Source organism: Clostridium sp. TW13 (genome assembly GCF_024345225.1).
In the GTDB taxonomy this organism is placed as follows: domain Bacteria; phylum Bacillota; class Clostridia; order Clostridiales; family Clostridiaceae; genus Inconstantimicrobium; species Inconstantimicrobium mannanitabidum.
Genome location: NZ_BROD01000001.1, coordinates 2306857 through 2422199, shown reverse-complemented (window position 1 = coordinate 2422199; position 115343 = coordinate 2306857). Strand labels below are relative to the sequence as shown.

At 30.3% G+C, this 115343-nt stretch carries 98 protein-coding genes, 1 pseudogene, 2 riboswitches and 2 other annotated features (2 of these 103 only partly in view); of the genes and pseudogenes, 73 read left to right on the top strand and 26 right to left on the bottom strand.

Features of this window, described 5'->3' with window-relative positions; all coding sequences use genetic code 11:
* Positions 1-1382, bottom strand: the 5' portion of a protein-coding gene (gene cdr / locus OCU47_RS11780) for a CoA-disulfide reductase (RefSeq protein WP_261828793.1). Its footprint begins 1105 nt before the window's first position; 1382 of the gene's 2487 nt are visible here — the first part of the coding sequence; its start codon is at positions 1380-1382; the stop codon falls past the left edge of the window.
* A gap of 418 nt (positions 1383-1800) precedes the next feature.
* On the opposite strand from cdr, the gene OCU47_RS11775 reads away from it, so the two are divergent.
* The 6 genes from OCU47_RS11775 (at position 1801) to OCU47_RS11750 (ending at position 11766) form a co-directional block, all read left to right on the top strand.
* On the top strand, positions 1801-4872 hold the full coding sequence (locus OCU47_RS11775) for a starch-binding protein (RefSeq protein ID WP_261828792.1): 3072 nt from the start codon (positions 1801-1803) through the stop codon (positions 4870-4872).
* A 277-nt stretch (positions 4873-5149) separates the two neighbouring features.
* Positions 5150-5857 carry a response regulator transcription factor gene (locus OCU47_RS11770; protein WP_261828791.1) on the top strand — a complete coding sequence of 236 codons (708 nt, stop codon included), beginning with the start codon at positions 5150-5152 and terminating at the stop codon, positions 5855-5857.
* Position 5858: 1 nt separating this feature from the next.
* On the top strand, positions 5859-6908 hold the full coding sequence (locus tag OCU47_RS11765) for a sensor histidine kinase (RefSeq protein ID WP_261830626.1): 1050 nt from the start codon (positions 5859-5861) through the stop codon (positions 6906-6908).
* 129 nt (positions 6909-7037) lie between these two features.
* Positions 7038-7811: an ABC transporter ATP-binding protein gene (locus tag OCU47_RS11760; RefSeq protein WP_261828790.1), complete on the top strand. Its 774-nt coding sequence runs from the start codon at positions 7038-7040 to the stop codon at positions 7809-7811.
* Between the two features lie 15 nt (positions 7812-7826).
* A complete protein-coding gene (locus OCU47_RS11755) occupies positions 7827-9794 on the top strand; it encodes an FtsX-like permease family protein (RefSeq protein WP_261828789.1) in 1968 nt (655 codons plus the stop codon).
* A 226-nt stretch (positions 9795-10020) separates the two neighbouring features.
* Positions 10021-11766, top strand: a complete 1746-nt coding sequence (locus OCU47_RS11750; protein WP_261828788.1) for a sensor histidine kinase — start codon at positions 10021-10023, stop codon at positions 11764-11766.
* Between the two features lie 148 nt (positions 11767-11914).
* On the opposite strand, the gene OCU47_RS11745 is transcribed toward OCU47_RS11750, so the two are convergent.
* From OCU47_RS11745 to OCU47_RS11730, 4 genes are all read right to left on the bottom strand, one after another.
* The gene (locus OCU47_RS11745; protein WP_261828787.1) at positions 11915-13909 is read right to left on the bottom strand and encodes a methyl-accepting chemotaxis protein; all 1995 of its coding nucleotides are present in this window, start codon (positions 13907-13909) and stop codon (positions 11915-11917) included.
* Positions 13910-13933: 24 nt separating this feature from the next.
* On the bottom strand, positions 13934-14395 hold the full coding sequence (locus OCU47_RS11740; protein WP_261828786.1) for a MarR family winged helix-turn-helix transcriptional regulator: 462 nt from the start codon (positions 14393-14395) through the stop codon (positions 13934-13936).
* 164 nt (positions 14396-14559) lie between these two features.
* Complete coding sequence (gene cax / locus OCU47_RS11735) at positions 14560-15609, bottom strand: calcium/proton exchanger (RefSeq protein WP_261828785.1); 1050 nt, start codon at positions 15607-15609, stop codon at positions 14560-14562.
* A 119-nt stretch (positions 15610-15728) separates the two neighbouring features.
* Complete coding sequence (locus OCU47_RS11730; RefSeq protein WP_261828784.1) at positions 15729-16571, bottom strand: MerR family transcriptional regulator; 843 nt, start codon at positions 16569-16571, stop codon at positions 15729-15731.
* Between the two features lie 145 nt (positions 16572-16716).
* Here OCU47_RS11730 and OCU47_RS11725 point away from each other — a divergent pair, with 145 nt between their 5' ends.
* Both OCU47_RS11725 and OCU47_RS11720 read left to right on the top strand, forming a co-directional pair.
* Complete coding sequence (locus tag OCU47_RS11725; protein WP_261828783.1) at positions 16717-18444, top strand: ABC transporter ATP-binding protein; 1728 nt, start codon at positions 16717-16719, stop codon at positions 18442-18444.
* A complete protein-coding gene (locus OCU47_RS11720) occupies positions 18444-20225 on the top strand; it encodes an ABC transporter ATP-binding protein (RefSeq protein ID WP_261828782.1) in 1782 nt (593 codons plus the stop codon). The genes OCU47_RS11725 and OCU47_RS11720 overlap by 1 nt, the downstream gene beginning before the upstream one ends.
* 121 nt (positions 20226-20346) lie before the next feature.
* On the opposite strand, the gene OCU47_RS11715 is transcribed toward OCU47_RS11720, so the two are convergent.
* The 9 genes from OCU47_RS11715 to OCU47_RS11675 form a co-directional block, all read right to left on the bottom strand.
* Positions 20347-21582 carry a VanW family protein gene (locus OCU47_RS11715; protein WP_261828781.1) on the bottom strand — a complete coding sequence of 412 codons (1236 nt, stop codon included), beginning with the start codon at positions 21580-21582 and terminating at the stop codon, positions 20347-20349.
* A gap of 79 nt (positions 21583-21661) precedes the next feature.
* Entirely contained in the window at positions 21662-22282 is a 621-nt protein-coding gene (locus OCU47_RS11710) for a hypothetical protein (protein WP_261828780.1), read from the bottom strand.
* 168 nt (positions 22283-22450) lie between these two features.
* On the bottom strand, positions 22451-23374 hold the full coding sequence (gene argF, locus OCU47_RS11705; RefSeq protein ID WP_261828779.1) for an ornithine carbamoyltransferase: 924 nt from the start codon (positions 23372-23374) through the stop codon (positions 22451-22453).
* A gap of 12 nt (positions 23375-23386) precedes the next feature.
* Complete coding sequence (locus tag OCU47_RS11700) at positions 23387-24544, bottom strand: aspartate aminotransferase family protein (protein WP_261828778.1); 1158 nt, start codon at positions 24542-24544, stop codon at positions 23387-23389.
* A gap of 28 nt (positions 24545-24572) precedes the next feature.
* Complete coding sequence (gene argB / locus OCU47_RS11695) at positions 24573-25427, bottom strand: acetylglutamate kinase (protein WP_261828777.1); 855 nt, start codon at positions 25425-25427, stop codon at positions 24573-24575.
* Positions 25428-25531: 104 nt separating this feature from the next.
* Positions 25532-26749: a bifunctional glutamate N-acetyltransferase/amino-acid acetyltransferase ArgJ gene (gene argJ, locus OCU47_RS11690; protein WP_261828776.1), complete on the bottom strand. Its 1218-nt coding sequence runs from the start codon at positions 26747-26749 to the stop codon at positions 25532-25534.
* A 17-nt stretch (positions 26750-26766) separates the two neighbouring features.
* On the bottom strand, positions 26767-27801 hold the full coding sequence (gene argC / locus OCU47_RS11685; RefSeq protein WP_261828775.1) for an N-acetyl-gamma-glutamyl-phosphate reductase: 1035 nt from the start codon (positions 27799-27801) through the stop codon (positions 26767-26769).
* A 50-nt stretch (positions 27802-27851) separates the two neighbouring features.
* Positions 27852-28856: a lyase family protein gene (locus OCU47_RS11680; protein WP_261828774.1), complete on the bottom strand. Its 1005-nt coding sequence runs from the start codon at positions 28854-28856 to the stop codon at positions 27852-27854.
* A 1-nt stretch (position 28857) separates the two neighbouring features.
* A complete protein-coding gene (locus OCU47_RS11675) occupies positions 28858-30081 on the bottom strand; it encodes an argininosuccinate synthase (protein WP_261828773.1) in 1224 nt (407 codons plus the stop codon).
* 165 nt (positions 30082-30246) lie between these two features.
* On the opposite strand from OCU47_RS11675, the gene ytaF reads away from it, so the two are divergent.
* From ytaF to OCU47_RS11660, 3 genes are all read left to right on the top strand, one after another.
* A complete protein-coding gene (ytaF, locus tag OCU47_RS11670; RefSeq protein ID WP_261828772.1) occupies positions 30247-30855 on the top strand; it encodes a sporulation membrane protein YtaF in 609 nt (202 codons plus the stop codon).
* A 387-nt stretch (positions 30856-31242) separates the two neighbouring features.
* On the top strand, positions 31243-32937 hold the full coding sequence (locus OCU47_RS11665) for a molecular chaperone HscC (RefSeq protein WP_261828771.1): 1695 nt from the start codon (positions 31243-31245) through the stop codon (positions 32935-32937).
* A 14-nt stretch (positions 32938-32951) separates the two neighbouring features.
* Positions 32952-36140, top strand: a complete 3189-nt coding sequence (locus OCU47_RS11660; RefSeq protein WP_261828770.1) for a tetratricopeptide repeat protein — start codon at positions 32952-32954, stop codon at positions 36138-36140.
* A 43-nt stretch (positions 36141-36183) separates the two neighbouring features.
* Here OCU47_RS11660 and OCU47_RS11655 read toward each other — a convergent pair whose 3' ends face one another.
* The 3 genes from OCU47_RS11655 to OCU47_RS11645 are packed head-to-tail and all read right to left on the bottom strand — an operon-like array spanning position 36184 to position 38481.
* Positions 36184-37053 (bottom strand): ABC transporter ATP-binding protein, encoded by an 870-nt coding sequence (locus tag OCU47_RS11655; protein ID WP_261828769.1) that lies wholly within the window; start codon positions 37051-37053, stop codon positions 36184-36186.
* Positions 37047-38081, bottom strand: coding sequence for a hypothetical protein (locus OCU47_RS11650; protein ID WP_261828768.1), 1035 nt, complete (start codon positions 38079-38081; stop codon positions 37047-37049). Before OCU47_RS11650 ends, OCU47_RS11655 begins: the two co-directional genes overlap by 7 nt.
* On the bottom strand, positions 38074-38481 hold the full coding sequence (locus tag OCU47_RS11645; RefSeq protein ID WP_261830625.1) for a GntR family transcriptional regulator: 408 nt from the start codon (positions 38479-38481) through the stop codon (positions 38074-38076). Before OCU47_RS11645 ends, OCU47_RS11650 begins: the two co-directional genes overlap by 8 nt.
* Positions 38482-38803: 322 nt before the next feature.
* On the opposite strand from OCU47_RS11645, the gene OCU47_RS11640 reads away from it, so the two are divergent.
* The 3 genes from OCU47_RS11640 to OCU47_RS11630 all read left to right on the top strand — a co-directional run bounded on the left by OCU47_RS11640 (position 38804) and on the right by OCU47_RS11630 (position 43828).
* Positions 38804-41215, top strand: coding sequence for a cation-translocating P-type ATPase (locus OCU47_RS11640; RefSeq protein ID WP_261828767.1), 2412 nt, complete (start codon positions 38804-38806; stop codon positions 41213-41215).
* Between the two features lie 202 nt (positions 41216-41417).
* A complete protein-coding gene (locus OCU47_RS11635; protein WP_261828766.1) occupies positions 41418-41828 on the top strand; it encodes a hypothetical protein in 411 nt (136 codons plus the stop codon).
* An 83-nt stretch (positions 41829-41911) separates the two neighbouring features.
* Positions 41912-43828, top strand: a complete 1917-nt coding sequence (locus OCU47_RS11630) for an ABC-F family ATP-binding cassette domain-containing protein (protein WP_261828765.1) — start codon at positions 41912-41914, stop codon at positions 43826-43828.
* Between the two features lie 128 nt (positions 43829-43956).
* Here OCU47_RS11630 and OCU47_RS11625 read toward each other — a convergent pair whose 3' ends face one another.
* Positions 43957-45957: a M4 family metallopeptidase gene (locus OCU47_RS11625; RefSeq protein ID WP_261828764.1), complete on the bottom strand. Its 2001-nt coding sequence runs from the start codon at positions 45955-45957 to the stop codon at positions 43957-43959.
* Between the two features lie 331 nt (positions 45958-46288).
* Between OCU47_RS11625 and OCU47_RS11620 the strand changes: the two genes are divergently transcribed.
* The 28 genes from OCU47_RS11620 to OCU47_RS11485 all read left to right on the top strand — a co-directional run bounded on the left by OCU47_RS11620 (position 46289) and on the right by OCU47_RS11485 (position 76776).
* Complete coding sequence (locus OCU47_RS11620) at positions 46289-47374, top strand: ABC transporter ATP-binding protein (protein ID WP_261828763.1); 1086 nt, start codon at positions 46289-46291, stop codon at positions 47372-47374.
* A gap of 11 nt (positions 47375-47385) precedes the next feature.
* On the top strand, positions 47386-48243 hold the full coding sequence (locus OCU47_RS11615) for an ABC transporter permease (RefSeq protein WP_261828762.1): 858 nt from the start codon (positions 47386-47388) through the stop codon (positions 48241-48243).
* 2 nt (positions 48244-48245) lie between these two features.
* A complete protein-coding gene (locus tag OCU47_RS11610; protein WP_261828761.1) occupies positions 48246-50090 on the top strand; it encodes an extracellular solute-binding protein in 1845 nt (614 codons plus the stop codon).
* Positions 50091-50360: 270 nt separating this feature from the next.
* Positions 50361-51524 (top strand): ABC transporter permease, encoded by a 1164-nt coding sequence (locus OCU47_RS11605; protein ID WP_261828760.1) that lies wholly within the window; start codon positions 50361-50363, stop codon positions 51522-51524.
* Positions 51525-51536: 12 nt separating this feature from the next.
* Positions 51537-52763, top strand: coding sequence for an ABC transporter permease (locus OCU47_RS11600; protein ID WP_261828759.1), 1227 nt, complete (start codon positions 51537-51539; stop codon positions 52761-52763).
* Positions 52764-52794: 31 nt separating this feature from the next.
* Positions 52795-53958 (top strand): ABC transporter permease, encoded by a 1164-nt coding sequence (locus tag OCU47_RS11595; RefSeq protein ID WP_261828758.1) that lies wholly within the window; start codon positions 52795-52797, stop codon positions 53956-53958.
* 12 nt (positions 53959-53970) lie between these two features.
* On the top strand, positions 53971-55179 hold the full coding sequence (locus tag OCU47_RS11590) for an ABC transporter permease (protein ID WP_261828757.1): 1209 nt from the start codon (positions 53971-53973) through the stop codon (positions 55177-55179).
* A 5-nt stretch (positions 55180-55184) separates the two neighbouring features.
* Positions 55185-55895 carry an ABC transporter ATP-binding protein gene (locus tag OCU47_RS11585; RefSeq protein WP_261828756.1) on the top strand — a complete coding sequence of 237 codons (711 nt, stop codon included), beginning with the start codon at positions 55185-55187 and terminating at the stop codon, positions 55893-55895.
* A gap of 205 nt (positions 55896-56100) precedes the next feature.
* Positions 56101-58161, top strand: a complete 2061-nt coding sequence (locus tag OCU47_RS11580; RefSeq protein ID WP_261830624.1) for a beta-galactosidase — start codon at positions 56101-56103, stop codon at positions 58159-58161.
* A gap of 217 nt (positions 58162-58378) precedes the next feature.
* Positions 58379-58582, top strand: coding sequence for a heavy-metal-associated domain-containing protein (locus OCU47_RS11575; RefSeq protein ID WP_261828755.1), 204 nt, complete (start codon positions 58379-58381; stop codon positions 58580-58582).
* 150 nt (positions 58583-58732) lie between these two features.
* Positions 58733-58906: riboswitch (cobalamin riboswitch) on the top strand.
* Positions 58907-59336: 430 nt separating this feature from the next.
* Positions 59337-60224: an energy-coupling factor transporter transmembrane component T gene (locus OCU47_RS11570; RefSeq protein WP_261828754.1), complete on the top strand. Its 888-nt coding sequence runs from the start codon at positions 59337-59339 to the stop codon at positions 60222-60224.
* On the top strand, positions 60202-61854 hold the full coding sequence (locus tag OCU47_RS11565) for an ABC transporter ATP-binding protein (RefSeq protein WP_261828753.1): 1653 nt from the start codon (positions 60202-60204) through the stop codon (positions 61852-61854). The genes OCU47_RS11570 and OCU47_RS11565 overlap by 23 nt, the downstream gene beginning before the upstream one ends.
* Positions 61851-62534: an ECF transporter S component gene (locus OCU47_RS11560; protein WP_261828752.1), complete on the top strand. Its 684-nt coding sequence runs from the start codon at positions 61851-61853 to the stop codon at positions 62532-62534. Before OCU47_RS11565 ends, OCU47_RS11560 begins: the two co-directional genes overlap by 4 nt.
* A 17-nt stretch (positions 62535-62551) precedes the next feature.
* Positions 62552-64354 carry a hypothetical protein gene (locus tag OCU47_RS11555; protein ID WP_261828751.1) on the top strand — a complete coding sequence of 601 codons (1803 nt, stop codon included), beginning with the start codon at positions 62552-62554 and terminating at the stop codon, positions 64352-64354.
* A 3-nt stretch (positions 64355-64357) separates the two neighbouring features.
* A complete protein-coding gene (locus tag OCU47_RS11550; RefSeq protein ID WP_261828750.1) occupies positions 64358-65068 on the top strand; it encodes a DUF4430 domain-containing protein in 711 nt (236 codons plus the stop codon).
* Between the two features lie 267 nt (positions 65069-65335).
* Positions 65336-65608 carry a DUF2087 domain-containing protein gene (locus tag OCU47_RS11545; protein WP_261828749.1) on the top strand — a complete coding sequence of 91 codons (273 nt, stop codon included), beginning with the start codon at positions 65336-65338 and terminating at the stop codon, positions 65606-65608.
* Positions 65601-66386: a DUF2087 domain-containing protein gene (locus OCU47_RS11540; RefSeq protein WP_261828748.1), complete on the top strand. Its 786-nt coding sequence runs from the start codon at positions 65601-65603 to the stop codon at positions 66384-66386. Before OCU47_RS11545 ends, OCU47_RS11540 begins: the two co-directional genes overlap by 8 nt.
* A gap of 122 nt (positions 66387-66508) precedes the next feature.
* Positions 66509-66694, top strand: coding sequence for a hypothetical protein (locus OCU47_RS11535; protein WP_261828747.1), 186 nt, complete (start codon positions 66509-66511; stop codon positions 66692-66694).
* Positions 66695-67053: 359 nt separating this feature from the next.
* Positions 67054-67551 (top strand): GNAT family N-acetyltransferase, encoded by a 498-nt coding sequence (locus OCU47_RS11530; RefSeq protein ID WP_261828746.1) that lies wholly within the window; start codon positions 67054-67056, stop codon positions 67549-67551.
* 112 nt (positions 67552-67663) lie between these two features.
* Positions 67664-68146 carry a Cys-tRNA(Pro) deacylase gene (gene ybaK, locus OCU47_RS11525; protein WP_261828745.1) on the top strand — a complete coding sequence of 161 codons (483 nt, stop codon included), beginning with the start codon at positions 67664-67666 and terminating at the stop codon, positions 68144-68146.
* A gap of 116 nt (positions 68147-68262) precedes the next feature.
* Positions 68263-68317 (top strand) — a sequence feature (sodium ion sensor (DUF1646 type); this cis-regulatory element may regulate processes involved in with the transportation of sodium ions).
* A gap of 179 nt (positions 68318-68496) precedes the next feature.
* Positions 68497-69735: a Na+/H+ antiporter NhaA gene (gene nhaA, locus OCU47_RS11520; RefSeq protein WP_261828744.1), complete on the top strand. Its 1239-nt coding sequence runs from the start codon at positions 68497-68499 to the stop codon at positions 69733-69735.
* 362 nt (positions 69736-70097) lie between these two features.
* Complete coding sequence (locus tag OCU47_RS11515; RefSeq protein ID WP_261828743.1) at positions 70098-70460, top strand: hypothetical protein; 363 nt, start codon at positions 70098-70100, stop codon at positions 70458-70460.
* Between the two features lie 96 nt (positions 70461-70556).
* The gene (locus OCU47_RS11510; RefSeq protein ID WP_261828742.1) at positions 70557-71705 is read left to right on the top strand and encodes an ABC transporter permease; all 1149 of its coding nucleotides are present in this window, start codon (positions 70557-70559) and stop codon (positions 71703-71705) included.
* A 9-nt stretch (positions 71706-71714) separates the two neighbouring features.
* On the top strand, positions 71715-73007 hold the full coding sequence (locus OCU47_RS11505) for an ABC transporter permease (RefSeq protein WP_261828741.1): 1293 nt from the start codon (positions 71715-71717) through the stop codon (positions 73005-73007).
* A 17-nt stretch (positions 73008-73024) separates the two neighbouring features.
* On the top strand, positions 73025-73732 hold the full coding sequence (locus tag OCU47_RS11500) for an ABC transporter ATP-binding protein (RefSeq protein WP_261828740.1): 708 nt from the start codon (positions 73025-73027) through the stop codon (positions 73730-73732).
* 69 nt (positions 73733-73801) lie between these two features.
* Complete coding sequence (locus OCU47_RS11495) at positions 73802-74950, top strand: FtsX-like permease family protein (RefSeq protein WP_261828739.1); 1149 nt, start codon at positions 73802-73804, stop codon at positions 74948-74950.
* A gap of 10 nt (positions 74951-74960) precedes the next feature.
* Positions 74961-76226 carry an ABC transporter permease gene (locus tag OCU47_RS11490; RefSeq protein WP_261828738.1) on the top strand — a complete coding sequence of 422 codons (1266 nt, stop codon included), beginning with the start codon at positions 74961-74963 and terminating at the stop codon, positions 76224-76226.
* A gap of 61 nt (positions 76227-76287) precedes the next feature.
* Positions 76288-76776, top strand: coding sequence for a hypothetical protein (locus tag OCU47_RS11485; protein ID WP_261828737.1), 489 nt, complete (start codon positions 76288-76290; stop codon positions 76774-76776).
* Between the two features lie 377 nt (positions 76777-77153).
* On the opposite strand, the gene OCU47_RS11480 is transcribed toward OCU47_RS11485, so the two are convergent.
* Together OCU47_RS11480 and OCU47_RS11475 are read right to left on the bottom strand one after the other, a co-directional pair.
* Positions 77154-77630, bottom strand: coding sequence for a CBM21 domain-containing protein (locus OCU47_RS11480; RefSeq protein WP_261828736.1), 477 nt, complete (start codon positions 77628-77630; stop codon positions 77154-77156).
* A gap of 388 nt (positions 77631-78018) precedes the next feature.
* The gene (locus OCU47_RS11475) at positions 78019-78495 is read right to left on the bottom strand and encodes a cupin domain-containing protein (protein WP_261828735.1); all 477 of its coding nucleotides are present in this window, start codon (positions 78493-78495) and stop codon (positions 78019-78021) included.
* A gap of 177 nt (positions 78496-78672) precedes the next feature.
* Here OCU47_RS11475 and OCU47_RS11470 point away from each other — a divergent pair, with 177 nt between their 5' ends.
* The 5 genes from OCU47_RS11470 (at position 78673) to OCU47_RS11450 (ending at position 86182) form a co-directional block, all read left to right on the top strand.
* Positions 78673-80478 (top strand): ABC transporter ATP-binding protein, encoded by a 1806-nt coding sequence (locus OCU47_RS11470; protein ID WP_261828734.1) that lies wholly within the window; start codon positions 78673-78675, stop codon positions 80476-80478.
* Positions 80471-82279, top strand: coding sequence for an ABC transporter ATP-binding protein (locus OCU47_RS11465; protein ID WP_261828733.1), 1809 nt, complete (start codon positions 80471-80473; stop codon positions 82277-82279). The genes OCU47_RS11470 and OCU47_RS11465 overlap by 8 nt, the downstream gene beginning before the upstream one ends.
* Positions 82280-82594: 315 nt before the next feature.
* Positions 82595-83209 (top strand): class I SAM-dependent methyltransferase, encoded by a 615-nt coding sequence (locus OCU47_RS11460; RefSeq protein WP_261828732.1) that lies wholly within the window; start codon positions 82595-82597, stop codon positions 83207-83209.
* 15 nt (positions 83210-83224) lie between these two features.
* Positions 83225-83806, top strand: a complete 582-nt coding sequence (locus OCU47_RS11455; RefSeq protein ID WP_261828731.1) for a VanZ family protein — start codon at positions 83225-83227, stop codon at positions 83804-83806.
* A 462-nt stretch (positions 83807-84268) separates the two neighbouring features.
* Positions 84269-86182, top strand: coding sequence for an endonuclease MutS2 (locus tag OCU47_RS11450; protein WP_261828730.1), 1914 nt, complete (start codon positions 84269-84271; stop codon positions 86180-86182).
* A gap of 208 nt (positions 86183-86390) precedes the next feature.
* Here the strand turns inward: OCU47_RS11450 and OCU47_RS11445 are convergent, their stop codons facing one another.
* Positions 86391-88997 (bottom strand): cation-translocating P-type ATPase, encoded by a 2607-nt coding sequence (locus OCU47_RS11445; protein ID WP_261828729.1) that lies wholly within the window; start codon positions 88995-88997, stop codon positions 86391-86393.
* A 328-nt stretch (positions 88998-89325) separates the two neighbouring features.
* On the bottom strand, positions 89326-89874 hold the full coding sequence (locus tag OCU47_RS11440; RefSeq protein ID WP_261828728.1) for a DUF1836 domain-containing protein: 549 nt from the start codon (positions 89872-89874) through the stop codon (positions 89326-89328).
* 230 nt (positions 89875-90104) lie between these two features.
* Between OCU47_RS11440 and trhA the strand changes: the two genes are divergently transcribed.
* The 8 genes from trhA (at position 90105) to OCU47_RS11400 (ending at position 99827) form a co-directional block, all read left to right on the top strand.
* Complete coding sequence (trhA, locus tag OCU47_RS11435) at positions 90105-90746, top strand: PAQR family membrane homeostasis protein TrhA (protein ID WP_261828727.1); 642 nt, start codon at positions 90105-90107, stop codon at positions 90744-90746.
* Positions 90747-90986: 240 nt separating this feature from the next.
* Positions 90987-93047 carry a methyl-accepting chemotaxis protein gene (locus OCU47_RS11430; RefSeq protein WP_261828726.1) on the top strand — a complete coding sequence of 687 codons (2061 nt, stop codon included), beginning with the start codon at positions 90987-90989 and terminating at the stop codon, positions 93045-93047.
* A 101-nt stretch (positions 93048-93148) separates the two neighbouring features.
* Positions 93149-94012, top strand: a complete 864-nt coding sequence (locus OCU47_RS11425) for a tRNA 2-thiocytidine biosynthesis TtcA family protein (protein WP_261828725.1) — start codon at positions 93149-93151, stop codon at positions 94010-94012.
* A 290-nt stretch (positions 94013-94302) separates the two neighbouring features.
* Positions 94303-94404, top strand: a riboswitch (purine riboswitch).
* Positions 94405-94573: 169 nt separating this feature from the next.
* Complete coding sequence (locus tag OCU47_RS11420; protein ID WP_261828724.1) at positions 94574-95146, top strand: xanthine phosphoribosyltransferase; 573 nt, start codon at positions 94574-94576, stop codon at positions 95144-95146.
* A gap of 34 nt (positions 95147-95180) precedes the next feature.
* Entirely contained in the window at positions 95181-96290 is a 1110-nt protein-coding gene (locus tag OCU47_RS11415) for a BMP family ABC transporter substrate-binding protein (protein WP_261828723.1), read from the top strand.
* Between the two features lie 30 nt (positions 96291-96320).
* The gene (locus tag OCU47_RS11410; RefSeq protein ID WP_261828722.1) at positions 96321-97850 is read left to right on the top strand and encodes an ABC transporter ATP-binding protein; all 1530 of its coding nucleotides are present in this window, start codon (positions 96321-96323) and stop codon (positions 97848-97850) included.
* A complete protein-coding gene (locus OCU47_RS11405) occupies positions 97843-98901 on the top strand; it encodes an ABC transporter permease (protein ID WP_261828721.1) in 1059 nt (352 codons plus the stop codon). The genes OCU47_RS11410 and OCU47_RS11405 overlap by 8 nt, the downstream gene beginning before the upstream one ends.
* On the top strand, positions 98901-99827 hold the full coding sequence (locus OCU47_RS11400) for an ABC transporter permease (RefSeq protein ID WP_261828720.1): 927 nt from the start codon (positions 98901-98903) through the stop codon (positions 99825-99827). Before OCU47_RS11405 ends, OCU47_RS11400 begins: the two co-directional genes overlap by 1 nt.
* Positions 99828-100039: 212 nt before the next feature.
* Here the strand turns inward: OCU47_RS11400 and OCU47_RS11395 are convergent, their stop codons facing one another.
* Entirely contained in the window at positions 100040-100750 is a 711-nt protein-coding gene (locus OCU47_RS11395; RefSeq protein WP_261830623.1) for a glycerophosphodiester phosphodiesterase, read from the bottom strand.
* A 436-nt stretch (positions 100751-101186) separates the two neighbouring features.
* Between OCU47_RS11395 and OCU47_RS11390 the strand changes: the two genes are divergently transcribed.
* From OCU47_RS11390 to OCU47_RS11335, 12 genes are all read left to right on the top strand, one after another.
* Complete coding sequence (locus tag OCU47_RS11390; protein ID WP_261828719.1) at positions 101187-101675, top strand: hypothetical protein; 489 nt, start codon at positions 101187-101189, stop codon at positions 101673-101675.
* Between the two features lie 281 nt (positions 101676-101956).
* The gene (locus OCU47_RS11385) at positions 101957-102232 is read left to right on the top strand and encodes a basic helix-loop-helix domain-containing protein (protein ID WP_261828718.1); all 276 of its coding nucleotides are present in this window, start codon (positions 101957-101959) and stop codon (positions 102230-102232) included.
* A gap of 37 nt (positions 102233-102269) precedes the next feature.
* Entirely contained in the window at positions 102270-102713 is a 444-nt protein-coding gene (locus tag OCU47_RS11380; protein ID WP_261828717.1) for a hypothetical protein, read from the top strand.
* 663 nt (positions 102714-103376) lie between these two features.
* Positions 103377-103694, top strand: coding sequence for a hypothetical protein (locus OCU47_RS11375; protein ID WP_261828716.1), 318 nt, complete (start codon positions 103377-103379; stop codon positions 103692-103694).
* Positions 103695-103704: 10 nt separating this feature from the next.
* The gene (locus OCU47_RS11370) at positions 103705-103884 is read left to right on the top strand and encodes a hypothetical protein (protein ID WP_261828715.1); all 180 of its coding nucleotides are present in this window, start codon (positions 103705-103707) and stop codon (positions 103882-103884) included.
* Positions 103885-103914: 30 nt separating this feature from the next.
* The gene (locus tag OCU47_RS11365) at positions 103915-104304 is read left to right on the top strand and encodes a double-CXXCG motif protein (protein ID WP_261828714.1); all 390 of its coding nucleotides are present in this window, start codon (positions 103915-103917) and stop codon (positions 104302-104304) included.
* 192 nt (positions 104305-104496) lie between these two features.
* On the top strand, positions 104497-104682 hold the full coding sequence (locus tag OCU47_RS11360; protein WP_261828713.1) for a hypothetical protein: 186 nt from the start codon (positions 104497-104499) through the stop codon (positions 104680-104682).
* A gap of 77 nt (positions 104683-104759) precedes the next feature.
* On the top strand, positions 104760-105365 hold the full coding sequence (locus tag OCU47_RS11355) for a hypothetical protein (RefSeq protein WP_261828712.1): 606 nt from the start codon (positions 104760-104762) through the stop codon (positions 105363-105365).
* Positions 105366-105402: 37 nt separating this feature from the next.
* Positions 105403-105597 carry a DUF4250 domain-containing protein gene (locus OCU47_RS11350; RefSeq protein ID WP_261828711.1) on the top strand — a complete coding sequence of 65 codons (195 nt, stop codon included), beginning with the start codon at positions 105403-105405 and terminating at the stop codon, positions 105595-105597.
* A 222-nt stretch (positions 105598-105819) separates the two neighbouring features.
* Positions 105820-107688, top strand: a complete 1869-nt coding sequence (locus OCU47_RS11345; protein ID WP_261828710.1) for a putative bifunctional diguanylate cyclase/phosphodiesterase — start codon at positions 105820-105822, stop codon at positions 107686-107688.
* A 502-nt stretch (positions 107689-108190) separates the two neighbouring features.
* Complete coding sequence (locus OCU47_RS11340) at positions 108191-109558, top strand: MATE family efflux transporter (RefSeq protein WP_261828709.1); 1368 nt, start codon at positions 108191-108193, stop codon at positions 109556-109558.
* A gap of 102 nt (positions 109559-109660) precedes the next feature.
* Positions 109661-109892: a binding site (T-box leader), on the top strand.
* Positions 109893-110040: 148 nt separating this feature from the next.
* Entirely contained in the window at positions 110041-110577 is a 537-nt protein-coding gene (locus tag OCU47_RS11335; protein ID WP_261828708.1) for a tryptophan transporter, read from the top strand.
* 59 nt (positions 110578-110636) lie between these two features.
* On the opposite strand, the gene OCU47_RS11330 is transcribed toward OCU47_RS11335, so the two are convergent.
* Positions 110637-110939: a hypothetical protein gene (locus OCU47_RS11330; protein ID WP_261828707.1), complete on the bottom strand. Its 303-nt coding sequence runs from the start codon at positions 110937-110939 to the stop codon at positions 110637-110639.
* A gap of 186 nt (positions 110940-111125) precedes the next feature.
* Between OCU47_RS11330 and OCU47_RS11325 the strand changes: the two genes are divergently transcribed.
* Complete coding sequence (locus OCU47_RS11325) at positions 111126-111704, top strand: N-acetylmuramoyl-L-alanine amidase (protein WP_261828706.1); 579 nt, start codon at positions 111126-111128, stop codon at positions 111702-111704.
* Between the two features lie 120 nt (positions 111705-111824).
* Here OCU47_RS11325 and OCU47_RS11320 read toward each other — a convergent pair whose 3' ends face one another.
* Entirely contained in the window at positions 111825-112562 is a 738-nt protein-coding gene (locus OCU47_RS11320; RefSeq protein WP_261828705.1) for a polysaccharide deacetylase family protein, read from the bottom strand.
* Between the two features lie 182 nt (positions 112563-112744).
* Between OCU47_RS11320 and OCU47_RS11315 the strand changes: the two genes are divergently transcribed.
* The 3 genes from OCU47_RS11315 (at position 112745) to OCU47_RS11305 (ending at position 114538) form a co-directional block, all read left to right on the top strand.
* Positions 112745-113017 (top strand): hypothetical protein, encoded by a 273-nt coding sequence (locus OCU47_RS11315; protein WP_261828704.1) that lies wholly within the window; start codon positions 112745-112747, stop codon positions 113015-113017.
* 91 nt (positions 113018-113108) lie between these two features.
* A complete protein-coding gene (locus OCU47_RS11310) occupies positions 113109-113786 on the top strand; it encodes an MSCRAMM family protein (protein WP_261828703.1) in 678 nt (225 codons plus the stop codon).
* Positions 113787-114052: 266 nt separating this feature from the next.
* Entirely contained in the window at positions 114053-114538 is a 486-nt protein-coding gene (locus OCU47_RS11305) for a dUTP diphosphatase (protein ID WP_261828702.1), read from the top strand.
* A gap of 92 nt (positions 114539-114630) precedes the next feature.
* Here the strand turns inward: OCU47_RS11305 and OCU47_RS11300 are convergent.
* A pseudogene (locus OCU47_RS11300) lies at positions 114631-114861 on the bottom strand (winged helix-turn-helix transcriptional regulator); the annotation flags it as partial.
* On the opposite strand from OCU47_RS11300, the gene OCU47_RS11295 reads away from it, so the two are divergent.
* On the top strand, positions 114818-115303 hold the full coding sequence (locus tag OCU47_RS11295) for a macro domain-containing protein (protein ID WP_376778060.1): 486 nt from the start codon (positions 114818-114820) through the stop codon (positions 115301-115303). The pseudogene OCU47_RS11300 and the gene OCU47_RS11295 sit on opposite strands and share 44 nt — an antisense overlap.
* On the top strand, positions 115254-115343 hold the 5' portion of the coding sequence (locus OCU47_RS11290) for an SIR2 family NAD-dependent protein deacylase (RefSeq protein WP_261828701.1). It continues 822 nt past the right edge of the window; only the first 90 of its 912 coding nucleotides appear in the window; its start codon is at positions 115254-115256; the stop codon falls past the right edge of the window. The genes OCU47_RS11295 and OCU47_RS11290 overlap by 50 nt, the downstream gene beginning before the upstream one ends.

Here is a 115343-nt window from a genome sequence, read left to right as displayed (position 1 = left end):
ACTTCGTCCCATTGAATTGTGGTTTCAATACCTTCAATTATATTGGAAGCATAATATCCAAGCATATTAACAGGATCTTTGGCTGAATTATATGGTGGAGCATAACAGGTTTCTATATCTTGCAAATCAAAAACTGTAAGATTGCCCTTAATTGCTGTTGCAATAACATCTATACGCTTTTCAACTCCATCCATACCAACTGCTTGAGCTCCAAATATTCTTCCTGTGTTAGGATGGAACAACATTTTTATAGCTATTGGAAATGAGCCAGGATAGTATCCAGCATGAGAACCAGGATGGATATGAACAACTTTATAATCTATTGCTAATTTCTTTAATAGTTTTTCATTGCTACCAGTGGTTGCAACAGTATAATCAAATACCTTGGCAACTGATGATCCTAAGGTGCCCTTATATTCTATATTTCTACCGGAGATATTATCTGCAACTATTCTTCCTTGTCTGTTTGCAGGCCAAGCTAGTGGAATCATTGTAGGTTTCTTATTTACGAAATCAAGTATTTCTACAGCATCTCCTAAGGCATATATGTCAGGATCAGAGGTTTTCATATGCTTATCAACTACAATAGCTCCACGCTCGTTTAAGGTTATGCCTGCTTCTTTGGCAATGGTGGTTTCAGGCTTAACACCAATGCTCAATATAATTAAGTCAGTAGCAATCTCTTTTCCACTGTTTAATATAATGGTTTTGCCAGCATTATCAAAGGAATTAACTCCATCATTTAATATAAGCTCTACACCTTTGTCAACTAAGTGTTCATGGATAATGCTTGCCATCTCTATATCAAGAGGAGCCATTACTTGTTTGCTTGCTTCAATTAAGGTAATATTAATTCCTCTTTCATGAAGGTTTTCAGCCATTTCAAGACCTATAAAACCACCACCTATGATTGCAGCTCTTCTAGGTTTCTGAGTATCTACAAAATCTTTGATTTTATCAGTATCAGGTATATTTCTAAGAGTAAATAAGTTGTCACAGAATAAAATACCTGGGATTTGTGGTTCAATTGGAGTAGCACCTGGAGATAAAACCAATACATCATAATTTTCTTTATAAAGCTCTCCAGTTTTATGATTTTTGACTACTACAGTTTTATTTTCTTTATCTATCTTTATTACTTCACTTAAAGTTCTTATATCTAAGTTAAATTTGGCACTCATTTGTTCAACAGTTTGCACTATTAATTTTTCTCTTTCGTTAATAACTTCTCCAATATAATATGGAAGGCCGCAGTTTGCAAAAGATATATATTCACCTTTCTCAAACATAACTATTTCTGCATCTTCATTTAATCTTCTAAGTCTTGCGGCAGTAGAGGCACCACCAGCAACGCCACCAACAATAACAATTTTCTTATTCATAATAACGCTCCTTATTGTATATAATTAAACATATTACTTATTAATAGAATTTGAATAAATATGAAATTTTATTCTATAGCTGCTTATTTTACGTAAAAAAGAAATTATATAGTCATATAAAAAACAATATAATATATTTGGTAAAATTAGTTTATCGTATGCTAATAATATCTTCAGTGACTTTATCACATAAGTTATTATGGGGTTAGGATGTCGAATAAATACTTATGATAATTATTGATAATGTAAATAGGCGAGAGTAATATAAAGGTGATATTAAATATTGAGTTAAGGTGTAGTAAAAAATATTTTGTATCCGTATAAATCTTTTTATAAATATGAGATAGAAGAGGGAGGGATATACTGTTTGTATACGTTTTCGGAAAGGATTTAGATGGAACTAAGTGGGGGGAAAAGTATGAAGTTAAAAAAAGTTCGTAGGCTTGTGGCCTCAGTTGTGGTTTTTACCACATTATTCAGTACCACAATAGCTGAAGCAGCAACTCAAAAGATTACAAAATCACTCAATACTAAAATTACAACTACAGCTACAACTCAAACTCAAAATGTGTTAAAGGTTAAAGTTAATGATAATGGATCAGTAACCTATGCTGAACCAAGTACACAGATGACAAATGAAAAGAAAAAGTTTTCTTGGGATAACGCTACAGTGTATTTTGCGCTTACAGATAGATTCAATAACGGAGATACAAGTAATGACCATTCATATGGCCGTGGATTAGATAAGAATGGAAATGTTCAAGCTGGTTATGCAGGTGGGCCAGGGGCTTTTCAAGGCGGAGATTTAAAAGGTTTAACTGCAAAGCTTAAAGAAGGCTATTTTACTAAGTTAGGTGTTAATGCTATTTGGATTACAGCACCATATGAACAGATTCATGGGTTTACTTCTGGAAACGATTCCGGTGGTCAAGCACAAAGCAATGGTAAGGGTTTTCCTTATTATGGATACCATGGATATTGGGCATTGGATTATAGTAATGTAGATGCTAACATGGGAACAGCACAAGATTTAAAAGAATTTGTTGATACAGCTCATTCACAAGGGGTTCGTGTAGTAATGGACATTGTTTTAAATCATGTAGGCTATGCTACAATGAAAGACGTCAGTGAATATGGCTGTGGAGGTCTAGCTGCAGGTTGGGAAAATTATTATTATGGACCAATAGCAAATCTTGTAGGAGGAGCTGTGGAGGCAACAACATACTATAATACATCAGATCCAAAGTGGGCAACTAAATGGTGGGGACCTGATTTTGTAAGATCTTCCGCAGGATATGCAGGATATCCAAAAGCATCGGAAGGAGCAGGCTGGACAGATTGTCTTGCAGGTTTGCCAGATATTAAAACTGAAAGTACTACGGAAGTTGGATTGCCACCATTATTAGAAACAAAGTGGAAAAGAGAAGGTAGATACGATAAGGAAATGGCAAGTCTAGACGCTTTCTTTAAGAATAGAAACTTAAAAAGGACACCAAGAAATTATGTAATAAAGTGGTTGACAGATTATATTAGAGAGTATGGAATTGATGGATTTAGATGTGATACTGCTAATGAAGTAGACTTTGACTCTTGGGCAGCATTAAATAGAGAAGCAAAGGTAGCTTTTGAAGAATACAAAGCTAAAAATCCAGATAAGGTTCTTGACAAAGATGCTCAATTTTGGACAGTAGGAGAATCTTGGGGACATGGAGTCAATAAGAGTGCCTTCTATACTTCAGGTGGATTTGATGCAATGCTTAACTTTGGTTTTAAAGGTATAAATCTATCTAATATGCAATCTGTATATAGGGATTTAAGTAAAGTAAATAATGATGATAGCTTTAATGTATTAAGCTATATATCTTCACATGATGATGGCTTATACAATAGAGATAACTTAATTAATGGAGGAACAGCCTTATTGCTAGCACCGGGAGCAGTTCAAATATTCTATGGAGATGAAACAGCAAGATCTCTTGGCTGGACAGATAGATTTACAAGTGATTATAAGGATCAAACTTATAGAACATTTATGAATTGGAGTGACCTTAATGATCCAAATAGTAAGGCTTCAGTAACTCTTTCTCATTGGCAAAAGGTTGGACAATTTAGAAACAACCATTTAGCTGTAGGAGCTGGTAAGAATATAGATTTAGCTGCAAGTCCATACACATTTGGAAGAATATATAACAAAAATGGAGTATCAGATAGAGTTGTATGTGCGGTTGGAGCATCAGGAGTTACTGATGTAAATGTATCAGGAGTATTCAACGATGGTGCTAAAGTAAGAGATGCATATACAGGAGCTATGGCTACAGTTACAAATGGAAAAGCAACCTTTACTGCAGACAAAAATGGGGTTATATTAATTGAAAAAGGTGATAATTCACCAGACGTTTCAATTGAACCAAATTCAACTAAATATTATACTGATACATTAAATCTAACTCTTTATGCAAGCAGTGGTGCTACAGGAACTTATAGCATTGATGGTGGTGCAGAAAAGTCATTTGTTAATGGTGATTCAATAACTATAGGACAAAATGTGTCTTATGGAACTGGAACAATTGTTACAATAAAAGCATCCAATTCAGATGGAACAGCAACTCAAACCTGCACTTATACAAAGATGAATCCTAATTTCGTATCTTATGTATATTTCAGAAAACCTCAAAATTATGGTACTCCAAAGGTATATATTTATAATGATGATGGAGGACAAGTTACGGAAGTAGCAAAATGGCCAGGTGTTGAAATGACATTAGCACATGATGATATATATACCTATACTTTACCAAAAGGATTTAGAAATGCTAAGGTTATATTTACTGATGGAAGGACTCAAATGCCAGGACAAGGACAACCAGGATTAAGTTTACCTGATGGTGATACAATGATATATGATAACGGAGTGTGGAAGCCATACGTTGATTTTATTCTTCCACAAGTATCTATTTCACAAGGAAGCTGTACTTTCTATGATTCATTGACATTAAAGTTAGGATGTAAGAATGCAACAACAGCAACTTACTCAATTAACGGAGCAGATCCAGTAGTTTATAGTGATGGAGATCCACTTGTAATAGGAAAGAATATTGCTATAAATGCACAGGTAACTGTTACTTTAAGAGCAAGTGATGGAAGAAATATGGATACAGAAACTTATACCTACACAAAAATTGCTACACCACTTCCAAAGATTTCTAAGGCATATTGCAAGAGACCTCAGGGTTGGGGAACAAATATGCGTGTTTATATTTATAATGATACTGTAAGTCCTATAAAGGAAATATCAAAATGGCCAGGGGTGGCAATGAAGTCAGAAGGAAATGATTTATATAGCTACGAATTGCCAGCTGATTGGGGAGATGCTAAGGTTATATTTACTGATGGCAAGAACCAGACACCAGGAGCAGGTAAGGCAGGATTGTTATTGCCAACTGGTAGTGCTATGATATATGATAATGGTAATTGGCAGCCATATAAATAGCCTTAATTACTAAAATAATATTAACAAATTTAAATAATGAAAACCATGTGGGACAAAACCCACATGGTTTTTACTATTTAAATATAATAGGGTATTATAGTATAATAAATTTACAGTTGTGTAATTTGTGTACTTTTTCAAATTAAAGGATTAGGAGTATTCTAGCATTAGTTTGATTTTTTAAATATAAAAGTTACGTATCTTCTTGCCATAAGAGAAAGAAGATTTTTTATTCTTTAGGAAATTACAATAAAGTAAGAGTAAGGGATGTGGGAATGTGTATAGCGTTATGATTATAGAGGATGATAAAAAAATGTCAGAACTTATGAAAAAACATTTGGAGAAGTATGGATATAATATATTTTTGGTTGAAGATTTTTCAAAAGTAACAGAAGAATTTATAAAATATAATCCAGATCTTGTTTTGATGGATATAAACTTGCCTTTTTTTGATGGGTTTTATTGGTGTAGAGGTATACGAGTTCGTTCCAAGGTACCAATAGTATTTATTTCAGCTAGAGATTCAGATATGGATCAAGTTATGGCCATAGAGAATGGAGCAGATGATTTTATAATAAAACCGTTCTCTTTTGATGTACTTTTGGCTAAGGTTAAAAGTGTTTTTAGAAGAGTGTATGGTAGCTATGCAACAGGTAATTCTAATGTAGTTAAGGTTGGTCAACTAATTCTACATAATGATAAAAATATTTTAGAGTTTAGAGATAAGAGGAGTGAACTTACAAAAAATGAATTTTCACTTATGCTTTATTTAGTGAAGAATATTAATAAAATAGTATCAAGAGATTCATTGCTTGAAATTCTTTGGAATGATATTGATTTTATTGATGATAATACTCTCTCTGTTAATGTTACTAGACTTAGAAAAAAGTTAGAAGAAGTAGGTATTATCAATGCTATAGAAACCAAAAGAGGACAAGGATATGTGTTGGTGAGTAATTGGGAAGAAGGCGGTATAAGTGAATAAAATGAAATTTGAAGATTTTCTAAAGGACAAGATATCTTACGCAATAACATATTTTATAGGGATTTCTTTAGTAATGCTAATAATGGATCTATCTACTTTCATTAAGCTATCTTATTTTTCAATAGAAAATTGTGTCTATGCCTATATTGTTTCAATAGTTATTTTTATTATATTTTTGATATATGAGTATTCTAAAGTGAGAAGTTTTTATAACAGACTTGGAGAAATACTTAATTGTGAAAATATTATAGATGCAATTATAAATGTTGGAGAAGTTAGAACAGCAGAGGAAAATATTTTTAAAAATATATTAACTAGATTACATAAAATTTATGAGAAAGAACTCTATAAATATCAAGATATGCAAAAACAGTATTTAACTTTTATTAATCAATGGGTACATCAAATGAAGACCCCTGTTTCAGTGATTAATTTAATTTTACAGGAAGAAAATTTTGAAGAGGCTAAAGAAAGTTTTGAGAGTATAGGGGAAGAAAATGAAAAGATAACACAAGGTCTTAATATTATGCTTTATAATGCAAGGATAAATGAGTTTAATCATGATTTTAATGTAGAGGATATTGATTTAACTGTTCTTGCAAGAAAAGTAATAAATGATAATAAAAAATCATTTATAAAAAGTAGAATTTTTCCTAAGGTATTAGGGAATGAGACAAAGGTTTATACAGATAAGAAATGGGCGTATTTTGTTATCAATCAAATTATAATTAATGCTATAAAATATACAAATGCAAGTTTTAAGGATGCAAAAAGTATAAATATAAGCATCGAAGATAGAAAAGATAATGTATTATTAAGCATAGAAGATAACGGCATTGGCATACCTAGAGAAGATTTAGGACGTGTATTTGATGCTTTTTTCACAGGGAAAAATGGAAGAAAAACTTCAGAATCAACAGGTATGGGTTTGTATTTATCAAAACGTATCTGTGATGAGCTTGGACACAAATTGCATGTTGAATCAAAAGAAGGAGATGGGACAAACTTTTTCATAGTCTTTAATAAAGAAAAGAACATTTTTAAAATATAATCTTTCAAATTTGTAATGTTTATATTGAAAATGAAAGAGAAATCGATACTAAGATTTCTCTGCTTTTTTTATAATAACTTTAGTGACTTAAGTAAAAGTTAATAAAAAAGCAAACCGGAGGTTTTATATATGTCAGTTTTAAGAGCAGAAAATATAACAAAAATATATGGGGGAAAAAAGGGAGGAATAATGTTTAAGGCCTTAGATAAGTTCACCTTAAAAATAGAGAAAGGTGAATTTGTAGGGGTGATGGGGCCGTCTGGTAGTGGTAAAACCACATTACTTAACATAATGGCAACTATTGATAGTCCTTCATCTGGAGAGTTATTTATAAATGGAACAAATCCTACAAAGTTAAATGAAAAGGATACAGCATTATTTAGGAGAAAGGAGCTTGGTTTTATATTTCAAGATTTTAATCTTTTAGATTCATTATCAGTTAAGGAGAATATAATTTTGCCTCTTGTATTATCTAAACAAAAGGTTAAAGAAATAGAAAGCAGATTAGACGAAATGTCAACTCTTTTAAATATTAAAGATATTTTAAACAAAAAGCCTTATGAAATTTCAGGAGGACAACAACAAAGAGCAGCTTGTGCAAGAGCTTTGATACATAATCCTTCTGTAATTCTTGCAGATGAGCCTACAGGAAATCTTGATTCTAAAGCGTCACAGGATGTTATGGAAACACTTACAAATTTGAACCAGAAAAAGAATGCTACAATAATGATGGTTACTCATGATCCTTTTTCAGCTAGTTTTTGCGACAGGATAGTTATGATAAAGGATGGGAGATATTTTTTAGAGATTGTAAATGGGGGTAATAGACAAGCCTTCTTTAAAGAGATTATGGATGCTCTTTCACTTTTAGGTGGAAGAACAACAAATAATTTTTCATTATAGAAGGAGGTGCTGAAGATGACAATCAGAAATATAGCGATTAAGAACATTAAAGGAAATCTAAATAAATATGTTATGTATTATATAAGCAATGTAATAGTTGTAACCATATTTTTTATATTTGCTAATTTTATTTTCAATCCTCAGATTAGTAAGGTGAATCCAAACACAGGGAGTATGGGGCAAATGGCTTCTGAGATGATGTACTTATGTGAATTTGTTATTGTATTATTTACTTTTATATTTACTAGATACTCTATTTCTAACTTTCTAAAATCAAGAGAAAAAGAGTTTGGACTCTTGGCTATGTTTGGTTTAACAAAAGGTCAAATTAGACGATATGTTATGCTTGAAAATTTAATTATATCTATGGCTTCTATTTTTACTGGTATTGTTTTTGGAATACTGTTTTCAAAGTTATTTTTTTTAGCAGTGGCTGTGATTTTAGATTTAAATTCAGAAATTCCGTTTGGCATATCTATCAAAGCTATAGTTATAACAGTAGTATGCTTTTTTATAGTATTTCAACTAATAAGTTTTATTACAAGCTTTAAGATAAAGAATAATAATATAATAGAGCTGTTAAAGGGTGAAAGGATACCTAAAATTACACCTAAGTTCTCTAGAATAAAGGCAACAATAGGAATATTGTTAATAATTTCAGGTTATGTAGTTGGAATATTTTCAAAGGCACTTATTATTATGACTATGTTTCCAATACTTATAGTTGTTATTATTGGAACTTACCTTTTATTTTCTCAGTTCAGCGTATATTTAACTAGTAGACTTCAAAGGAATAAAAGAGTTTATTATAAAGGAATAAATTTTATAACTTTGTCTCAAATAGTATATAAATTAAAAGATAATTCAAAGATATTATTTATTACATCTATACTTAGCGGCATTACGTTGGCAGCATCAGTTGCAGTGTATTCGGTGGAAAAAATAGCTATGTCAACTTGTGAAGATAATTGCCCTCAAGATATAAGTTTTATAGAACAAGGCGTCAATTCTCATAGGGTTGTAAGCATGAATAAGGTTGAAGATATATTAAAGAAAAGCAATTTTTCAATAAAATTTAAAAACAAAGTAGAACTTTTAAAAGGAAAAAATTCTGACAAATTTAAAAATAAAAAAAATATTTATGGAATAGCGCTGAATTCAACTGACTTTAATATAATGTCTCAAAGTAGTTTTAATGCTTTAGCTAGACAATATAGTCAAAAGACCTTAAAATTAAATAATGATGAAGTAGTTATATATACTTATGATCTAAATAGTAACATTGGTTTTGAGCAACAATCATTACCTTTTGGAAGTAAAAAGGTGGTAAATGTAGAGATAGAAGGAGTAATCAACCATTGGAATTTAAAAGAAAATATTAGAGGTGGAATAATAAATGCTGATAAGAAGAATTCAAATACTTTAGTAATTAATGATAGTACTTTTTATAGCTTGTGGAATAATGCTGCTGATAATGAGAGATATATATTTTATAGTTATAATATACAACATAGTTTTAAGGCTGCAAATGCTGTAGAGCAAATAAACAATCTAGTAGGGAAAGAGCAAAAAGACTTCTATTTTGAAAGAGTAACGAGTATGGCAACATTAATGCAAATGCTATCAGTAATACTATTTATAGGAACTTTTGTTTCTGCAATTTTCTTTATAGCTACAGGTAGTATATTGTACTTTAAAATGTTTAATGAAATCCAAAAAGACAAGCAGGAGTTTATAGGATTGAAAAAGATTGGAGTAACAACAGAAGAAATAAAGAAAATAGTAAGCATTCAGATTTTTATAATGTTCTTTTTACCATTAACAGTAGCTTTATTGCATGCAGTGTTTGCAGTAAAATCATTAGGTATTTTATATGCAAAATATTTCATATTCATTGCTGCAATATATTTGATATTTCAAACAATATATTATGTATTTGCAAAATGGATGTATGTAAGACAAATCAATAGATGGAAAATGTGATTATGGGTTAAAAATAGGAGTTAATCAAAATAAAATTTGGTTAACTCCTATTTTGTTTAATCCTATAAGTGTTTAGTAGTAATATTATAGTTTATAAATTAATATATATAATATTATGCCAAAAAATATAAATTTATGGTATAATATAGTACAATATGTAAAATAGAATTAAAGGTATTAGTTATGGGGGTTGAGAAAATAGTGCAGTGTTATACTTGGAGGATATATGGAAAATAACAGATTTTTAGATTTAATTAACGTTAATTGGCTAAAAAAAATGGGGGAAAGTATATATAATGCAATAGGGATTCCTATTGGGGTTATTGGAGCCAATGGAGATATAATTGTTGAGGCTGGATGGCAGGATATATGTACAAAGTATCATAGAGTAAATCCTATTAGTTGTGAGCGGTGCTATATAAGTGATAAATATATAAGTGAACATCTAAAGCATAAAAAATATGTGGAGTATAAATGCCTAAATAATTTATGGGAGGCAGCTATCCCAATTATTATTGAAAATGAACATATAGCAACAGTATTTTTTGGACAGTTTTTTTATGAGGATGAAAAAGTAGACATAGATGTTTTTCGTAAGCAAGCATTAGAATTTGGAATAAATGAAGAAGAATATTTAGATGCATTGAATAAGGTACCTAGGTTTTCTAAGAAAAAGGTGGAGCATATAATTGAATATTATCAAGTTCTTGTAAGGACTTTAGTTCAAAGTGCACGTAGAGAGCTAGAACAAAAGAAATCTCAAAAAGAAACTGAAGAAAGTAAAATGTATTTAGATACTATCTTTAATTCTGTTAATGATGGAATATTCATTAATGATATATATGGTAATATCATTGATGTAAACGAGACTGCTGCAGCAATGTTTAAATATTCTCGTGCAGAGATGATAGGAAAAAATGCAAATGACATTCTTTCACGCCAATCTCATAATGGTAAATTTGATATAGCTCAATTAATTAATGAAGTGAAAAAAATTAATCCACTAATTGTAGAGTTAGTTGGAAAAAGAAGTGATACTACTGAATTTAATATAGAGCTTAACCTTAGAGTAACAAAGATAGGTGAAGATGAAAGAGCTATTGTGGCTGTACGTAATGTTACTGAAAGAAAGCAACTTGAATTAGCTTTGGAGCATGAAAGACTTGAACTTGAAAAATTAAGAACAGAGTTTTTTGCAAATATTTCTCATGAGTTAAGGACTCCTTTAAATATTATTTTAGGATCAATTCAAATTGGAGAATTAATGCTTGAGGATGAGGAAAGTATAAAGCATAAGGAGAAAGTGGTTAAAAATTTAAATATACAAAAGCAGAATTGTTTTAGATTACTTAGATTAATAAATAATTTGATAGACTCCACTAAATTAGATGCGGGATATCTAGATTTAAATATGGTGAATTGTGACATTATTAATGTGGTTGAAGATATAACTATGTCTGTAGCGGAATATATAAGTAATAATAATATAAAACTAATTTTTGATACAGATATTGAAGAAAAAATAATAGCATGTGATTTAGATAAAATTGAAAGAATACTATTAAATATATTGTCTAATTGTATAAAATTCACACCTGATGGTGGCAGCATATCTGTAAATATGTATGATGGTGAAGAGTATGTAACTATTGTAATTCAAGATACGGGTATTGGAATATCAGATGAGAAGATAGGAATAATATTTGATAGATTCAGGCAAGCAGATAGATCTTTTACAAGAAACCATGAAGGTAGCGGTATTGGATTATCTATTGTGAAATCATTGGTTGAAATGCAAGGTGGCACCATTTCTGCTGAAAGTAAATTGGGATTTGGAACTAAGTTTATCATAAAATTTCCTGTAAGGGTGCTAGATAATCAAGAAAATAAGGAAAATACTGGAATAGTTAAAAATACTATTAATAGTCATGTAGAAAGAATAAAAATTGAGTTCTCAGATATATATAAGTAATCTTTTAGATTTTATTAATCTATAGACTAGCTTATAAATGCTGAAAGTTATAAATATTTATTTAGAACTAATAAAATGAAATTATATAGAAAGAATAAGAAAGCGCTAACGGCTTTCTTATTTTCTTTTATAATGCACAATACTCACGTTAAATTTTAAATTTATTTTGTTGCTCTATCATATTTTGAATTGTATCATCTAGAGTAATAGCTGTGGAAGCTACTTTACCAGATAAATTATTCATCTCATCTGTCGATGCAGTTATTTCTTGGGAGGAGGCTGATATTTCTTCAGCTATGGCAGAAGCGTTTTCAATTTTATTTAATATAATATCTTTCTCCTTTTCAACTTCTACAGCAGATGAATTTATAGATTGCACTTTAGGGAGCATAACTCTAATTGAGTTAAGAATTTTTTCAAAGGAATTTATTGTTTCATCAATAATGTTACCTTGTTCTTCTAGTTCAATTTTCATAGTATTGGTATTTTGGGTAATACTAGAAGTTCCTATTGAGAGATCTGAAATTAATTTGGTAATATGCTGTGATGAAACCTTAGTTTGTTCTGCTAGAGCTCTAACTTCATTTGCAACAACAGCAAAGCCTTTACCAGCTTCACCTGCATTTGCAGCTTCTATTGAAGCATTTAATGCTAATAAATTAGTTTGATCTGCAATTGAATTAATTATTGTAACTATATTATTTACTTCTTTTATATTATTGTTGAAGTCAAGAATCTGACCAGATAAACTCATAAAAGAATTAGTTATTCCATTTACTGCTTCCATCAGCAATTTCATATTAGCATTACTATCATTTGCAAGTCCATTCATAGATAATATGTTTTCGTCTATATCTTTTATATTGTATACTATATTTTCTAATTTATTGCTAAAGTCTGCTAATATTGAGGTGATTTCAATTAGGTCATCAGCTTGAGAGCTTACTCCACTAGCAACTTCCTGGATTGATACAGATACATTATTAGAGGAAGAGGCCATCTGTTGAGAGATATTAGATAAATTATTGGCATCATTTCCTATAACAATTGAACTATTTTTGGATACTTTAAGCATATTCTTAATAGAACTTTGCATTGTACTCATGGAATTAGCCATATCACCAATTTCATCCTTGTAGTTTAATTGTTTTTCACTGATTTCACTTGTAAAATCTCCTGTAGATAATACATTTAATGTTTTTGATGAATATTTAATTCTAGTAGATAATTTATGTGCAATTATATAAATAATTATAATCCCAACAAGCAAGAATGCTAATGATGATATAGTAATAGAAATCTTTAATGAATTAAGCTCTGATAAAAGCTCTGATTTATCTAAAATAACAACTATGGACCATTTTTCATTTTTTACAGGAGCAAAACCACCATAAGCTTCCTTGCCATTGAAAGTATAAGAATTTAAGCCAGTTTCACCTGCTATCATTCTTTTTTGCATATCTGCAATGGCCTTAAGCTTTGGATTTTTTTCTGCTTCTTTTATTGAATTATATCTATTTAGTGGCATACTTGAATCCATATAAGCAATACTGTAACTTTCACTATTAATCATATATGCACTTCCTGTTTTACCAAAGGCTATTTTTTTAATCATATCGCTTAATTCCATACCATCTCTTATAGTAACTAAAACCCCAATTACTGAAGAGCCATTCTTTATAGGAACAGAGTACGCCATGGACATAGCAGTTTTTTGTTCGTTAACTACAGGATCATCTACAAAGTTTTCACCAGAAATAGATTTTTTGAAATAGGTAGTATCTTTTATATTAGCTTGTTGTCCATCGGTATAAGTAATATTACCATTGATATCTGAGTAACCCATTCGTATGCTACCATTTCTTTTAGCTTCACCTTGTAGTAAATTCATGATTTGGGATGGTGTACTTTTTGAATTTGATATGACTTGAGCAATTATTTCCATAGAATTTAAATGTCTATCTAAATTAGATTGCACAGTATTAGATGCTTGAGTAGCTATTTGAGGAAGTGTCTTTTTTATATTAGATACTAAAGCATTAGATGCATTAATATAAGATACAATTCCTAGGCCAGAACTTACAAGCAATAGTAGCATGCTTATTAATACTATTAATTTGGATTTTATAGTTTTTGAGATCATTAAAATCAACTCCATTGTAATTTGTTATTTTTTACTATTTAGTTCACGCATTTTTATAAGTAAATTTTGTATTTTATAGAAGGATTCATACATATCGTGTATTTCATCTGTGGTAAGAACTTTAAATCTCTCTAAGAATATTTTCTCTGATTTGGAGATAACAGTTGCAATTAAATCTAAAGCTTTATTTGATAAAGATAGATAAATAATTCTTCTATCTTTTTTATCTTGAGTTTTAATTATGTAACCAAGAGAGTATAACGTATTTATGCTTCTACTTATATTGGGTACAGAAATATTTAATTTTTTGCTTAAATTTGATGAAGTAGTTGTTCCTTCTAAATGTATATAATTTATTATTTTTGAAAGTAAAGGGCTTATTTCAGAGTTACTAAGGTCAGGTATAAGGTCCATAAATTCAACATTGAAAAGAGTATAAAAGTTAACCATATTTAATATCAATTTTCTAGAATCTTCTTTATTCATAATAAATCTCCTCTGATAATCATTATTGGAATAAAATAATTATAACAAGATAGTTATCAAATGACAACTATCTTTTGATAACTATTTAGGGCGAAATTATAATTATTAATGAAAAAAGACATCTAATCACTAAAATTAGATGTCTTAATAAAATTATGAGTTTTTTATAGTATAAAGAAACAAGCTGCAATTATCGAATATACTGCAAGAAGTTGAACTCCTTCAAGCCAGTTAGATTCTCCATCACTGGATACTCGGTTGACTATTAACACTGCAACTATTAATGCAATTAATTCAAATTGGTTAAATTCAATACTCATAGGAGTAAAGAATAAACTTAAGAATATTAATACAGGAGTTACGAATAAGATGATTTGTAAGCTTGAACCTATTGCTATCTCAATGGCAACATCCATCTTGTTCTTCATAGCCATAACAATTCCTGTACTATGTTCAGCTGCATTTCCTATTATAGGAATTAAAATTATTCCAACAAAGAATTCACTAAGTCCTAAAGTTTTAGTAAGTGGTTCAATACCACTTACCAAGAATTCACTTTCTATTGCTATTAATATTGTAGCAACGACTAAAACTAAGATAGCCTTTTTAAGTGACCATTTAGCAGTAGCTGTGTTTTCTTCTTCAGAAGCAGTAGCATAAATTTCCTTGTGAGTAAAGAAAGAAAATACTAAGCTTAGGATGTATATAGTGATCATAATTATAGCTACAAATATGCTTAACCCTTCATATCTTGTGTTTAAAAGTTTAGGATCAACTGTATGAGTAAACAATGCGGGTATACATAATCCTACAACTGCGAATAATAGCATACTTGAAGATACTTCAACAACTTTTTTATTAAAATACTGAGTCTTATGTTTTAAACCTCCAGCAAGCATGCTTGCACCTAATACTAATAATACATTTCCTATTACTGAACCAGCAACGGATGATTTAACAACCTCGAAAAGTCCTTCTTTAAGAGCAAAAAATGATATTATAAGTTCTGTGGCATTTCCAAATGTTCCATTTAAAAATCCACCTATTTTAGGACCAGAATAAAATGAAATCTCTTCTGTTCCTTCTCCCATAAGACCAGCTAACGGTATTATTGATAATGCTGCTAGCACAAACATTAATGATGGAGAAGCATTCATAAATTTAGCTATTAGGCTTATAGGTATAAATATAAGCATATACTTTAAAAATTTCATGTAAAATATCTACCTCCCATTTTAGTTAAGGCGCCTGAAAATAAATAACAAATACAAATAGATTAGCGTATAAACCTATATACTTCAGATGCCTAAATATAGAAATTATATAATTTAGATTATACAGTAACATGCTCATGAATTTCAACGGAAATCTGAGTTACATAGTTATCATACCCATTCTTAGTTGTCTCATCCAATATACATTCTTCATAGGCAAAGTTGCCCATAGTTAAGCTGGCTTCATCCAAATATTTTAATATTTTTTGATAGGTTGTATCTATAGTAGTATAACTTCCTTTATGGTAAGCAATTGCATAAAGACCTTTAGGCTTAGTATATACAGTTTTACCCTTAATGTTTTTATTAGAGGTTAATTTAGTATATATATGAGAGTAGTTTTCATTCACTCCCTTGAGAATATTTTCTTTGCTTATCATTGCACAGATAGAATGACCAGTATCTAAATGGTGAGTATTGCAGTAGTCCATATGTTCAGCCACAGCTTTTAAATAATCTTTGTAACTTAGATTATTAATAGAACGACTCAACACAAGTTTCTCTTCTTTTAGCAATTCTAAAGTTATTTTATTTAAATCTATTGAACAAGCTTTTTTGGTAATAGCAATTTTTGTTTTCATATATTTTTGTATTGCAGTTAGATGTTCAATTTCTTTACTTACTTCATTTATTTTATGTTCAAATAGATCGATTAATGATTCAGGTGTTCTGTTATCCATATATTCCTTAATTTCTTTTAATGGCATTTTAAGTTCTTTAAGTGCAAGAATAACATTAAATACTTCAAATTGTTGAACTGAATAATATCTGTATCCATTCTCAGTTTTTATTTCCGGTGAAAAAAGTCCAATATCATCATAGTGGAAGAGAGTTTGCTTTTTTATATTACATAACTTAGCAAATTCTCCTGTATTAAAATATTTGTTTATATTTTCACTCATATTAATTTACAACTCCTATTGACTATACGGTTACCGTATACCTTATGCTTATATAATAACAGGAGAAAAGTAAGCTTACAACCTATTTAGAGTCTAGATATATATTAAGTCTAGTGAGAAAAATCACATAAGGAGTTAGAAGAACATGAAATTAATTTTAAAGTATTTGAAGAAATATAAATTGCTTATTGCTTTAGATGTAATATCAGTTTTGGGCTTTGCATTAGTGGAACTTGGAATTCCAACAATAATGGCAAAGGTAATTGATAATGGGATAGTACACAATAATATACCCTATGTAAAGAAAATGGGCATTATAATTGTGATTATATCAATCGTAGGTGTTATGGGAACAATTTTACTTGGATATTGTTCTTCAAAAATATCTACCAGTGTAACTAGAGATATAAGAAATGATATTTTTAGAAAGTCTCAAGAATTTTCTCATAGCGAGTATGATAAGTTTGGAGTATCTTCTATGATAACAAGAACTACTAATGATGCGTTTCAGTTGTTACAGTTTATAAATACCTTGCTTAGAATGGCAGTTATTACGCCAGTTATGTTTATAGTGAGTTTGGTTATGATTATTAGAACAAGCTTGAATTTAACTTTGGTGCTTGCAATAACAATACCTTTCATTATTGTAGGGGTAGTGGTTATTGCTAAGATATCTCATCCTATTTCAGAAACTCAGCAAAAAAGATTAGATAAATTGAACAGAATATCAAGAGAAAATTTAACTGGTATAAGAGTAATAAGAGCTTTTGGAAATGATGAACATGAAAGAATAAGATTTCAAGAAACAAATGAAAAATATGCAACCATATCTAAAAAACTTTATAAACTTATGGCCATATCTCAACCTATGTTTATATTATTATTGAACATATCAATTTTGGCTATATTTTGGATATCAAGCAGCATGATAAATGTAGGAAGTCTTAAAGTTGGACAATTAACTGCTTTTGTTGATTATCTATTCCATGCTATGTTTTCTATTATGTTATTTTCTATGGTTTTTATAATGTATCCAAAGGCAGAAGTATCAGCTAATAGAATTCAAGAAATATTAGATGAAGAACCGTTAATAAAAAATCCTGCTAACGGAGTAAAGGAAACAGAAATTAAAGGAAGTATAGAATTTAAAGATGTTACTTTTACATATCCAGATGGAGAAGAACCAGTAATTAAGAATATTTCATTCAGCGGTAAAAAAGGAGAAACTATAGCCTTTATTGGCAGTACAGGTAGTGGTAAATCAACACTAATTAACTTAATACCAAGATTTTATGATGTTACAGAAGGCAGTATTATAATTGATGGTGTAGATGTAAGAGATTATGATATTAAGTCATTGCGTAAGAAGATAGGATTTATCCCTCAAAAAACATTATTATTTACAGGAAGCATAGGAAGTAACATCAGGTTTGGAAAGAAAAACGCCAGTGATAGAGAAATTGAACATTCAGCAAAAGTTTCTCAAGCATATGATTTTATTTCACGTAAACCGAAGAGATTCAATGAAGTAATAGCTGAAGGTGGTACTAATGTATCTGGTGGGCAAAAGCAGAGATTGTCAATTGCAAGAGCAGTGGTTAGAAAACCTGAAGTTTTCATTTTTGATGATAGTTTTTCTGCTCTAGATTTCAAGACAGATGCACAATTAAGGGCAAAATTGAAAGATGAAACTAAGGAATCAGTGGTGCTAATTGTAGCACAAAGAATAGGATCTATTATGGAAGCTGATAAAATTATTGTTTTAAATGAAGGAGAGGTAGTGGGTATAGGCACTCATAGAGAATTGTTAAAATCTTGTAGTATATACCACGAAATAGCCTTATCACAACTTACAGAGGAGGAATTAGCATAATGAAAAAAATAAGAAAAATTATAAAGCAGATTACTCCCTTTGTAAAGCCTTATAGGGTAGGATTTTTTGGAGCTATTTTACTAATAATAGCAGCAGCAGTATTTAATGCTGTATCTCCTAAAATAGAAGGGTTAATAACCACACAACTTAAAAATGATTCGATTAATATAATAAAAGGAGTGGTAGGAGCTTCTGTTAATTTTAATTACATTATAAGAATTCTTATTATTTTAGCAGTTATCTATTTAATGAGTGCAGGAACGAGTTACTTAGCAAGTTACCTATTGACTAATGCTATTCAAAACTCTATGAGAGATTTGAGGGATGCAGTTCAAAATAAGATTAGAAAATTACCTGTAAATTATTTTGATACAAATAGTTATGGTGATGTATTAAGTAGAATTACTAATGATGTGGACACTATTTCCAATGCATTTCAGCAAAGTTTTAGTCAAGTAATTAACGGAATATTGGTATTGTCCTTAGCCATGACTATGATGTTTACAATTAATGTGAAGATGGCTCTTATTGCTATTTTTATAATTCCATTAACCTATTTAGTATCAAAGTTTATTGTGTCAAAATCACAAAAGCTGTTTTATGGACAGCAGAAAGCTTTAGGACAACTTAATGGTAAAGTTCAAGAAGCTTATACAGGCTTTAATGAGATAAAATTATATGGTAAGCAGCAGGATGCAATAGAGGAGTTCCAAGCTATAAATGCTGAACTTTGTAATACAGGTTTTAAGGCGCAATTTATCTCCAGTATAATGTCACCATTGATATCACTTATAACATACTTAGGAATAGCTATTATAATAATGATTGGTGCAGTTCAAGTTATAGGTGGAATAATTACTGTAGGAAACCTACAGGCATTTATTAGATACATCTGGCAAATAAATCAGCCCCTTTCCCAGGTGACTCAATTATCTTCTTCTATACAGTCAGCGTTTGCAGCAATTGAACGTGTGCTTGAAATTTTAAATGAAGAGGAACAAATTGCAGATAAAAAAGAATCAATAAAATTAGAAAACCCTAAAGGGAATGTGACTTTTCAACATGTTAACTTTGGATATGCTAAAGATAAACCTCTAATCCAAGATTTAAGCGTAGATATTAAAAGTGGTCAAATGGTTGCAATTGTAGGGCCTACTGGCGCAGGAAAAACCACGTTAATAAATCTATTAATGAGGTTTTATGAGATTCAAGGTGGGGTAATAAAAATTGATGGTGTAGACATAAGAGATATGAAGAGAGAAGATTTACGTTCAATTTTTGGTATGGTATTGCAAGATACTTGGCTGTTTAATGGAACAATAAATGATAATATTGAGTATGGAAGATTTGGAGCTTCGAAAGAGGATATTATTCAAGCTGCAAAGATAGCAAATGTACATCATTTCATAAAAACTCTTCCAGATGGATATAATATGTTTCTAAATGAGGAAGCTTCAAATATATCTCAAGGGGAGAAGCAGCTTTTAACTATAGCTAGAGCAATAATAAAAGATCCAGCAATTCTTATATTAGATGAGGCTACAAGTTCAGTTGATACAAGATTAGAACTCATGCTGCAGAATGCTATGAAGAATGTAATGAAGGGAAGAACAAGCTTTGTAATTGCTCATAGACTTTCAACAATTCGTAGTGCGGATTTAATCTTAGTAATAAATGATGGAAATATAATTGAGCAAGGAAATCATGAACAGTTAATGAAACAACAGGGTTTCTATGAGCAACTATATAATAGTCAATTTGCTAATAAGAAAATTATATAGTAATATGTGAAAAATTTAAGAGCAGTTCAGTGAGATATGTTCCTCATAGTAAGCAGTTTTATTCTTTGAATTGCCTACTACAAAGGGAGCATATCACATTGTTTAACTGCTCTTTTTAGCACTATTTATAGGTATCAACAGAAAGAACTTCTGTCTTAGTAACCTTACCACTGATGAGTGTTTTCTTATAGGTTTTTGTTTTGTTAGGACCGAGTTTTTCAACGGATATTTCTATTTTCTTGTTTGGAGTATCATTAACTCCCCAAATATTAGCAACTACTGTAGTGCCTTGATTTACATAACATTGAATAACTACAGGAGTATTTTTATTATTTCTAAACTTAAAATCTATATTGCCACTTGCGATGGTAGCATCTCTTCCTTCTTCAATGTAAGTTACTGCCATGCAATGTGGCGCTCTTTCAACAATTTTTAAGTCTGCATATAATACTGCATTATACAAGGTACTTACTCCTTGACAGATTCCACCAGCCACAGTATCTACAACTTGATTATTTGAAAATCCTGCAGCAGAAGTATAGCCATCAGCTATTTCCCTACTTCCAGCAGTTTTGTCGCAGGAAAAGGTTTCGTTTGGCATTAATACATGTCCACTTAACTTGCTTAAGAACAGACGTATATTATTTGTTCTTCCAGCATCTATATGATTGATAGTTGTAGAATAAGAGCCTATAATGGTCATTTTATTTACTATATCAGGAGATATATTTACAGGCACTTCTTTAGTTGGAATGGTACAAGATAAATTCCCAAGATTATTTTTATCTAAATTTAGTTTGTTTATATTTTCCGTAAAGCCACTTTCGTCTAAAGTTACTCCTGATTTTCCACCAGAAATAGATAATTTATTATTTAAAAAAGTGACATTAGGGTTTGTAATAGGTTTAGATACTTTCTTACTAATAGTAGCTTTAAAAGCATCGAATACATCTTTATCTAAGATAGGTTTTGCTTCTAGTACTTTAGAAGAGAATAATGAGCTTATTTGTTCAATACCATTTGTAAGTATATTACCATCATGTCCAACATTTAAGGCTTTGTCTACTAGTTCATCTACATTGTATTTAAATCCTATTTTATCTAGGGAAAAGTTTTCTTTATAATCACCAACTTCAAATTTAATAGAAGTTTCTTTTAACTTTTTTGAAAAGTAGGTATTTAAGTTATTCTTTAAGTCTTCTTTTGATTGTTTTGAAACATTCAGATCTCCAACATAAACTTTGTTAGAAACGGTAGTAACTTTAGTGCTTTTAAAATTTAAACAAAAGGTTACTGTGAAAACTAAGGTAATTAGTATTACAGTAGAAAGTATGATTACTATTTTTTTCTTTTTCAAATTAATCACCTCCAATACATTATACAATATTTTACAAATAGTAAAAATATGTTAATAATTTATTGGAGGTAGTTACAAATTAATATTGACTTATATCTTCTATGGCATCTTCTATTTCGCCTTTAGACAGACCATTATCTGTCAAGAAATCATCATCTTCATTTAATAGTTGTTTGTATACTTCTAAGATATAATCCTTGTATTCTGTATTTTCATCCAAAATCTCAAAAGCTAGTTCATCAACCATAGTTAAGTTATTATCTTTTCTATATACTTTTAATAAATCTGATTTTAATCTTATATCAACTTCATACTCTGTAAGTATATCGGAAGCCTTTAAAAGAAAATCTGAGTAGTTTTCAATTTTTGTATCTTTATCATCTAAGTAGATTGATTTCAGTAAGGCAAATCCTTTGGTAAGTTTGTGGAAACCTTCGTCACCGTTATTTCCATCTAGCCATTCTTTAATAAACAATATACCCAATATGGATAATCTTGAATAATCCTTGGTAAGAGGTTGAACATATAGAGTTTCTAATTGTTCCATAGGTGATTTTAATAGAAATTGTGAATCAAAGTTTAAATATTCTTTATAAAGTTCTTCAATATTGTTTATGTAATTTTCATCAAAGTGATCTAATTTATCTAAAGAGGTAAAAAATAGATCTGATAACCCATCGTTAAAATCATTTTTAATCATATTATTCTGCCACCCTTTTCTTAATTTAGTTATGTAAATTATATTATTTTTCCAGTGATTTTACAAGGTTAAATAAGTTCAAATAAAAAATCCCAGGCGAATATAATTTCCTAAAGAATAAAAAACTCTCTAATTTAAAATAAACTAGAGAGGGAAGAGGTTCTATACTTAATGCTTAACTAACTTTACCATTACAGCTTTTTGAACATGAAGTCTGTTTTCTGCTTCATCAAAAATTTCATCTGCATGAGCTTCAAAAACTTCAGCAGTTATTTCTTCTTCTCTATGAGCAGGTAAACAGTGAAGAACTATTGCATTTGGCTTAGCATGTTCTAGGAGACTAGTATTTATTTGATAGCCTGTAAAAGCAATTTTTCTTCTTTCAGCCTCATCTTCTTGCCCCATGGATGCCCAAACATCAGTGATGAGAACATCTGCATCTTTTGCTGCTTCAGCAGGTGAGTGAACAAGTGAGAAGGTAACATTATTTTCATCGGCTAATTTATTTGCATATTCTATATATTCAGGTTTTGGAGTATATCCATTAGGGCAAGCCAATGAAAAGTCTATACCTAATTTAGGGCAGGCTATCATAAAGGATTGAGCCATATTATTTCCGTCACCTATAAAAGCAATTTTAAGTCCTTTTAATATCTTTTTGTATTCTCTTATTGTCATTAAGTCAGCTAAGATTTGGCAAGGATGTTCATCATCAGTTAGTCCATTGATTATAGGAATAGAAGAGAACTTAGCAAGTTCATTTACCTTTTCTTGTTCAAAAGTTCGTATCATTATGCAGTCAAGATATCTAGATAAAACCCTAGCTGTATCATTTATAGGTTCCCCACGACCTATTTGTAAGTCACGAGAACTTAAAAATAGAGCGTGACCTCCTAATTGATACATTCCTGTTTCGAAGGATACTCTTGTTCTGGTAGAGGATTTTTCAAATATCATCCCCAAGGTTTTATTTTTCAATAGATTATTGTTGATATTATGCTTTACTTCATACTTAAGTTGGTCAGCCAAGTTAAGTACTTCTATTATTTCTTCACCAGAAAAATCATCCATTTTTAATAAATGTTTAGTCATAATTAGTCCCCCCTATTTAATTTCAAGTAATACTTCTTTTAATATATTTAATCCAGTTGTTAATTCTTCTTCGGTTATTGTAAGTGGTGGCAAAAGTCTTATAACGTTCTTGCCAGCGGTACCTACAAGAAGTCCTTTTTCTAAAGCTAATTTTTGAACTGTGGCAGATAGATTTTTAATTTCTATACCAATCATAAGACCAATGCCTCTTGTTTCAACAATCGAATCTAGTTGAAGATTGCTAAGAGAATCTAAGATAAGCTTTGATTTTTTTGATACAGAGGTTAAAAAGCTATCATTGCAAATTTGATCTAATACTGCTAAAGCTCCTGCACAAACCACTGGGTTTCCTCCAAAAGTTGAACCGTGATCTCCTGGAGCAAGTGTATTTTCAAGTTTTGCATTGCACATAAAAGCACCTATAGGAAGGCCACCACCTAAACCTTTGGCCAAGGTTACTATATCTGCTTTAACATCAAAGTGCTCAAAACCAAAGAATTTTCCTGTTCTTCCAACTCCACATTGAATTTCATCAAAGATAACTACTATATCTTTTTCGTTGCAGATTTTAACTACTTCTTGAACAAAATCCTTTTGAAGAGGGTGAACTCCGCCTTCACCTTGAATTGCTTCCATCATAACAGCACATACAGATGAATCTAAATTTTCTTTGAAGTTATTGATGTTATTAGGTTCACTGTATTTAAAACCTTGAGCAAAAGGGAAGAAATGTTCATGAAAACGATCCTGTCCTGTAGCAGTCAAAGTAGTTATTGTTCTGCCATGAAAGGAACTTTTAAGACTGATAATAGTATTACGATTATCACCATATTTATCATGAGAATACTTTCTGGCAAGCTTTATTGCGCCTTCATTAGCTTCAGCACCAGAATTAGCAAAGAAAACCTTACTCATATTAGAGTAGGTACATAGCTTTTCAGCTAAATCAATACAATTTTTATGGGCAACTATATTTGAACAGTGTGGAAGAGCAGAAATCTGAGCAGTTACGGCTTGCAACCATTTTTCATTTTTATAACCTATACTTGCTACGCCGATACCAGAGAAAAAGTCTATATATTCTTTGTTTTTATCATCATATAGTTTAGCTCCTTTACCTTCTACAAAAGTAACAGGCAAGTAGGAGTAAGTATTCATTAGGTAACTCATTAAAAAAACCTCCAATATAAAAAATATTTTAATAAATCATTGTTCCGATTCCCTCGTCAGATAAAACTTCTAATAGTAAAGAGTTTGGTGTAGTACCGTTAATTATATGAGAAGTCTTTACACCGTTTCTGATGGCTTCAACACAACATTCTATTTTAGGAATCATACCACCTTTAATTATTCCATCTTGCTCATACTTAGGGATTTCATGAAGCTTCAAGGTTGATATAAGAGTGCTTTTATCCTTTGGATCTAGGCATACCCCATCCACATCAGTTAATAAAATTAACTTTTCTGCTTTTAAGGCAGCAGCAATTTTGGCTGCACAGGTATCAGCATTGATGTTATATAAGTTGCCATCATTATCGCCACTGGCTATAGAACCAACTACAGGAATATAACCAAGTTGAAGTATATCTTCTACAAGTTTTACATTGACCTTAGTGATATCACCTACATAACCTAGGTCTACATCGGAGCATATAGGTTTAGCCTTTAGCAGATTGCCATCTATACCAGTAATACCAAGTGCATTTTCTCCATGCTTTTGTAGAAGTGCTACTATTTCCTTGTTAACTTTACCTGCAAGCACCATCTGAACAACTTCTATAGTGTCCTTATCAGTATATCTAAGCCCATTTATAAACTGACTTTGTATATTTAATTTATTTGATAAATCTGTTATAAAAGGACCGCCACCATGTACAATCACAATATTGATTCCAATGCACTTCATTAGAACTAAATCTTTTATAACATTTTCTTTTAGAGCTTCATTTATCATCGCATTGCCACCGTATTTTACTACGATAGTTTTGCCACTAAATTTTTTAATATAAGGCAAGGCTTGAATCAAAACCTGTGCCTTTGTGTAATTTTCCATATAATAAACCCCGCTTTATTTATTGCTTATTGATATTTTTATTTTTAACATTAAGGAGCAGTAAATTAACTTAAACATAAATGAAGATTAGCTAATTTAAGACATTAGCTTCTGTATTCTCCATTAATTTTTACGTATTCATAAGTTAAGTCGCAGCCCCAAGCTTTAGCAGAGTAGACTCCAGATTTAAAATCAACATCCACAGTAACTTCTGGCGAATTTAGAATATCAAAAGCTTTATCTTCATCAAATTTCACATAAGCACTATTTTGACATACTAAAACCGAACCTTTTTCACTTTTAAAGCTTACATCTATCATTGAAACATCTATTGGAAGAGCAGTTTTACCTATAGCACCTAAGATTCTTCCCCAGTTAGCATCATTTCCGAACATAGCTGTTTTTACAAGGTTATCTGCAATTATGGACTTTGAACAAATTTCAGCAGCTTCTTGACTTGAAGCATTGTTTATTATGCATTCTATTAATTTTGTTGCACCTTCACCATCTTTAGCAATTAATTTAGCCAAATAGACATTAAGGTATTGCAAAGCTTCTACGAATTTTGTATAGTTTTCATCTTCTTCTGTAATTATTTTATTTTCTGCTAATCCGTTGGCTAAAATTAGAACCATATCGTTAGTAGAAGTAGAGCCATCTACAGAAATTCTGTTATAACTATTATCAACTGTTTGTTTTAATGCTTTTTTTAATAAATCATGACTTATAGCTAAGTCTGTGGTTATAAATGATAACATGGTTGCCATATTAGGATGAATCATGCCAGAACCTTTTGCCATGGCTCCAATTGTAATTATTTTATTATCAATTTCTATTTTTACTGAAATATTTTTTGATAATATATCAGTAGTTAATATAGCTTCGCAGGCATCTAAAGCATTACCCTTATCTAACAAGTCTACTAGAGCAGGTAATGAATTCTTTATTGGATTTATATCTAGAGGAACTCCTATAACTCCTGTTGAGCCTACTAAAACATCACTTGGAGTTATATCAAGGTTTTCACCTGTATATTTTGCCATTAAATAAGCAGTTTCTTTCCCTTTATCACCAGTACAAGTATTAGCGTTACCACTGTTGACAATTATAGCTTGAGCCTTACCATCTTTGATATTTTCCATAGTTACTAAAAGGGGTTCTCCTTTAACTACACTTTTTGTAAAAACCCCCGCAGCTTCACAAGGAACTTCAGAATAAATTAATGCTAAATCTTTGTTGTGTTTTTTTATTCCGCAGTGAATTCCAGCTGCTTTAAAACCCAATGGTGAATGCACACTTCCATCTTCAATTTTAATATTCATGTTTACCTCCTTAAATTTTAAAATGCTGGCGGAATCAAGTTTAAGCCAGCTGTTTCCTCGAATCCTAGAGCAATATTCATATTTTGAATGGCTTGTCCTGCAGCCCCTTTAATCATGTTGTCTAGACAACTAATAATAATTAGTCTGTCCTTCCTAAAATCTTTATGAATGGATATATGACAGTAATTTGAGTATTTGATGTTTTTTATGTTTGCACTTTCTCCAAGATCTAATACTTTTACGAAAGGGCAATTTTCATAATAAATTTTATATACAGAATGTATTATTTCTAAATCTTCATTATTGTTAAGCTTTGTATAAATAGTTGAAAGAATACCTCTGTTTATAGGTAAAAGATGTGGTGTGAAACATATTTCAACCGTATCTCTTGATTGGGAAGTTAATACTTCTTCAATTTCTCCAATATGTCTATGGCCATCAATTTTATAAGCACTTAAGCTTTCATTACATTCAGTAAAATGAGTACTTAAGGAAAGACCTCTACCTGCTCCAGTAGCACCGGATTTTGAATCACAGATTATATCTTTGGTGGAGATTAAATTACTAGCTACCAAAGGTAATAGCCCCAGTTCAATAGAAGTAGCATAACATCCAGGGTTAGCAATTATTTTGGACGTCTTTATGGTGTCCTTATTTATTTCTGGCAATCCATAGGTAGCAAAATCATGTATATCTGCTACATCAAATTTTTTACCGTACCATTCTTCATAAATATTTTCATCTGTTATTCTAAAATCTGCGCCTAAGTCTATCACCAGCTTATTTTGCTCTAAAGTTTTCAAAGCAATTTTCTCTGAAAGACCATGTGGAAGGGCAGTGAAAATAACATCACTTTTATTAATAACTGAATCTTCATCTTCGCATACAAGTGAAGTTATGCCTTTTAAATTCATATATACAGAATCAATAGATTGATTCTTAAAACTTTGAGAACTTATAGCTTCAAGTTTTACTTCTGGATGATTAAGTAATAATCTTACAAGTTCAACACCAACATAGCCTGTTGAACCAATAATACCAACCTTTTTCAAATGAATCCTCTCCTATATTGCCCAGCAACATATAGGTGGGCAAATTTAATTTAAATTTCAACTTTTACAGTAAGTAAGATTTGCTTTAATATTTCAACACAAGTTAATGAATTATCTATAGTATCGAATATATTTTCCAAGTTTTCTGTTAGATATACCTTTGTATTTAAGTTAGTAGATGAGAAGAGTTTGATAGTATTTCCAGAGATTCTTAAACCTTTTAGGTGCAGAAAATCTCTGATTTTTGTTTTATCATTACAGAAGCAATTAGGAGTGGAAAATTGTATAAATTTATGGTTAGTAGAATTAAATAATAAAAACTCTTCTATAAGTTTATTTACGTGCATTACTATTATTGACATAGCAGAAGATACTTCTAGGATGTAGTCAATATCTAATAAATAGTTTAATTGTTCTAACATACTTGGATTTAAATTAACCTCATCAAAAGCATTTTCTTTGCCATCAATAATATTTGTTTCATTATTATTAATTAAAGAAACTATGTTATTTCTTTTTTTATAATCATTGAGCCTATCAATATCATCAGCAAAAATATTACTATAACCTAATAGGTGATTAAAAAGACTATCATTAAAATGAGGTACAAAGTTTTCTATAAATTCATCCTTAGTTAAATCAGCATTTAAAGACAAAATTTCTTTTACGGAGCATAAGCTACTGATCATATTATTTATCTGTGTATCTATATAAAGTTTAATAGATAAATTCAATTCAGCTTCATAGTTTTTCTCAATGTCTAGGTTTTTACTAATATCATCAATGTAGTAGGCTAATGTATCCTTTATAAAGCATTGAATATTTGTAGAAGAGGGATCAATTTTAATGACCCCGTTTTCTAATCTTTTTAGTATTTCTTTTAAACCTAGATGTATTTGGTTAAAAACATCTAGGTTTAAAATGTTTTTGTTGAGTAGAAACTTTGCATGAAGCATATTTGATATAATTACTTGTTTATATAATTTCTGATCAGTGTTTATAGAACTAACATTATAAAGAAAAACTGATTGCGATGCTTCATTGTTTAAATACATCCTATTTGGCTCCTAAATTAGATTGCTTTTGCATTTTTGCTCTAACTGTTATTGGAAGACCATATAGGTTGATGAATCCTTGTGAATCCATTTGATTGTATACTTCATCCTCGTTGAAAGTTGCAAATTCTTCGCTGTATAAAGAATAAGGTGAAGTTATACCAGCAGTAATTATATTTCCTTTATAAAGTTTAAGTTTTACATCACCAGCTACAGTTTCTTGAGTTTTATCTATAAATGCACATAAAGCTTCACGTAAAGGTGTATACCACTGACCAAAGTAAATTACTTCTCCTAATTTATGGCCTATTAGTTCTTTATAATGAGAGGTTTCTCTATCTAAACAAAGAGATTCTAATTCTTTATGAGCATAGTATAATATTGTTCCACCAGGAGTTTCGTAAACACCTCTTGATTTCATTCCTACTAAACGATTTTCTACCATATCACAAAGACCTATTGCATTCTTTCCACCTATCTCGTTTAACTTTTGAATAAGTGAAACTCCATCAAACTTTTCACCATTTAAAGCAACAGGAATTCCTTTTTCAAAACTTAAAGTAATATAAGTTGGAATGTCAGGTGCTTTTTCATGTGAAACTGACATTTCAAGAATTTCATCATACTTTGGCTCATTTGCTGGATCTTCAAGATCAAGTCCTTCATGACTTAAATGCCATAGATTTTTGTCCTTGCTATAATTTGTTTCACGAGTAATTTTTATAGGAATGTTATGAGCCTCTGCATAATCTATTTCTTCATCTCTGGATTTTATATCCCAAATTCTCCAAGGAGCTATTACTTTCATATCAGGATCAAAAGCTTTAATTGCTAGCTCAAATCTAACTTGATCGTTTCCTTTACCAGTACAACCATGAACAATTGCATCTGCATTTTCTTTATGAGCAATTTCTACTAGTCTTTTGGCTATGATTGGACGTGCAAAAGCTGTTCCAAGTAAATACTTACCTTCATAGACAGCATTACCTTTCAATGCAGGGAAGATAAAATCTTCTACTAATTCTTTTGTTATATCTTCGATGTAAAGCTTAGATGCTCCTGTTTTTAATGCTTTTTCTTCTAAGCCATCTAATTCATCATTTTGACCAACATTACCTGCAACACAAACAACTTCACATCCATAATTCTCTTTTAACCAAGTAATTATAATTGAAGTATCCAATCCTCCAGAGTATGCTAATACGACTTTATTTAATTTATTCATAAAATAACCCCCTTTATGTATGTTTATGCAATAATTATATATATTAATGCATAACTATGCAACATTTTTTTAAAATAAATCTTTGTTTTATATATGAAGTTATAAAAGGAACTCTTTTTAGTTTTATTAATAGCATATATTATCAGAACTAAATAGGAGGGGCGTATGAGTTATCTATACACGTTTTTAATTGCCCTAGTAAATAATCTTGATAATATAGGTGTTAGGATTGCTTACAGCATAAGAGGCATAAGAATCCCTTTTTTAAAGAATTTGTGGATATCTTTCATAACCTTTGTTATTTCTGGAGGTGCAGCTTATTTTGGAGAGTTAACCACTGTATATCTAAATAAAACTGTATCTTCAATAATAAGTATGGTTCTACTATGCTCAATAGGTTTATGGATTATACTAGAACCTTATGTAAAAAAGAAGAAAGATATTAAAAATAATGAACAAGTAGATTTTTCATTAAAAGGCGTGCTTGATAATCCGGAAAATGCGGATAGAGATAAATCTTCTGATATTGATTTGAAAGAAGCAACAGTACTTGGAATAGCGCTTTCTGTTAATAATATTGGTGGTGGTGTGAGTGCAGGAATGATAGGGCTATCCTGGTATTTTGTTGGAATTTTTTCAGCAGTAATTAGTTTTATTGCACTTTGGCTTGGAAATTATCTTACTGTATTTTTGAAGAAATGGGATTTAGATAAGAAAGCTTCATTTGTTGCAGGAGCTGTACTAATTATTTTAGGAATAATTCAAGTAATATAGAAATATCTTAAATCTTAAATATATATTCTATCAATATACATCAATATTAATGCCTATATTATTAAAAGATTGGAAACAACAGAATATATAATTAGTTAAAAAAGCATGAGTACAACAATTACATTTTTACTTATGCTTTTTTATAATAAGTTTTAAAGCAAGAGTATTACATATTTTGAAGAAAGTATGGTACATACAATGCATAAGATATTAATAAATATAATTTTAAAATAAATATGGTATTAAATAACTATAAAGATTATGGTATAATTTTCTTATAGTAAAAAGTATAATTGGATTAAAATATAATCCTAGAATAATGTATTATTTTTATATGTATAAGGTTGCCAAAGAGTGCTTTACATAAATAAAGGAGAGAAAAAGTGTATGATTATTGGAATTGATTTAGGAACAACTAATAGTCTTGTATCTTATTTTACAGAGGATGGAGCAGTTGTAATTCCTAATAGACTAGGAGAGCATTTAACACCATCAGTTGTTAGTGTAGATGAAAACGAACAAATATTTGTAGGAGCAGTTGCTAAGGAGAGACAAATTGCATATCCTAATGAAACTGCATCTGTATTTAAGAGAAGCATGGGAAGTAATAAAGAATTTTCTTTGGGAAAGAAAAAGTTTTTACCAGAAGAGTTATCTTCATTAATTATTAGATCTTTAAAAGAAGATGCAGAAATATTTTTAGGACAAGAAGTGAAGGAAGCAGTTATAAGCGTACCAGCATATTTTAATGATGCTCAGAGGAAAGCTACTCAAAGGGCAGGTCAACTTGCCGGATTAAAGGTAGAAAGACTTATTAATGAGCCTACAGCTGCAGCTATAGCTTATGGACTTCATACAGAAAAGGTTAACACTAAGTTTCTTGTTTTTGATTTAGGTGGAGGAACCTTTGATGTCTCTATATTGGAATTATATAAAAATATTATGGAAGTAAGAGCTGTAGGTGGAGACAACTTTTTAGGAGGAGAAGATTTTACAGAAATTTTATTTAATATGTTTGTAAAAGCCAAGGAGTTAGATTTAGATTCAGTAGATTATAAAACAAAAGCTAATATAAAGAGGCAGGCTGAAATTAGTAAAATAGCTTTTAGTGAAAGTAAAACTGTAGTAATGAAATGTAAGGTTAATGAGGAGATTTTAGAGTATGAAGTTACCTTAGATGAATATGAAAAAGCTTGTGAAATGCTACTTGCTAAACTTAGAAGACCTATAGAAAGAGCTTTAAGAGATGCAGCAATAAAGATTAAGGAGATTGATTCTATTGTACTAGTAGGAGGAGCAACAAAGCTTCCTATTATAAGAAACTTTGTTGGAAAATTATTTGGCAGACTACCAGATACTCATATTAATCCAGATGAAGCTATAGCTATAGGAGCATCAATGCAAGCTGCCATGAAGGCTAGAGATACTGCTATTAAGGAAGTGGTTTTAACTGATGTATGTCCATATACTTTGGGTACAAGCGTATCAGTGCAGAAACCAGGCGGATATTATGAATCAGGACATTTTTATCCTATCATTGAAAGAAATACAGTTATTCCAGTAAGTAAAACAGATAGGTTATATACAGTTAATGAAAATCAAAAGAAGATTACTGTGCAAATTCTGCAAGGTGAAAGCAGATTTTCAAGGGATAATATCTATTTAGGGGAATTGAATGTACCAGTACCTATTTCAGGTGCAGGAGATCAGGCAATAGATGTAACATACACCTATGATATAAATGGAATCCTTGAGGTTGAAGTTACTGTAGTTTCTACTGGACTTAAAAAACGTATTGTAATAGAAAAGAATCCTGGTTATATGAGTGAAGAAGAAATTGAGAATAGATTAAAAGAATTGAGTGAACTTAAAATCCATCCAAGAGATAAAGAAGAAAATAAATTATTGATTTCTAGGGGAGAACGACTATATGAAGAAAGTATAGGGGAAACAAGAAGTCAGGTAGCTAGATATTTAGAATGGTTTGAAGATATACTTGATAAGCAAAATCCTTTAGATATAGAAAAAGCATCTATAGAACTTAAAAAAATATTTGATGAAATAGAAGAAGAGCAGTTATAAAGGGGAATGGGTAAATGGATAATTGGAGTATATTAGGAATAGACCCTACAAAGGATAAAGCACTTATAAAGCAAGCTTACATGGAAAAATTAAGTGTGTTTCATCCAGAAGATGATCCAGAAGGATTTAAAAAATTAAGAGCAGCTTATGAGGCATTAATTAAGAGTGTTGACGAAGAAGAGGAACCTAAAGAAATAGACTTTAGCCCAGAAGGAATATGGATGCATAGGGTTGAAGAGTTGTACAATGATTTTGAGTTGAGGATAGATGAAGAAAACTGGAGACAGCTATTACAGGATCCCGTGTGTTTTCAATTGGATTCTTCTGAAGATATTAGTAACAGATTACTTACTTATTTTATGGATTATTTTTATATACCGCAAAAGGTTTGGATAGTTTTAGATGAACATTTTCATTGGTTAGACAGAGAAGAGGAACTAAAAGAAAATTTTCCGGAAAATTTCATTACCTTTGTTGTGAATAGTATTAAATATAGCGATGATATTAGGTATGATTCGTTTTCTATAGAAGAAGGAAAGGATTATGAAAATTTTATTTCTTTATACTATCAGATGCAGAGAGCATTTAATAACAGGGATGACATGGAAAAAGAAGAATTTGAAAATACAATGAATGACCTTCTAGAACAAATTGAAGCCTTGGGTATTATTCATCCTGATTTTATAATAACAAAAATTAGGTATAATCTTATGACTAATAAAATTGAAGAGGCTAGAGAACTAGGAGAAGATCTAATAGAACAATATCCAGAGGATTATAGAGTATACTTTGCAGTGGCAGAAGTTGAATGGCGTTCAGATAATATTGAGAAAGCTAAGGAATTGTATGAAAAAGTAATAGCTACTGTACCAAATCATATAGGAGCAACGAAAGGTTTAGGAGATTGTTATTCAAAGCTTAAAGATTATGAAAAGGCTAAGGATTATTATATTGAAGTAAGTGAAAGATATCCTTATGATGAGTATATAAGTCAATGTATTTATTCAACAAATTGTGAATTGGTAGAGTATTATAAGGAAAAATTAAAAGAATCTCCAGAAGAAACAGGGATTAAATTTAGCTTAGCTTGGACATTATTTGAAATAAATAAATATGAAGAATGTAAGCAGGTTGGTATAGAGATTTCACCAGGGGAAGATGATAAATATCAGTACTATGATTTAATGGGACGATGTTCTTCTTCATTAAAGCAGTATGAAGAGGCATTAAGTTATTTTGATAAATGGCTTGAAGATGAACCTGAAAATAGTTATGTACTAAATAATAAAGGATATCAGTTACAATGTCTTGGAAGAACAGAGGAAGCTTTAGAATGTTATGAAAAAGGACTTAACACAAATCCTGAAAGTATAAATCTCATAGTGAGAAAGGCATATTTATTAACTGAACTAGAGCGATATGACGAGGCTATTGATCTTTGTGATCGAGGGATAGAAATTGATTCAGGTGTTGCACATTTATATCTGTATAAGGCAAAGGCACTGTACAATACAGGTAGATATAGAGAGGCTATAGATAATTGTGAGTCTGAAATTAGTATATATCCTTATTTTGTAGATACTTACTTAATAGAAATAAAGATCTATTTTGAAGTGGGACAAAATGAAGCCGTGTTAGATATTATAAAAAGAGTAGAAGAACTTCAATTAAATAATGATGAAATATTATTATATAAGATAAGAACCTTGAGAAAAATTGAAAAATATTCAGAAGCAAAAGAATTATGCTTAGATATCCTTAAGGATGATCCTAAGAATGAAGATGTTAATTACGAATTAGCCATAGTATTAGCTTGTGAGGGGAATTTTGAAAAAGCAATAAAGTTTATGAATGCATCAATAGAAGCAAATCCATCAGAGATGTATAAGTATTATTCAAGAGCTATGATGTATGTAGATCTTAATGAGGACTATGAAGCTATAGAAGAGTACGATTATATAATAAGTAAAGTTCCTGACGATGGTGAGGCTTATAGGCGTAAGGCAGATATTTATAGAAGGTTAGGCAAAGAAAAAGAGGCTATTGAGGCGTATAAGAGAACTTTAGAGGTAGATCCTAAAGATGAATATTCTAATAATGAACTAGGAGAAATTTATTCAGATTCCGGTGATTATCAAACAGCAGTACATTATTTTACAAAACAATTAGAAGTGTCAGAATCTGAATATTACTATATAAATAGGGGACTAGCTTATGCATCAATGGATAATATTGATAAGGCAAAAGCTGATTATGAGAAAGCTATAGCAATTTGTCCTGATAGTTATTCAGCTTATAATAATATAGGTTGCATTTATAAAGATAACAAGGAATATAGCAAGGCTATTGAGTATTTTGAAAAATCTGTAGAGATAGAACCTACCTTTGAGAAAGGTTATAAGAATATTGCTAAATGTTATGTGAATATGGATAAGCTTGAAGAGGCTATAAAAGCTTATACAAGAGGAATAGAGGCAGTTCCTAATTCAGAGTCACTATACTATGAAAGAGGCAGGATTTATAAAAAGTTAGAGAAATTTGATAAAACCGTTGAAGATTATAAAAAAGAGTTAGAGATTACTCCTGAGGATGATTATTTATATAATGACTTAGGGGTAGTTTTTGAAGAAGAAATAAAGGACTATGAAAGTGCCTTAAAATGCTACTTAAAAGCTATAGAATTAAATTCAAATAATGAATATGCCTTTAGGAATGTAGGAGATGTTTATTATAAAGGATTAAAGGAATATATAAAGGCTGCAGAATATTACGGAAAACAGATGGAAGTATCCCCTAATAATTTGAACTTATATATTTCTAGGGGAAAATCATATGAAAAAGCAGGAGAAAAAAGAAAGGCAGAAAGTGATTATAAATGTGCTATTAAAAAATATCTAGAAAAAATCAAAGAGAAAGAACAGGATGCATGTACTTATAAATATCTTGGAGAATGTTACAAGAGATTAAAAAAATTCCGTAAGGCAATAAAATACCTTCAAATAGCTATAGAGAAGGCTTCAAACTGTAAGAATTGTGAACTTAAAAATTGCCATGAAGGATATTTCTGCTTAGGAGAGATATATGAAGCAAAGGGGAATTATGGAGAGGCATTGGCTAATTATAAAAAAGCATTAGAAATAAACCCAGATGATGATGATAATGAATATAAAGAAGCAATTGCTAGAGTAGAAGGCAAGAAATAGAAAAAATCCTCTCAATCATTTTAGATTGAGAGGATTTTTTCTATTAATGTTCAATTGTGTAGACTAGCATATCTTCAAGGCTCATATCAAGTTCTTCTATGAATAGAGCACCATTTTCTTTTAGTTTGTTCATTAATTCTTCATTGCAGCAATTGGTAATGGCATTAAAGCTTCTTCCTATCTTATCTACGTGCAAGAACTCTTTCCAATGCTCAAAGTCTTCTGGAGCATTTTCTTTAAATATTATTTGAAGTTTTTTCATATCTGTCTTTAGGGTGTCTAGAGAATTATCTTTTATTATTTCTCCATCATTAATGAAAACAATATGATCGCATATGGATTCCAAATCACTTAAGTTATGTGAAGAAATAATAACTGTGGTTTCTCTTTCAAAAACATCGTCTACTAGTATCTTAAGAAGTTTTCTTTTAACAATAGGGTCAAGGCCAGAAGTAGGCTCATCAAGTATTAATAAGTCTGGATTAGAGCTAAGTGTCAACATAAAAAATAATCTAGAAATATTTCCTTTTGAAAGCTTTGTAACTTTTTTATTTAATGGAATTTGAAAAACTTCATTTATTTTATTGAATTTTTCCTCATCAAAATTAACATAGGCAAATTTATAATGCTTAACTATATGCTTTATTTTCCATTTGTTAAAATAGTCATTTCTATCTCCCATGTAGCCAATTCTTTCTTTAATAGAAGGATTGTCTTCAATATTTTCTCCATCTAATGTAACTGAGCCAGTATCTGGGGTATATATATCAACTATAGTTCTAAGTAAGGTGGATTTACCTGCTCCATTAGGTCCTACAAGACCTAGGATGCTGCCTTTATTTACAGTAAGATTTATATTTTTAATAGCCTCTTTATCTACAAAAGACTTAGATAAGTTGTTTATTTTTAGCATGATAAATCCCTCCTTCTCTGAATTTTATTGAATAATCTATAATACAAAATAGAAATAGCAACTAATATACAATCTACAAATAATAGAATAATATCTTGGTTTATAAAACTAGAAAAATGACCAAGTTCCAGTTTTACAGCTATAAGTGCTGTTATTACTAAAACTAACAATACTGTTATACAAGCAGCTAATATTGCACAAGCTATCTTAAAAATAGTTCTCACACATCCAAACATAAATAAATCTGAAATTGATTCGAATTTAATTCGTCTGTTTAATAGTATTGAAGCTGCTAAGAATGCTAAAGTTAGAAGTAGTATTGTAAATACAATAACCACTTTATTAATCAATAAATCATTAGGATTCATAATGTATACCATAAAAGATTGAAAAGTATTTGGTAAAAAGTTATCAGTTAAATAAATCAAAAAAGTTTTTAAAAAAGGTATTTTTCCACTAGTTAATGGGATAAGTGCTGTAAATATTAATGGGATTGCTACAAAAATCAATAAAAAAGGTAGTAAAAATGCCATGAATGATTTTCCAAATAGTGTTTGTAAGAACTGCACAAAGGCACTTATTAAGGAGCAAATCAATATAAGCAAGAAAAGATTTCGCCATAATGTTCCTAGTGTATATTTTCCTTCAACAGAGAAACTACCATTAAAGAAAAATACAATTATGGAACTAAGAAGACCATAAGCCAATAAAGGCACTGCAATCCCTATAAAATAAGAAACAAACTTTGTTATTATAATTGCATCTCGTTTATAAGGTTGAGTTAGCATTAAACTATACTTATCACTTTTATGACTATAACTTTCCAATAAGCCTATTAATAGAAAGATTATAGGAAAAGCTCCATTAATAGAAAGAATCGTACTGAAAGTATAGTAGCCAGTGTTATAGTAGCTTGCAAAAAAAGCAAAGAAATTAAATAGATAAAAAATTCCACATAATGAAATCATAAAATAAGAGTTATTTCTTTCATCATAAAAAAGTGCTTTTGAAAAATATTTATTATTCATTAATTGATCCTCCTTCATGATCAGTTCCTAAAAGGTTAACATATACTTCTTTGAAAATTAAGTTGATTTGATTTTCATTAAGTCCCATATAGTGTGCATCCATTAAAAGCTTTTTTAAATCTTTTTTGAATTTTAGCATTTTTTCCTCCTCTAATTTAGGTTTATATTCCATTGATACATAAGTACCTTTTCCCCTAAGAGTTTCGATAATATTAAGTCGTTCTAACTCGTTATAAGCTTTACTAACTGTTTGAGGATTTGTAGTTAGCATGTTAGCCATTTCTCTCACTGAAGGAAGTTTGTCTCCTGGTGAGATTATCTCTTTAATTATAAGTTCTTTTATGCCTAAAATAATTTGCTCATAAATAGGAGTACTGCTCCTTGCATCTATATTTATTATGATAAACACCTCCTGTATAATGTGTAACAAGTGTATTGCAACAAATGGTACACTATGGTATAGTTAAAATATAACATTATTCAAAAATATAGTAAAGAGAAAATATTCGACAAAAAGGAATAGTTGTTAAGCGATACAGGAAAGATATGGTAACTGATAGGGGATAATTTATAATTCAATAAAGCTTAAATATCAATTAAGGAAAATTTAAGGAAAACTTTATTTGTTATAATATATAAATCCGATATAATATATCTTAGCAATGATTTTTGTAAATTGGATATAACTATATATAGAAAATAATTTTACTAGGAGAAAAAATATGAGCATGGGAGTACTAAACGGAAATGATTATATTAATTCGTATGAAGGAGAACAACTTGGACTTAGTGAAGAAGAAGTAAAGAAAAGAATCAAAGAAGGGAAAGTTAATCAGATTCCAAAGGTTCCATCAAGGACTATAGGACAAATAATTTGGGCTAATGTATTTACACTATTTAATGGGATAAATGTAGTTTTAGCTTTATTAGTTATTCTTGCAGGATCACCTAAGAATGCAATTTTTGCAGGAGTTATAATCTCTAATGCAATTATAGGAGTTATTCAAGAACTAAGAGCAAAGAAGACCATTGAAAAATTAACGATTTTAGCTAGGTCTAAGGCTACAGTTATTAGAGATGGAGTAGAAAGAGAAATAGATGTAGAAGAAATTGTATTGGATGATTTAATATTTTTGAAATCAGGGTGTCAAATTCCAGTAGATGCAGAAGTCTTACCAGGGAGTAAGATTGAAGTAAATGAAGCATTATTAACAGGAGAATCTGATTATTTAATAAGAAATCCAGGAGAACAATTACTTTCTGGAAGCTTTGTAGGGTCAGGTTCTGGTTATGCTGTGGTTACAGCTGTAGGTGCCAATACTTATTCTTCAAAGTTATCTGAAGAAGCCAAAAGATTTAAGAAGATAAATTCAGAATTGCAAAATTCAATTAATAAAATTTTATCATTTTTAATAAAAATTATTGTTCCTACAGGATTGCTTTTAACATTTACTCAAATGTATTTTATTAATAAACCTTGGCAAGAGGCTGTTATAGGTGTAGTAGCAGGTATAAGTGGAATGATACCAGAAGGGCTTGTACTTCTTACTAGTGTAACCTTTGTAGTCAGTATTGTTAGATTATCAAAGTACAACACTTTAATTCAAGAGTTACCAGCTACAGAGGTATTGGCAAGAGTTGATGTGCTATGTTTAGATAAGACAGGCACAATAACAGAAGGTAAATTAAAGGTTATAGATGTAAAGAATTTTGATATATCAAAAGAAGAGGCAGAAGAAGCACTATCAGCAGTTGTACATTCATTTTCAGTAGTGAATCCAACTCAAGAAGCTATACTAGAAAGATATAATCAAAAAGGTAATTTTGAGGTTACAAATAAAATATCTTTTTCATCTTCTAAAAAGTGGAGTGCTGTTGAATTTGAAGATAAGGGTGCTTGGTATTTAGGTGCACCAGAGATTTTATATAAAGAAAAATATAATGAAATAAAGGAACAAGTATTTGAAGAAGCTGAAAGGGGACGAAGGGTATTACTTTTAGCAAAATCTCCAAGGGGATTAAGTGAAATAGTTCCCGCAGATTTAGAAAAGGCAGCTTTGATTATAATTGAAGATATCATTAGACCAGAAGCACCTGATACATTAAAGTTTTTTGATACACAGGGTGTAGATATAAAAATAATTTCTGGTGATAATCCTGTAACTGTAGCAGCTGTTGCAAAAAGAGCTGGAGTAAAAAATGCTGATAAATATGTTGTGGCTACAGATTTACCAAAGGATAAAGAAGAGTTTAGAAAAGCTGTAAGAGAAAATTCTATATTTGGAAGAGTAACTCCTCATCAGAAGAAGGAATTGGTGAAAGCGCTTCAAGCTGATGGTCATACAGTAGCTATGACTGGTGATGGAATTAATGATGTATTAGCTTTAAAAGAAGCAGATTGTGGAATTGCCATGGCTTCTGGTAGTGATGCTACCAAGGCTGTTGCTCAGTTAGTACTATTAGATTCAAACTTTGCATCCCTTCCTAAGGTAGTACAAGAAGGGAGAAGAACAATAAATAATTTAGAGTTAGCCGCTAATTTATATCTAACTAAGACTGTATATGCGGTAATACTATCAATAATATTTGCATTGATTTTGCTTCCTTTCCCATATGAACCTATACAGTTATCGTTAGTGGGATCTTTAGGAATTGGAATACCATCCTTCTTTATAGCTTTGCAGCCTAATGAAGATTTGGTTCAAAAGGGATTTTTAACAAGGGTATTAAAGATGTCCTTGCCAAATGGGATAGTAATTGCATTAAGTGTAATATTAGTATCTTTATTGTTAAACTTTTCAGGTGTTCCAGATTTTAAAAGCAAAACTATTTGTACTTTAATAATAGGTATTCTTAGTATGTTAATTTTATTGAGAGTTTCTGAACCTTTAACGAAGCTGAAAGTAGCAGTTTGTGCTGTGATGATTGGAATCTTTTGTTCTGCTTTTGTTATTAAAATATGCAGAAGAGTATTTAGTTTCAGTCATTTGAATTTCTACGATATAGTAATTGTAGGAACTTGCATACTTGCAGCAGTATTCTGTTTAGCTGTATTAAGTAGAGTGGTTGCTAGGTTTATTGATAAAAGAGAAGCTAAAAAAGAAAATAAGATAAGAGCTGGTGCGAAAAAATAAGAAGAATCTGCATCAGCTCTTCTTATTTTTTAGAATTTAGTTATATTTCCTAGGAGAAAAAACTATGTTTTGAAAAATATCATGCTATAATACATATGTAATAAAAAATAGAGTTTTGGTATCTGAAAATTGTTTAGTATATGGATTTTATTGTTATTTTTAGATACCTTGGTATAAGTCTCTAATAATGGAGAGAAAACTGATGATAAGAATAAAGATTGACAAAAATAAAGCAGGAGAACCTGTATTTAAGATTAATATTAAAGAAGAACAACAAAAAAAGTATGTTTTTTTAAAACGAGCCTTAATGGAAGGAAAAGAAATAAAGGGACGTTACAATTATGAGCTCTGCATGAAATATTTTTTACCTATTTTCAATAACTTGGATAAAAGTGATGTAAAGATAGATGCAAAAAGTATTGATAGTTATTTAGAATTTTCTGATTACATTGATGAAAAATTTTATTATTCATTGATAGCAACTCCAAAGTTTATGAGGATGTGGAGAGAAGAGAATTGTCCCAACATATATAAGGTATGTATAGATATAGATAACTTAAGTGTAGATAAGAGTATTGCTTTTAAGCAGATTAAAATAAATAGTGAGTTATAATCTTACTTATTTTTTAAGTATGACTTAAGAACGTAAATACGACTAAAGCGGAATTTTAGATTTCAATTAGAGGTGGTATGTTAATGAATTTAATTACAATAGAGAATATAACAAAAAATTATGGCACTAAGGCTATAATTGATAATGTAAGTTTAGGCATAAATGAGGGAGATAAGATTGGATTAATTGGGGTAAATGGTACTGGAAAGTCCACATTACTTAAGATTATTTCAGGTGTTGAAGAATGTGATGAAGGTAAAATTACCAAAGGCAATGGAATAAGAGTGGAATACTTAAGTCAAAATCCAAGTTTTGATTTTAATGCTACAATCTTAGAACAAGTTTTTAAAGGAAATTCACCAGAAATGAAGTTGTTGAGAGAATATGAAGAAGTTCTTTCTAAAGTTAATTTTGGTGAATTAGAGTTTAGTGACAAGCTTATAAGCATACAAAGTAAGATAGATAGTATGAATTTATGGCAATTTGAGAGCGAAGCTAAGATGATATTAACAAAGCTTGGTATAGATAATTTTGATAAGAAAATAGCTGAACTATCTGGTGGACAAAGAAAAAGGGTGGCATTGGCATCAGCATTGATTACTCCAAGTGATTTGCTTATTTTGGATGAGCCTACAAACCATATGGATAGTGAAACTATAAATTGGTTAGAGGAATATTTAAACTCTAGAAAAGGTGCCTTATTAATGATTACACATGACAGGTATTTCTTGGACAGGGTAACCAATAGAATTATAGAGTTATATGATGGAAATCTATATACTTATGAAGGAAATTACTCTCTTTACTTAGAAAAGAAATTGGAGAGAGAGCAGGGCGAAGTTGCTGCTCAAAGAAAGAGAGAAAATCTTTATAGAAAAGAATTGGCTTGGATCAGAAGAGGCGCTAAGGCACGTTCAACTAAGCAGAAGGCTAGAATAGATAGGTTTGAAACATTGAAGGAAGATATGGTAAAGATTAAAGAAGAAAATCTAGAACTTTCTGTAGTAGGGTCAAGACTTGGCAATAAAATAATAGAACTTTATAACTTAGAAAAGAGTTTTGATAAGAAGGTCATAAATGATTTTTCTTATATGTTATTAAGAGATGATAGAATTGGTATAGTAGGAGAAAATGGTGTAGGAAAGAGTACACTTATGAACATATTAGCTGGTAAGATTCAACCAGATTCAGGAACAGTTGAAATTGGTGATACAGTTAAGATTGGGTACTTTTCTCAGGAAACCTATCACATGGATGAAAATTCTAGGGTTATTGATTATATAAAAGAAATTGCTGAGTTCTTACCATTGGCCAATGGGGATAGAATTTCTGCTTCAGAAATGCTAGAAAGATTCTTGTTTTCTCCAGAGAAGCAATATACACCTATAGGAAAACTTTCAGGAGGAGAGAGAAGAAGATTATATCTACTAAAAGTGTTGATGGAAGCTCCTAATGTATTGCTATTTGATGAGCCAACAAATGATTTGGATATAGCAACTTTAACCATATTAGAAGATTTCATAGATGGATTTAATGGCCCAGTTATAGCTGTTTCCCATGATAGATACTTCTTAGATAGGATTTGTAATAAGATTTTTTCTTACGATGGAAAAGGAAATATCAGCAGATTAAATGGAAATTATTCTGATTTTCTTCTTTGGAAGGAAGCGAATGATGCTGAAGTAGTTAAAGAAGTAAAAATAAAAGAAGAGAAAAAAGAAGTAGTAAAGAAAGAAAAAGCTCTCAAGTTTTCTTACAAGGAACAAAAAGAATTTGATGAAATAGATGATGTAATTGCAAATTTAGAAAACAGCATACAAGATTTAGATAAAGAAATTGAAAAGTCAGCTACAGATTTTGTTAAGCTTCAAGAACTTATGGATGAAAAACAGAAGCTAGAAGCAGAACTTGAAGAAAAATATGATAGATGGACATATTTAAATGATTTAGCAGAAAAGATAGAAGATGAAAAGAGAAATAAGGCTTCTGAAAATAAATAACAAGTTAAAATATTCGTGGCATATAAACCTAGGTACTTTCAATGCTTAAATAAAGTGACATTTAAAAGGCTGCATCAAAATAAGTTTCTATTTTGATGCAGCCAATATTATTTATTTAAATGTGCACTTTAGAATGTTGCTTTTAATGCATAAGGTTTTGTTTTGCTATATGCACCACTATAACCTACAACTTTTACATAGTAAGTTCCGGTTTTACTAGCAGAGTAAGTTATTAATTCATTTGCAGTAGAACTCTTTAATGAACTTCCAACCTTAGTTCCAGAGGAATTATAAAGGTATAAGTCATAATCTCCAGCTAAGTTAGTTAAGCTTATGCTGATAGTTCCAATTTTAGTTACAGGAAGCTTATAATAATCAACATCAGATGTGCTGTAGATAAATGAGTTATAAGTTTGTCCAGAAACTATAGAATAAGCAGTTGCTAATGAATCATTAGGCTCATAGGTGTCTGCAGAAGGTGATGAACCTGTAACTCCAACAGAGCTAAATGCAGTATTTATAGCTGCAACTTCAGCACCACTTGCACCATATAAGTCTGTAGCAGCTTGTACCAAACCATCATGTGCTCCTACAAAGTCTGTATTACTATTAAAGTAAGTTGTTAATGCACGGTAATAAATTTTTGCTGTTTTTTCGCAACCTATAGCTTGTGCAACTAGGAAGGCAGCCTTGTTTGGTATTCCACTATTTGTATGAACACCTCCGTTGTCATCAGAAGTATTAACATAATCACTCATATTAGCAGGTTGATCATATAGAGTAGGATCAGCTAAGCTTCTTAAAGCATCTCCAGCTATATTTGGAGTGTATATTTCATCTCCAACTACCCAATCAGAAGGGTTGAAAGTCCAAGTTCCACCCTTAGCTACATTGTACTTATCCCAAGTTTGGATTAGCACTCCAAACACATCAGATACACTTTCATTTAATGCACCAGATTGATCTTGGTAAGCTAAATCAGCAGTTGAACTAGTTACACCATGAGTCATTTCATGGCCTACAACATCTAAATCTCCACTTAGTGATTTGAAGGTTGTTCCATCTCCATCACCATAAACCATTTGAGTTCCATCCCAAAAAGCATTATTATATTTTGAACCATAGTGTGCGGTGGATTTTATACTCATGCCATTATCGTCTATAGAATTTCTATTGAATATAGTTTTGTAGAAATCATAAACTACACCAGCGTAAGAGTGTGCACTTACAACAGCCTTATCAGAAATTGTGCTAGAGGAACTAGTGTATAAAGTTCCTGGTTCAGTTTGAGCATTATTAGCTGTATAAGTCAATATTTGACCAGTCATAGGCTTTGTAGTGTCCTTTGTTTGATAGCTTGTCCCTGATTGATATAAATTTAATGATCTAGTAGTTCCATTAACGGCAACCCCAGTACCTGTAACAGGACCATCGTATCTTATTTTGCTTACAGAATCTATTATTTTTCCTGTAGCTGTATCAACATATACATCAAAGTTTCCTATTTCAGGGTGTTGATAATATACATTGAATTTGTAAGCTTGATGAGCATCATTGCCTTTGTTGAAAATTAATTTTGTTGCAGAAGATATTTTTGCGTCTGTTTTTGCATATTGTTTTTCAACTGCAGATTTTGCAACTTGTTCAGTGACAGCAGTAGTAAATGATTTGCTGTTGTTTAAAAGAGAATAATTAATGTTAGAGGATACACTTGTAATCACATTATCTTTATTAAAGTGAACAGTGATATCTCCGTTATCAAGATTTGTTCCGTTAAGTTTTTGAGCCAATTTTACATGAGTAAAGCCTAAGTTATCCTTCTTTATTGATTTTACGTTAAAGAAATCTCTTACATTGTCCAATGAAAGAAGTTCCTTTATTTGATCTAGAAATTGCAAGGCTTGTTCACCGTCAGCTATTTTTCTTTTAGATAAATCCCCAGAAATAAATGAAGTTTTTCCTGTCTTTTTATCGTTTGTAATTTTTAGATTCCCCTTTGATGTGTTCTCTAATGATTGAACGATTAATTGTTTTCTTTCGTTAACGGTAGCCTTAACAGATGTAGGTCCTGCAAGGAATGTAGACACCACTGTTATTGCTAGAATTGATGATAGTAATTTTTTTTTCATAAATAGCCCTCCTTATACATATCCAACACGCCCCAATATATGTAAAAGAATAAAATTATTATACAATCATAGAAATCAATTTGCAACTAAAATTTATGAAAAAGTTATAAATTTTTCAAGAATATATAGTTAATATAGAGAAATTAAAAATTTATAGCGATATTTTTTGTATAAATATTCATTGAAACTATTGAAAAAGTATGTTCAATATGATAATGTTTTTCTGTTATAAAATATGTTGTGAAAATCTATGAAAAAATGCATTAATATTCATGGTTTTCTAAATGTTATGCATAAAAAATAAAATTCAAAATAAAGGAGTTGTTACGGTGTGACAGGGGAGGTTTTTGTTCAATTAAAAAATATTTGCAAGAGTTACGATGGAGCTAAGGATATCATTAAGAATTTGAACTTAGAAATAAAAAAAGGTGAATTTTTAACTCTTTTAGGACCAAGTGGTTGTGGGAAGACTACAACATTAAGGATGATAGCAGGTTTTGAAGAACCTACTCAGGGGGGGATTTTAATTGATGGAGAAAATGTTACAAATAAATCTCCACATGAAAGATGTGTTAACACAGTTTTTCAAAATTATGCATTATTTCCGCATATGAATGTTTTTGATAACATAGCCTTTGGACTTAAGATGAAAAAGGTTCCAAAGGAAGAAAAGAAAAAAAGAGTACAGGAAATGTTAGAAATGGTACAACTTCAAGGCTTTGAAGATAGGATGCCGTCACAGTTAAGTGGTGGTCAGATGCAAAGGGTTGCCATTGCAAGAGCAGTCATAAACAGACCTAAGGTGTTGTTATTAGATGAACCGCTAGGAGCACTTGATTTGAAACTTCGTAAACAAATGCAAATAGAACTTAAACATCTTCAAAGACAACTAGGAATTACGTTTATATTTGTAACACATGATCAAGAAGAAGCATTAACCATGTCTGATAGGATTGTGGTTATGAATAAAGGCGTAATAGAGCAGTTGGGAACACCAGAAGAAATATATGAAAATCCAAAATCCAAGTTTGTTGCAACCTTTTTAGGGGAAACAAATATTTTGGAAGGTTCTGTAGTTAAGATTAAGGAAAGAGAAGTTTTATTAAATCTAGAGGAAGAAAAAGATATAATAAGAATTCCAAACTTAGGATACGAAATGGGAGAAAAATTTATTGTTTCTGTTAGACCAGAAAGAATAGTGTTGAAAAATCAACCTGATGAGGATGATGTGTACTTAAAATGTAAGTTTAAAGAGCGAATATACATAGGAGCCCAGATAAAGACGGTATTTAGTTTATCAAATGGAAAAGAAATCATAGTTAATGAGTCTATAGTAAACAGTACTGGTTCCCACGAAAGCGATAAAGATGTATACGTAACTTGGAAAGCAAATCATACAGTGGTAATAAAGGAATAGGGGGAAAAGGCATGAAAAATAGAAGCCTTAAAGGCAAAGTTGCAACATTACTCCCAGTTACTCTATGGATGACAGCATTTTTTGTAGTACCGCTTATACTTATAATAGTTTATAGTTTTGCCACTAGAGGAGAATTAGGAGATATAAAATATACTTTTACTATAAGTAATTATACAAGGCTTATTGATCCATTATATTTAAGAATATTTATGGATTCTTTGATGGTAGCTTTGGGAACTACAATTTTTTGTTTAATATTTGCATATCCATTTGCATTTATTGTGGCAAAGGCAAACAAAAAGCTTAAACCAATTTTATTATTGCTTGTAATACTTCCATTTTGGACTAACTCCTTGGTAAGAACCTATGCAATGATAATGCTAATACGTACAGAAGGTGTAATAAATACAGTATTAATGAACCTTCATATTATCAGTGAACCATTAAAGCTTATGTATAATAACTTTGCAGTTATGATAGGAATGGTTTATATGATGTTTCCATTTATGGTTCTTCCATTATACTCGTCTATTGAAAAGTTGGATATGAGATTATTAGAAGCAGCTGATGATTTAGGTGCAGGGTTAGTTAGAAAATTTATAAATGTGACCTTGCCACTAACAAAGGGTGGAATAATATCTGGATGCACCTTAGTGTTTGTACCAACTCTTGGTTTGTTCTTTATAACAGACTTAATGGGAGGCAGCAAGGTAGTTCATCTAAGCAACTTGATAAAGAATCAATTTTTAACTGCTAGAGATTGGCCTTTTGGTTCTGCAATTTCTGTAGTATTAATTGTTATAATGACTGTTATTATATTTATTTACTCTAAGTCCAGTGGTTCTAAGGGCAGAAGGCAGGTGTTTTAGGCATGAAGAAAAGTAGAATTATAAAACCATTATATACATTTTTTATATTACTATTTCTGTATTTGCCTATAGCAGTTCTTATAGTATTTTCCTTTAATCAGTCTAAGCTTAATGTGGTTTGGACAGGGTTTACTTTTAAATGGTATAAGAGTCTTGTTACCAATATAGGAATTCTTGAAGCAGTGAAAACTTCATTTTTTGTAGCAATAGTAAGTACAATTGCCTCAGTTATAATAGGAACTTTAGGGGCAGTTGGAATGTATAGATATAAGTTCAAAGGGAAAAGCATACTAGATACTGTGTTATATGTACCTTTAGTAATTCCAGAGATAGTGATGGGAATTTCATTGCTTGCTATTTTCTCTTTAATTAAATCAATGATAGGTTTGCCTTTGGGAAGATGGACGTTGATAATTGCTCACATCACCTTTAGTGTTGCCTATGTTGTAGCAGTGGTAAGAACAAGGCTAGATGATTTTGATATATCATTAGAGGAAGCAGCAAGAGATTTAGGAGCCACACCACTTAAAGTATTTTTCAATGTTACCCTACCAGTAATAATGCCAGGGGTGGTGGCAGGAGGATTATTAGCTTTCACTTTATCCTTGGATGATGTGATAATAAGTTTCTTTGTAGCAGGACCGAACAGTGTTACACTGCCAATAAAGGTATTCTCTATGGTGAAGTTTGGAGTTACTCCAGAGATAAATGCTTTATCAACCATAATTATAGTGTTTACAACTATAGTAGTTACTTTAGCAGCTTTGCTTAACAAAATACATTTAAACATGAAGAAGGTAGTATCAATTTTATTGGTTATGTTGATAGTTGCAAGTTCTGCTTGGTATGGTGTATTTGCTGCAGCCAAGACTTCAGCAGCACAAAAGCAAGTACTAAATGTATTTAACTGGTCAGAATATTTGCCACAATCAGTAATTGATAAATTTGAAAAGCAATATAACGTTAAGGTTAATTACAGTACATTTTCCTCCAACGAAGAGATGTTAGCAAAGATTATGGCTGGTGGGGCTCAGTATGATATAGCTGTAGCCAGTGATTTTATGGTAGAAATACTAAGTAAGCAAAACTTAGTTCAAGAAATAAATAAAGATAATATACCAAACATAAAAAATCTTGAACCTGCTAGATTAGGGTTACCTTATGATAAAGAGAATAAATATAGCTTACCATATATGTGGCTTGCAGGAATAATTGGTTATGATAGTAGTAAAATTAAAGAAGGCGAGATAACTTCTTATGCAGATTTATGGAATCCTAAGTATAAGAATTCCATAACAGTTTTGGATGATGAAAGAGCTATAATTGGTATGACCTTAAAGAAGCTTGGATATTCATTAAATGAAACTAGTGATGGAGCTTTAGAAAAAGCTAAAGAGGAATTGAAAAAACTTCAACCTAATATAAAATCCTATGATAGTGATAGTCCAAAAACAAATTTAATTAATGGAGAATCCAGCATAATTTTTGCATGGGGTGCTGAATCAAGCTTAGCAAGAAGAGAAAATCACAATGTTAAATATGTGATCCCAAAGGAAGGTTTGTTCTTACAACAAGATAACTTTGTAATACCAAAGGGAGCACAAAATGTAGAGCTTGCAGAAAAGTTTATAAACTTCATAATGGACCCAGAAATAAGTGCAGAAATATCAAAAGCCTTCCCTTATGGAAATCCAAATGGAAAAGCAAAGGAACTGATGGATAAGAGCATTGTAGAGGATCAAGCTGTATACCCACCAGATGAAGCCGTAAAGAAAGGTGAGTATCTAAAAGATATAGGAAGTAAAATAACTAAATTTGATAATATATGGTCTCAAGTAAAGAGATAAAAATTAAAAAACGTTAATAAAATATGAACAAGGTATGTAGATAGGAAGCAAGTATCCTAATTTACATACCTTGTTTGCTTTGTATTATAAAAAAGTAAAAAAATTCAATGCAATCATCAAAAAAAATACAAAAAGTAAGCAGAAATAGAAACAAAAAGTCTGAAAATTCTTTAAAATTCATAACAATAATTGACAAAAAAAGAAAATTAACAATGTTACAATTAATATGTTTAAACGTTATAGCTATTTAAGAACAATGGGGGGAGAACAGTGAAAAGAAAATTATTTCGTTCGTGGAAAAATAAATATTTTAACTTATTTATTATAGTTTTGGGGTATGTACTATGTATAACTATAATGTCTTTAGTTATAAACTCTTATATTTTAAATAAAAGGAATTCAGAAAATGATCAGCAAGGCAAAAAAGAAAACTTTTCTTATGTTCTTGTAAGAAGTAATCCAAGTAAAAATTTTCAAGGAAATATCATTGATGTTATAACTGAATTTTCTAAGTATGGCAAGGTAGATGTATTAAAGTTAAGAAATAGCATACTATCATTTGGAAAGAAACAAGTTGAAGCTCAAATAATTCCTACAGAATATAGGAAAGATACAGATTTCATTCCAATGATAACCTTAGGAAGGTATATATCAATTGATGAGTCAGTAAGAGGAGATAAGGTGGCAGTCATTGGAAAGAGTTTAGCTAAATCGCTTGGAGTTGGAATAAATGGAAAGATCAATTTTTATGGAGAAGAATATAAAATTATAGGTATACTTGGACCAGAATTTAAAGAGAGTGTATGGGATAAGGTGTTTACTACTTCAGTTAAAGGTTTACCTAAGTCATATTTATCTATACTTAATGATAGTTGTACAGAACAAAGCGACAAAAATAAGATATTAAATTTAAACTTAACCTTTAGAGTGAAAAATTCTGAAAGGCAAAAAGTATTTGATGAAATATCAAATAGCATGAACAAGTATGGTGTGCAAATTATAGAATCCTTTGGAGATATGATGGATGGAGGATTAGGAAATGCAGTGTTTGGAATAACAGTGATTACAATTCCTATAATAATAGCAGCATTGTTTAATGTGCTTAATATATCGTTCTTTTGGATAATGGATAGAAAGAAGGAGATAACAATAAAGAAGGTTATGGGGGCTACTAATGAATATATTATAAAAAGAATAAGAATAGAACTGATATTAATATCACTGATATCAGCAGGTACTTCTTTTATTATTCAAAATATTTTATATAGACATTTTGAGCAGTTTATTGAGAATACAGGGTTAAGCTTCAAGTTATCAGTGGGAACTTTTATTGCGTGTACAATTATAGCTGTTATGCTTGGATATTTATCAACTATAATTCCAACTAGAAAGATTGTCTCAATGGAAGCTGCAGAGGCATTAAGATATGAGTAGGAGAGTTAGCTTATGGGTATTATATTAGTTTCAATAAGAAAAAATATTTGGAGAAATTTGGCTATAACTTTTCAGATAATATTAGGCACAATAGTATTGAGCCAAGCATTATCAAATTATAGATATTTTATTGCGACTAAATATAAGGCAGAAACATTAATTGAAAGTAATGTATATGATTTAAGCTATACAAATAAATCTCATAATGAGATTGGCAATCATGATATGAATGGACAAGATACAATATCACCACAAGAGGGAGTTAATGTGGCATTAAAATTTATCAAAGGTGATAATAGAGTTGAGAAAATAGGATTAGAAAGTGGTGGATACGTATTTAAGTATGCAGATGATGAGAAGTCAAGTAAACCAATATTGAAATCTAAAATACAGTCTATAGATGTTACTGCTTATAATAAAGAGTTAACTGAAATGTATAATTTCAAAGTGAAGAAAGGCATTAGCTTTTCTGATTATTTTAAAGTTAATAATGATGATAAATTAATTCCAATACTAATTTCAGAAGAATTAGCTGGAGATAATCCAGTAGGCAGCATTGTAAAACTGCCCCAAAAAGTTGATCCTAGGCAAAAAGATTACAAAATAATAGGTATTTTAGATAGTAGTTATCCACTATTAAGTCAAATATATGATATGGCAATGCCGGGAAGACCTAATGATGGTTATTTTTGTATAATAGGGTCTTTGATAAATGATGATTATGCTCATGTATATGCAAAATTTAAAGATGATGTAAGTAGAGATGAAGTGAAGAAAGATTACGATAAACGTGCAGGAGCAGATAAAGAAATTCAGTTTTTTGGATTAAATGATATGGCTGAAACGCTGCTTTTACCTGCATCAGAGAAAGTACAATATATTTTCTATGGAACAATAATATTAATTTTGACTTCCTTTGGTGTTATAGGCACAGTATTGGCTTCCATAGTAAAAAGAAAACCTGAGTTTGGTGTAAGAGTAGCTATAGGAGCTACAAAGAGTAACATACAAAGATTAGTTATGGGGGAATTAATGATATTGTTTATGTTTTCTGTAACCATAGGATTATTAATTTCTAGATTAATGTCAGGTATGTCTAAAATACCAACTTATATTTGGGATTTCTATGTAATAGGCATTAGCGCTGGCATAGTTTTTGTATTAATGATAATATCTGCCATCCCATCTTTATTGAGAATAACTAAAATGAATCCAGTGGATTTAGTACATGGAAAATAAGAGTTTTTATTAAGAAGGAGAAGGTGTTTTTATGAAAAGAAAGTTATTTCATTCGTGGAAAAATAGAGGGTTTACTTTATTTACAATAGTATTTGGATATTTTTTATGTATAACTATATTATCCTTGGTGATTAATTCCATTGAATTAGATAAAAGAAATGATGAAAATGAGTTTCAAGGCAAACATGGAACTGTTTCCTATTTGACAGTAGGGAATTATATAAGTAGCAGTTTTACAGGAAAGCCTATAGATGTGATCAACGGATTCTCTAAATATGGAAAGGTTGATATACAAGACTTACCCAATCAAATTGTTGCAGTTGGTAAAAAGTTATGTCAATCTCAAGTTATCCCTACTGTGTATACCAAAGAAACTGATTTTATTCCCAATATAACTGAAGGAAGATATATTTCTATAGAGGAGTCTATGAGGGGAGATAATGTAGCAGTTATTGGCAAAGAGCTTGCGAAATCTCTAGGAGTAGAGGTAAATGGGAAAGTAAAATTTTATAATAAAGAATATAGAGTAGTAGGTATACTTGGACCAGAATTTAAATATAGTGCATGGGATAAAGTCTTTTGCATTTCAGTTAATGGATTACCAAAAGACTACATGGATGTACTAAATCGCAGTTGGGTTCAAGAAACAGATAAACTTAAAAGTCTGAATCTATATTTTGCATTCCGAGTAAAGGATGCTGAAAAAAAACAAATATATGACCAAATAAAGAGTGAAATGAAAAGTTATAATTTATATATAGATGACAAAAAGCAAAATTGGGAAGGCGCATCAACTTATGAGCAAGCTAGAGATACTGCGAAAAATGGAATTCCTATAATAATAGTAGCTTTATTTAATGTTCTAAATATTTCTTTTTTCTGGATAATGGATAGAAAGCATGAAATAACTATTAAAAAGGTACTGGGAGCTACAGATAAGTTTATTATGAATAGGATTAGAAAGGAATTGTTATTAATATCTATATTATCAGCACTTTTATCTTTTATAACTCAAAGTATATTATATAAGGAGTTTGAACCTTTTATAAATAGGGTGGGCTGGAGTTTTAAGCTTTCTTGGATGACTTTTATTTGCTGTATAATGGTAGCAATTGTTCTTGGATATTTGTCAACCATAATTCCAGCTAAGAAAATTGTTAGGATGAAAGCTGCAGAAGCTTTAAGAAATGAGTAGGAGAAAAAGTGTATGTATATGATTTTAAAATCAATGAAGAAAAATAAATTAAGAAATTTAGTTATAGTTGTACAGTTGATTTTTGGCATAGTAATTTTAAGCAACAGTCTGGCTAACTATAAGTACTATATTTCAACTAGAGAGAAAGCTGAAAATGCCAGTAGCAGTAATGTTTATGAAGTATCTGTAGAAAATAAAGCAGATATTTTTAAAGTAGGAGAAGCTAGAGATCATCAATATATAAGTGGAGAAGAAAATCAAATATCTACCGTGTATAAAATTGCTAAGGAAAGTAAGCTGGTAGAGAAAATAGGCTTTGAAGGGCTTGGTTGTAATTCATGTCAGTATACTAATGAAGAAGAAAATGAAGGTAAGTTTATTTTGAAATCAAAAATAAAAACCATAGGTATTGTTGAGTATAGCAAGGAACTAACAGAAATGTATAACTTTAAAATGAAAAGTGGAATGAATTTTTCTCAATATTATAAGTCAGAGAAAGCAGAGGATGTTATTCCAATGCTAATTTCTCCACAGTTATCTAAGGATAATCCAATAGGAAGTATTGTAAAGTTACCAGGAGGAGGAAAGAAATATAAAGTAATAGGAGTGCTAGATAATAGCTGCCCATTATTAAATGAACTATACAATATGGGATGCTTGTACAAGCCTAATAATGGATATTTTTGTGTAATAGGCTCCTTATTAACTAACAAGAAAACTCATCTTTATATAAAATTAAAAGATGGCGTAAGTAAGGCAGAGGGAAAAAATGATTTTGATAAGAAGCTTGGAGAGAAGTTTGAAACTCAATTTTTTGGATTAGATGATATGGCTGAAACAGTAACTTTACCTGCACCATATGCGGCTAGATATATTCTTTTCGGAATTATTATATTGGTGCTTTCATCTTTTGGCATAATAAATACTGTATTGTCCACAATATTAAAAAGAAAAAAGGAGTTTGGAACAAGAATAGCTGTAGGAGCTACAAAGGCTCAAATAGAAAAGTTAGTTATAGGGGAGTTTATAATTTTCTTTGCATTTTCAGCGTTTATAGGATTAATAATTGCTAAATTAATATCTGGACAACAGGCAGTTTGGGATTTTTCTGTAATAGGCATAAGTATAGGAATTGTATTTTTAATTCTAGTAATATCAATGATACCAGCATATTTTAGAATGAGAAAAATGAATCCAGTGGATTTAGTACATGGGAGGTAATAAAAATGGAACAATTAGAAGTTAAGGATTTAACAAAAAGGTATGTAGCTTATGGAAATGTAACCAACGCTTTAAATAGTGTATCTTTAAATGTGAAGGAAGGGGAAATGGTAGCTATAATGGGCCCTTCAGGTTCAGGGAAGACTACCATGTTAAATATATTAGGCTGTTTGGATAACCCAACCTTAGGTGAGTATAAGTTGCAAGGAAAGTCTGTGGAAACAATGAATGCAAAGGAACTAGCTAAGATTAGGAATCAAAGTATAGGCTTTGTTTTTCAACAGTTTGCTTTGATTGCAGAGTATTCAATATATGAAAATCTAGAATTACCTTTACTATATTGGAATCTTCACAATAAAAAACATAAGTATTCAAAATCAGAAATGAGAAGTAAGATATTTAATATATTAGAGGCATTGGGGATAAAAGAGCATTATACAAAATATCCATCCCAACTTTCAGGAGGCCAGCAGCAAAGGGTGGCAATAGCAAGAGCATTGCTGGTAGAACCAGATATTATAATTGCGGACGAGCCTACAGGAGCATTGGATCAAAAGACTGGTGCTGAGGTTATGAAGTTACTTGTAGATGTAAACAAGAAAGGGAAGACAGTAATAATAGTAACTCATGATGAAAAGATAGCAGCCTACTGCAATAGGAGAATAGATATAATGGATGGTAAGATTCAAAGTGATAAGGTATTAGTAAATAGTTAATTAAGAAGGATGTTGTAATTTTGCAACATCCTTTTTATTTATCTCTCACATATTCATACCTTCAATTTTAATGAAGAACATTTTTGCAATTTTGTACAAATAACTAAAAATAATATAGAGTAGGTGCAAAATTTTAGGTTGATTATAGCAATATTATGTTTTATTATTTCAATTGTAATAGAATTTATAGGGAGATGAATTTATGATGAAAAACTTTCCGGAACTTAATAGTAAGATAAATGGATTTTTGCATGGAGGCGATTATAATCCTGACCAATGGCTAGATTATCCTGAAATATTAAAAGAGGATGTTCGCTTAATGAAACTAGCCAATTGTAATTGTTTTTCAATAAATATTTTTGGATGGAGTGCCATAGAACCTGAAGAAGGAAAGTACACTTTTGAGTGGCTTGATAAGATTATGGATGATATGGCAGCTAATAATATGCAGGTGATTTTAGCTACACCAAGTGGTGCAAGACCAGCATGGTTATCACAAAAGTATCCAGAAGTTTTAAGAGTAAATGGTGATAGAACTAAAAATCTTCATGGACAAAGACATAATCACTGTTATACCGCACCAATATATAGAGAAAAGACAGCAAAAATAAATAGAATGCTTGCAGAAAGATATAAAAATCACCCAGCATTAATTATGTGGCATATTTCAAATGAATATGGTGGAGAATGTCATTGTGAACTTTGTCAAGAAGCTTTCAGAGAGTGGCTTAAGGTTAAATATGATAACGATTTAAATAAGTTAAATCAACAATGGTGGACTGGCTTCTGGAGTCATAGATTTACTGATTGGTCACAAATAGAAAGTCCAGCTCCACAAGGAGAAATGTATGTTCATGCACACAATATTGATTGGAAAAGGTTTGTTACATACCAAACCATAGATTTCTATAAGAATGAAATCAAACCAATTAGAGAAATTACCCCTGACATACCTGTAACAACAAATTTTATGGGCATGTATGGAGGACTTGATTATTGGAAGTTTGCAAAGGAAGTAGATATAGTATCTTGGGATAACTATCCATCATGGCATAATGATTATCAAAACCTATGGGATTTAGGCGCAAATACAAGTTTTGTTCATGATGTATATAGATCATTTAAAGGTGGACAACCTTTCTTAGTAATGGAGAATACTCCAAGCCTTGTTAATTGGCAAGAAGTAAATAAACCTAAGCGACCTGGAATGCATTTATTATCTGCAATTCAAGGAGTTGCTCATGGTTCAGACTCAGTACTATATTTCCAATGGAGAAAAGGAAGAGGAGCTTCTGAAAAGCTTCATGGAGCTGTAGTGGATCATTGTGGTCATGAGAATACTAGAGTGTTTAGAGAAGTAACTGAAGTTGGAGAAGTTTTAAACAAGATACAGGAAATTAGAGGCACTTCAATTGAACCAGAGGTTGCAGTAATTTACGATTGGGAAAATAGATGGGCAATTGATGATTTACAAGGATTAAAAAGAGATAAAAAAGGATACCAGGAAGCTTGTGAACAATTTTATAAGGTATTTTGGGAGAATGGAATTTCAGTAGATAATATTAACATGGACTGTGATTTCTCAAAATACAAGTTAATAGTTGCTCCAATGCTTTATATGCTTAAGCCAACAGTAGCTGAAAGAATAACTGAGTTTGTAAAGAATGGTGGAACCTTTATTACAACTTATTGGAGTGGAATTGTAAATGAAAATGATCTATGTTTCTTAGGTGGATTCCCAGGTCCACTTAGAGAAGTTGCAGGAATTTGGTCAGAAGAAATAGATTCATTATATGATACACAGTCAAATTATATAGAATTTAATAAAGATAATAAATTATCATTAGAGGGTAAATTTGAGGTTAAAGATTACTGTGATGTGATTCATGCAGAAACAGCGGAAGTTTTAGCCACATATAAAACTGATTATTATAAAGATATGCCTGCAGTAACAGTAAATAAATTTGGAGATGGCAAAGCATATTATATAGCAGCACGAACAGGAGAAGATTTTAATAATGAATTCTTATTAAAAGTTATTAAGGAATTAGATATAAAGTCTGTTATTGAAGGAAAATTACCTTTAGGTGTAACAGCTCAAATGCGTAGAAATGATGAGCATAAATATACCTTTATTATGAATTTTACTGAAGAAGAAAAGCTTGTAACCTTAGGAAATCAAGAATACACAGATATGATATCTGGTGAGCAGGTTAAATGTGAAATTTCTTTAGGAAAATACGGGATTAAAATTTTAAAACAATAAATTATAAAAATGCTACTATTTGATAGTTTTAGCGTTAAACACAGTAGAATTGTTTCACAATACCTTGAAGGTTTTGGTAATGCAAGAGTTGGAATAAATAAAATCTGATATCTTGTACATACTATTACTGTGATTCTAGGAGTCTGAAAATAAATAACAAGCTTAAATATACTGCAGATATTTTTTCAGATACCTTATTTGTGAAAGGAGAATGGCTATGGAAAGACAACGTTATAATGTAGATGGATTAGTTAATGAGACTATCAAGACACAGATAAAAAATGCACTAGACAATATTAAAGGAGTAAATAAAGTATCCGTTGATATTGGTAGAGGAAGCATCGAAGTAATGTATAATTCCCCAGCCACTACTGAACAAATTATGGGGTGCATAGAAAGCACTGGACATCACATAGAATAATTCAATATAAAATTCTCTAAAGGGTTGTGTTAAAAAAATTATCACAACCCTTTAAATTTTTATATTTTTAAATTTAAATTTAATTTTACAAAATTTTATGAAAAATATTTTATTGCTTTATACAATTAAATTTGTTATAACATTATTATGTATATTTAGAGAAATAAAATTTAATAGGAGCTATTATGAGGGAATATGGTTAAAGGCCATAACAGCCCCCGCTACTGTAAATACGGACGATTGATAAAAATGCCACTCTTAATTGGGGAAGGCTATCATGAGGAAGAAGTATAAGTCAGGATATCTTGTAATAGTTCGTCTTGGATCTATCTTCGGAGGGAAGAAATGATTTTGAGCATTTAAAATTGAACTTATTGCTAAAATGTAGTAAGGCATCTTCAAAAAATAAATAAGACCTATGCTAGTCTATTTTCCGTCGCATAATTGGCTTTTTTATTTATTTTCAGATACCTAAGTTTAAGTTCTTATGCTTTAAATCAAAGTAGTTACCAACAGGTAGCTACTTTTTTATTGTATAGGAAACTATAAAATTTTGTACTCATACAAGGGTGATATAATCAGAGTTTCAGAGTTTCAAACTTGAAGTTTAGTATCTCGAAGGGAGCGTGCCCACAGACACTTTTGTCCTTGTTTGAGACAAATAGAATTTATGACTTATAGATAGTTCTAAATATAATCTGACAAATAAGATTTTGTGCAAAAAGTTTTTAATCAAAATAGAGGAGGAAAGTCTTTGAAAATAAATAACTTTCATATGTTAACAGTGATAATTATTAATTTAGTGTTGATGATAATTACATTTTCTACAGACAATCCATTGATAATAATCTCACTTTTAGTATGTTCAATGATAGCTTTAATTATATATAAAGATGCAAAGAGGTTAAGTCTTGGAATTAAGATATTTTTTCCTCTAGCCATAATAACTACAATTATCAATATTATATTTGTAAATGCGGGTTCAAGGGTTATAACAACTGTTTTGGGAAAACAGATTACAGTGGAGACTTTAATATATGCGGTGTTTATGAGTGTTAAGATTCTGGTCATTGTATATTTGTTTTATGTGCTTGGAAACATGCTGGATAGTGACAAAGCCTTATCCTACTTTAGCAAGAAAAGTCCAAAGGTAACCTTGATAATCTTGCTATCCTTAAAGCTTGTTCCTAACATGACAAAAAGGATAAATACCTTAAAAGAGGTTTACTTGACAAGAGGTGTAAATCTAGAAGCTACCTCAAAAAAAGATAGGATAAAGGCAAATATACCGGTATTATCTGTACTTTTAGAGGATTCCTTAGAAGGTGCCTTTGATATTGGAGAAAGTGCTTATGTAAGAGGTTTTCTTAGTGGTAAGAGAAGTGAATATGAAAAAAGTAAGCTGAAATTTAAAGATTTTTTAGTAAGTGCATATTTTTTAGTTTTATTGTTGTTGCATATATTATTTACCTTAAGCAATAAGATTGCCTTTGATGTTTACGATGGCAGTGAATTGTTAATATTTATAAATATATATTCAATACTTCAAAGTATTTTAATTATTAGTACCGTAGTATTTTTTATTCAAGATTATGTTCAAAGGAGAAGGATAGCGGAAAATGAATTATATAGAAATAAATAAACTTAGTTATAGCTATGGAAACGAAACAAAGAAGTCTCTTGAGAACATAGATTTATCAATTAATAAGGGCGAAATTTTATTAGTATTAGGGATATCAGGTTCAGGAAAGTCTACTTTGGTGAAATGTCTGTCTGGTTCTATACCTAACTTTTATGGCGGGGTAATTGAAGGAAACGTAAGCTACAATGGAAAGCCTCTAAAAAATATGGAGCATAGAGAAAGAGCAAAGGAAATATCCATGGTTTTTCAAGATCCAGAGAGACAACTTGTAATGGATGTGGTGCATAGAGAAGTGGCATTTTCTCTTGAAAACATAGGAGTAGAAGAAGGAAGTATCAAGAGAAGAGTTTTTGAAGCACTGCAGTTTCTAAATTTACTACCTTTAGCTTACAAAAAAGTACAAGAACTATCTGGTGGGGAAAAGCAAAAGGTGGCTTTGGCTTCAGCTTTGTGCATGAATACAAATACCATAATTCTTGATGAGCCAACCTCACAATTAGATCCTCAAAGTGCAGAGGAGCTTGTATATTTAGTGAAAAAGATAAATCTAGAAATGGGTAAAACCATTATAGTAGTAGAGCAGAGAGTAGACAAGTGGTTTGATATAGCAGATGAAATAGCAATTTTAGACCAAGGAAAGCTTGAGTTTAAGGGAACAAAAAGGGATTTATATAAACAAGATATTTATGAATTTTTGCCTCAGTACTTAAGAATAGCAAAAGAGCTTAAGTTATCAGATATAAATGATTTTAGACAAGCAAGAAAGGCTCTAGGGGATTACCTGCCAAAGGAATTAGAGATAAATAACAAAGCAGAAGAAAAAGAAGGTATGCTCTCAAAAATTAAATCCTTCATGGAGAGAAAAGAAAGACAAGAAAGCTATTTAGAGATAGAAAATATATCTGTAATGTACGAAAATCATGTAGCCTTAGGAAATGTAAGCTTAAGATTTGATAAAGGTAAGCTTTATACAATTCTTGGAGAGAATGGTGCAGGGAAGAGTACCTTGCTTAAAAGCATAATGAAGCTAGTAGCTTATAAGGGAAATATAAAAATATCAGGTAAAAGTACTGAAGCTTTAAATGTAAGTGAAATTGCAAAAACAGTGGGATATGTTTCTCAAAATCCTAATGATTATATTTCAAAGGATACTGTTTATGAAGAGGTGAAATTTACTCTTGATAACTTTAATATAACTGAATATAACCGAATAGATTCAGTATTAGAAAGCTTGAACCTGCTTCACTTAAAGGATAAAAACCCTAGAGATTTAAGTGGAGGAGAAAAGCAAAGACTTGCCATAGCCACAGTGCTTGTGATGCAACCAGAGATTTTACTCCTTGATGAACCTACCAGAGGTTTAGATTATCATAACAAAGAAGAGCTTGGAGAGATATTAAGAAGCTTTGTTGATTTAGGGAAGATGGTAATTATGATTACTCATGATGTGGATTTTGCCGCTGAATATAGTGATGATTTGATTTTATTATTAAATGGTGAGGTAATTCAAAAAGGGCCTAAGGCTAGTGTGCTGAAGGAAGGAATTTACTATACTTCTACAGTTCATAAGCTGGTAGATTATAAAGAAATTTATACAATTGATGAGCTGAAAGGATGGTTAAAAAGATGAAAAAGATTATAACAATTTTAACCATATTACCTCTTATGCTCCTTATAGTCTTTTCAAAAAGCTTAAATACAAAGCCATACTATGGAGCACTTCTTACAGTGTCTGTTTTATATATAATTTTTATGAGTTATTTTTACTTTGAGAAGAGCAGCAAAGGGGTAAAGGATATAGCAATTATTGCTACCTTAAGTTCTTTTGCAGCTATAAGCAGAGTGCCCTTTGTTGTGATACCAAATGTTCAGCCAGTAACCTTTATTGTAGCTTTATCAGGTTTGGTATTTGGAAGTTACAATGGTTTTATAATAGGGGCTACGGCTGCCTTTGTATCTAATATATTTTTAGGGCAGGGGCCTTGGACTCCTTGGCAGATGTTAGCTTGGGGAGTGGTTGGAGCTTTAAGTGGAATTCTAGGTTATAAGGGCAGAAAGCCATCTATTCAGGTGTTTGCAATTATTTGCTTTGCCTATGGCTTTGTTTTTGGATTCATCATGAATTTATGGTGTGTTCTTGGCTTTGTTAAGGTTATAAACATTAAGTCTGTCTTATTAACCTACATTAATGCGGTGCCTTTTGACTTGGCACATGCCATAGGAAACTTTTTATTTGTATTATTCTTCTATGAAGGATTCTACAAGATTTTGCTAAGGTTTTACCATAGAGTAAATTATATAGAAAAATAATATCAGGAGGAAGATGAATGAAAAAGAAAAGAAGTTTAAGTATTATAATGTCTTTAGTTATGCTTTTCACTTTGATTATAGCACCAGTTAGTGCTAAGGCAGAGACGGCAAAAGTATATGTTAGGGTGGAAGGATTAACACAGACTATAGCTGAAGGTTATGAGGATTCAACAAATGCCTTAGATGCCTTTGAAAAGTTATTAAAAGAAAAGAATATTCCTTATGTTGTTCAAGATGGACAATATGGAAAGTACTTAAGTGAAGTAAATGGAATTAAAGCAGGTGCAATGGGAGGCTATGATGGATGGCTTTATGCTGTTAAGGATAGTAAGTCTATTGCTTCTGGTGATGTAGGCATAGGTTCAAAAACTCTTAAGAGTGGAGAAGGACTTGTAGTTTATTATGGAGATTTTGATAAAACAGCCATAGTAAACAATGTTACTTTTTCACCTGCAGTTCCAAAGGCTGGAGAGGAAACTACTATAACTCTACAAAACAAATCCTTAGATTGGAACACAAACAAAGAAGTAGTAAAGGCGATAAAGGCAGCTACTGTAGAAATAGATGGCAAAACATATAAAACAGATGATAATGGTTCTATAAAATTAACCTTAGATAAAGGAACTCATGACTATAAATTCAGTGGTTATGTAGATTCTAAACATGTACCAACAGTATTAATGGACAAGGGAACCTTTGTTTTAGATGGAGTAAATGCTCCAAGCATAATGTACAGTGATGTAAATTACAATAAAGTAATAGACAATACAAAGGTACAAAAAAATATAAAAGAAACACTAGCACAAACTTTAACTTATGTAAGCAAAGGAAAAGCTTCTAATTGGGCAGCCTTTTCATTATATAAGAGCAATGCAAAGATTAATGAAGGTTTTATAGATAAGCTTAATGAAAGCTTAAAAGCTGGCATGGATGATATGACTCCAACTGAACTTGAAAGTGCTATAGTAGGAGTTTCAGCCTTAGGTTATTCTCCATATGATTTTAATGGACAGAATCTTGTAAAAGCTTTATTTAACAAGGACATAAATGAATACTTAAATAATGATGTTATCTTTGGATTATTAACTTATTCTTCAGTTAATTTACCAGAAGAATACAAGGTAAAGAAATCAGATTTAGTAAATAAGCTATTAGCAGCTTATAAGAAAGGTTGGTCTTGGAGTGGTACAGGTGTTGACCCTGATATAACTGCAGCAGCAATCAATGCTTTAGCACCATATTACAATGGAGAAAAGCTTCAAGGTGTAGATAATGTAAAGGTTAAATCAATAGTAAATGAAGCTGTAAGCATTTTATCAAAAGCTCAATTAGAAGATGGAAACATAAGTGGAACCTATGGAGCTTCAAGTGAAACTAATGCTTTTGTAATAATGGCATTGACTTCTATTGGAGTTGACCCATCAGAAGGTGCTTTTGCAAAAAGCAAGGGCGATTTAGTTTCAGCTTTCTTATCATATAAGGGAGATAACGGAGCCTTCAATCATGATGCTTCGCTAAAGAATAATGCTTATGCCACAGAACAAGCTTTAAGAGCATTAATAGTTTTAGATAACTTTAAGTCAGGTGCTACTTACAACTACTATACTTCAGATATAAATGCTAAAGAGTTAAAAGCTTATGTTGTGAAAAACACTGATAGTAAAGGAACAGCAACTACAAATACAACAGTTACAAACAAAAATACTACAAGTAAAATAGCAGAGTTACCTGAGACTGGATCTCCAGTTGATACTACATTACTTCTAGTATTAGCAATTGGTTCAATTGTAGCAGGTGTAAAAATAAAAAGAGGAGCGTAGGGAATGAAGAAAAAGAAGAGCATAGTACTACTTCTAATAGGTATAATTTCACTAAGCTTAGTAATATACTTTGGTTCAAACGCAATTAAGAATAGTTTAAATGAGCCAACTACTTCTACAACTGCTGCGGATAATAAATCTAAGCAGGAAGTAACAGCTCAAGGAAAGCAAGACGATTCAAAGGGTAAGCCAGAAGCTACTGATTCAAAGAATAGTGACAGCAGCAAACAAGAAGCTTCTAAGGAAAATCAGGATAAAAAAGAGGATAAACAAACTACTACAGATACTTCTAAAAAAGCAACAAATAACAATAATGTTGCTAAAAGCTCAGGGGTGAAAACAGAAGACAAGACTCAAACCAACACTGCTTCAAAATCTTCTGATACAGCCGCTAAGAAGCCTGCTGAAGTTGTGTATTTTACCATAATAGATGATGTGCATGATGGGAAGATACTTTTAAATACTTCAGTAAATTTTGATGGTTCTTTAACTTTAGAGGATTATATGAATAAACTAATTGGAGATCAGAAACATAGAATAGTTAATGGATATGTATCAAGTATGTTTGATTTAAAGGAAAGGGGTGACGGACCTTTAAGTGGATGGGTATACTACTTAAATGGGGTGAAACCTGGATATGGTATTAGCGATTGCACTCCAAAGGCTGGAGATAAGATTGTATGGAAGTATGTTAAAGATGGTGTAAATAATTAATGCAAAACTCACTTTAGAAAGAAATTTCTAAGGTGAGTTTTTTATTTTTAGAATTAGGAAATCTATTAGGCCAATATATGAAGCAAGATAAACATACATTCAATCTTTTTTATATCAAAAATTTAATCCAAGAGGACTTTTGAACTTGTATACTAATTCATAAATACTATAAACATAAAAAATAAATGTTTATTTATTTATAGACAAATTTAAAATATAGTTATATAATTGTGACAAAGAAATAAATGAATATAGGAGTGGATTTAAATGCAAGACATAAATAGATTTCTTGATGAAGAAGGAAAAATAAAAATATGGCCAATGAAAAAGGATATGAAGCTTGAAATACTAAAGTATTTAGCAACAAAATTTGAAACCAATCATTACTACAAAGAAAAGGAAATCAATGCTATAATTGAACAGTGGCACAGTTTCGGAGATTATTTTTTATTAAGAAGAGGATTAGTAGACTATAAATTATTATGTAGAACAAGAGATGGTTCGAAGTATTGGAAGGAAGAAGAAAAGCAAAATGGATAAGAATATAGATGAAGCGAAAAACAATGAAGAATTTTGGAATGCATCTGTAGATGAGATAAAAAAAGGTTATATTGAAAATGAAGATAAAATTAAATGCTTAATATGTGGAGAAACCTTTACTGTAGGAAGGATTTATAATATAAATTCAGAATTATATGATGCAAAGAAAGCAGCGGAACTTCATATTGAAGATAAACATGTCTCTATGCTAGATTATATTTTAAATATGAATTCAAGTTTTTCAGGTATATCAGATGTGCAAAGACAACTAATTTCTTTATTTGCAGAGGGAATATCAGATAAAGACATTGCTAGTAAGTTAGGTGTGGCGCAATCTACAGTAAGAAATCACCGATATAAGTTAAGGGAAAAGGAAAAGCAGGCAAAGTTATTTTTAGCCATGATGGACTTATTATCTAAAAGCACAAACAAAAAGATAAGCAATCTAGACAAGGGAACTTTGTGTGATGCTCATAAAACGGCTACCACCATAGATGATAGATTTAACATTACAGATGAGGAAAGAATACAAGTAATTAAGAATTATATGAAGGAAGATGGCTCTCTAAAAAGTTATCCTTCAAAGGAAAAGAAGAAGATAATAGTTTTAACTGAAATAATGAAGAATTTCAATAAGAGCACAACTTATTCAGAGAAAGAGATAAACAGGATATTAAATAGAATTTATGAGGATCATGCAACTCTTAGAAGAGCATTAATTGAATACGGATTTTTTGAAAGAGCAAATGATTGCACAAGCTATTGGGTAAAACAATAAAACTATATAAAGGATTAAGGAACTCTTATCATGCCAAATGTGGATTCAATAAAAAGAGATATTCAAAATGGACAATTGTAAATTAGTGTGAAATGAAATTATTGATATGGAGTGGGAAAGTAATGAAAAACAGAAATGCATTTATGATAAGTTTAATTATAATGATAATTACAATAATATGTATGGTGATTAATAGGTTTATATCACCATTGCCTGATGTTGTAATAAGAGTTGTAGGTGTAATAATGCTTATTAATTTAGTTGTTTTAAGTTATAGTACAGTAAAATTAAAAAGTAACAATAAGTAATGTAGAGTTGCGATTAGGTTAATTTGCAATATTCGGAGATTGTGAAATAATGGAGCTCTTTTTCAGGAGTTCCATTATTATATACCATATTATCAATACTATTCATTAACATAGACAAACTTAAAAATAGGCAACTTTTTTTATATAAAAATATTTAAATATATAAATATTTATAGTAAACATGCGGTTTTAGGCACCTAGAAATAAAAAATAAGTCCAAATATCAGTAACATAAAAACTATTTGCTTTTATGTGCCTTATCTAGAGGAATGTGTGTATTAAATATAAAAAGTTTTGTAATAAAAACGGGAATTAAACACAACCTACTAAGTGAGAGAATAATTTCTTAGGAGGTTCCGATGAATATTAGATTAGCTGAAGATCATAAGATAGATACAATTATGGAATTATATAAAGCTGTAGTTAAAGAAATGAATGCAAATGGGTTATTTAATTGGGATGAAAAATATCCAAGTAGAGAAATTGTAGAGAAGGATATTAAAAATAAATGCTTATATGTATTTGAAGAAGAAGGTACAATTGTAGGCTTGTCTGCAATTGATGAAAAAGCAGATGAAGTTTACAAGTGTGTTCATTGGCATGAGAAAACCTCATTCTTTTCATTTCATAGAATTGCTGTTCATCCCAATTTTCATGGAAGAGGCTATGCGAAAAAGATTATTGCCTTTGCAGAGGAGCTAGGAAAAAAGAGGGGATATAAATCTATGAGAATAGATGCATATTGCAAAAATGAAAAAGCCATTGGCTTATATGAGAAGTTGGGATATGAAAGGGTAGGAGAAGTATTCTTAAGGGATTTGCAAGAACCTTGCTATTGCTACGAAAAAGAATTATAGTATTAGTATACATTAGATAAGGCATCTTCAAAAATAAGTAAGATTATATGCTATTACATTTATATTTATTGTTTATTTTAGGATGCTTGAATTAAGGAGAGAATATTTTAGAATGGGTGCAAAGGTTAAAACAAATGCTATAAGATTATTAGATACTCATAAACTGCAATATGAGATTTTTACATATGAGAATAAGGATGGACAGATAGATGGTGTGGCTGTAGCAGCAAAACTTAATCAAAATCCTAAACAGGTGTTTAAAACTTTGGTTACAGAAGGAAAGAGCAAGGAGCATTATGTATTTGTAATTCCTGTGGCTGAAGAGTTAGATTTAAAAAAAGCTGAAAAAATCACTGGTGAAAAAAAGATAGAGCTAATTCCTACAAAGGACTTGCTTAAGACTACTGGATATATCAGAGGTGGATGTTCTCCTTTAGGGATGAAGAAGCAATTTAAGACATTTATCCATGAAAGTGCTTTAGAATTCGAACAATTTATTTTCAGTGGTGGTAAAATAGGTGTTCAAATAATGATGAATCCAAAGGATTTAGAAGCTATGATTCCAGTTGGGTTTGAAGATTTAATCAGAGATTAACAGATACGTATAGATTTATAGATATTAATGGAATTTTATCAAGTTTTACACATAAATCTTGATAAACTTATTTTTTGTGGTATAATAGATTTATAATTAAATAGTAATTAAGATTCGGTTGGACAAATTTATAATTTGTTTTCAAGCAATTAGTTTCTGGGGTGGGAAGCTCATTTTTGAGCGTTCCCACTTCTTTTTTTATATTTAGGAATTTTGGAAAAAAGTAGGGGGGAGTATGCTAGTTTAGTTGTACTTATTATTTATTTTCAAATACCTAAAATTTGTGAAATGGAAGTCAAAAAGTTTGTTGGGTGTTTTTATAGAAAGCATAATTGAAGGGAGATAGGACTATGAAAAACAAAAATAGTATTAAAAACAGAATCAAAAAGCCATTTAGACGATTTTTTAAGAGTGAATCATCCAGTGGAATACTACTGGTGCTTTGTGCAATATTAGCTATAGTAATTGCAAACTCTGGAATTGCTGAAAGCTATAATCACCTGCTTAATAGTGAAGTAACTATAGGATATAAGGACTTTTCCATATCAATGTCAGTACTTCATTGGATCAATGATGGATTGATGGCAATATTTTTCTTTGTAGTAGGTATGGAAATCAAGAGAGAGGTTGCTATAGGCGAATTGAAATCCTTCAAAAAGACTATTCTGCCAATTTCAGCAGCTATAGGAGGAATGATTGCACCAGCAATAATCTATTCACTATTTAATTATAATCATTCAACTATTACAGGATGGGGAATACCAATGGCCACAGATATAGCTTTTGCCTTGGGGGTGCTTACCTTAGTAGGGAAGAAAGCACCTAAGGGAATTGTAGTATTTCTTACAGCCTTAGCTATAGTTGACGATCTTGGTGCCATTATTGTAGTTGCAGTATTTTATAACAGCAATATTTCATGGATTGCTTTGCTTTTAGGGGGAATAATTTTTGGTTTACTTATTTTAGCCAATAGACTAAAGGTTAAAAGTACGGCAGTATATATATCATTGGGAGTTATATTATGGTTTTGTCTTTTAAAGTCAGGAGTACATGCAACCATAGCAGGAGTACTTTTAGGAATGGCTTTACCTGTAGGCAAGAATATTGAAGAATATGAAACTACTATTGCTTATAATCTTGAAAATAAGCTCACACCAATATCTTCATATTTTATTATGCCTATATTTGCTCTTGCAAATTCAGCTATAACCATTGAACTTCATGGTTTTTCAAGTAGATTATTCTCACCTGTAAGTTTAGGAATTATATGTGGACTTTTCCTAGGGAAACAAATAGGAATATTTTTAACTTCCTATATAATGGTGAAACTTAAAATTGCAAGACTGCCAGCAAAGGTAACAAAAAGGCATTTGTATGGTGCCAGTGTTCTTGGAGGTATAGGTTTCACAATGTCAATATTTGTGACATCTCTATCCTTTACAGACAATATGACTTTATCTACAGCTAAAATAAGCATTATAACAGCTTCAATTTTATCAGCAATTTTTGGTGCAATAGTGTTTAAGATAATTGATATAAAAAGTAAGAAGCCAGTAATAACAAAGAAACAATTACAAAGAGTAGAATAAAATAAATAAAGAATAGCTGTTAATCAATTGAGATTAGCAGTTATTTTTTTTATATCATTATTTAAACTTAAAGTAATAAAGCAAGCAATATTTTTTAGGATAATAAAAATAAAATTATTGCAAGTTTCGAGCAAATTCTAATTTAATAAAAGGTCGTTTATTTGTTACAGTAATTTACAATATAATGAGAATAAAAAAATATTTGTAAATGTTTAAATGACTATAAAATATTAGTCTAAAATGAAAAAAATATATATAAATACATAAATTGACACAAGCAAGTGGAAGGTATAGCATAAACATATAGCTGCAATAAAAAAATTTAATCGATTAAATAATTTATATATAAAGGTATTTTTATTATGAAAAAATCAAAAAAAGTATTTACAACATTAAGCATTGTTACAACACTTTTAGTTGCAGGATCAATTAGTGCATTTGCAATGGAATCAGGAATTGGAGGTCATGGGGCAAAATTTGGTGGAGCTGCAGATGGTTATTATCTAGTAGGATCATGTACTGTACCGCTTCAATTCGGACCTAGTACGTATTTTGAAAACACAGATAACGGGGTATCAACTACTTCATTTACTAAATCAGATGGAACATTAATTTGGGGATATGTTTCAAGTCATGTTAGAGGAACCACTTACGGCACCAATCACTATCATGGACAAGCTCTTAATCAACATTATGAATATACATCTGCAGATGCTACTTTTTAGTTAATGACAATATACTGAAGCATAATAAATAATATAATACTCTTACTGGTTGTTCTAAAATAACCAGTAAGAGTATTAATTCAAGGAGACAAATAGATGTTAAAGAGTTGGAAGAAAAGACCTATGTCTTTAATAGTTATAGTTATAGGATACGTAATATCAATATTGGTGGTTTCTATGTTAATAAGTAGCATTGAAACTCAAGCTTTTCAATATAGTCAATCTAAATTTGGAAAGGAAAAAAATAGAACAGCTATATTATTGTATAGTAAGGCAAGTCTCAATTATAAAAGCAATACTATAGATTTATTAAAGTTTTTAGGAAAAACAGCAGAGGTAGATGTATTTAACCTAAGCAGTGAAAGTATAAAAAGTGGAAGTAATACATTTGATGGTGATATTTTACCATTTTATTATGAGAATAAACCGGATTGGAGACCTAAATTATATGAAGGAAGATACATAACTACTGAGGAATGTATTAAGGATACAAGGCAAGTAGTTATTGGAGTGAATTTAGCAGAAAAGCTAAATGCTAAAGTTGGAAATAAGATTAGTTTTTATGGAGAGGAATATAGTATTTGTGGAATAGTAGGAGCCAAGAATATTGAAACCAATTTTGATAACGTTGTATACGTTCCAGTGGGAGCATTACCAAAAGAATATTTACAAATGTTAGATAGTAAGATTGTAAATAGAAGTGGTGATTCAAGCCAATTAAATATTAATATTCTTTATAGATTAAGCGAAGAAAAGATTAACAAAAAGTTTCAGGAATTAAATCAGCAGTTTAAATGTGAATTTCTTTATGATAAAAGAAGTAATATACAGAACTCAATCACCATAAAAGATATTTTTACAGAAGTTATTTGGGTTAGTTTGCCATTGCTTATAGTAGCTTTAATAAATATTATTAGCATATCAACTTTTTGGATTTTAGATAGAAAAAAGGAACTTTCTATAAAGAAGGTTTTAGGAGCTAATGATAAGTATATAAAGAACAGTATAGAAAAGGATATGTTGTTTGTAGCTGTGACTTCATCAATAATAGCTATGATACTTCAAGTAGTCTTATCTTATTATGTAGAACCAATAATTAAGAATTATGGGGTTAGCTTCAATTTTACTTTTACTAATTTTATTATATCTATGGCTTTAGCATTGACCTTAGGATATTTAGCTTCAATGATACCGGTGGAAAAGACCTTGGAGATGAATCCAGCAGATGCATTAAAGGCTAGGTGAGGAGAAAGTATGAGAAATTTAGGTATAATATTTAACTCTTTTAAAAAGCAAGGCATTAGAAATTTTTTACTAATAGTAGAGTTAACTCTAGGTATGTTTTTGATGTTTATGGTACTTGGAAGAATTGAATATAATATGAAGGTTATTGAAAAATCACTAGGAGTTCTAGATGGTAATATATATTATGTATCTGCAGAGTACAAATATAAAGAGCAACAAGGTGGAAAGATATCAGAAGGAGGATTTGCTCCAAAGTATGAAAATGAGCCAACATCAACGGTATATACTTTAATGAAGTTTTATGAAATAATGCAACAAGACCCTAAAATAAGAGATAAAATAGAAGAAATAGGTAGAACCTGTGAAGCTACAATTTTTGATACTAAACAAGAGATAGATGGACAGATAAAATGTAATTCTCAGCAAATGTACTATAAAGCTCATGATAAGGGGGGGATGAATTTTTATCATTATAAAGTTATAAAGGGAGATGATTTTAATACTTATTATAGTAAAAATCCTAAGGAATCAAATATAAATCATGTTTTAATAGGACCACCTTTTGAAAAAGCTAATCCTATAGGTTCAATTGTAACAATTCCTTCTTTTTTGGATACAAAAACAAAAGAACCAATAAAGTTTAAGGTTATAGGTGTATTAGATCCGAATTCTCCTATTGTAGATGGTGTTGGAAGTAGGGAACTTGGATTAGCTATGAATGGATATTCTGTCATAACAGATAGATTTCCTTTTGACGGTATGACACAAAAAGAAGTTTTTAATGGAGTGTTTGTGAAGTTAAAAAATAAGAATGATGTAAAAGTGATTGAAGAAGAGTTAAAGGGGAAAATTGAAGGATATAGTGTTAGATTAATTAACATGGGAAAAATGTATACAGATATTAAAGAAGATACAAAATTTCAAATTAAAAATATTATTTTAGCAGTGGTAATGCTATTGATATCATCCTTTGGGATTATAAGTATTTCATGTTCAACCTTGATAAAGCGAGAAAAGGAAATTGGGATAAGAGTTGCAATAGGGGCCAAGAAAAGGAGTATAATGCTTCTTTTAGTAGGTGAAATTATTGTGGTATATATTATTTCATTTTGTATTTCTATTGCTTTTGTACTACTTAAATCTAAGCTTATTAGTGAACGATTGCAAGAAGGGATAGTAGTTGATTCAAAAGTTATAATAGGAAGTTTAGTAATAACTTTGATATATATGATCATATCACTTGTACCATTGATTATAAGGATCTTAAAGTTGAATCCTGTAGACTTGCTAAGAAAATCTTAAAATAAGAGGTGAAGTTTATGAGTCAAATAACAATAAAAGACATGGTGAAAAGATATGTTACCTGTGGCACTGTCACTATGGCGTTGGATGGGGTATCTGTAGATATTAATGAAGGAGAAATGGTTGCTATCATGGGACCCTCAGGTTCAGGGAAGACAACAATGTTAAATATGTTAGGTGTATTAGATACTCCTACAAATGGTGAATATTTTCTAAATCAAACACCAGTTGAGAAGTTAAGTTCATCAAATTTGGCTGAAATAAGAAACAAGACCATAGGATTTATTTTTCAGCAGTTTGCACTTATTGATGAATATACCATTCAAGAGAATGTAGAATTACCACTAGTATACAGAAATTTGTATTGCTCAAGAAAGGACAGGCTTTCAAGAGGTGAGATAAAAAAAAGAGTTTACAATATTATAAATGATGTAGGTTTAAAGGAACATATAAATAAGTATCCAGCTCAATTATCAGGAGGGCAGCAGCAGAGAGTAGCCATAGCCAGAGCTTTAGTTGGAGAACCAGATATAGTAATAGCAGATGAGCCCACAGGAGCTTTGGATCAAAAAACAGGCAAAGAAGTTATGGAGCTACTTATGGATATAAATAAAAAGGGAAAAACCATAATAATTGTAACCCATGATGAAAAGATAGCAGCGTATTGCAAGAGAAGAATAGACATACTGGATGGAAAAATAATAAGCGATAAGGCTAGCGCTTAATGATATAAATAGGATTGGCAGAGTATATTTTTATGAATATACTCTTGTTTTTAATAGAGGAGGCGTAATATGCTGAGAAAAGTTTTAGCTCATTGGTTGAAAAGACCGTGGACTTTTATGTTTATGGTTAGTGGGTATGTTATTTCAATTTTGATTATATCTATGAGTATTGGAAAAATAGATAGTATTATAATAAATATGGAATGTAACCAATTTGGAAGGATAGGAGAGAGGTCAGCTGTAGAAATATATTCGCAGAGTAATAACGCTTTCAAGTATAACCCTAAGGAGATAATACAGTATTTAGGAACATCTGGAGAGATAGATTTATTAAATACGGGAAAAGTAGATGTAAGTAAGGGAAGTTCTACAAAAAGAGTAGAAATAATACCAGCTTATTTTGATAAAAAAGCCAATTGGCAACCACCTCTATATAAAGGGGAATATATTACACCAGAGGAGTGTAAAAATGGAGAAAAAAAAGTGCTAATAGGAACTGAGGTAGCGGAAGGGGTAGGGATAAATGTAAATGATGTTGTATCTATAATGAATGAGAAATATAAAGTGAAAGGCATAATAGGTCAAGAATATGATTGGAATAATTATAATGAAATAGTATATGTGCCTATAAAAGCTTTATCTGATGAATATATAGATAGTAAAATAATTAGCAAGAAAGATAACATTATGGATGCCACTTTATTATATAGAGTAAATGATGAAAAGATAACAGAAATAAGCAAGAGTTTAGAGAGTAAATTTGATAAAAATAAGTTTAACATAGATAGAAAGAAAATATATGATACATCAATTGAATATTCACACTATTTGAATGAAACATTAAAATCAAAAATTCCTTTAATTTTAGTGTCTTTGATTAACATTTCTACAATGTCTGTATTTTGGGTCATGAGTAGAAGAAAAGAACTTACGGTTAAGAAAGTAATGGGGGCTCATGATAAATATATAAAAAATAGTATAAGAAAAGATATGCTTATATTGGCCTTATTTTCTGTATTAATATCTATAGTTTTACAAGAGATATTGTTTATTCTTGTAGAATCAAAGATAAATAAATTTGATTGTACCTTTAAATTGAATTGGGTAAATGCATCAGTATCAATTATTATTGCAATAATAGTGGGCTATATATCTTCTATATTCCCTATGAATAAGACAATGGAAATCATACCCGCAGATGGAATCAAGGTAGAATAGGGGGAGAGGGATGGAAAGTTTAAAGATAATATTAGTTTCATTAAAAAGAAATAAAGGAAAAAGTGCTTTTATTGTGTTTCAATTAGCACTATGTTCTCTTTTAATGTTATTTTTTTTAGGGCAAACAGAGAAAAGCTTTGTAATATATAACAAAACTTCAACTGCTATTGTAGATAATTTATTTCAAGGTCTGTGTGATAATTTGTTCGATAATTCAAAATATAGTGAATTTGCAGGGAATATAGAAGGAAAGCAAAGTTCAAGTGGAGGTTTTAACAATAGAAATTTGAAGGATGTTTATAATATTTTGAGTAAGGACAATAGGGTAAAATCTATAGGTAGAACCTCTGTTGGAATGCCATCAACGAAAGATACAGATACAAATACAATCAAGATAAAAGGAAGAAATCTAGAATTAGTATGTTTAGATGAAGGAGCTATAAACTTATTCAATTATAAGGTAGTAAAAGGGCAGAATTTTAGGGAATACTTTAAAAATAATAAGGAAGATGGAACTATACCTATATTGGTAGGTTCACAAATTGAAGAAAAAAATTCATTGGGATCTATTGTAGAGATACCAGAGTGTGTTGACAAAAATAATAATCCATATAAATGTAAGATTATTGGAGTTTTGGATCCAAAGCAACCATTAAAAGAAGATGATGCTCAAGAAAATGGTTTAAATTTCAAGGGTTCAGTAGTAGTATCTTCAAAGTTAATACATGATTTTTTGGTGGATAGTAGTGGAAGTAGGAGTGATTTTCAAAATATATATTTTACTCTTAAAAATGATAAAGATATAGAGGATATTAAAGAAGAATTAAATTTAAAGATTCCTGATTCTTTTGTATATATAAAGAATTTAGGTGAAGAGATTAAATATTATACTGAAATGGAGAAAAAACATTTGTCAAGTATAAGTGATATTGTTGCGATGGTTATTCTTGCAACTTTTGGAATTATGGGGATTTCGTTATCAACACTACGTAAGAGGAAAAAAGAAATAGGCATTAGATATTCCTTAGGATGCTCAAAAAAGAATATAGTATTAATGTTGTTAGGGGAAAATTTAATTTTGTATATACTATCTATAGGAGTAGTATCTATAGCAATGTACTTAATATCTAAAGTTTTCTCTGGAATAATAATTGATGGATGGGTAATAGGAATTACCTTAGGGATAATGGCTGCATTTATGATTATATCTATTTTACCTTTAGTGGTTAAGCTTATGAAGTTAAAACCTATTGAGCTATTAAGACCTAAAGAGTAAAAATAATATTTTATAAGACTTTAAACTTTTATTAATAATTTATAAGAAGGAGTTTTTAACAATGAAGTTGAAAAAAATACTTATTTTCTTAACTTTATGTATGACAATTGTGTTATGTTCATGTAACTCTAACAAACCAGCTACCATCTTCAAAGCTCCAGATAAAATAATAGTTTACAAGGACGGCAAAGACTATACTATAGATAAAAATGATAAAGATTTTAATAAGATTGTAGAGCTTACCAACAAAAGAATAGATACAAAGAAGTTCTCTCCAGTTAAAGATATCATATCTGATCAAACTATTAACTATCTAAAAAAAGATTCATTATCTTTAGAATTTATATATAATGAAGAACATGTTTATTATAATAAATTATTTTTTCTTATAAAAAGTAAAGATTCAGGTGATGATGATACTTCTGCAACACACTTTTATCAATATGGAAATTCAAAAGATTCTTATGATATTAAAAATAACTCATCAGTAGGCCCTATAGGTTCTCCTGAAGAGATAGTAAAATTAATTGATAGCAAGAATTTAAAATAATAGCATACGCTATTGAGTTGTTTAGGAATTGGAAAATTAAGATATAGAAAGAGTCACTTATTTGCATGAGTTGCAAATAAGTAACTTTATTGTTTTATTCGTCTTTATAATATTCTACATCAGTACCTTCTTTATAAAACTTATTTGGAATACCATTAGCAAATATGCCAATTTTATTAGAGTGAGGATAATATGAAATATCAGGATAGTTATCTGTATCGCAATCTAAGTAAACAAGAGGCTAGGTTTCGGAAGAATAAATAATTCTATTAATAATCCTTCCGATTAAGGAAAGGCAACTATACTAAGCAGGCTATATGGGTAAAACAAAAAAGCATCTCTCTGATTAGAAAGATGCTTTTTTAATAGGGTATAGATTAATTATTATATAATCTATAATTTAAACCATTATTATTATCCCAAGCATTAGCTTCTTTATAGTTTACAGCAAATATAGCATTTCCGCCAACAAAACCGTGAAGAACCCAAAGTTCTTTTCCATCACTTCTGGTTTCAACATAGGTAGCTTTTTCAGAATCTTTCCAAACCCCGTCAGCATCAATGTAGTGTAAAACTATAGTTTTATCATAGCTTTTATTCTCTACTAATACATAGGCAGTATATTCTTCTACGGCGTATGGTGCATGCCAATAATTATTATCATCATGAATATTAGCGATAGAACGAGAAGTAATTGAATCTAATTTTACTACTTGATCTGTAACTGTAGCAGCGGCTACAGTAGGCTGAGCTTTAGCAGTAGCAACTGTTGAAGCGCTTGCTTGAATTGGAGCTAAAAGACAAGTAGTAGCTACTAGCCCAGACATTAACTTAATTAAACATTTAGATTTCATTTTTAAAACCACCATCCCATAAATTTTTTTTGAAATATATTTCAATATTATGATAACATTTCCTATGGTTGTATACAAATGTTAAAAACAACAGTAATTTACTTAATTTTGAAATGATATTTCTTTAAATTAGAATAAATTACAAAAAGCTACATAATGATTAAAAATGCTTGTGATTAATCGTTTATATATAATTTGACTATTGTGATATGGAGGGAAAAATGCAGTTAATTATGAATGAGAGGATATTGTGTAGATAAATAGAAGCACAACCTAAAAATTTGACTAAAAGTATAGAGTTTATTGCTGATGAGCTATTTAGAGAGTGAAAAATTAAGATATAGAAAGAGCCACTTATTTGCATGAGTTGCAAATAAGTGGCTTTATTTTATTCGCCTTCATAATATTCTATATTGGTACCTTCTCTATAGAACTTGTTTGGTATACCATTAGCAAGTATGCCAACCTTATTAGAGTGAGGATAATATGCTATATCAGGATAGTTAGCTGTGTCATAGTCTAAATAAACAAGTAGCTCAGTTTCAGAAGAATTGATAATCCTATGTGCTGCTTTTTCAGATGGCGGACAGACTACGACATCTCCAGCAGAAATAGGTTTATTTCCATCAGGTGTTTCTAAAATTCCATTGCCACTAATTATATAAAACACTTCTTCATTATTTAGATGATAGTGATAAGGATAGTTTGCTTTTAAAGGTGGAATTTCGTAAAAGCATATATGACAGTGCTTATCTTCTCCGTCCTTAGTTACCTCGTATTTTGTATATTCATAAGATTCATGCTCTGCTTTATGTTGTGGATTTATTGAATTTTTATTGAGTATTTTGATTTCGGAATTGCTCATATAAGATAGCTCCTTTTTGTTATTAATACTAATTAAACTTGTAAACATATAGAGTAGGTTAATTAGATATTTCTAAGCTTGAATGTAAGTTTTGAGGGTTTATACTAAAATTATACAATACAAGTCAAGTGTGGTAAAATAAAGTAGAAAATGGGGAATGCTAAGTTGGGGGTAATGATGAAATTCAAACATAAAAAATACAAAGTAATTGACTATATAATCATATCGGTCAGGGTGGTTCCAGTCACTACAATAATTATGATTTTGCTTAAGGTACTTGTGGCTACAGTTCCAAGCTTTTTGGTGTTAGGAAGTTCAAAGTTTGTAGATACAGCAATAGATATTTTTAAAAATGGACAAGTATCTCGAATATATGAACCATTATTTATGCTTATGCTATTAGTAGGCTTTTCATGGATTTCTGCTATATTATATTCGTTGGTAAAGATAAGATTTAATTTAAAAATGAATGAAGCTATAAATACAGCAGTAGTGAAAAAACGTAGTATTATAGCCTATGAACATATTGAGAATAACGATACCTGGGATCTTATAGCTAGGGTAGGGGAAGAACCTTCTGAGCAGATGATAAAAGGTTTTGATAATTTAATAAGTATTTTTGAGTACATAGTTAAGATAGCTTCGCTGATGCTTATAATTGTTTCGCAAGTATGGTGGGTAGGAATTGCAATTTTGATTATAGCAATACCATTATTTATGGTATCTTTTAAAAGTGGAAAGTTGGATTATGATGCTTTTTCAGAGTCTGAAAAATATTTAAGAAGAGCAGATTACTTAAGAGATGTTATTTCCTCAAGAGAAGGTGTAGAAGAGAGAGCTCTATTTGGATATGCTGATGCTATTGATAGACGCTGGTTTGAGCAGTTTGAAATAGCTCGTAAAATTGAATATAAGGCAGAAAAACAAAATTTTATAAAGATGAAAATAGCAAGCAGTATAACAGCTTTGCTATCAATGATTATTGCACTTTCTCTTTTAGCGCCTGTAAGTAAGGGACAGATTACAGTAGGTATGTATATGAGTTTGGTTACTGCAGGTTTTAACTTGGTTCAACAAATGTCTTGGGATTTATCTTATGTAATGCAGCAGTATTCAAAGAATCGAGAATTCCTAAAAGATTTAACTGAGTTTTCAGCACTTAAGGAAGTTAATGGAGTAGATTTACTTCCTGATATATCTGTACTTGAAGTTCCTTTTGAAACTTTAGAGTTTAGGAATGTGCACTTTTGCTATCCTGGAACTGATAAGAAGATATTAAATGGACTGTCTATGAAACTAGAAAAAGATAAGCAATATGCATTTGTAGGAGAGAATGGAGCAGGTAAAACCACAATTACAAAGTTGCTAACAGGGTTATATGATAATTATGAAGGTGAAATACTTATAAATGGTGTAGATATAAAAACTATTCCACAGGAAAAACTTAAAGCTTATTTTTCTGTAGTGTATCAAGATTTTGCAAAGTATTATATTTCTCTAAAAGATAATGTGCTTTTAGGTGGTTGTGGACAAACTTCTGATAAGCTTTTGGGAGACGAAACAGTAAAAAAAGTATTGGGTAGTATGGAAATGAGTGAAGATATTGAAATATTGCCTAAGGGAATAGATACACCTTTAGGTAAAATATTAGAAGATGGCGTAGATTTATCTGGTGGACAATGGCAAAGGGTTGCTATTGCAAGAACTTTAGTAAGCAAATCTCCTATAAACATTCTTGATGAGCCAACAGCAGCCTTAGACCCAATCAGTGAAAGTAAGGTATATTCATTGTTTAAAAAGGTTATTCAAAAGAAGACTACTATTCTTATTACTCATAGGTTAGGAGCAGCAAGGATTGCAGATGAAATACTTCTAGTACATGATGGTGTTATTGAAGAACGTGGAACTCATGAGGAACTGCTTAATAAAGAGGGCAGATATGCTGAGATGTTTGAAGCTCAAAGGAGTTGGTATAATGAGTAATCATAGTAATAAAAAGAATTTATCTCTATTAAGAGTATTTGCAATTATTTTTCCAAAGGTAGCTTCAATTTCTCCTAAGATATTTACCTTTAATTATATAATGTTTGCCCTATATGGAGTACTTGATGTGGTCTCTATATTCTGTATGCAATTATTATTTGATAAAGTAGCAGATTTAACACAAAAGAGAGGTACATTGCAATCAGCAATACTAGCATTACTTGTATTATTTTTAGTGAAATTATTTGTAGAAATAGCTAGTGGTATTGCCAATTTTATAGGTGAAACTTACGATATGAGGACCTTGGGCAAGTTGACTCATATGATTAATATAAAAATGTCTAAGCTAGATCCAATTTGTTTTGAAAATCCAGAACTTCTTGATGATATAAATAAAGCTTATTTTGGAATTAGATATGCCAGTGCTTTGGTGAATATAATGATGGACATATTAACTTTTTACTCACCATACTTTTTAGTCATGGGAATATATTTATTTAAACTTAAGCCTATTTTGATGATTTCTTTGCTTTTAGTATTTGTACCAGTATTACTTAATCAGATAATACGTTCAAAGGTATTTTCTAAGTTAGAAGATGCTTCAGCGCCTTTAAGAAGACAAAATAAATATTATGAAAGCTGTGTAACAAGCAGAGAATATGCAAAGGAAACTCGTGTTTTAGGTGCAACACCTTATTTTATGAGATTGTTTAAGGAAACTTTGGCTCAAATCAATAAATTAAAGTGGAAGGCAGATGTAAAAACTAATTTAATTGAACTTTGTATGAAGTTGATATCTCTTGCAGGATATGCAGGAATCCTTTGGTTACTTTTTATAGCTTTAATAAATAAGGGAATCAGCGTTGGAGCTTTTGCAGCAGTATTTGCTTCTGTAGATAGTATGTTTAATATAATGGAGGAAATTATCAGTGGAAGACTACCTTATTGTTCTGAAAATCTTGGCAAAGTACAGAACTTCTTAAAGTTTTTAGACCTACCAGAAAGAAAAACAGAAAACCAACTTAGTGGTGAATTCTCTCATGGAGATATTACTTTGGAAAATGTAAGCTTTGCATATCCGCTTTCTAATAAAAATGCAGTAGAAAACATCAATTTGAAAATCTCAAAGGGTGAAACCATAGCTTTAGTAGGGGAGAATGGTTCTGGAAAATCTACATTGATAAGATTAATTACAGGTTTATATCTTCATACTATGGGTGAAGTTAAGCATAATAATATATCCACAAAAGAAATAGATCCAAAGATATTATTTAATGGAATTTCAGGAGTGCTTCAAAAGTTTCAAAGATATCAATTAAGCTTAAGAGATAATGTAGTTATTAGTGAAATTGATAATAAATCAAAATCAGATGAAGATATAAATATAGCCATAGATGAAGCTAGAATTGATATAGATAAATCAGTTTTTCCTAAGGGAGTAGAAACTATGCTATCTAGGGAATTTGATGGAGTAGATTTATCTGGAGGTCAGTGGCAGAAAGTTGCCATTGCTAGAGGGTTTTACAGAGAGCATGAACTGATAGTATTAGATGAGCCTACAGCTGCTATTGATCCTATAGAGGAAACAAAAATATATAACCAGTTTGCAGAACTTTCAAAGTATAATACTGCTGTGATTGTAACTCATAGATTAGGTTCTGTAAAATTTGCTGATAGAATTGTTGTTATGAAGGAAGGCAAAGTTGTAGGAATAGGTAGCCATGAAAATCTCCTTTCAAGTTGTCCTTATTATGAAGAAATGTGGAATTCTCAAGCTCAATATTACACTGAGACTGTTTAGACATTATAGTTTTGAATGAATTCTATATGTTTTGATGGCGGTGCGATATATTATTAGCTATTATCCATCGAATAAGGCTATAAATGGCAACAAATCCAGGGAAAGGGTAAGATGTATTATTATCTATTATCCGTGTAGAACTATTCCAGAAGAATGTTGATGGACAAGTTACAAAAATTCGACATTTTTCTATCAACATTTAAGTGGAATACTTCTATAATAAGCATCTAATTGATATATGTATTGTTGCTTTCAATTAAAAAGTGATATTATTATGTGGAATATATTTGTTTTTATAATAGAAGGAGGAAATTTATGAAGTTAATATTTAGACAAACCCAGTTATATAAGTTTGTTAATTTTTGTAATGGAAGTAATTTGGACAAGATTGTATTGGATTGTGGAGCAGGTGGAAATTGTCCTCCTCTTGCATTGTTTTCAGATTTTGGTTACAAGACTTATGGTATAGAAATGAGTGAATCACAAATTGAAAAAGCTGAAGAATTCTCAAAAGAGCATGGTATAGAGCTTAATATCAGAAAAGGGGATATCCGTAACCTGCCTTTTCAAGATGAATCAATTAGTTTTGTGTATTCCTATAATACTATTTTTCATATGACTAAGGAAGATATCACTAAGGCAGTAAATGAAATTAAAAGAGTTTTAAAACCAGGCGGAATATGTTTTGTTAATTTTCTTACCTTAGAGGATGGAGATTATGGTGTTGGTGAGAAAGTAGGAGAAGGTGAGTATCTACAAGATGAAGGTGGAGAAAAAGTAATTCATACTTATTATAGTGCTGAAGAGGCTGAGAGTCATTTTGAAGATATGTACATTTTATATAAAGAAAACAGAGTTTTAGAAAGAATTTATGAGGGTGAAAGAATCCAGCAGGGGTATATAGATTTTATTGTTCAGAAGAGTAAGTAAGGAGACGGGAAAGTTATGTTTTTGGATAGGACATTTGCATTTGTAATAGGACTTCCGATTTTATTGATTCTAGAGGTAATCAGATATAAAAAATCAAAAGAGAAGGAAAGTAAATTCTTAAATTATAGGGAGATAGGCATAATAATATTCTCCTTATATATAATTTCTTTGGTGGCTGTGACACAGTTCCCATTCCGTACCACTATCACAAATTATATGGATGTGAATATAGTTCCTGTATTTAATACAATTAAAGATATGTCTAACATCCCATCCAATATGGAAAGCTTTATGATTAGATTTTGGATTATAAATATAGTTGGTAATTTGGTACTTTTAATGCCATTATCCATTCTTGTACCTATGCTTTTTAAGAAATTCAGAAGCATGAAGAAGACAATTATTCTATGCTTTTTAGTTTCTGTGAGTATAGAGTTTCTTCAATTTTTGTCTATGTTCTGCGGTAATAGAAGGTCAGTAGATATAGATGATGTTATTTTAAACACTTTGGGAGCAGTATTAGGATTCTTTATATTTAAGTATTTGCAAAAAATAATTAACAAAAAATGCCCTCAAAACTATAACTTGACAATGTAAGCAAGATATAATACTATAAAAATATATAGATTTCAAAATAAAGCGAGGTATTTTTGTGAGTGTTTAGTATCGACAAATAGTTAAATTTAATATTAATCTTTAATTTTTAAATTTAGGGGATGAAGCCCTTTATTTGTGATGGGATTAATTATTTGTATTACTATTAACGATACGAGTCCACGAAATTGCTTTGTAAGGATAGTAAAGAGACTATCTTTAGTTAAGGTGTGTTGAAAAATAAGTGAGTCCATATAATATTTTATTTGGATTTGTTGTTTATTTTGAAATACTCAAAGTTGAATTTTAAGCTGTGGAAGTATCCATGGCTTTTTTTATTTGAAATCTATATTAAGATTTCGTTGACTTGTTAAGATATCTGAAAGTATATAGGTTTATATGCTAGTAATTTAGACTTGTTATTTATTTTCAGACGATTAATAAAACAAGAAGGGGAATTTTGAAATGAATATAAACACTTTAGAGAAACTAAGTTATTATAAATTAAAGGAAATGGTTAAATCATATTGCGTTAGTGGTCTTGGGAAGAATTTAATTGATAAATTAGAACCAAGCACAAGTATGAAGAATGTAAATAGAATGTTAGATGAGACTTCAGAGGGAAGAAAACTTATTGATGCTGGGTATATAATCCCGCTGGAAGGTGTCTTTAATATATTGCCTATTGTAGATAGAATGGAAAAAGGAGCTATATTGGAGCCAAATGAATTGACTTTGATATGTGATTTTTTAAGAGGCTGCAGAAAAATTAAAAGATTCATGGAGAACAAGGAAGATTATGCTCCAACGCTAAATGCTTACGCTGAAAATATAACAGATTTAGATTATATAGAAGAAGAGGTAAATAGATCAATTAGAGGAACCATGGTTGATTCTAATGCTAGTAAAGAGCTTAAGAAAATTAGAAAGAATATTGATATCTGTGAAGCAAGGATAAAGGAAAGGCTAGATAAGTATTTAAAAAGCAGTGGAAATAAAGCATATATTCAAGAATTCTTTGTTAGTCTTAGAAATGGGAAATATACTATACCAATAAAAGCTTCCTTCAAGAATGAGGTTAAGGGAACCATAGTTGAGAGTTCTTCAAATGGAAGCACTGTATTTATTGAGCTTGAATCTATATCAAAATTTACTTCAGAAATGGCAATGCTCAAGGCAGAGGAGAGCATTGAAGAGTACAAGATATTAGCTGCCTTAACTGATATGGTTTTTGAAAAATTAAGAGATATAAAGATAAACATTGAGGTAATATCTGAGTATGACATGATTCTTGCAAAGGCTAAGTATAGCAAAGAGATAGATGGTATAAAGCCAAAGTTAAATGATTATGGTTATACGAAGATAGTTAAAGGGAGATATCCATTAATTAAAAATTGTGTACCTTTAGATTTTGAAAATGGCAACGAGTATAGAACCTTAATTATAACAGGACCTAATGCTGGAGGAAAAACAGTGGTTTTAAAGACTGTTGGGTTATTAACCTTGGCAGTACAGTCAGGATTTCATATAGCAGCCTTAGAAGGTACAGAAATAGCTGTTTTTAATAAGATATTTGCAGATATAGGAGATGATCAAAGTGTTGAAAATGCTTTAAGTACTTTCTCATCACATGTGAAGAACTTAGCAGAGATTATGAGAAACAGTAATAAGTCTACCTTACTTTTGTTTGATGAGATAGGAAGTGGAACAGAACCTAATGAAGGTGCAGCCTTAGCTATAGCTGTATTAGAGGAATTCTATAAGAGGGGATGTATTACTGTAGCAACAACCCATTATGGCGAAATTAAGAATTTTTCTTCAGAGCATCCTGATTTTGAGAATGCAGCTATGGAGTTTAGGCAAGAAACCTTAGAACCTTTATATAAATTGCATATAGGAAGAGTAGGAGATAGCAATGCTTTGTATATAGCAAAGAAGATGGGTATACCACAATCTATAATAGAAAAAACAAAGCTATATATTGAAACAAAGAAATATGATTATAATTTGGTTAAAGAAAGTAAGATTTCCAAGGAAAAAGAAGAGAAAACTCAGGCTTTTGAGTATGAATATCAAGTTGGAGATAAGGTGCTTCTTTTAGATAAAAATGAATCTGCCATAGTATATAAGACTAGAGATAAGTTAAATAACCTAGTTGTTCTTTATAATAAAGAATTCATAGAAGTAAATTATAAGAGAGTGAAGCTTGAATTAAGGGCTGAGGAGTTGTATCCTGCAGATTATGATTTAAATCAATTGTTTGTGTCATTTAAAACGAGAAAGCGTGAAAGAGATATTGTGAGAGGCTCAAAGAAAGCTTTAAAGCAAATTAGAAAAGAAAGTGAACTTAATGTACAATGGGCTGAGGAAGGAAGGTAGGTAGGTATATTTAGGGATAGCCATATAGAACTATTCCAGAAGAAAGTTGATGCCAAATTAACTTATATTTATACAAAATACGTCAAATTTCTATCAACATTTAAATGGAATAGTTCTATACAGATAATAAATACTAAGTATAACACAGAGAAGTAAAACAAAAACAGCGAGTGTCATTAGAGACACTCGCTGTTTTGTATTAAAAATATTATTTTCTATCTGCTACTAAAACCTTGTAAGTTTGAATTACTATAAGTGGTATAACAGCTAAACCATAAATTGAAGCAAATTGAGTTACAGTCAATTTAGCTATTTGGAATAAACCGCTTAATCCAGGGATTAAAAGCACTGAATTTAAAAATACTAATCCTAAACCAAAAGCATACCAGCTATATTTATTTGAGAATAATCCAAGTCTAAATACAGATTCATCACCTCTACAGTTGAATCCATGGAACAATCTTGAAAGACATAATGTTGCAAAGGCCATTGTGCTTGCTATAGCAGTGTCACCAGTCTTATATCCTATATAGAATGCAGCCATGGTTCCAAAGAATATTAGGAAGCCTTCTATAAACATTTCTTGCAAGAAGCTCTTTGTCATTATAGATTCATCAGATTTTCTAGGTTTATCTTTTAAAACATCCTTTAAACTTGATTCAAAGCCTATAGCAATAGCAGGTAAACTATCAGTTAATAAATTTATAAATAATAGGTGTACAGCAGCAAAAGGCATTGGTAAACCAACTAATGCTGCATAAACTACGGCAAAAATACCTGCAGTGTTACCTGATAAAAGGAACTTAATTGAATTCTTTATGTTTGTATAAATATTTCTTCCGTTTGAAACAGCTTTTACTATGGTAGCAAAGTTATCATCAGTTAGAATAAGTGCTGAAGCGTCTTTTGCAACTTCTGTGCCAGTTATTCCCATGGAAATACCAATGTTAGCTTGCTTTAAAGCAGGAGCATCATTAACACCGTCACCAGTCATTGCAACTATGTTTCCCCTGTCTTGCCATGCTTTTACAATTCTGATTTTATGTTCAGGAGAAACTCTTGCATAAACTGAAATATTAGATATTTGTTGTTTTAATTCTTCATCAGACATCTTGTCCAATTCTAATCCTTCAACAGAACGACCATTTTCATCTAAGATTCCTATTTGCTTAGCTATGGCAGAAGCGGTGATTTTATGGTCACCTGTAATCATTATAGGTTTTATACCAGCTTTGATACAAGCTTTTACAGCTTCGGCTGATTCTTCTCTTGGAGGATCAATCATTGATATTAAACCAAGGAAAACAAAGTTATTTTCATCTTCTAAAGATAATTCTCTTGCAGCATCAAGTTTTCTATAAGCAAAGGCTAAAACTCTTAATCCATTAGAAGAGAAGTTTTTGTTTGCTTCTTCTATGTCCTTTTTGTATTGGTCATTTATTTCTAATAAACCATTTGAAGTATGAATATGAGTAAGTCTTGGTAATAGTACATCTACAGCACCTTTAGTTACCATAAGAACTTCACCATTAATGTTGTGAAGAGTACTCATTAGTTTTCTATCTGAATCAAAAGGTATTTCAGCTAGTCTTTTATATGTAGATCTAACTTCAAGCTCGTTAAGAGAATATTTTCTTGCCACATTGACAAGGGCAACTTCAGTAGGATCTCCAATTTCTTTTCCATCCTTAGAAGTGGAGTCGTTACAAAGAACACTCATTTTTATCAATAAGTCTTGAATTGGACTTGATAAATTGATTTTATCTTCAGGTATATTAGTTGAATCAACATAGAGATTCTTTACTGTCATTTTGTTTTGGGTAAGAGTTCCTGTTTTATCTGAACAAATTACAGATACGCAGCCTAACCCTTCAACAGCTTTTAATTGTCTTATAATAGCATTTTCATTTGCCATCTTTTGAGTTCCAAGAGCAAGAACTATAGTAACGATAGAGCTTAAGGCTTCTGGAATTGCAGCAACTGCTAAAGCTACAGCGAACATTAATGCATCTAAAGGCTTGGCTCCTCTAAACATATTAAGTGCAAATACCACAACACAAATGATCATAATACCTATAGCAAGTTTCTTACTAAAGTTATCTAAATTTATTTGAAGAGGAGTCTTCTTTTCTTTAGTGTTATGAAGAAGAGAAGCAATTTTTCCGATTTCAGTTTCCATTCCTATTGAAGTAACCAAAACCATTGCTCTTCCATAGGTTACAAGGCTTCCTGAGAAGACCATATTCTTTTGATCTCCAAGAGCTAGTTCAGCTTCATTAATTGTTTCAGCAGTTTTTAGAACAGCTTCAGATTCACCAGTTAAAGAGCTTTCATTTATTTGAAGTGAGAAGTTTTCAATAATTCTTCCATCTGCAACTACGAAATCCCCAGCTTCTAATAATAAAATGTCTCCAGGCACAACTTCTTTAGAAGGAACTTCCTGCTTGTGTCCATTTCTTATAATTTTGGCTTTAGGTGACGATAATGCTCTTAAGCTATTAAGTGATTGTTCTGCTTTAAAATGTTGAACAGTACCTAATATAGCATTTAAAATAAGCACTGCAGCGATTACTAAAGTACTTTCAAGGTTTCCACTTATAGCTGAAATTGCTGCTGCTATAAGTAAAATAACTACAAGTAAGTCTTTAAACTGACTAAAGAATACTTTTACCACTCCATCAGTTTCTTTTTCCACAAGTTCGTTAAAACCGTATTTTTGTCTTTGTTCTTCTACGGAAGCATCAGTTAAACCATTTTTAGTTACATTGAACTTAGTTAACATTTCTTCAGTAGATTTCGAAAAATATTTATCCATTTTTATTCCCCCTCAATTTTGATAAAGCATCTGAAAATAAATAACAAGTGAAATAGTCGTATATAAACCAATTTATTTTTTGAAGATGCCTAAATACATAAAAAGTCTATAATTATATAAAAAAAAGACTTTTAATATAGTTCAACTCAAAAAGAATTAAACTATATTAAAAGTCTTGTAACCAAATTTAAAAGTTTGGCTTATAACACCAGATTAAATTAATAATCGCGCTGTTGATGTTATAAATTGCTACTACTCCCCTTTAATACAACAAAGGTTTCTATTTAATTATGTCTTCATTGTAAATTATTTATTTTGTATAGTCAAGCTATTTTTTAGGAGTGTCATCTTTAGTTATACAATTGTCTAAAAGGTCAAGAGCTAATTTTTTGTACATATTTGATTTGTTTATTAGTGAAAGAATTAATAAACTTAATTCTTCAGTAGAGTCATTATCAATAGTCACATCTGATAATTCATTTGTGAAGTCATCAAAATCATTATTAGTGTTTTCAAAGTATTTATTGTAGAAATCAATTAAATTAATATCATCGTTGCCTATATTAGATAGAATAGTTTTTATATCGGCTATAGATAAAGATTGTTTTAAATTAAAAATTAATATTAGAAGTATAATATTTTCTCTAGAGTATTTCTTATTTACTATTGGTAAAAGCAATTTATCTTTAGCATAGTTATTTATCATGGTTTTTGTTAACAATTTATCAGTTTCATTTCTCTTACTATGTGAAAGCTTATTTTCAAATAGAGTGATAACTTGATCCATATATAGATCTAAATCAGGAATTTCATCTGATTTTATAGTATCCTTTAATGATAAAGTTTTAATTAAATCTGATATGTTGTTGTCGCTCATAATTTCACCTGCCTTATGTAGTTATCAAAACTACTAAATATCATATTAATATTAATAATACTAGATTTTATAAGCATTTTCAAGATATTTAAAGAAATAATAAGATTTTTGTGGTGTAGTAATTAAATTTAAGCATTGAAAATATTAATATTTAAAAGTATTATAAGTATAACGCAACATGTAGTTATGAAAACTATGTGAATAAATATGAATGTGATGAGGTGTGGAAAATGAAAAAATTTAGAGAACCTATAAACGGATTTACCCATTTGTTTGGGGCAGTGGTTTCATTGATGGGGATGATTTTAATGATTGGTAAAACAATTATTGAAAAAGGTAATAACCTAAGCGTAAGTGCGGTGATAATTTTTGGTTTAAGCTTAGTGTTTTTATATACTGCTTCTTCAGTGTATCATCTTGTGAACTCTACAGATAAGGTTATAAGATTTTTGAGAAAGTTAGATCATTCCATGATTTTTGTACTTATTGCAGGAACATATACTCCATTATGCTTAATTGCCTTAGATGGTACATGGAGATGGTGTTTATTTTCATTGATTTGGGGAATAGCTTTGCTTGGAGTGTTATTTAAAATGTTTTGGTTTAATGCACCAAGATGGATAAGCACAGCAACTTATATCTTTATGGGATGGCTTGTGGTAATAGCCTTTGCTCCTTTATCAAAATCTATATCAATAGCAGGTTTTGTGTGGATGGCTTTAGGGGGAATATTTTATACCATTGGTGGAGTGATGTATGCATTGAAATTACCTAATATATCAGTTAAGTTTGGCTTCCACGAATTATTTCATTGTTTCATTCTATTGGGAAGTTTAAGTCATTTTATTTTAGTATTTAATTATGTTATTTAGGTATTGTGGGAAGTTATATATATAATCTAAGAAATATTGTTTATCCAAGCTAAAGTTATGAATAAGCAGGAGGCAAGAATTAATTAGAACTTATATATGTCAAAGAATATATACTAAATTATAGAAAGATAATAAGTTTTGTTATATTTAACATAAAAATAACTTAATCTCAATAAAAAAGTAAGTATAGGTATATTACACTGCAATTGAAAAATAGTTTGAGTGGAGTGAGGTACCTATATGAAAAAAATATCTAATAAAATAATTGTAGCTATTGTTTGTTGTTGTTTACTGACATCTATAATTATTACAGCAATAGCTACTATAAAAACTAAGAGTATTATTAGAAGTGGAATGGAAGATAATTTAGTGCAACTCTCTAAGAATAAAGCAAATTCAATTAATAGCGTTTTATTAAATGCAGAAAATTATATTGATAGTATAGATTATTTTTTATCAACAACTGTAGATAAAAGCAAGCTAAAGGGTGATGAAAAATATACTGCAGATTATGTGAAGATGGTAGATGCTTACGTTCAAAAAATATCACAGACATATAGAGAAGCTTCTTCAGTATCAGTGATAGTAAATCCTAAATTAACAGAATCTCTTCAAGAAATAACTTATAAAAGAGATAACTTAGGATCAGATCTTTCAAAGGTTCAAAGGTATAATAAAGAAGATTTTAAAGAAGATAATAAAAAGTTAGAGTGGTATTATAAACCTGCTCAAAGCAGATATGATACTTGGAGAGATCCTTATGAGGACGAAGCTAGCAAGAGCAAGAGAATTTCCCTTACAAGACCTCTTTTTATTAACGATGAACTTGTTGCAATGATATCTGTGGAGTTATTTTTCGATAATTACGAAAAAATGATAAATTCTTTAAAGGTTTATAATGAGGGCTATTTTTTCTTAGCTAATAATAATATGGAGTATTTGGTTAATAAAAAGCAAACTGCGGGCAAGTCTGTTAAGGCAGTGTTAGGTAATAATATAAATTTAACTAAGGACACAAGTAAGGTACAGTATTATAATAATCAAGGGAAAAAATCTGTTTTATATTATAGTAAGCTTGTCAATGGAGAAATATTAGGAGTAACTGTAGAAGAAAGTGATATCTTTAGTGAGATGAATTCCTCTATAATGGTTATTTTCATTATAACTATGGGAATATGTATTGCAGTTTCTATTTTAGCATTTGTTATCAGTAGAAAGATAAGTAATCCAATTAAAGACATTACATATCTCGTAAATGTCACTTCAGACTTAAATTTAAAAGATCAAGGTCTTGGAGATAAGATAAATAGATATAAGGATGAGACGGGTATAATTGGACGTTCAGTAATCAATTTAAGAAGAACATTAAAGAGCATTATTTTAGATATAAAAGGTTGTTCAAATGAAACCTTTAATCATTCACATAACTTGAACATCGCAACTGAAAACTTAGAAAATACAGCTCATAGTATAAATGAATCTATGACTTTCTTAGCAGAAGGATCAAAAGAACAAGCAGAAAAAGCTGAAAGTGGCTCAGAGAAACTAATTTACCTATCAGATCAAATTGAAAATGTATTTCATGTAACTGATAGAATAAAAAGTTACTTAGTAGAAGTTAATAATGTTAATGATGAAGCAATAAAAACTGTAGAACAATTGGTTGAAAAGATAGAGAAGGCTGGAAAAGCTGGAGAAAAAAACAGAGAGCAAGTAAAAGATTTATCAGATAAGTCAAAGTTTATTGAAGATATTACTGTTACTATAGGAAAAATTTCAGAACAAACAAAGCTATTGGCTTTAAATGCAGCTATTGAAGCAGCAAGAGCAGGTGAGGCTGGTAAAGGCTTTGGAGTAGTTGCAGATGAGATAAGAAGTTTATCTGAGAACACTGCGGATGCAACTAAAAAGATTGGCAAAATAATAGGAGAAATTTGCAGTGAAATCAATAATACTGAGGCAGATATAAATAAATCCAACAGCACTTTAGCGGAAGCTAATCACTTTATGGAGAATTCTAAAAATAGTATAAGTGACATGAAGGTTGCCTTTGATAAAATGAACAATAAGGTAGGAAACTTGATAAGCAATATAGAAAATATAAGGCATTATAAGGATGATGTAGTAGATTCAATTCAAGGTATCACTGCTATTGCGCAGGAGTCAGCAGCTGCAATTGAAGAAGTATCTGCTTCTGTGTTTGATCAAGTGGAATCTGTAAAGAATGTATCACAATCAGCAGAGGAACTTAAAGAGGTAGTGACTAAATTAGAGAACATGATAGGGAAGTTTTCAATATAAACATTAATTTGTTGTAGTGAAAAATACAGAATATATTGCACAAATCCTCAGTAAGTCGTAAACTATACTATAGCATAAAAAATACTGAGGTGATTGAAGCAATGAGTGATATAGCAGGAAAAGGTTGTGACATACTGGTTCCTTTTAATGAAAGGAAACCTTTAGACGAAATAGAGAGAAGTATAATTAAAAAATATAGGAAACATATATGGACAAAGTTTACTAGAGCCGTAAGAGATTATAAATTAGTAGAAGAAGGGGACAGGATTGCTGTAGCAATTTCAGGGGGGAAGGATAGCCTTTTAATGGCTAAGTTATTTCAAGAACTGAAGAAGCATGGGCAAATGAATTTTGAACTTGAATTTATTTGTATGGATCCTGGATACCATGAAAATATAAAGGAATTACTAATTGATAACTGTAAGTACTTAAATATACCACTGCAGATATATGATTCAAATATATTTGAAGTGGTAGATAGAATAGCTAAGGACTATCCTTGCTATATGTGTGCAAGAATGAGAAGAGGAGCTTTATATGGTAAAGCAGAGGAGCTTGGTTGCAATAAGGTTGCACTAGGACATCATTTTAATGACGTAATAGAAACTACCATGCTTAATGTTTTGTATGGTGGAAACTTCAAAACTATGCTGCCAAAGCTTAAGTCTAAAAACTTTCAAAAGATGCAGTTAATAAGACCAATGTATTATATTGAAGAGGATTATATCAAAAAGTTTACTCAAAATGCTGGAATTTGGCCACTTAATTGTGCTTGTATGATAGCTGCTGAAAAGATAGGAAACAAGAGATATGAGATAAAGGATCTTATAGCAGAACTTAAAAAGACTTTTCCAGATGTAGATAAATCAATATTTAAATCAGCAGAAAATGTAAGTATGGATTCTATTTTAGGTTGGGAAAAAGATGAGGTAAAGCATAGCTTTTTGGAAAGATTTGAAGAATAATGCAATTTTTTTAGATGGGAGAAGCTTATAGTTTCTCTCAACTCTTTTATAAATATATGAATGAAATTTTAACAAAGTATCTACTAAACTAGAATATTGTTAAGAAAATAATAAAAATAAGTCGAAATTTATGAAAAAGTAATAATTTGAAACCAATTAAAATTAAAAAGCACGAAAAGAAGCAAAAATGTTTGCTGTAAACGTTTGAAAGAAAGAAATAGTTTCAAAATTTAAGTATTTTAAAATTGCAATTAAGTAATTTAATAAGTATTATACATCTATAAACAATGTAGACAAGTTAATAAGATTCTCGTATATGTTCGATAATATGGATCGAATGTTTCTACCAGGGTGCCGTAAACCGCCTGACTACGAGTATATAATATTTTATAAGCTAACGTAAGTACGTTTTAACTCCTGATTCTTATATTTTTATTAAGAATTAGATTTAAAGGGTGCATAGCTTTATAGTAATTTATATATTCCTAGGAGGTAACTCTTGGGAATTTTTTGTTTTTATACGAGAAATAAATTTAGTCTAATAAAGGGGGATTACTTAATATGGAGTTACTGAAAAAAAGAATCCTAGAAGATGGCGTTGTTTTAAATGGCAACATATTAAAGGTGGACAGTTTTCTTAATCACCAAATGGATGTGGCTCTTTTTAATGAATTCGGTAAAGAATTCAAAAGAAGATTTTCAGATACAAAGGTTACTAAAATACTTACCATAGAAGCATCAGGCATTGGTATTGCAACTATAGTGGCTCAACATTTTGATAATGTGCCAGTGGTTTTTGCAAAGAAGATGGATGATTCAAAGCTTGGAAACAATGTATATCAATCTTATGTTCATTCATTTACAAAAAACAAAGATTATTTTGTCAGAGTTTCTAAGGATTTTATAAATGAAGGAGATCAGATATTAATAATAGATGATTTTTTAGCTAATGGATGTGCTGCAAAAGGTCTTATAGATATAGTGAGACAAGCAAATGCAAATCCAATAGGGGTTGGAATAGTCATTGAAAAAGGATTCCAGCCAGGAAGAGAAGTAATTGAAAGTTTAGATGTTAAGGTTGAATCACTAGCTATTATAGATAGATTTGATAATAATCAAGTTTATTTTAAATAGTATAGATAAGGTTAATTTAAGGAGGAAAATAAGGATGAAAAAAGTTATTAAATTAGTTGCAACGGCACTAGTAATGTCATCTATGCTTTTAGCAGGATGTAGCTCAAAAAGCGAAGGAACAAGTGCAAAAAATGATAGCAAAAAGGAAGTAAAGGTTGGATTTGTTTACATAGGGGATGTAAATGATGGAGGTTATACTCAAGCGCATGATACTGGAAGAAAGTATCTAGAAAAAGAAACTGGAGTAAAGACTATATACAAGGAATCAGTAAAAGAAGATAAGGCAGCAGTTGAACAAGTGGTTGATGATCTTGTAGATCAAGGAGCAAATGTTATTGTCGGTACAAGCTTTGGATTCCAAGACGGTATTTTAGAATCTGCAAAGAAATATCCAGATGTAAAATTCCTTCATTGTTCAGGATATGAACTAAATGATAATATGGCTCAATACTTTGGAAGAATGTATCAAGCAAGATACTTATCAGGAATTGTAGCTGGAATGAAGACAAAGAGCAATACTGTAGGTTATGTTGGAGCATTCCCAATACCAGAAGTAATAAGAGGAATAAATGCATTTACTCTTGGATTGAGATCAGTTAATCCTAAGGCTACAGTAAAGGTTGTTTGGACAAATACTTGGTATGATCCAGCAAAGGAAAAAGATGCAGCTTTAGCTTTAATAGACAAGGGTGCAGACGTAATCGCTCAACATCAAGATTCTCTAGGACCACAACAAGCAGCAGAATCTAAGGGAGTTTTCTCTATAGGATATGATACAGATATGTCTAAATCAGCACCAAAATCAGTATTAACTTCAACAACTTTTGATTGGGGTAAATACTATGTTAAAGAAATAAAAGAAATACAAGCAGGAAACTTCAAATCAGAAAAATATTGGGGTGGAATAGAAACAGGAATGGTTGATATAACTCCATTAACATCTTTAGCACCAGCAGGAGCACAGGCTAAGGTTGATGCAGCAAAGGCAGATATAATATCAGGTAAAAATAAGATATTCGTAGGACCTATAAAAGATCAAACAGGAGCTGTTAAGGTTCCAGCAGGCACAACAATGAAAGATGATGAAATCTGGAATATGAAATGGTTCGTTGAAGGTGTAGATGGTTCAATTCCAAAGAATTAATAAATAGAAAAGTTTAGGAGGCTCGCTCTTATGAATAATACACCCTTTTTATCAGTAAAAGGCATTACAAAAAGTTTTGGTTCATTAAAGGCAAATAATAATATAAGTTTACAAATTAATAAAGGTGAGATTCATGCTTTATTAGGGGAGAATGGATCTGGGAAAAGTACTTTTATAAATATTCTTTCAGGTATATATACCAAGGATGAAGGAATAATTGAAGTAGAAGGAAAAACAGTTAACTTTAGAAGTCCTAAAGATGCAAAAGCTAGTGGCATAGGAACTGTATTTCAACATTTTAAACTTGTTGATAATATGACAGCGTTAGAAAACATAGTTTTAGGGGAAAAAAGAGGTTTTCTAAAAGGCAACAAAGAAAGTGAAAAAGCTATCCTTGCAATTTGTAATGAGTATGATTTAGACATTAATTTAAGTAAAAGGGTTAAAGATATGTCTATTGGGGAGAAACAGTACCTTGAAATATTAAAGGTAATGTACAAAGGGGCAAAATTATTAATTCTAGACGAGCCAACTACAGTTTTTACTGAAAATGAGACAATAAAGTTATTTAAAATAATGAGAAGATTAAAAGAAAATAACTGCTCAGTAATTTTTATAAGTCATAAGATGGATGAGGTTTTAGAAATCTCTGATAAAATTACAGTGCTAAGAAAGGGTGAGGTAGTGGAAACACTACCTACACTATCTACTGATGGTAAAAAGTTAGCTGCCTTAATGGTAGGTAATGAGCAAGACCTTGAAATTAGAAAGACAGATGTTGAAAAAGGTGAAGTAGCTCTAAAAGTAGAAAATTTATCTTATGAAAAAGCAAATTTAAACATACTTAAGGATATAAGTTTTGATATACACAGGGGAGAAGTTTTAGGTGTTGCAGGTATTATGGGATCTGGGCAGGTAGAACTTTGTGATGCTATATGCGGAATTATCAAAGCTAATAAAGGGAAGATATCTATAAATGGTAAAGAATGTACAGGCAAAAATCTAAGAGAGTTAATAGCTGAAAACATAAATGTTGCCTATATTCCAGAAGACAGACTTAATAAAGGTCTTATTGGAACAAAAGGTATAGCAGAAAATTTAATGCTTAGGGGAATTTATAAAGAAAAAACAAGATTTATAAATAGAAGCAAATATGTTTCTGTAGCCAATGATATAATTAAGAATCTTGAAGTTAAAACAAAAGGTGTAGATTATCCAATAAAAAATTTATCAGGTGGAAATATTCAAAAGATTCTTTTGGGAAGAGAATTGAGTGAAAACCCATCTGTAATAATTATGGCTTACCCAGTAAGAGGACTTGATATTCATACTTGTCATAAGATATATGAGTTAATAGATGAAGCAAAGAAAAATGGGTCAGCAGTGTTGTTTATTGGAGAAGAACTAGATGTATTAATTAAGATTTCTGATAGAGTTATGGTTTTAAATCAAGGAAAATCTGAAGGTATTCTACAGGATGAAGAAATTACTAAAGAAAATATAGGAGCCATGATGGTTGGAGTAAATGCTAAGGAGAGAGAGGGAGTAGAAGTTGGTTAATATAGTTAAAAGAGAAGATTGTACAAAAGTAAATGCCTTTACTATAAAGATAATAGCTATAATATTGGCACTGGTTACTTCCTCTATAATCATAATTGCACTAGGATATAATCCTTTGGAAGTATTAGTTCAAATATTTCAAGGTGCTTTTGGATCAGCAAATAAGATTAAAAGAACTTTGGTAGATGCCATTCCGTTATTGGGAGCAGCAATAGGAATTTCTTATGCTTTCAGAATGAAGTTTTGGAACATTGGTGGAAATGGACAAATACTAATGGGAGGCTTAGGTGCAACCTTAGTAGCTTTAAACTGTACAGGCTTAAATAAGATTTTAGTACTTGTATTGATGTTTGTAGTTGCAACATTATTTGGAGGCTTATGGGGACTTATAGCAGGTATTACAAAGGTTAAGTTTAATGCAAATGAAACTATAGTTACATTAATGCTAAATTACATAGCAGAAAAACTTATCATGTACCTTCAATTTGGACCATTAAGAGATAAGAGTGCACAAGGCTTTCAAAAAATAGCTAGTTTTTCAGATGCAGCCAGATTACCTAGTTTATTTGGAGTACATATAGGTTGGATTATAGTATTAGTGTTAGTAATCATTTATGGAGTATATATTAAGAAAAGCAAATCTGGCTTTGAAGCAATGGTTATTGGAGAAGGAGAAAATACAGCTAAGTATTCAGGAATTAAGATAAGTAAAACTGTTTTAAAGACTATATTTATATCAGGAGCCATATGTGGAATAGTAGGTTTCACTCAAGCAGCTGGTGTAAGTCATACTTTAAATGTAGATTTAGCTGCCAATGCTGGTTCAACAGGAATTATAATTGCATGGCTTGCTAATTTATCACCTGTAGCTATGACTATAGTATCTATTTTATTTGCTGGTTTAGTATGTGGTGGTAATAACATTCAAATAGTTTTTGGTATACCAAATGCTGTGTCTTTAGTTATACAAGCTCTAATATTATTCTTTGTATTAGGAAGTCAATTTTTCATAGATTATAGAGTGATATTTAAGAGAAAGGAGAATGCATAATGAATATAGTAGCATTTTTAGCAGCAGCTTTAGTTGCAGGAACTCCTATACTACTAGCAACCCTTGGAGAAATATTAACTGAAAAGGTTGGAAACTTAAATCTTGGAGTTGAAGGTGTAATGTTAATTGGTGCAGTTTCTGGAGTTTTGGTTGCCAGTTCAACTCAAAATCCAATTTTAGCTACACTTGCTGCAATTCTTGCAGGAGCTGCAGCAAACTTTATATATGCATTTATTACAGTTACCTTGAGAGCAAATCAAGTTGTAACCGGATTAACCTTGGCTATATTCGGATCAGGTTTTGCCAGCATGCTTGGAAAAAGTGTTGTTGGAGTTCCTCTACCTGAAAAGATAACTAAATTCTTTAGTGAAAAGAAGATTCCATTACTAGGGGATATACCTGTTGTGGGAAAGATACTGTTTAGTCATGATGTATTGTTTTACTTTAGCATTATTTTAGTAGTAATAATCATGATATATATGTACAAGACAGGTTTTGGAATGAATCTAAAGGCTGTGGGAGAAAATCCTTATGCAGCAGAAACTTCAGGCATCAACGTTATTCTATATAAGTATGTACATATTTGTACAGGAGGAGCGTTGTGTGGACTTGCAGGAGCATATCTTTCACTAGTTTATGTACCAGTATGGCAAGAAAATATTACATCAGGAAGAGGATGGATTGCCGTTGCCTTAGTAATTTTTGCTACTTGGAATCCTTTAAAAGCTGCTATTGTAGCATATTTATTTGGAGCGTTAGATATCCTATCCTTCAGAATACCAGGTGCAGAAAATCTTAAGTATTTTCTAGATATGTCACCATATTTACTAACAATAATAGTTTTATTGTTTATATCCTCAAATAAGAAAGCGAATTCTTCGCCACCTAAATCTTTAGGGGAATCTTATTTTAGAGAAGAAAGATAAATTTGTTTATAAAAATAGAGATGGAAATTCTATGAGTTCCATCTCTATTTTTTATGTCTAATTACAAACTGTTTAGCTATCCTTCATTGGCTATATACAATTACAGTGAATTCTTAATACTACTTTTTTACTAACCTCTCTTATATCTCACTTATTCATAACTTCAACTTTAATGAATAATATATCATAGAACTTATATATATTATAGGTAGTTATAGCAGTTCCTTAAGTCTATCAGGATAATTTGTTATTATGCCGTTTACTCCTAAGTCAATTAGGGCCTTCATATAAACAACATCGTTAACAGTATAAGTATTTATCTCAACATTTTTTTCAATTAAGTCCTTTGTTTCATCTATGTTTTGCAATAGGGATGCAAAGCATGGGTGAAGAGCAGATGCTGTTGTTGTCTTTAAATAATTGTAAGGATTATATAAACAGGATTCATATAATAAGCCTGTCTTAATTGAAGAATCCATTTCTTTAATTTTCATCATGGAATTGTGATTAAAAGAAGAAAGAATAAGTTTCTCCTTTGAAATGGAGTACTTTTCTAATAAATTAAGAACAATATCCTCTAAACCTTCATAAGGGAAAATACTATTCTTAAGCTCTAAGTTAACAAATATATTAGAGTCATGTGCCAGTTCTAAGAATTCTTCTAAGGAAGGAATCCTTTCATTACCGCCAGCATTTAATCTTTTTATTTCTTTATAAGTGAAATTTTTTACTAATCCAAAAGAGTTTGTGGTTCTATCAACCATTTCGTCATGAATTATTACAGGAACATTGTCCTTGGTTAGTTGTACATCAAGCTCTATTCCATCAGCTTTTATTTCTACTGCTTTTCTAAAGGCTAATAAGGTATTTTCAGGATATTTTCCAGAGAAACCACGATGTGCTATATTTAGTGTCATAAAAATCACTCCTTATTATTTATTGAGTATATTTCTAATAAATTTAAATTACTATAAGTCATAAAATTTAGGCATCCTTAAAAGCATGTCCATTGACATTATATTACTTTATAAAGAAAAAATATAGTTACGAACAGGTTAATAATTATTAAAGTTTGGTTTGTGGTATATAGCACAGAGTTCAAAAAATTTATTGAGCCAATATATTTTTGATAGAAAACAAGAGAAGATTTAAAAAGTAAGTATTGTATGAAATAATTATTTTAATTGTTAGTTATATATAGTAAAATCAGGTAATAGATAGTGCGGAAAAATTAGTACTAGATTACTTTAGGAATATTGACTGTCATAGTGGGATTAAGTATAAAAATGAAGTACGCCTTATAGTTAAAGAGGCTGGAGAAAAAGAAAAGCAATTTTATAATTAGAAAACAGGTGAATTATGTTGATTAGAACTAATAAAAATATGATAGATTTATTGAAAAAAGCAAAAATTAAAAGAGAAGAAGTAATTAAAATAAGTACAGATAATCTATCTAAAATAATGAGTCCAAACTTTAAAGATGTACATGATTGCATTATAATTGATATGAATAATGAAATTAAAGTAGAAAATGTAAATTTTAAAAGAATTCTTTCTATGTTTAGAGATAGAACAGGCTATGAGGCTAGTTGCAACGAAATAAGAATAAATGATTATGTTGATTATTCTGATGAAGTTGCAGTTTTACAATTAGCTGAAATTATAATGGATACATGGAAATACAAACTAAAAACAGAATATCCACAATATAGGTTTTGTATAATTCTTAGTTTTAGTGAAGGTTACGTTACTATGAGATTTCATGTGATTAGAGAAAATGAAAGTTCATGGCTAAAAACTGATTTAGATGAATATAAGGATGAAGCTATAATGGTTCAAGAATTCTAAAGATAAGGAAAAGAAATATTTAAATATACTCTAATATTCAATGCAATAAAATATAGTAGTTAACTGCATAAAAGTAATAACTTAAATAGTATATATAAGCTAATAAAATATGAGCAATATTTAAATGTATAATATTAAAGATGCAGTTAGAGAAAGACAAAATGAACTAGCTGAATAATAAGTAAGCTAGTTCATTATTTTTTACTACGATAAAATGGTGCTAAGTGTTGAAAATAATTAATTCTACCACTAAAAGATAATAAGGCAGAGTCTGCCCAAAGGTGGTAGGAGAAGCTAGTGCTCAAAGTTTAAGAGGTCATGATTTTGATGGTGGTATCGGAAATAGATGGTGGGAAGCTAAGTCTGGGTATTATTGGAATATGATAATTGATAGTCCTAAAAAACTTGAGTTATTTAAATCATCTATGGGTGCTAGATTAAGAATAGCAAAAGATAGTGAAGCAACATATGAGTTATTCTCTAATTCTCCAATCCCACAAGCAATAAAAGATTGGCTAACCAAAAAAGGAATACCATATACAGAATTATTAGATTAAAACAAAGAAAATATGTAAGTTAGGAATGATTGATATTATGTCTGTAAGTGCATCAATTAGTGTGCAATTAGAAAGAAGAAATAATGAAAAAATATCTGTAATACAATTAATCAATACATTTATTTCAAATAACTGGAGATTGCAAGATGATGGCAAAATTTCGTATTTACCATTAGGCGATGATGATGATTTTGATTGGCAGTACAATGAAATATCAGTAGAAGAATTAATGAATATAGTCAATAAGAAGGAAATTTGTAGAGAAATAATTGGATTATTAATGTTATGGGATACAACAGATGTAGGAGTGCAATTACTTATTCACTCAGAATTAGAATTATCATTTTCTATAAGTGTTAATAGAAAGACAATTGATAATGGAAACATAACAGACGTAAATTGGTATTTGGAAAAGATAATCACATTATTAAAGAAGAATAATTATATTATAGAATCATTTTCTTTTGAAGAATATTGCTAATTTGATTATAATAACTGACTGCAAGATTATTATTGTAGTGGCGACAAAAAAATAACAAGTCATAAAGCTTAATAAGTTTGATAAAAAGAGTAAAAATATTCAACTGCATAATTTCAATAATGCAGTGAGCTATAACTAAAAGAAAAATTAAATATATTATAACAATGGTAAGAGTCATTGTTTCTAATGAAGAAGCAGTGGCTCTTTTCAGTGTAAAGAAATTGAGAGTGGGAAAGATGATGTGCCGCATAAATAAAAAATTCAGGACAAGACTAATATAGGATGACAAGAGTGATAAAACAAAAGTTTAGGTGCTAAATTGTGTAAAAAGAGGATTTGTTATAGTTATGTACGATATAATGAAGCAGAAAATTGAATGCATTTTGATAAATATGGAAAGTCAACAGGTGGCATGATAAAATGGTGGTAAAGGGCTAATTTTGGCTAGAAATTAAAAAAAGAGTTTTAGCCACAATGGGGCTACACAAGATGGTTAAGGAGTATTACCTAAAGTTAAATCAATAGTTAAATGAAAATAGAGTTGTCACAGCATTAAATAATATAAGCCCAAAATCATAAATAGTTTTGCCAAATTAGGTGAATATGTAGATATTGCTCCTGATGGTGCAATTATATCTTTCAGAAAACGATGGGCGGATAAATATGTGTGATTGGAAAAAATTAAAAATTGATGGAATTGCAAGTATCGAAAAGTGTGTTGCTGAATTTGATATAATGGAATTTATAAAAACACCATATGGTAAGTTTAAAGTTAAAATTTACGAAAAACAAAATGGTAAATTTTGCGGATATACAAATTTAAAAATAAGGGATGAAGATGGATGTCATTTCGGTGCTGTAGGGTATGGTAATACAATTGAGGATGCTTTAAAAGATACCATAAAGGATTTTAAAAGTATGTTAGAAGAAAAAGATATATGGCATGAAGCGATGACTATAAGACAATTAAAAAATAATTAAGAGGTAAAGTATGAATAGTAAAGTTGAGTTTTATATAATGCAGAAATCTTACACAAATTTTGCAAGACCAGTTAAGTTGGAAAGTAGTAAAGAAGTATGGGAATGTCCCAAATGTGAATCTGTTTTTGTAAAAAGATTATCTGATTTAAAGGTGTATTTTAAAGGTGAAAAGGTTGCAGACTACTACTAAGTATCTAATTACAATATAATAAGTGGAGCAATGCAAAAGCTATTAATTGAAGCTGAAGTTACAGGGTTTGTTTTAAAAAATATAGTTGTAGAAGGGTGGTATGACTCAAAAGGTAATAATCTGGATATATCGTTTGGTGACCTTAAGGAGATGGATATAACTGGTAGATGCGGTTTTTTGAGGCATAAAGATGGTAGGATTGTTGAAAAGTGTAATGAATGTGGGGCTAAGGACTATGAAAAACAAGATGAAGTCGATGGTTTAAGTGTAAACTTAGCTGAATGGGACAAATCAGATATGTTCTATTTTAGAAATTGGAAAGGTGCCATTATTGTTACTGAAAGAGTAAAGGAAATTGTAGAGAAGAGTAATTTGAAAAATATTAATTTCTTAAATATTAAGGATTTTAGATTTGATTAATATAAATGTAAAAAATTTAATGTTTATATTTACTCTGATATTAATCTTAAATATAAAGCACATATAGAGCTTTTGAATAGCTTTATATGTGTTTAATTTAATGTTTAAAAATGATTTTACATTAATGTCTAGTGATTTTAACATTAAAATGCTAAAATAAAAATGAAAAGTGTCGTTAAGGAGTGAAAATACATGGAAGTGCAAGTTTTTATTAAAGGACAAAAAGAGCCTATAACTTATGTAGGGGATAGAATTGATGTTCTTGATTTCTCACTACAAAATGTAGATTATAAACAGGTGAGAATATTTAAAAAGGGATTTAGTAAGAGTGAATTATTGAAGAAAGATTTAGTTGTGAAGGTAGTGGAAAAGAACTAGTTTATATATCTTATTAAGAATACATGGTTTAATAAAAAGAAATAATAAATATAATTTAATAATTTAGGAGGTAGGCTATGAGAAAAGCTTTAAAACCTATAGTGTTATTGATTATATTTGTTTCTATTAGCATATTTAATTATACTCTAGTGTATGGAACTGAAGTTGATTCAGATAAAAGCGTATATGCTAGTTTTAATGATAAGATCAGATATGGATATGTGAGAAGAATCTTATCATGTGATGGGATTACTGAAGAAAATAAAAGAAAATTAATTGAAACCTTAGAGGAAGAGAATAGGTTATATGAAAATATAATTCAGATTAGAGAATATAGACAGCAGCAGCGAATAAAAGATAAGGATACTTTAAACAAATTATGTGAGAGCATAATGGAAGATGTGTATAGCGGAAAAATATCAAAGTATGAAGCTGATGAGAGAATAAAGGAAAAAAGAAAAATAGAATTATATCAAAATGCTGCTGAGGTAAAACGACAAAATTTACTTTTATCAAAAAACAAAGAGGAAATATGTATTTTGAATCGAAATAAGAGTTACTTATATAAATTAATAAAAAAAAGTAAGGATACAAATAGTAAAAATCAAAATATTATTAAACTTATTGAGGTTTTAAATAAAAAAAATGAATGTTTGAGAAAAAAAATAGAGATCTTGCAATAAACATATTTAAAAAATAATTAATAAAGGAGAATTTATAATGGATAATGAAAGTATAATTAATATGGATCCTAATATGCTATTTAGTCTTGTAAACATGAAGTTGAGAGATTTTTATTCTAGTTTAGATGATATGTGTGAAGATTTGGATTTAAACAAACAGAATCTTGAGAATAAGTTAGCTTCTGAGGGGTATATCTACTTAAAGGAAGAAAATAAATTTATTTTAAAATAATAGGATGTTTATTGTTTAATTGTGCGAATAAATATGGTAATATAGTAAAAGAGGTTCGTGTATTAAAGCCTCAAATAACAAGGATGTTAAGGAGAAAAATTATGAAAGTTAAAAAGGGTAAAATGATATTATTAGTGTTGGCATCTACTGCATTAGTTTCATCAGTTATAAAGGATAAATTGAACAAAGATAAAACTCAAGGACAAGAAAAGCAATAACATTATGGATATATTAAATTTAAGAATCATAGATGCGATACTTTTGATTTCTATAATGATAAATGTAGTTTTATTTGCAATAGTTTTGATTATGTTGAAAAATAGCAAGGTATTAAACAAAAATAATCAAGATAATAATGTTCCAGTGAAATTTTGTGATTCTGTTGAAAAAGTAGATAGTTTAATTTCTTTAGAAGAAAGATATAAAAAGAATAGCGAATTCCTTCTTTCATCAATTAATAGCTTTTCTATAGAAGTAAGTTGTTTAGATAGGACCATAAGATTTAATGAATCTGTTCCTCAATTTTTTGTGGATCATGTTGAAGATAATACTATAAGTTTTGATAATTTTATGAATTTAGTAGTTGAAGAAGATAAAGATAAACTTCGAAGCATATACATGAGTCTAGAAAAATTGGAGAAGATTGATTCTGGAATTGAGTTTAGAATAAAGAGTAACAATCAAGTTTTTTGGCTAAAATTTAGTTTGAATATTAACCATAGTGTAGATGCTGATAGGAATAATATTTTTGGTGTGTTAAGCGATAATAGCGAATTAAAAGAAAAAGAAAATAAAATCATATATATGGATTATTATGATACTGCAACTAGTCTTTATAATAAAAAATATTTGAAAAAATGTATTGTTGAGTATATTCAACAAAATGAAAATACAACTGCTGGAATTATTTTTGTCGATTTAGATAACTTCAAATATATTAACGATACTTTTGGACATGATTATGGGGACGATCTGTTAAAAAATGTAGCAAAAGAATTAAAAAAAGTAATTAATAAAAGCAATTTATTAAGTAGATTTGGCGGAGATGAGTTTGTAGTATTTTTACCAGAGATTAATAATATATTAGAAGTAGAAAAACTTGCTGAGAGAATAATGAGAATGTTTAATGACAATCACATGCGCGTAAGTGATGATATGATGCCATTAACAGCCAGCATGGGCTTAGCACTATATCCTAGTGATGGAAGTGATTATAAGGTTCTATTGAGAAATGCCGATGCAGCATTAAATAGAGCTAAGAACTCTGGAAAGAATAGATATCAAATATTTAATAATGAAATCTATAATGAAATGAAAAGAGAATATGAAATTGAAAAAGAACTTACAAAAGCTTTAGAAAGAAACGAATTATACGTTGAGTTTCAACCTAAAGTAGGATTATCTGAGAAAAGAATTATTGGATTTGAAGCCTTAATAAGATGGGAAAGTGCAAAACTTGGAAAGGTAAGTCCAGTAGAATTTATTCCTGTTGCAGAATATAGCAGACTTATTGTGCCTATTGGAAGATTCGTTATAGAAGAAACAGTTAAGAAATGTTACGAACTTATACAACACGGATATGATGATTTTAACATAGCATTGAACCTTTCAGAAATCCAATTAAGAGATAGTGAAATAGTGAATGACTTTATTAATATAACTAATATGTATGGAGTATCTCCAAAATATGTTGAGATTGAGATAACTGAAAGTTTATTAATGAAATCAATAGATAAAAACATAGAGATTTTAGTTAAGCTTAAAGAATTAGGCTTTAGCATAGTATTAGATGACTTTGGAACTGGATATTCATCTTTGAATTACCTTACAAGATTACCTATAGATGTGCTAAAAATTGATAGAAGCTTTGTTAATGATATTTTAGAAAGTACTAAAAGTAGATGTATAGTGGAAAAGATTATAGAACTTTCACACAATCTAGGTATTAAGGTAGTGGCAGAGGGTGTAGAAGAAAAGGATCAAGTAGAATATCTTAGAAGTATTTTGTGTGATTTTGTTCAAGGATATTATTACAGCAAGCCAATTAGTTTTCAAAAGGCTGTTGCATTAATGGATTCCTTAAGTATATAGGCATCATAAAAGAATAAGTAAGTTCATAGATTAGTCTATTTGGATTTGTTATTTAATTTAAGATGCATAAAGCAAAATTGTAGAGTGGCTTCAGTGCAAATTTATGCTGAGGTCATTCTTTTTGTTTAAATATTTATATATAATAATTTAACAGCAAGAAGTATCAAGTGAAACTTAATTCAGGTGGGGGTTGATCCCCATCTGAATCTTAGTTGAACTTATCCAGGAGCGTGTAGCCGTTATCTCCAACTTAAGCAGAAAACCTAAATCTATGATTTAGTGTTAATCGCTTACTCATCTGACTTTAGGAAGAGGAGTTTCATATAAAGTTGGAGTGTTACGGATGCTAGCTATCGGATAAAAAGTACGTATAAAGTTTAGAAAGAAATTTAAGATTACTGTATTACTATTAGTAGGAAATTTTTTAATATATTTAAATAATGAAAAATGAAATTTTAATATATAGTTTACACCAGAAGATATTAATTAGGAGGATGATTTTGTGCATAAGAAAATAGATTTAACGGAAGGCAAGATAGCAAATAAATTAGTTTTATTATCTCTTCCCATAATAGGTACATCTTTTATTCAGATGGGATACAATTTAACGGATATGTTGTGGCTTGGTAATTATAGTACAAAAGCTGTGGCTGCTGTTGGAACAGCTGGGTTTTTTACTTGGTTTGGAAATGCATTAGCTTTAATTGCAAAAACAGGAGCAGAGGTGGGAGTTGCTCAATCTATTGGTAAGAAAAATGAGGCGGATATAAAATCATATATACATAATGCAGTAAAAATGACATTAATCTTAGGGTTAGTGTATGGAATAATTTTATTTATTTTTAGATCATCTATAATTGATTTTTTTAAGATAGCAGACACAGAGGTTGTAAGAATGGCTGAAATATTCCTAGCAATTAGTGCTGTTGGAATTATACCCTTATTTATAAATCCAGTCTTCACAGGTATTTTTAATGCCTCTGGAGACAGTAAAACTCCATTTGTAGCCAATACAATTGGATTAATAACAAATATTACGTTAGATCCAATATTAATATATGGAGTGGGGCCAATTAAGAGCTTAGGCGTAATTGGTGCTGGAATAGCTACTGTAAGTGCTCAATTTTTAGTTACAATATTATTTCTATATGCCTTGAGTAAAAGAAGTGAATCATACTTCAAAATAAATGTAAGAGGTAAATTTAATAAACCCATTTTGAAAAATATTTTTAAGATTGGCTTGCCAGTAGCGATGCAGAATGGACTTTTTTCTTGTTTTTCCATGATAATTGGAAGAATAATTTCTCCATGGGGCTATGGTGCCATAGCAGCTCAAAAAGTAGGTTCTCAAATTGAAGCTATTTCTTGGTTGAGTACTGGTGGACTAGCTACTGCTTTAGGGGCATTTGTTGGACAAAACTATGGAGCTAGAAAAGGGAAAAGAATATATAAGGGATACTTTATAACAATAGCTCTCGCCGTAGCCATAGGTATTTTTGCAACCTTACTATTAATCTTTGGTGGAGAGGCTATATTTTCTTTATTCAGCAAAGAACCTCAAACAGTAGCTATCGGAAAATCATATTTAAGGATACTGGGCTTTTCTCAATTATTTATGTGTATTGAAATTACCACAGCAGGGGTATTTAATGGCTTGGGAAAAACAATTTACCCTTCTGTTATGTCAATAATACTTACAGGTTTAAGAATTCCTTTGGCACTATTTTTAGCTTATAGAACTTCTTTGGCTTTAGATGGAGTATGGTGGAGTATAAGTATTAGCAGTATTTTCAAGGGAATTGTAATAATTGTTATGTTATATTTCTTTATATACAAAAAGAATGTTGTGAGCAAAGAGGAAGCTGTTTAAAGTTTTGTGGAATATTTTGAAAATTTCAAATTTACTTATAAAAGTTATTGACTTGTACAAAAAATCATAATATAATGTGTTTAAGTATAACAAGAGAATATAAATTAATCGATGATGAGGAGAAGTATCTAAGATATAATGTTCAAGAGAGTTACCGATGGTGAGATGGTAGCACAGGAGTTTTAGTGAATGGGCCTCTGAGAATGAAGGCGAAAAGTTATGAGTAGCTTGAACGTGGTTTGTACGTTATAACAAATAGGATATGTTAGTATCTGAAAAAGAGGCATTTTAATGCAAGTTAGGTGGTACCGCGGATTTTATCTCCGTCCTATATTTATATATAGGACGGAGTTTTTATTTTATAATGAAAAATATTAAGGAGGTGTTATCCATGAGATGAACTGCTTTTATAGCAAGAAAAACTAAATATTATAACTTATTCAAATTAAAAAAATTAAAGCAAAATTTAGGAGGAATATATTATGAGTACAAAAAAAATCGTTATAAATTCTTTATTATTAGCAATAGGAGCAATTCTTCATGCAGTAACACCAGCACTAGGATTGCCAATGCAACCTGATTTTTCACTAACTATGCTATTTATTATTATTTTTATAAACTTTGGGGATTATAAAACTACTCTTGCATCTGGAATAATTACAGGAGTATTTACAGCACTTACTACAAAGTTTCCACTTGGACAAGTACCTAATCTAATTGATAAAGTTGTAACAGCAAATATTATTTTCTTTTTGGTATTGTTATTAAAGCCTAGAATGAATAAAAACTTGGCTATAGGTATTGTGATGGTTATTGGAACTTTAATAAGCGGAAGTATATTTTTGGAATCAGCAAGTATTTTAGTTGGATTGCCAGCAAGCTTTACTTTATTATTTACTACAGTAGTTATACCAGCTATAGCGATAAATTTAGTAGCAGGAATAATTCTATACAAGGCTATAGATATTTCTTTAAGCAGAGTGCTTATGGAGAAAAGCAAAGTTAAAACTTTGAGATAAAACGATAAGAACTAAAAAAGAGAACTGAATCAACAGTTCTCTTTTTTAGTTAATTTGAATTATTCATATTTTAATTTTATAAGAATTTCTTTGATTTCACCTTTACTATTCTTTCTAATCTTAAAATCACTGATATCTTTGAAATCATTATCTACTTGGTAAGTAAGTTCAGTAATTGTAGCCTTAGCTTTTTTTGCTAAGTCCCCATCTTCAACTACAACAAATCTTTCTTTTTTTGTTGTTATTTCATCTTGTAGATTATCTACTATAACGTAATATTTATCTCCTTCTTCAACAACAGAGTATTCTCTACCAATAGTAAGATTTTCACATAATGTGTTATTTATACATCTAACCTTCATCTTTAAACCCTCCCAAAAATAAATTATCAATTTATTTAAATATATCACAGTATTTGAATTAATTGAATAGATACTTAAGCTAAAATTTGAAAAAATAAATAATTTGTATCAATATACAAATTATTTAGTAAATGATTTGTATAATATGGAGATTAATAGAGGACATATATGAAGGTGTAGCATATTATGAAGTATGCAATGTTAAAAGAGGTGAGGAGTATGTATGTTTCAAAACATTCAATTATTAGCTTAGATGTGGGGCAAAGTACATGTGAAGATGTGAGTGATGAACAAAATAAAAGTGAAGAAAAATATGCAAAAGCAGTTTGTTACGAACTAACTGAAAAGTTAAGTAAATTGGGATATATAATCAAAGATTGTACACCTTGGGATAAAACTTTTAATACAGGAGGGGAGTCCTTACGTTACAGAGTTTCAAATATTAACTTAAGCAATTCAGTTCTTCATCTATCTATTCACTTCAACTGTGGTAAAGGAAGGGTTATTGAGTGTTGGGTTGGAAAATTAGGTGGTAGAGCAGAAAATTTTGCACAACAAATATGCTCCGAAATTTCTAAACTTGGTTATTATAATAAGAATGTAAAGTTTGAAGAATTGTATATCTTAAAATATACAAGAATGCCGAGCATTTTAATTGAATGTACTATGGAAAATTTGCAAGACGATCCTCAAAAACAGGATGTTTCTCAAATAGCAGATGCAATAATACAAGCCGTAACAAAATGCAAAGTTAATCCATCCTAAAATACTGTATTTCAGGATGGATTAGCATATAAATTAACAACATAATAAGTAAATAGTAAGGTAAGTACTAAATTACTATTTGCTTATTACACATTATATGTGTAGATTTTAGGAATATAACTATCTTTTTTTCTTTATAATTCTATAAAGTTCTTGAGTATCCTCATTCAATGTTTTAAAAGTATATCCATTATCTTTGTAGTATTTAATTACTATAGGTAGTGCTTCAGCTGAGTTTTTGTTTACAAAACCTGAATGCATAAGAACCACTGCTGTATCCTTTTTGCTTTGAGCACGCTTAGCAATTTTGCTTGCGGGCATTGAAGGATACATACCATCAGTAGAATCTACATTCCATTCAAAAACTTTAAGACCTGAATTATGAATTTTATCAATCATATCATTATTTAATTTATAGAAGGAGTTATTGCAGCCAAATGGAAACCTTAAGATATTTGTTTTAACTCCTGTGGTATCGTAGATTATATTTTGGCAGTCTACCATTTCTTTTAAAAAGTTTGCATTGCTGCCATACAAATTCTTTCTTAAGTGGGTGTAAGAGTGAAGTCCTACAGCATTACCATCATCAACAATTTTTTTTACTAAATCCTTTTGATATTCTATCTGACTACCAATTAGAAAGAAGGTAGCATGTACTCCGTTTTCTTTTAATGTTTTTAACATGCTTTCAGTTACTTTGCCGCCTGGACCATCATCAAAAGTTATGTAAACAACCTTTTGGTCATGAGCTACCTCTTTAGAGGCATCCTTCTTTCCTTCTATAGCTTGAGTTGGTACTGAAAAGGATGAAAACATAAAAAATACACATGTAAAAATAATAAATAAAGTTTTTTTCATTTCCGTCACTCCTAACATAAGTTATCAATATATTAGAATATCCAAAAGTAAAGAATTTATTATATAAATAATTTATTAATAAGAAAAAAATAAGAAATATTTAATATATTTTTCGGCAGAAAATGATATAATATTAAAAAATGATTATTAGAAAATGATTAAAAATAAGAGAGAGGTATTTTATGAATAAGTTTTTAAAGATTGCAACAGTATTTTTAGTAATATTTTTTATAATTGCTGTAGTTCTTAAGTTAATTCAAGTACTTTTACCAATAATACTTATATTAATATTAGTTGGATATATTTATAGCAAGTTTATCAAGAGGCCAATCAGCAATAAGAAACAAGAAAGTGACAGTTTTAGTTATGGAGATACCAATAATAGATATGAATCAGATGAAGACAAATATTCAAATAAAAAGGTAGTAGATGTAGAGTATAAAGATTTAGATTAATTTATAATAGAATATTTACTTTTAGAATAGTCACAACTTTTTCTTTTCTTTCATAAAATGTAAAGGAGACATAGAAAAAGGAGGCAGTTCTGTGAAAGTAGAAGATTTTTATGATATGAATTGTGAAAAAGGTAGTCTCATAATTTCAGTATGTATTACTGAAGATAATAGAACTATACCTTTTAGTGTAAAGATAAACTTATATAAATTAACTGGCTGCAAACCTGAGCTTGTAGCTTCACAGCAGACAGATTGTAATGGACAACTAGTTTTTAAAGGGTTAGATTATGGTTACTATAGGGTGGTAGAGGTTGTAAATAAACAACAGATTAAACCTAAATATATACCATGGAATGAGTTTGAAATAAATTCAGACAATCTATGGCATAATATAGAAATTATAAATACTAGAGTTCATCAAGAATGTAAAGATGAACATACTGAAAGCAATAAGTGTATATATAATGAGTTAGGAACAATTAAAGTTCACTCTATATTAGGAAAGTGCCTAAGAGAACCCATAGAAGGATTAGAAGTAGAGTTATTTAGATTAGAATGTTGTGAGCTTAAAGAAGCTGGGTGTAAGGTAACGAATGAAAAGGGAGTAGCAGAATTTCAAAGAATACCCTTTGGGAAATATGTAATAGTACAAAAAATAAATAAGTGCTATTTTACAACCCCGTGTTATATTAAAAGCCAACTAGTTGTTTTAGATAAGGACAATAAAAAAGTAAATGTGGTTGTAGTAAACAGCATAAAACAAATATGATCATTACATTGGAGTTGCTGCAGAATAATGATGAAGGTTACGATGAATTTGTTATTATTTTGTGTATGACTCCTTTTTAGCATAGCAATAATTTAAAAATTAGTTATAATATATATGTTCCAATAAATAAACTATATATTTGAGCATACTGTATAGTTATTGATACAGAAGGTTATTTAGAACTTATATATACGATTGAAGAAATATTGTTCATAAAAGTTGAAATTATGGAGAATTAAGATGGAGAGAAATGGAGAAGTGTAAGAATGAAAATTAGAGTTAAGTATTTTGAAGGTGCAACTAAGTTGAAAAAGATCCAAAAAGGAAATTGGATTGATGTATATGCCAACAAAGATGTGTTTGTTAAAGTTGGGGAAAGAGAAATGATTCCTCTAGGATTTGCTTTAGAGCTACCTCAAGGTTGGGAAGCTCATTTAGCTCCTAGAAGTTCAACATTTAAAACTTGGGGAATAATTCAAACAAATTCAGTTGGGGTTGTTGATGATACATATATAGGAGATAACGATCAATGGCACATGCCAATATATTGTTTGCAAGGTAAACATGAGGAGGCTTTGGCTGAACCTCAGAATAGGTCCTTAGACCAAAAAGAAGAAGGAACATGGATAAGAAAAGGCGACAAGATAGGTCAATTCAGAATAATGGAAGTTATGCCTGACATTGAATTTGAAGAGGTAGAATCCTTTGGAAATGTTGATCGTGGTGGATTTGGCAGCACAGGAGTAAAGTAGTAAATTAAAGTAAAAAATATATATAGTATAAGTACGATATATATGCCTAACTAGTTGTAAAAAATAGTTAGGCATATTTTTTTATTTTTTATCTATATGGAAACATTGTTTTTATAATGAGTTCCCCATTCAACCATAGAATCAAGTATAGGTTTTAAACTATATCCAAGTTTGGTTAATGTATAATCAACTCTTGGAGGCACTTCGGCATAAACTTTACGGATGACTAGTCCACTTTCCTCCATCTCTCTTAAATTTTGAGTAAGAACTTTTTGAGTTATAGAACCTACAGATTTTTTTAGTTCACCAAAACGCTTTGTTCCATGTCATGGATGCATAGATAATGCAATTCATTCTGCAGCAGGAATAGAGTTGCGAAATGAATGCAATGAATTAATGAATAAGCAAGGATTTTTAGAACCAACAGGAGGTGCTAAAGTTACTAATGCTTATAATCTTTCCTGTAAATATGTTATTCATACAGTAGGACCAATTATAAGTGGAAAGTTAAAAGATGAAGATTGCATTAAGCTTGAATCTTGTTACAGATCGTGTTTACAAATAGCTGTGGAAAATAATATAAAATCAATTGCATTTTGCTGTATATCCACAGGGGAGTTCTGTTTTCCAAAAGAAAAGGCGGCTGAAATAGCTATAAATACAGTAAATAATTTTCTAGATGATAATAATGAAAAAATAGAGAGGGTTGTTATAAATGTTTTCAAAGAAGAAGACCTTGAAATTTACAAAAACTTATTGGGATAATATTGGAGATGCTATAGAACTGATTAATAATGCTGATTGT

Bases quoted from the DNA above. Each gene is read 5' to 3' on its own strand.
- OCU47_RS11775 (WP_261828792.1), top strand. From the start codon at position 1,801: ATGAAGTTAAAAAAAGTTCGTAGGCTTGTGGCCTCAGTTGTGGTTTTT.
- OCU47_RS11765 (WP_261830626.1), top strand. From the start codon at position 5,859: ATGAAATTTGAAGATTTTCTAAAGGACAAGATATCTTACGCAATAACA.
- OCU47_RS11760 (WP_261828790.1), top strand. From the start codon at position 7,038: ATGTCAGTTTTAAGAGCAGAAAATATAACAAAAATATATGGGGGAAAA.
- OCU47_RS11755 (WP_261828789.1), top strand. From the start codon at position 7,827: ATGACAATCAGAAATATAGCGATTAAGAACATTAAAGGAAATCTAAAT.
- OCU47_RS11750 (WP_261828788.1), top strand. From the start codon at position 10,021: ATGGAAAATAACAGATTTTTAGATTTAATTAACGTTAATTGGCTAAAA.
- OCU47_RS11745 (WP_261828787.1), bottom strand. From the start codon at position 13,909: ATGATCTCAAAAACTATAAAATCCAAATTAATAGTATTAATAAGCATG.
- OCU47_RS11740 (WP_261828786.1), bottom strand. From the start codon at position 14,395: ATGAATAAAGAAGATTCTAGAAAATTGATATTAAATATGGTTAACTTT.
- cax (WP_261828785.1), bottom strand. From the start codon at position 15,609: ATGAAATTTTTAAAGTATATGCTTATATTTATACCTATAAGCCTAATA.
- OCU47_RS11730 (WP_261828784.1), bottom strand. From the start codon at position 16,571: ATGAGTGAAAATATAAACAAATATTTTAATACAGGAGAATTTGCTAAG.
- OCU47_RS11725 (WP_261828783.1), top strand. From the start codon at position 16,717: ATGAAATTAATTTTAAAGTATTTGAAGAAATATAAATTGCTTATTGCT.
- OCU47_RS11720 (WP_261828782.1), top strand. From the start codon at position 18,444: ATGAAAAAAATAAGAAAAATTATAAAGCAGATTACTCCCTTTGTAAAG.
- OCU47_RS11710 (WP_261828780.1), bottom strand. From the start codon at position 22,282: ATGATTAAAAATGATTTTAACGATGGGTTATCAGATCTATTTTTTACC.
- argF (WP_261828779.1), bottom strand. From the start codon at position 23,374: ATGACTAAACATTTATTAAAAATGGATGATTTTTCTGGTGAAGAAATA.
- OCU47_RS11700 (WP_261828778.1), bottom strand. From the start codon at position 24,544: ATGAGTTACCTAATGAATACTTACTCCTACTTGCCTGTTACTTTTGTA.
- argB (WP_261828777.1), bottom strand. From the start codon at position 25,427: ATGGAAAATTACACAAAGGCACAGGTTTTGATTCAAGCCTTGCCTTAT.
- argJ (WP_261828776.1), bottom strand. From the start codon at position 26,749: ATGAATATTAAAATTGAAGATGGAAGTGTGCATTCACCATTGGGTTTT.
- OCU47_RS11680 (WP_261828774.1), bottom strand. From the start codon at position 28,856: ATGTATTTAAACAATGAAGCATCGCAATCAGTTTTTCTTTATAATGTT.
- OCU47_RS11675 (WP_261828773.1), bottom strand. From the start codon at position 30,081: ATGAATAAATTAAATAAAGTCGTATTAGCATACTCTGGAGGATTGGAT.
- ytaF (WP_261828772.1), top strand. From the start codon at position 30,247: ATGAGTTATCTATACACGTTTTTAATTGCCCTAGTAAATAATCTTGAT.
- OCU47_RS11665 (WP_261828771.1), top strand. From the start codon at position 31,243: ATGATTATTGGAATTGATTTAGGAACAACTAATAGTCTTGTATCTTAT.
- OCU47_RS11660 (WP_261828770.1), top strand. From the start codon at position 32,952: ATGGATAATTGGAGTATATTAGGAATAGACCCTACAAAGGATAAAGCA.
- OCU47_RS11655 (WP_261828769.1), bottom strand. From the start codon at position 37,053: ATGCTAAAAATAAACAACTTATCTAAGTCTTTTGTAGATAAAGAGGCT.
- OCU47_RS11650 (WP_261828768.1), bottom strand. From the start codon at position 38,081: ATGAATAATAAATATTTTTCAAAAGCACTTTTTTATGATGAAAGAAAT.
- OCU47_RS11640 (WP_261828767.1), top strand. From the start codon at position 38,804: ATGAGCATGGGAGTACTAAACGGAAATGATTATATTAATTCGTATGAA.
- OCU47_RS11635 (WP_261828766.1), top strand. From the start codon at position 41,418: ATGATAAGAATAAAGATTGACAAAAATAAAGCAGGAGAACCTGTATTT.
- OCU47_RS11630 (WP_261828765.1), top strand. From the start codon at position 41,912: ATGAATTTAATTACAATAGAGAATATAACAAAAAATTATGGCACTAAG.
- OCU47_RS11625 (WP_261828764.1), bottom strand. From the start codon at position 45,957: ATGAAAAAAAAATTACTATCATCAATTCTAGCAATAACAGTGGTGTCT.
- OCU47_RS11615 (WP_261828762.1), top strand. From the start codon at position 47,386: ATGAAAAATAGAAGCCTTAAAGGCAAAGTTGCAACATTACTCCCAGTT.
- OCU47_RS11610 (WP_261828761.1), top strand. From the start codon at position 48,246: ATGAAGAAAAGTAGAATTATAAAACCATTATATACATTTTTTATATTA.
- OCU47_RS11600 (WP_261828759.1), top strand. From the start codon at position 51,537: ATGGGTATTATATTAGTTTCAATAAGAAAAAATATTTGGAGAAATTTG.
- OCU47_RS11595 (WP_261828758.1), top strand. From the start codon at position 52,795: ATGAAAAGAAAGTTATTTCATTCGTGGAAAAATAGAGGGTTTACTTTA.
- OCU47_RS11590 (WP_261828757.1), top strand. From the start codon at position 53,971: ATGTATATGATTTTAAAATCAATGAAGAAAAATAAATTAAGAAATTTA.
- OCU47_RS11585 (WP_261828756.1), top strand. From the start codon at position 55,185: ATGGAACAATTAGAAGTTAAGGATTTAACAAAAAGGTATGTAGCTTAT.
- OCU47_RS11580 (WP_261830624.1), top strand. From the start codon at position 56,101: ATGAAAAACTTTCCGGAACTTAATAGTAAGATAAATGGATTTTTGCAT.
- OCU47_RS11575 (WP_261828755.1), top strand. From the start codon at position 58,379: ATGGAAAGACAACGTTATAATGTAGATGGATTAGTTAATGAGACTATC.
- OCU47_RS11565 (WP_261828753.1), top strand. From the start codon at position 60,202: ATGAATTATATAGAAATAAATAAACTTAGTTATAGCTATGGAAACGAA.
- OCU47_RS11560 (WP_261828752.1), top strand. From the start codon at position 61,851: ATGAAAAAGATTATAACAATTTTAACCATATTACCTCTTATGCTCCTT.
- OCU47_RS11555 (WP_261828751.1), top strand. From the start codon at position 62,552: ATGAAAAAGAAAAGAAGTTTAAGTATTATAATGTCTTTAGTTATGCTT.
- OCU47_RS11550 (WP_261828750.1), top strand. From the start codon at position 64,358: ATGAAGAAAAAGAAGAGCATAGTACTACTTCTAATAGGTATAATTTCA.
- OCU47_RS11545 (WP_261828749.1), top strand. From the start codon at position 65,336: ATGCAAGACATAAATAGATTTCTTGATGAAGAAGGAAAAATAAAAATA.
- OCU47_RS11540 (WP_261828748.1), top strand. From the start codon at position 65,601: ATGGATAAGAATATAGATGAAGCGAAAAACAATGAAGAATTTTGGAAT.
- OCU47_RS11535 (WP_261828747.1), top strand. From the start codon at position 66,509: ATGAAAAACAGAAATGCATTTATGATAAGTTTAATTATAATGATAATT.
- OCU47_RS11530 (WP_261828746.1), top strand. From the start codon at position 67,054: ATGAATATTAGATTAGCTGAAGATCATAAGATAGATACAATTATGGAA.
- ybaK (WP_261828745.1), top strand. From the start codon at position 67,664: ATGGGTGCAAAGGTTAAAACAAATGCTATAAGATTATTAGATACTCAT.
- nhaA (WP_261828744.1), top strand. From the start codon at position 68,497: ATGAAAAACAAAAATAGTATTAAAAACAGAATCAAAAAGCCATTTAGA.
- OCU47_RS11515 (WP_261828743.1), top strand. From the start codon at position 70,098: ATGAAAAAATCAAAAAAAGTATTTACAACATTAAGCATTGTTACAACA.
- OCU47_RS11510 (WP_261828742.1), top strand. From the start codon at position 70,557: ATGTTAAAGAGTTGGAAGAAAAGACCTATGTCTTTAATAGTTATAGTT.
- OCU47_RS11505 (WP_261828741.1), top strand. From the start codon at position 71,715: ATGAGAAATTTAGGTATAATATTTAACTCTTTTAAAAAGCAAGGCATT.
- OCU47_RS11500 (WP_261828740.1), top strand. From the start codon at position 73,025: ATGAGTCAAATAACAATAAAAGACATGGTGAAAAGATATGTTACCTGT.
- OCU47_RS11495 (WP_261828739.1), top strand. From the start codon at position 73,802: ATGCTGAGAAAAGTTTTAGCTCATTGGTTGAAAAGACCGTGGACTTTT.
- OCU47_RS11490 (WP_261828738.1), top strand. From the start codon at position 74,961: ATGGAAAGTTTAAAGATAATATTAGTTTCATTAAAAAGAAATAAAGGA.
- OCU47_RS11485 (WP_261828737.1), top strand. From the start codon at position 76,288: ATGAAGTTGAAAAAAATACTTATTTTCTTAACTTTATGTATGACAATT.
- OCU47_RS11480 (WP_261828736.1), bottom strand. From the start codon at position 77,630: ATGAAATCTAAATGTTTAATTAAGTTAATGTCTGGGCTAGTAGCTACT.
- OCU47_RS11475 (WP_261828735.1), bottom strand. From the start codon at position 78,495: ATGAGCAATTCCGAAATCAAAATACTCAATAAAAATTCAATAAATCCA.
- OCU47_RS11470 (WP_261828734.1), top strand. From the start codon at position 78,673: ATGAAATTCAAACATAAAAAATACAAAGTAATTGACTATATAATCATA.
- OCU47_RS11465 (WP_261828733.1), top strand. From the start codon at position 80,471: ATGAGTAATCATAGTAATAAAAAGAATTTATCTCTATTAAGAGTATTT.
- OCU47_RS11460 (WP_261828732.1), top strand. From the start codon at position 82,595: ATGAAGTTAATATTTAGACAAACCCAGTTATATAAGTTTGTTAATTTT.
- OCU47_RS11455 (WP_261828731.1), top strand. From the start codon at position 83,225: ATGTTTTTGGATAGGACATTTGCATTTGTAATAGGACTTCCGATTTTA.
- OCU47_RS11450 (WP_261828730.1), top strand. From the start codon at position 84,269: ATGAATATAAACACTTTAGAGAAACTAAGTTATTATAAATTAAAGGAA.
- OCU47_RS11445 (WP_261828729.1), bottom strand. From the start codon at position 88,997: ATGGATAAATATTTTTCGAAATCTACTGAAGAAATGTTAACTAAGTTC.
- OCU47_RS11440 (WP_261828728.1), bottom strand. From the start codon at position 89,874: ATGAGCGACAACAACATATCAGATTTAATTAAAACTTTATCATTAAAG.
- trhA (WP_261828727.1), top strand. From the start codon at position 90,105: ATGAAAAAATTTAGAGAACCTATAAACGGATTTACCCATTTGTTTGGG.
- OCU47_RS11430 (WP_261828726.1), top strand. From the start codon at position 90,987: ATGAAAAAAATATCTAATAAAATAATTGTAGCTATTGTTTGTTGTTGT.
- OCU47_RS11425 (WP_261828725.1), top strand. From the start codon at position 93,149: ATGAGTGATATAGCAGGAAAAGGTTGTGACATACTGGTTCCTTTTAAT.
- OCU47_RS11420 (WP_261828724.1), top strand. From the start codon at position 94,574: ATGGAGTTACTGAAAAAAAGAATCCTAGAAGATGGCGTTGTTTTAAAT.
- OCU47_RS11415 (WP_261828723.1), top strand. From the start codon at position 95,181: ATGAAAAAAGTTATTAAATTAGTTGCAACGGCACTAGTAATGTCATCT.
- OCU47_RS11410 (WP_261828722.1), top strand. From the start codon at position 96,321: ATGAATAATACACCCTTTTTATCAGTAAAAGGCATTACAAAAAGTTTT.
- OCU47_RS11400 (WP_261828720.1), top strand. From the start codon at position 98,901: ATGAATATAGTAGCATTTTTAGCAGCAGCTTTAGTTGCAGGAACTCCT.
- OCU47_RS11390 (WP_261828719.1), top strand. From the start codon at position 101,187: ATGTTGATTAGAACTAATAAAAATATGATAGATTTATTGAAAAAAGCA.
- OCU47_RS11380 (WP_261828717.1), top strand. From the start codon at position 102,270: ATGTCTGTAAGTGCATCAATTAGTGTGCAATTAGAAAGAAGAAATAAT.
- OCU47_RS11375 (WP_261828716.1), top strand. From the start codon at position 103,377: ATGTGTGATTGGAAAAAATTAAAAATTGATGGAATTGCAAGTATCGAA.
- OCU47_RS11370 (WP_261828715.1), top strand. From the start codon at position 103,705: ATGAATAGTAAAGTTGAGTTTTATATAATGCAGAAATCTTACACAAAT.
- OCU47_RS11365 (WP_261828714.1), top strand. From the start codon at position 103,915: ATGCAAAAGCTATTAATTGAAGCTGAAGTTACAGGGTTTGTTTTAAAA.
- OCU47_RS11360 (WP_261828713.1), top strand. From the start codon at position 104,497: ATGGAAGTGCAAGTTTTTATTAAAGGACAAAAAGAGCCTATAACTTAT.
- OCU47_RS11355 (WP_261828712.1), top strand. From the start codon at position 104,760: ATGAGAAAAGCTTTAAAACCTATAGTGTTATTGATTATATTTGTTTCT.
- OCU47_RS11350 (WP_261828711.1), top strand. From the start codon at position 105,403: ATGGATAATGAAAGTATAATTAATATGGATCCTAATATGCTATTTAGT.
- OCU47_RS11345 (WP_261828710.1), top strand. From the start codon at position 105,820: ATGGATATATTAAATTTAAGAATCATAGATGCGATACTTTTGATTTCT.
- OCU47_RS11335 (WP_261828708.1), top strand. From the start codon at position 110,041: ATGAGTACAAAAAAAATCGTTATAAATTCTTTATTATTAGCAATAGGA.
- OCU47_RS11330 (WP_261828707.1), bottom strand. From the start codon at position 110,939: ATGAAGGTTAGATGTATAAATAACACATTATGTGAAAATCTTACTATT.
- OCU47_RS11325 (WP_261828706.1), top strand. From the start codon at position 111,126: ATGAAGTATGCAATGTTAAAAGAGGTGAGGAGTATGTATGTTTCAAAA.
- OCU47_RS11320 (WP_261828705.1), bottom strand. From the start codon at position 112,562: ATGAAAAAAACTTTATTTATTATTTTTACATGTGTATTTTTTATGTTT.
- OCU47_RS11315 (WP_261828704.1), top strand. From the start codon at position 112,745: ATGAATAAGTTTTTAAAGATTGCAACAGTATTTTTAGTAATATTTTTT.
- OCU47_RS11305 (WP_261828702.1), top strand. From the start codon at position 114,053: ATGAAAATTAGAGTTAAGTATTTTGAAGGTGCAACTAAGTTGAAAAAG.